The sequence below is a fragment of the Streptomyces sp. NPDC017943 genome (assembly GCF_044328425.1).
Classification (GTDB): domain Bacteria; phylum Actinomycetota; class Actinomycetes; order Streptomycetales; family Streptomycetaceae; genus Streptomyces; species Streptomyces djakartensis_A.
The window spans coordinates 44889-157750 of the sequence record NZ_JBIRHH010000005.1; the positions used below are offsets into that span (position 1 = coordinate 44889).

General features: G+C 73.2%; 100 protein-coding genes (1 of these 100 only partly in view). 37 read left to right on the forward strand and 63 right to left on the reverse strand.

Features of this window, described 5'->3' with window-relative positions; translation table 11 throughout:
• Positions 1-149 precede the first annotated feature (149 nt).
• From ACH4C6_RS17225 to ACH4C6_RS17315, 19 genes are all read right to left on the reverse strand, one after another.
• Positions 150-1349 (reverse strand): sugar phosphate isomerase/epimerase family protein, encoded by a 1200-nt coding sequence (locus tag ACH4C6_RS17225; RefSeq protein ID WP_398109403.1) that lies wholly within the window; start codon positions 1347-1349, stop codon positions 150-152.
• Positions 1350-1464: 115 nt separating this feature from the next.
• A complete protein-coding gene (locus ACH4C6_RS17230) occupies positions 1465-2883 on the reverse strand; it encodes a nucleotide pyrophosphatase/phosphodiesterase family protein (RefSeq protein WP_398109404.1) in 1419 nt (472 codons plus the stop codon).
• The gene (gene eboE / locus ACH4C6_RS17235; RefSeq protein ID WP_398109405.1) at positions 2880-4049 is read right to left on the reverse strand and encodes a metabolite traffic protein EboE; all 1170 of its coding nucleotides are present in this window, start codon (positions 4047-4049) and stop codon (positions 2880-2882) included. The genes ACH4C6_RS17230 and eboE overlap by 4 nt, the downstream gene beginning before the upstream one ends.
• Before the next feature lie 3 nt (positions 4050-4052).
• Positions 4053-4958 (reverse strand): TatD family hydrolase, encoded by a 906-nt coding sequence (locus tag ACH4C6_RS17240; RefSeq protein WP_398109406.1) that lies wholly within the window; start codon positions 4956-4958, stop codon positions 4053-4055.
• Positions 4958-5659: an EboA domain-containing protein gene (locus ACH4C6_RS17245; protein WP_398109407.1), complete on the reverse strand. Its 702-nt coding sequence runs from the start codon at positions 5657-5659 to the stop codon at positions 4958-4960. Before ACH4C6_RS17245 ends, ACH4C6_RS17240 begins: the two co-directional genes overlap by 1 nt.
• The gene (locus tag ACH4C6_RS17250; RefSeq protein WP_398109408.1) at positions 5656-6672 is read right to left on the reverse strand and encodes a sugar phosphate isomerase/epimerase family protein; all 1017 of its coding nucleotides are present in this window, start codon (positions 6670-6672) and stop codon (positions 5656-5658) included. Before ACH4C6_RS17250 ends, ACH4C6_RS17245 begins: the two co-directional genes overlap by 4 nt.
• The gene (locus tag ACH4C6_RS17255) at positions 6669-7625 is read right to left on the reverse strand and encodes an SCO3242 family prenyltransferase (RefSeq protein ID WP_398109921.1); all 957 of its coding nucleotides are present in this window, start codon (positions 7623-7625) and stop codon (positions 6669-6671) included. Before ACH4C6_RS17255 ends, ACH4C6_RS17250 begins: the two co-directional genes overlap by 4 nt.
• A 650-nt stretch (positions 7626-8275) precedes the next feature.
• Complete coding sequence (locus ACH4C6_RS17260; protein ID WP_398109409.1) at positions 8276-9589, reverse strand: inositol-3-phosphate synthase; 1314 nt, start codon at positions 9587-9589, stop codon at positions 8276-8278.
• Positions 9590-9685: 96 nt separating this feature from the next.
• Complete coding sequence (locus ACH4C6_RS17265) at positions 9686-13408, reverse strand: ThuA domain-containing protein (protein WP_398109410.1); 3723 nt, start codon at positions 13406-13408, stop codon at positions 9686-9688.
• A 262-nt stretch (positions 13409-13670) separates the two neighbouring features.
• Positions 13671-14669 carry a sugar phosphate isomerase/epimerase family protein gene (locus ACH4C6_RS17270; protein ID WP_398109411.1) on the reverse strand — a complete coding sequence of 333 codons (999 nt, stop codon included), beginning with the start codon at positions 14667-14669 and terminating at the stop codon, positions 13671-13673.
• 13 nt (positions 14670-14682) lie between these two features.
• Entirely contained in the window at positions 14683-15894 is a 1212-nt protein-coding gene (locus ACH4C6_RS17275; RefSeq protein ID WP_398109412.1) for a Gfo/Idh/MocA family protein, read from the reverse strand.
• A 55-nt stretch (positions 15895-15949) separates the two neighbouring features.
• Positions 15950-16996: a substrate-binding domain-containing protein gene (locus ACH4C6_RS17280; protein WP_369194972.1), complete on the reverse strand. Its 1047-nt coding sequence runs from the start codon at positions 16994-16996 to the stop codon at positions 15950-15952.
• 17 nt (positions 16997-17013) lie between these two features.
• On the reverse strand, positions 17014-18033 hold the full coding sequence (locus ACH4C6_RS17285; RefSeq protein ID WP_398109413.1) for an ABC transporter permease: 1020 nt from the start codon (positions 18031-18033) through the stop codon (positions 17014-17016).
• On the reverse strand, positions 18030-19547 hold the full coding sequence (locus ACH4C6_RS17290) for a sugar ABC transporter ATP-binding protein (protein WP_398109414.1): 1518 nt from the start codon (positions 19545-19547) through the stop codon (positions 18030-18032). Before ACH4C6_RS17290 ends, ACH4C6_RS17285 begins: the two co-directional genes overlap by 4 nt.
• 237 nt (positions 19548-19784) lie before the next feature.
• Positions 19785-20966: an ROK family protein gene (locus tag ACH4C6_RS17295; protein ID WP_398109415.1), complete on the reverse strand. Its 1182-nt coding sequence runs from the start codon at positions 20964-20966 to the stop codon at positions 19785-19787.
• Between the two features lie 228 nt (positions 20967-21194).
• A complete protein-coding gene (locus tag ACH4C6_RS17300) occupies positions 21195-21872 on the reverse strand; it encodes a GntR family transcriptional regulator (protein ID WP_398109416.1) in 678 nt (225 codons plus the stop codon).
• Between the two features lie 147 nt (positions 21873-22019).
• Positions 22020-22958 (reverse strand): beta-ketoacyl-ACP synthase III, encoded by a 939-nt coding sequence (locus ACH4C6_RS17305; RefSeq protein ID WP_398109417.1) that lies wholly within the window; start codon positions 22956-22958, stop codon positions 22020-22022.
• A gap of 190 nt (positions 22959-23148) precedes the next feature.
• Entirely contained in the window at positions 23149-23289 is a 141-nt protein-coding gene (locus ACH4C6_RS17310; protein WP_398109418.1) for a hypothetical protein, read from the reverse strand.
• Positions 23258-24592 carry an OFA family MFS transporter gene (locus tag ACH4C6_RS17315; protein WP_398109419.1) on the reverse strand — a complete coding sequence of 445 codons (1335 nt, stop codon included), beginning with the start codon at positions 24590-24592 and terminating at the stop codon, positions 23258-23260. The genes ACH4C6_RS17310 and ACH4C6_RS17315 overlap by 32 nt, the downstream gene beginning before the upstream one ends.
• A 235-nt stretch (positions 24593-24827) precedes the next feature.
• Here ACH4C6_RS17315 and ACH4C6_RS17320 point away from each other — a divergent pair, with 235 nt between their 5' ends.
• From ACH4C6_RS17320 to fdhD, 5 genes are read left to right on the forward strand one after another with little or no spacing between them, the layout of a single operon-like run.
• The gene (locus tag ACH4C6_RS17320; protein ID WP_398109420.1) at positions 24828-25799 is read left to right on the forward strand and encodes a 2-dehydropantoate 2-reductase; all 972 of its coding nucleotides are present in this window, start codon (positions 24828-24830) and stop codon (positions 25797-25799) included.
• The gene (locus ACH4C6_RS17325) at positions 25796-27721 is read left to right on the forward strand and encodes a molybdopterin oxidoreductase family protein (protein ID WP_398109421.1); all 1926 of its coding nucleotides are present in this window, start codon (positions 25796-25798) and stop codon (positions 27719-27721) included. The genes ACH4C6_RS17320 and ACH4C6_RS17325 overlap by 4 nt, the downstream gene beginning before the upstream one ends.
• A 6-nt stretch (positions 27722-27727) precedes the next feature.
• A complete protein-coding gene (locus ACH4C6_RS17330) occupies positions 27728-29551 on the forward strand; it encodes an NAD(P)H-dependent oxidoreductase subunit E (protein ID WP_398109422.1) in 1824 nt (607 codons plus the stop codon).
• Positions 29548-30408, forward strand: coding sequence for a 2Fe-2S iron-sulfur cluster-binding protein (locus tag ACH4C6_RS17335; RefSeq protein ID WP_398109423.1), 861 nt, complete (start codon positions 29548-29550; stop codon positions 30406-30408). The genes ACH4C6_RS17330 and ACH4C6_RS17335 overlap by 4 nt, the downstream gene beginning before the upstream one ends.
• A gap of 7 nt (positions 30409-30415) precedes the next feature.
• Positions 30416-31264 carry a formate dehydrogenase accessory sulfurtransferase FdhD gene (gene fdhD / locus ACH4C6_RS17340; protein ID WP_398109424.1) on the forward strand — a complete coding sequence of 283 codons (849 nt, stop codon included), beginning with the start codon at positions 30416-30418 and terminating at the stop codon, positions 31262-31264.
• Between the two features lie 89 nt (positions 31265-31353).
• On the opposite strand, the gene ACH4C6_RS17345 is transcribed toward fdhD, so the two are convergent.
• A complete protein-coding gene (locus ACH4C6_RS17345; RefSeq protein ID WP_398109425.1) occupies positions 31354-31791 on the reverse strand; it encodes a MarR family winged helix-turn-helix transcriptional regulator in 438 nt (145 codons plus the stop codon).
• Positions 31792-31894: 103 nt separating this feature from the next.
• On the opposite strand from ACH4C6_RS17345, the gene ACH4C6_RS17350 reads away from it, so the two are divergent.
• The 3 genes from ACH4C6_RS17350 (at position 31895) to ACH4C6_RS17360 (ending at position 36092) form a co-directional block, all read left to right on the forward strand.
• A complete protein-coding gene (locus ACH4C6_RS17350) occupies positions 31895-32812 on the forward strand; it encodes a zinc-binding alcohol dehydrogenase family protein (RefSeq protein WP_398109426.1) in 918 nt (305 codons plus the stop codon).
• 161 nt (positions 32813-32973) lie between these two features.
• Entirely contained in the window at positions 32974-34845 is a 1872-nt protein-coding gene (locus ACH4C6_RS17355; protein ID WP_398109427.1) for an exo-alpha-sialidase, read from the forward strand.
• A gap of 11 nt (positions 34846-34856) precedes the next feature.
• Positions 34857-36092, forward strand: coding sequence for a DUF4185 domain-containing protein (locus ACH4C6_RS17360; protein ID WP_398109428.1), 1236 nt, complete (start codon positions 34857-34859; stop codon positions 36090-36092).
• On the opposite strand, the gene ACH4C6_RS17365 is transcribed toward ACH4C6_RS17360, so the two are convergent.
• Positions 36028-37065, reverse strand: a complete 1038-nt coding sequence (locus ACH4C6_RS17365; RefSeq protein ID WP_398109429.1) for a bile acid:sodium symporter family protein — start codon at positions 37063-37065, stop codon at positions 36028-36030. The two genes, ACH4C6_RS17360 and ACH4C6_RS17365, sit on opposite strands and share 65 nt — an antisense overlap.
• 139 nt (positions 37066-37204) lie before the next feature.
• Between ACH4C6_RS17365 and ACH4C6_RS17370 the strand changes: the two genes are divergently transcribed.
• The 3 genes from ACH4C6_RS17370 to ACH4C6_RS17380 all read left to right on the forward strand — a co-directional run bounded on the left by ACH4C6_RS17370 (position 37205) and on the right by ACH4C6_RS17380 (position 41190).
• Positions 37205-38083, forward strand: coding sequence for a LysR substrate-binding domain-containing protein (locus tag ACH4C6_RS17370; RefSeq protein WP_398109430.1), 879 nt, complete (start codon positions 37205-37207; stop codon positions 38081-38083).
• Between the two features lie 331 nt (positions 38084-38414).
• On the forward strand, positions 38415-40241 hold the full coding sequence (locus ACH4C6_RS17375) for an AMP-dependent synthetase/ligase (protein ID WP_398109431.1): 1827 nt from the start codon (positions 38415-38417) through the stop codon (positions 40239-40241).
• Between the two features lie 157 nt (positions 40242-40398).
• Positions 40399-41190, forward strand: coding sequence for an aldo/keto reductase (locus tag ACH4C6_RS17380; protein ID WP_398109922.1), 792 nt, complete (start codon positions 40399-40401; stop codon positions 41188-41190).
• Positions 41191-41289: 99 nt separating this feature from the next.
• Here the strand turns inward: ACH4C6_RS17380 and ACH4C6_RS17385 are convergent, their stop codons facing one another.
• The 3 genes from ACH4C6_RS17385 to ACH4C6_RS17395 form a co-directional block, all read right to left on the reverse strand.
• The gene (locus ACH4C6_RS17385) at positions 41290-41991 is read right to left on the reverse strand and encodes an SDR family oxidoreductase (protein ID WP_398109432.1); all 702 of its coding nucleotides are present in this window, start codon (positions 41989-41991) and stop codon (positions 41290-41292) included.
• Positions 41992-42085: 94 nt separating this feature from the next.
• Positions 42086-42997 carry a class I SAM-dependent methyltransferase gene (locus ACH4C6_RS17390; protein ID WP_398109433.1) on the reverse strand — a complete coding sequence of 304 codons (912 nt, stop codon included), beginning with the start codon at positions 42995-42997 and terminating at the stop codon, positions 42086-42088.
• Between the two features lie 145 nt (positions 42998-43142).
• Complete coding sequence (locus ACH4C6_RS17395; protein WP_398109434.1) at positions 43143-44864, reverse strand: glycoside hydrolase family 6 protein; 1722 nt, start codon at positions 44862-44864, stop codon at positions 43143-43145.
• Between the two features lie 552 nt (positions 44865-45416).
• On the opposite strand from ACH4C6_RS17395, the gene ACH4C6_RS17400 reads away from it, so the two are divergent.
• Positions 45417-48335 carry a glycoside hydrolase family 48 protein gene (locus ACH4C6_RS17400; protein WP_398109435.1) on the forward strand — a complete coding sequence of 973 codons (2919 nt, stop codon included), beginning with the start codon at positions 45417-45419 and terminating at the stop codon, positions 48333-48335.
• A 207-nt stretch (positions 48336-48542) separates the two neighbouring features.
• Here ACH4C6_RS17400 and ACH4C6_RS17405 read toward each other — a convergent pair whose 3' ends face one another.
• Positions 48543-49286 carry a class I SAM-dependent methyltransferase gene (locus ACH4C6_RS17405; protein WP_398109436.1) on the reverse strand — a complete coding sequence of 248 codons (744 nt, stop codon included), beginning with the start codon at positions 49284-49286 and terminating at the stop codon, positions 48543-48545.
• 4 nt (positions 49287-49290) lie between these two features.
• Positions 49291-49596, reverse strand: coding sequence for a 4a-hydroxytetrahydrobiopterin dehydratase (locus tag ACH4C6_RS17410; RefSeq protein ID WP_398109437.1), 306 nt, complete (start codon positions 49594-49596; stop codon positions 49291-49293).
• A gap of 127 nt (positions 49597-49723) precedes the next feature.
• Here ACH4C6_RS17410 and ACH4C6_RS17415 point away from each other — a divergent pair, with 127 nt between their 5' ends.
• The gene (locus ACH4C6_RS17415) at positions 49724-50530 is read left to right on the forward strand and encodes a helix-turn-helix domain-containing protein (RefSeq protein ID WP_398109438.1); all 807 of its coding nucleotides are present in this window, start codon (positions 49724-49726) and stop codon (positions 50528-50530) included.
• Here ACH4C6_RS17415 and ACH4C6_RS17420 read toward each other — a convergent pair.
• The gene (locus ACH4C6_RS17420) at positions 50512-50937 is read right to left on the reverse strand and encodes a hypothetical protein (RefSeq protein ID WP_398109439.1); all 426 of its coding nucleotides are present in this window, start codon (positions 50935-50937) and stop codon (positions 50512-50514) included. The two genes, ACH4C6_RS17415 and ACH4C6_RS17420, sit on opposite strands and share 19 nt — an antisense overlap.
• Before the next feature lie 240 nt (positions 50938-51177).
• Here ACH4C6_RS17420 and ACH4C6_RS17425 point away from each other — a divergent pair, with 240 nt between their 5' ends.
• Positions 51178-52068, forward strand: a complete 891-nt coding sequence (locus ACH4C6_RS17425) for a helix-turn-helix domain-containing protein (RefSeq protein ID WP_398109440.1) — start codon at positions 51178-51180, stop codon at positions 52066-52068.
• Positions 52069-52149: 81 nt separating this feature from the next.
• On the forward strand, positions 52150-52620 hold the full coding sequence (locus ACH4C6_RS17430; RefSeq protein ID WP_398109441.1) for a nitrate reductase molybdenum cofactor assembly chaperone: 471 nt from the start codon (positions 52150-52152) through the stop codon (positions 52618-52620).
• 129 nt (positions 52621-52749) lie between these two features.
• On the opposite strand, the gene ACH4C6_RS17435 is transcribed toward ACH4C6_RS17430, so the two are convergent.
• The 5 genes from ACH4C6_RS17435 to ACH4C6_RS17455 form a co-directional block, all read right to left on the reverse strand.
• Positions 52750-53178: an OsmC family protein gene (locus ACH4C6_RS17435; RefSeq protein WP_398109442.1), complete on the reverse strand. Its 429-nt coding sequence runs from the start codon at positions 53176-53178 to the stop codon at positions 52750-52752.
• An 80-nt stretch (positions 53179-53258) separates the two neighbouring features.
• Positions 53259-55052, reverse strand: a complete 1794-nt coding sequence (locus ACH4C6_RS17440; RefSeq protein ID WP_398109443.1) for a hypothetical protein — start codon at positions 55050-55052, stop codon at positions 53259-53261.
• The gene (locus ACH4C6_RS17445) at positions 55049-56110 is read right to left on the reverse strand and encodes an ATP-binding protein (RefSeq protein ID WP_398109444.1); all 1062 of its coding nucleotides are present in this window, start codon (positions 56108-56110) and stop codon (positions 55049-55051) included. Before ACH4C6_RS17445 ends, ACH4C6_RS17440 begins: the two co-directional genes overlap by 4 nt.
• A gap of 99 nt (positions 56111-56209) precedes the next feature.
• A complete protein-coding gene (locus ACH4C6_RS17450; protein WP_398109923.1) occupies positions 56210-58270 on the reverse strand; it encodes an alkaline phosphatase family protein in 2061 nt (686 codons plus the stop codon).
• Between the two features lie 292 nt (positions 58271-58562).
• Entirely contained in the window at positions 58563-58964 is a 402-nt protein-coding gene (locus ACH4C6_RS17455) for a hypothetical protein (protein ID WP_398109445.1), read from the reverse strand.
• Between the two features lie 83 nt (positions 58965-59047).
• Here ACH4C6_RS17455 and ACH4C6_RS17460 point away from each other — a divergent pair, with 83 nt between their 5' ends.
• Positions 59048-59821, forward strand: coding sequence for an MBL fold metallo-hydrolase (locus ACH4C6_RS17460; protein WP_398109446.1), 774 nt, complete (start codon positions 59048-59050; stop codon positions 59819-59821).
• The gene (locus ACH4C6_RS17465) at positions 59818-60465 is read left to right on the forward strand and encodes a DedA family protein (RefSeq protein ID WP_398109447.1); all 648 of its coding nucleotides are present in this window, start codon (positions 59818-59820) and stop codon (positions 60463-60465) included. Before ACH4C6_RS17460 ends, ACH4C6_RS17465 begins: the two co-directional genes overlap by 4 nt.
• Positions 60466-60589: 124 nt before the next feature.
• Here ACH4C6_RS17465 and ACH4C6_RS17470 read toward each other — a convergent pair whose 3' ends face one another.
• The 4 genes from ACH4C6_RS17470 to ACH4C6_RS17485 all read right to left on the reverse strand — a co-directional run bounded on the left by ACH4C6_RS17470 (position 60590) and on the right by ACH4C6_RS17485 (position 65102).
• On the reverse strand, positions 60590-61642 hold the full coding sequence (locus ACH4C6_RS17470) for an MBL fold metallo-hydrolase (protein ID WP_398109448.1): 1053 nt from the start codon (positions 61640-61642) through the stop codon (positions 60590-60592).
• A complete protein-coding gene (locus tag ACH4C6_RS17475) occupies positions 61639-62886 on the reverse strand; it encodes an aminotransferase class I/II-fold pyridoxal phosphate-dependent enzyme (protein ID WP_398109449.1) in 1248 nt (415 codons plus the stop codon). Before ACH4C6_RS17475 ends, ACH4C6_RS17470 begins: the two co-directional genes overlap by 4 nt.
• A 284-nt stretch (positions 62887-63170) precedes the next feature.
• A complete protein-coding gene (locus tag ACH4C6_RS17480; protein ID WP_398109450.1) occupies positions 63171-64190 on the reverse strand; it encodes a hypothetical protein in 1020 nt (339 codons plus the stop codon).
• 78 nt (positions 64191-64268) lie between these two features.
• Positions 64269-65102: an RNA polymerase sigma factor SigF gene (locus ACH4C6_RS17485; RefSeq protein WP_398109451.1), complete on the reverse strand. Its 834-nt coding sequence runs from the start codon at positions 65100-65102 to the stop codon at positions 64269-64271.
• A gap of 298 nt (positions 65103-65400) precedes the next feature.
• On the opposite strand from ACH4C6_RS17485, the gene ACH4C6_RS17490 reads away from it, so the two are divergent.
• The 3 genes from ACH4C6_RS17490 to ACH4C6_RS17500 all read left to right on the forward strand — a co-directional run bounded on the left by ACH4C6_RS17490 (position 65401) and on the right by ACH4C6_RS17500 (position 66940).
• Positions 65401-65802 carry a DUF2795 domain-containing protein gene (locus ACH4C6_RS17490; protein WP_398109452.1) on the forward strand — a complete coding sequence of 134 codons (402 nt, stop codon included), beginning with the start codon at positions 65401-65403 and terminating at the stop codon, positions 65800-65802.
• A gap of 70 nt (positions 65803-65872) precedes the next feature.
• Complete coding sequence (locus tag ACH4C6_RS17495) at positions 65873-66304, forward strand: CBS domain-containing protein (protein ID WP_398109453.1); 432 nt, start codon at positions 65873-65875, stop codon at positions 66302-66304.
• A gap of 93 nt (positions 66305-66397) precedes the next feature.
• The gene (locus tag ACH4C6_RS17500; RefSeq protein ID WP_398109454.1) at positions 66398-66940 is read left to right on the forward strand and encodes a type 1 glutamine amidotransferase domain-containing protein; all 543 of its coding nucleotides are present in this window, start codon (positions 66398-66400) and stop codon (positions 66938-66940) included.
• 110 nt (positions 66941-67050) lie between these two features.
• Here the strand turns inward: ACH4C6_RS17500 and ACH4C6_RS17505 are convergent, their stop codons facing one another.
• A complete protein-coding gene (locus ACH4C6_RS17505) occupies positions 67051-67338 on the reverse strand; it encodes a DUF6158 family protein (protein WP_398109455.1) in 288 nt (95 codons plus the stop codon).
• 64 nt (positions 67339-67402) lie between these two features.
• Here ACH4C6_RS17505 and ACH4C6_RS17510 point away from each other — a divergent pair, with 64 nt between their 5' ends.
• Positions 67403-68503: a Vms1/Ankzf1 family peptidyl-tRNA hydrolase gene (locus ACH4C6_RS17510; protein WP_398109456.1), complete on the forward strand. Its 1101-nt coding sequence runs from the start codon at positions 67403-67405 to the stop codon at positions 68501-68503.
• 24 nt (positions 68504-68527) lie between these two features.
• Here ACH4C6_RS17510 and ACH4C6_RS17515 read toward each other — a convergent pair whose 3' ends face one another.
• Together ACH4C6_RS17515 and ACH4C6_RS17520 are read right to left on the reverse strand one after the other, a co-directional pair.
• Positions 68528-70147: an ABC-F family ATP-binding cassette domain-containing protein gene (locus ACH4C6_RS17515; RefSeq protein WP_398109457.1), complete on the reverse strand. Its 1620-nt coding sequence runs from the start codon at positions 70145-70147 to the stop codon at positions 68528-68530.
• Positions 70148-70244: 97 nt separating this feature from the next.
• Entirely contained in the window at positions 70245-70787 is a 543-nt protein-coding gene (locus tag ACH4C6_RS17520; protein ID WP_398109458.1) for an MOSC domain-containing protein, read from the reverse strand.
• Positions 70788-70887: 100 nt separating this feature from the next.
• Between ACH4C6_RS17520 and ACH4C6_RS17525 the strand changes: the two genes are divergently transcribed.
• Both ACH4C6_RS17525 and ACH4C6_RS17530 read left to right on the forward strand, forming a co-directional pair.
• Complete coding sequence (locus ACH4C6_RS17525) at positions 70888-72381, forward strand: diacylglycerol kinase family protein (RefSeq protein WP_398109459.1); 1494 nt, start codon at positions 70888-70890, stop codon at positions 72379-72381.
• 100 nt (positions 72382-72481) lie between these two features.
• Positions 72482-73303: a class I SAM-dependent methyltransferase gene (locus tag ACH4C6_RS17530; protein ID WP_398109460.1), complete on the forward strand. Its 822-nt coding sequence runs from the start codon at positions 72482-72484 to the stop codon at positions 73301-73303.
• Positions 73304-73416: 113 nt separating this feature from the next.
• Here ACH4C6_RS17530 and ACH4C6_RS17535 read toward each other — a convergent pair whose 3' ends face one another.
• The 13 genes from ACH4C6_RS17535 to ACH4C6_RS17595 form a co-directional block, all read right to left on the reverse strand.
• Positions 73417-73680 (reverse strand): gas vesicle protein K, encoded by a 264-nt coding sequence (locus ACH4C6_RS17535; protein ID WP_369195155.1) that lies wholly within the window; start codon positions 73678-73680, stop codon positions 73417-73419.
• Between the two features lie 53 nt (positions 73681-73733).
• A complete protein-coding gene (locus ACH4C6_RS17540; protein ID WP_029181094.1) occupies positions 73734-73922 on the reverse strand; it encodes a gas vesicle protein in 189 nt (62 codons plus the stop codon).
• Complete coding sequence (locus tag ACH4C6_RS17545; RefSeq protein ID WP_398109461.1) at positions 73919-74680, reverse strand: GvpL/GvpF family gas vesicle protein; 762 nt, start codon at positions 74678-74680, stop codon at positions 73919-73921. The genes ACH4C6_RS17540 and ACH4C6_RS17545 overlap by 4 nt, the downstream gene beginning before the upstream one ends.
• The gene (locus ACH4C6_RS17550; protein WP_311680943.1) at positions 74677-75015 is read right to left on the reverse strand and encodes a gas vesicle protein; all 339 of its coding nucleotides are present in this window, start codon (positions 75013-75015) and stop codon (positions 74677-74679) included. The genes ACH4C6_RS17545 and ACH4C6_RS17550 overlap by 4 nt, the downstream gene beginning before the upstream one ends.
• On the reverse strand, positions 75012-76274 hold the full coding sequence (locus tag ACH4C6_RS17555; protein ID WP_398109462.1) for an SRPBCC family protein: 1263 nt from the start codon (positions 76272-76274) through the stop codon (positions 75012-75014). Before ACH4C6_RS17555 ends, ACH4C6_RS17550 begins: the two co-directional genes overlap by 4 nt.
• Positions 76271-76885 carry a DNA primase gene (locus ACH4C6_RS17560; RefSeq protein WP_398109463.1) on the reverse strand — a complete coding sequence of 205 codons (615 nt, stop codon included), beginning with the start codon at positions 76883-76885 and terminating at the stop codon, positions 76271-76273. The genes ACH4C6_RS17555 and ACH4C6_RS17560 overlap by 4 nt, the downstream gene beginning before the upstream one ends.
• The gene (locus ACH4C6_RS17565; RefSeq protein ID WP_398109464.1) at positions 76882-77145 is read right to left on the reverse strand and encodes a gas vesicle protein GvpG; all 264 of its coding nucleotides are present in this window, start codon (positions 77143-77145) and stop codon (positions 76882-76884) included. The genes ACH4C6_RS17560 and ACH4C6_RS17565 overlap by 4 nt, the downstream gene beginning before the upstream one ends.
• Before the next feature lie 4 nt (positions 77146-77149).
• Positions 77150-77923 carry a GvpL/GvpF family gas vesicle protein gene (locus ACH4C6_RS17570; protein WP_398109465.1) on the reverse strand — a complete coding sequence of 258 codons (774 nt, stop codon included), beginning with the start codon at positions 77921-77923 and terminating at the stop codon, positions 77150-77152.
• Positions 77920-78342 carry a gas vesicle structural protein GvpA gene (locus ACH4C6_RS17575; RefSeq protein ID WP_376324095.1) on the reverse strand — a complete coding sequence of 141 codons (423 nt, stop codon included), beginning with the start codon at positions 78340-78342 and terminating at the stop codon, positions 77920-77922. The genes ACH4C6_RS17570 and ACH4C6_RS17575 overlap by 4 nt, the downstream gene beginning before the upstream one ends.
• 46 nt (positions 78343-78388) lie before the next feature.
• On the reverse strand, positions 78389-78793 hold the full coding sequence (locus ACH4C6_RS17580; protein WP_398109466.1) for a gas vesicle protein: 405 nt from the start codon (positions 78791-78793) through the stop codon (positions 78389-78391).
• Between the two features lie 96 nt (positions 78794-78889).
• Entirely contained in the window at positions 78890-79819 is a 930-nt protein-coding gene (ligD, locus tag ACH4C6_RS17585; protein ID WP_398109467.1) for a non-homologous end-joining DNA ligase, read from the reverse strand.
• Entirely contained in the window at positions 79816-81663 is a 1848-nt protein-coding gene (locus ACH4C6_RS17590; protein ID WP_398109468.1) for a transketolase, read from the reverse strand. Before ACH4C6_RS17590 ends, ligD begins: the two co-directional genes overlap by 4 nt.
• Complete coding sequence (locus ACH4C6_RS17595) at positions 81660-83369, reverse strand: FAD-dependent oxidoreductase (protein ID WP_398109469.1); 1710 nt, start codon at positions 83367-83369, stop codon at positions 81660-81662. Before ACH4C6_RS17595 ends, ACH4C6_RS17590 begins: the two co-directional genes overlap by 4 nt.
• 172 nt (positions 83370-83541) lie before the next feature.
• Between ACH4C6_RS17595 and ACH4C6_RS17600 the strand changes: the two genes are divergently transcribed.
• The gene (locus ACH4C6_RS17600; protein WP_398109470.1) at positions 83542-84501 is read left to right on the forward strand and encodes an LLM class F420-dependent oxidoreductase; all 960 of its coding nucleotides are present in this window, start codon (positions 83542-83544) and stop codon (positions 84499-84501) included.
• A gap of 65 nt (positions 84502-84566) precedes the next feature.
• On the opposite strand, the gene ACH4C6_RS17605 is transcribed toward ACH4C6_RS17600, so the two are convergent.
• Positions 84567-85007 (reverse strand): phage holin family protein, encoded by a 441-nt coding sequence (locus ACH4C6_RS17605; RefSeq protein ID WP_398109471.1) that lies wholly within the window; start codon positions 85005-85007, stop codon positions 84567-84569.
• Positions 85008-85116: 109 nt separating this feature from the next.
• On the opposite strand from ACH4C6_RS17605, the gene ACH4C6_RS17610 reads away from it, so the two are divergent.
• Entirely contained in the window at positions 85117-85464 is a 348-nt protein-coding gene (locus ACH4C6_RS17610; protein WP_398109472.1) for a VOC family protein, read from the forward strand.
• 30 nt (positions 85465-85494) lie between these two features.
• On the opposite strand, the gene ACH4C6_RS17615 is transcribed toward ACH4C6_RS17610, so the two are convergent.
• The 8 genes from ACH4C6_RS17615 to ACH4C6_RS17650 all read right to left on the reverse strand — a co-directional run bounded on the left by ACH4C6_RS17615 (position 85495) and on the right by ACH4C6_RS17650 (position 96166).
• On the reverse strand, positions 85495-86055 hold the full coding sequence (locus ACH4C6_RS17615; protein WP_398109473.1) for a GNAT family N-acetyltransferase: 561 nt from the start codon (positions 86053-86055) through the stop codon (positions 85495-85497).
• Positions 86056-86087: 32 nt separating this feature from the next.
• Positions 86088-87869, reverse strand: a complete 1782-nt coding sequence (locus ACH4C6_RS17620) for a CocE/NonD family hydrolase (RefSeq protein WP_398109474.1) — start codon at positions 87867-87869, stop codon at positions 86088-86090.
• Between the two features lie 147 nt (positions 87870-88016).
• Positions 88017-88949: an LD-carboxypeptidase gene (locus tag ACH4C6_RS17625; RefSeq protein ID WP_398109475.1), complete on the reverse strand. Its 933-nt coding sequence runs from the start codon at positions 88947-88949 to the stop codon at positions 88017-88019.
• The gene (locus ACH4C6_RS17630; RefSeq protein ID WP_398109476.1) at positions 88946-90910 is read right to left on the reverse strand and encodes an LpqB family beta-propeller domain-containing protein; all 1965 of its coding nucleotides are present in this window, start codon (positions 90908-90910) and stop codon (positions 88946-88948) included. Before ACH4C6_RS17630 ends, ACH4C6_RS17625 begins: the two co-directional genes overlap by 4 nt.
• A 4-nt stretch (positions 90911-90914) precedes the next feature.
• A complete protein-coding gene (locus tag ACH4C6_RS17635; protein WP_398109477.1) occupies positions 90915-92228 on the reverse strand; it encodes a M20/M25/M40 family metallo-hydrolase in 1314 nt (437 codons plus the stop codon).
• Positions 92221-93054: a M55 family metallopeptidase gene (locus tag ACH4C6_RS17640; RefSeq protein WP_398109478.1), complete on the reverse strand. Its 834-nt coding sequence runs from the start codon at positions 93052-93054 to the stop codon at positions 92221-92223. Before ACH4C6_RS17640 ends, ACH4C6_RS17635 begins: the two co-directional genes overlap by 8 nt.
• Before the next feature lie 130 nt (positions 93055-93184).
• The gene (locus ACH4C6_RS17645) at positions 93185-95569 is read right to left on the reverse strand and encodes an MFS transporter (RefSeq protein ID WP_398109479.1); all 2385 of its coding nucleotides are present in this window, start codon (positions 95567-95569) and stop codon (positions 93185-93187) included.
• 153 nt (positions 95570-95722) lie between these two features.
• A complete protein-coding gene (locus ACH4C6_RS17650) occupies positions 95723-96166 on the reverse strand; it encodes an SRPBCC family protein (RefSeq protein WP_398109480.1) in 444 nt (147 codons plus the stop codon).
• Positions 96167-96337: 171 nt separating this feature from the next.
• On the opposite strand from ACH4C6_RS17650, the gene ACH4C6_RS17655 reads away from it, so the two are divergent.
• From ACH4C6_RS17655 to ACH4C6_RS17665, 3 genes are all read left to right on the forward strand, one after another.
• Positions 96338-97378, forward strand: a complete 1041-nt coding sequence (locus tag ACH4C6_RS17655; protein WP_398109481.1) for an Rv2578c family radical SAM protein — start codon at positions 96338-96340, stop codon at positions 97376-97378.
• Between the two features lie 137 nt (positions 97379-97515).
• Positions 97516-99117 (forward strand): alpha/beta hydrolase, encoded by a 1602-nt coding sequence (locus tag ACH4C6_RS17660; protein ID WP_398109482.1) that lies wholly within the window; start codon positions 97516-97518, stop codon positions 99115-99117.
• Between the two features lie 55 nt (positions 99118-99172).
• The gene (locus ACH4C6_RS17665; RefSeq protein ID WP_398109483.1) at positions 99173-99745 is read left to right on the forward strand and encodes a GNAT family N-acetyltransferase; all 573 of its coding nucleotides are present in this window, start codon (positions 99173-99175) and stop codon (positions 99743-99745) included.
• Between the two features lie 23 nt (positions 99746-99768).
• Here ACH4C6_RS17665 and ACH4C6_RS17670 read toward each other — a convergent pair whose 3' ends face one another.
• Positions 99769-100344, reverse strand: coding sequence for an adenylosuccinate lyase (locus tag ACH4C6_RS17670; RefSeq protein ID WP_398109484.1), 576 nt, complete (start codon positions 100342-100344; stop codon positions 99769-99771).
• Between the two features lie 397 nt (positions 100345-100741).
• On the opposite strand from ACH4C6_RS17670, the gene ACH4C6_RS17675 reads away from it, so the two are divergent.
• The 9 genes from ACH4C6_RS17675 to pssA all read left to right on the forward strand — a co-directional run bounded on the left by ACH4C6_RS17675 (position 100742) and on the right by pssA (position 111637).
• Complete coding sequence (locus ACH4C6_RS17675; protein WP_398109485.1) at positions 100742-102547, forward strand: 3-hydroxyacyl-CoA dehydrogenase family protein; 1806 nt, start codon at positions 100742-100744, stop codon at positions 102545-102547.
• Positions 102548-102665: 118 nt separating this feature from the next.
• Positions 102666-103493, forward strand: a complete 828-nt coding sequence (locus ACH4C6_RS17680) for a TetR family transcriptional regulator (RefSeq protein WP_398109486.1) — start codon at positions 102666-102668, stop codon at positions 103491-103493.
• Between the two features lie 381 nt (positions 103494-103874).
• On the forward strand, positions 103875-105218 hold the full coding sequence (gene ccrA / locus ACH4C6_RS17685; RefSeq protein ID WP_398109487.1) for a crotonyl-CoA carboxylase/reductase: 1344 nt from the start codon (positions 103875-103877) through the stop codon (positions 105216-105218).
• A 17-nt stretch (positions 105219-105235) separates the two neighbouring features.
• Positions 105236-107284, forward strand: a complete 2049-nt coding sequence (locus ACH4C6_RS17690) for a protein meaA (RefSeq protein ID WP_398109488.1) — start codon at positions 105236-105238, stop codon at positions 107282-107284.
• A complete protein-coding gene (locus tag ACH4C6_RS17695; RefSeq protein ID WP_398109489.1) occupies positions 107281-108243 on the forward strand; it encodes an HpcH/HpaI aldolase/citrate lyase family protein in 963 nt (320 codons plus the stop codon). The genes ACH4C6_RS17690 and ACH4C6_RS17695 overlap by 4 nt, the downstream gene beginning before the upstream one ends.
• 5 nt (positions 108244-108248) lie before the next feature.
• Positions 108249-108761 carry a MaoC family dehydratase gene (locus ACH4C6_RS17700; protein ID WP_398109490.1) on the forward strand — a complete coding sequence of 171 codons (513 nt, stop codon included), beginning with the start codon at positions 108249-108251 and terminating at the stop codon, positions 108759-108761.
• Between the two features lie 2 nt (positions 108762-108763).
• On the forward strand, positions 108764-109969 hold the full coding sequence (locus ACH4C6_RS17705) for an acyl-CoA dehydrogenase family protein (protein WP_033309198.1): 1206 nt from the start codon (positions 108764-108766) through the stop codon (positions 109967-109969).
• 170 nt (positions 109970-110139) lie between these two features.
• Positions 110140-110796: a phosphatidylserine decarboxylase gene (locus tag ACH4C6_RS17710; protein ID WP_384321775.1), complete on the forward strand. Its 657-nt coding sequence runs from the start codon at positions 110140-110142 to the stop codon at positions 110794-110796.
• Between the two features lie 58 nt (positions 110797-110854).
• Positions 110855-111637, forward strand: coding sequence for a CDP-diacylglycerol--serine O-phosphatidyltransferase (gene pssA, locus ACH4C6_RS17715; RefSeq protein WP_333934415.1), 783 nt, complete (start codon positions 110855-110857; stop codon positions 111635-111637).
• A 1197-nt stretch (positions 111638-112834) separates the two neighbouring features.
• Here the strand turns inward: pssA and ACH4C6_RS17720 are convergent.
• Positions 112835-112862: the 3' portion of a glycerate kinase gene (locus ACH4C6_RS17720; RefSeq protein ID WP_398109491.1), read on the reverse strand. It continues 1133 nt past the right edge of the window; 28 of the gene's 1161 nt are visible here — the last part of the coding sequence; its start codon lies off the right edge, out of view — the gene reads right to left on this strand; its stop codon occupies positions 112835-112837.

Consider the following 112862-nt stretch of genomic DNA (forward strand, 5'->3'; position numbering starts at 1 on the left):
CGGCCCCCGGCGGGTCCGGCCGTGGCCGGGGCGGGTCCGCCCCAAGCGGGGCCGGCGGGGGGTGTTGGGCGCGGGCCCGCCCGGGCCGGCCGGGGGGGGGGGGCCCCCCCGGCGCCCGGGGGGGGGGGCCGCCCGGACCGTGTCCGCGGTCAGCGGCGCCGCTTGCGCAGGGCCGCCATGTTGTCGTAGCTGATCTTGGCCTCGCGCAGCGACTGCGCGGGGTCGGTGGCGCTCGGCGAGTTGTCGTCCTCCACCATCGGGTTGCGGTAGTCGGTCCGCCCGACCCTCGAGAAGAAGGTCGTGTAGTCGATGTCCCCGGTGCCGAAGGGCACCATGTCCCAGCCCATGCCGTTGGTCGTGCTGACGACGCCGTCCTTGGCGTGGAACAGCGGGTAGCGCTTGTTGTGGCGGGTGACCAGGGCGGCCGGGTCGAACACGCTCCTGCGGGTGGTGCCGTCGTGCGCGGTGTAGGTGTGGAACTTGTACTGGGCTACGTGCGCCCAGAAGATGTCCATCTCCAGCCAGACCAGCCGCGGGTCGGTGACCTTCAGGAAGTACTCCAGCTTGCGGATGCCCGAGCTGCGGGTCGGCCGGCCCTGGTCGTCCAGCGGGCCGCCGTCCAGCAGGAAGCCGTAGGCGCTGTCGTGGTTGTGGGTGTAGAGCTTGATGCCCTCGCGGCGGGCGATCTCGCCGAGCGCGTTCCACTTGTCGGCGGCCACGTCCCAGTCGGCACGGTAGGAGCTTCCGGTGGGGTCGCCGCCGGTGCCCATGTGGTCCATGCCGAGGATGTTGGCGATCTCCAGGTGCTTCTTGAAGGTGTCCTTGTCCGCTGCGGTGAGCGGCCAGGAGGACGGGATGAAACCGTGGTTGCCCTGGGCGCGCAGACCGTGGTCGTCCAGCCAGGAGCGCAGCAGCCTGGCGCCCTGGACCGTCTCCAGGTTGTCGCCGCCGGGCGCGTTCGCGTGCTGGCGGTAGCCCGCGAACTCGACCTGCCGGTAGCCGTGGCGGGCCAGTTGCCTGAACACCTCGCGGAAGCCGGAGGGCAGGTCGCTCGCGAGGGGGTCGCGGGCGGTGGCGTCACGGACCGTGTAGAGGATGATGCCGCGCTTGTGCGGCGGGACGAGGACGTGGCCCCGCCCGTGCCCGTGTCCGTGGTCGTGGTCTCTGCCGCGGTCCTGCGCCAGGGCGGGGGCCGCGCCGAAGACGGGGGCCGCGACGGCTCCGGCCGCCACGGCGGTGCACGTGGTGAGGAAGCGGCGCCGGTTCACGCCGAGGCTGCGGCGCAGGTCCTCGTCCGGGGCTGCGGCGGTGGCGGCGTCGGTGCGGGAAGGGTCGGGGTACGGGGTCACGGGTGGCCTGCCTTCTCGGTCGTGGCCGGTTCCGGTGCCGCCGGGACCGGCCGTTGTCAGTGCCGTGTGTTTCGCTCTCGGTAGTCGGACGTCGGCGACTGCGCGGGGTGCGCTGTCAGCCGAGTCCGGCCAGCCGGAGCAGGAGTTGTTTCACGTCGGTGGCCGCGAGTCGGTCGCCGACGGCGCGGGGGGTGGAGCAGATGAGCAGCGGACCGTCGTCGTCGCCGAGCGGAAGGCGGCCGTGGCTGCCGCGAACAGGCGAGGGGTCCAGCGGGACCACCGCCATGCGGTAGCGCATGCCGAGTTTCTTGCGCGCCAGCGCGGTGGCCGCCTTGACCTTCACGTAGGGGTCCAGGGGGTCCATGAAGAGCTCGACCGGGTCGTAGCCGGGCTTGCGGTGGATCTCGACGAGCTGGGCGAAGTCGGGTGCCCGGTCGTCGTCGAGCCAGTAGTAGTACGTGAACCAGGCGTCGGGTTCCGCCACGGCGACGAGTTCGCCGGCGCGCGGATGGTCCAGGTGGTGCGCCTTCTTGCCCTCGTCGTCGAGGAGTTGCTCGATGCCGGGCAGGCCGTCGAGGGCCGCCCGGGTGGCGTCGAGGTCCTCGGGGCGGCGCACGTAGACGTGGGCGATCTGGTGGTCGGCCACGGCGAAGGCGCGGGAGGCCATCGGGTCGAGGTACTCCATGCCGTCCTGGGTGTGTACCTCGAGCAGTCCGGCGCGGCGCAGGGCGCGGTTGATGTCGACGGGCCGGTGCACGCGGGTGATGCCGTACTCGGACAGGGCCACGACGGTGCGGCCCTCGGCGCGGGCGTCGTCCAGGAGCGGGGCGAGCGCGGTGTCCAGGTCGGTCGCCGCCGTCAGGGAGCGCGGGTCGTCGGGGCCGAAGCGCTGCAGGTCGTAGTCGAGGTGAGGGAGGTAGCAGAGCGTCAGGTCGGGGTGCCGGGTGCGCATGACGTGGCGGGTGGCGTCGATGATCCACCGGCTGGAGACGAGGTCGGCGCCGGGTCCCCAGAAGTGGAACAGGGGGAAGGTGCCCAGTTTCTCGGTGAGTTCGTCGTGGAGCGCGGGGGGCCGGGTGTAGCAGTCGGGTTCCTTGCGGCCGTCGGCGTAGTAGACCGGGCGGGGGGTGACGGTGATGTCGGTGTCGGCGCCCATGGCGTACCACCAGCAGATGTTGGCCACGGTGTAGCCGGGGTGGGCGCGGCGGGCGGCGTCCCAGAGTTTGTCCCCGGCGACGAGGCCGTTGTGCTGGCGCCACAGCAGGACGTCGCCGAGTTCGCGGAAGTACCAGCCGTTGCCGACGATGCCGTGTTCCGAGGGCATGGTGCCGGTGAGGAAGGTGGACTGGGCGGCGCAGGTGACGGCGGGCAGGACGGTGCCCAGGGCGGCGCGGGAGCCGGACTGTCCGAGGGCCTTGAGGTGGGGCATGTGGTCGAGGAGCCGGGGGGTGAGACCGACGACGTCCAGGACGAGGAGCGGGACGGGACGGCCGGGCTCCGCGCCGGCCGGGTCCGGGGGCTCGTGGGTGCTCATGGCAGCTCCTTCAGGCCGAGGTCGGTCAGCAGGTCGCGGGCGAGGGTCAGCTCGGCGGCGATGCCCTCGGCCAGCTGGGCCCGCCCTCTGGGGCGCAGTTCGGGCGGGAGGGCCTGCCAGGTGTAGGTCTCGACCTCCAGGTGGCGGGTGAGGGGGGCCGGGCCGCCGACGAGCCGGGTCAGGGCGGCCTTCAGGACCGGGAGGGTGGAGGTGAGGGGGGCGGCGGGGGCCGCGTGCAGCGGGACGTGGAAGTGGGCGCGCCAGGGGGCGGCGTCGGGCAGGGCGTGGCCCGCGAGGGCCTCGTCGAGGTCGTCGGTGGCGCGCAGCCCGGCGGCGGTGGCCGTGCGGGTCTGGTGCAGGAAGCGGGGTTCGGCGAAGGCGGCGAGGGCTTCGCGGACCTCGGGCAGATGGGGGTGTTCGGCGTGCAGGGCGGCGGAGAGCTGGGATTTCACGACGGGGACGCCGGCGGTGGTGAGGGCGTCCAGGGCGGTGTGCGGGTCCTCGAAGGAGGTGGCGAGGTGGCAGGTGTCGACGCAGACGCCGATGCGGTGGTGGCCGATCGCGGTGAGCGGGGCGATGGCGTCGCGGGTGGTCTCGACGACGCAGCCGGGCTCCGGTTCCAGACCGATGCGCAGGGAGCGGCCGGTCAGCTCCTCGATGGCGTCGAGGCGTTCGGCGAGGGTGCGCAGGGCGGTGCGGGCCCGCTCCGCCCGCTCCTCGTCGTGGGCGGTGCGCCAGGCGAGGGGCAGGGTGGAGATGCTGCCGTCGGTGACGTCGTCGGGCAGCAGCCCGGCCAGGACGCGGGCCAGGGCGGTGGTGTGCTCCAGGCGCTCGGGGTCGGCCCAGTCCGGCTTGTAGACGCGGTACTTGACCTCCTCGGCGCCGAAGCCCTCGTAGGGGAACCCGTTGAGGGTGACGACCTCCAGGCCGCGCCGGTCGAGTTCGGTGCGCAGGGCGCGCAGGGCGGAGGGGTCGGTGACGAGGGCGTGGGCGGCGTCCCTGGCGAGCCACAGCCCGATGCCGAGCCGGTCGCGGCCGAGGCGCCGGCGGACGGGTTCGCAGTGGTCGCGCAGCTGGGCGAGGACACCGTCGAGGGTCTCCGCGGGGTGGACGTTGGTGCAGTAGGCGAGGTGGACGGTCGAGCCGTCGGGGTGGCGGAAGCGCATGGCTCACGCCTCCGCGGCGGGGACGCGGACCGGTGCGGCCGGGGCGGGGTCCTGCGGGTCCTTGGGGACGCCGCGCAGGATGGAGTTGCCCTCGTGGGTGGCCCCGGTGCCGGCGACGTCGAGGCGCAGCCGGCCGCTGAGGCCGTAGAAGGCGACGGGGTTGCGCCACAGCACCTGGTCGACGGTGTCCTCGTCGAAGCCCTCGGCCAGCATCAGGTCGCCGACCTTGCGGGTCTTCAGCGGGTCGCTCCTGCCCCAGTCGGCGGCCGAGTTGACCAGGACCTGCTCGGGGCCGTAGGCGCGCAGGACGGCGACCATGCGCTCCTCGTCCATCTTGGTGTCCGGGTACACGGAGAAGCCGAGCCAGCAGCCGCTGTCCTTGGCCTCCTTGACGGTGGTCTCGTTGAGGTGGTCGACCAGGACGTGGCCGGCGGGCAGGGCGGACTCCCGGACGACGTCGAGGGTGCGGCGCAGCCCGGCGAGCTTGTCGCGGTGCGGGGTGTGCACCAGGGCGGGCAGGCCGTGGTCGGCGGCCAGTTGGAGCTGCGCGGCGAGGGCGGTGTCCTCGGCGGGGGTCATGGAGTCGTAGCCGACCTCGCCGACGGCGACGACGTTGTCCTTGACGAGGTAGCGGGGCAGTTCGTCCAGGACGGGCGTGCAGCGCGGGTCGTTGGCCTCCTTGGGGTTGAGGGCGATCGTGCAGTGGTGGGCGATGCCGTACTGGGCGGCGCGGAAGGGTTCCCAGCCGAGCAGGGCGTCGAAGTAGTCGCGGAAGGAGGCCGGGGAGGTCCGGGGCTGGCCGAGCCAGAAGGAGGGTTCGACGACGGCGCGCACACCGGCGGTGTACATGGCCTCGTAGTCGTCGGTGGTGCGGGACGTCATGTGGATGTGGGGGTCGAAGATGCGCATCAGGACTCCTTGCCGTGGGGGTGGTCCGGGCCGGGGGTGCCGGGCACGGACTCGGTCAGGTCCAGGACGCGGTGCAGGTCCTCGGGGACGGCGCGGCCGGCGGCGGTGCGCTCGGCGGCGTAGTCGGCCAGCATGCGGGCGAGTTCGCCGTCGCTCCGGGCGCGTTCCGGCAGGTCCGCCACCTGTTCGACGGGGACGCCGGTGAACAGGCACTTCAGTACGGCGTGGCGCCAGGCGTGCGGGTCGAGGTGCCGGGCGGCGTACGGGCCGACGGCGGCGGCGAGCAGCCGGGTGTCGTTGGTGCGCAGGGCGTCCTCGACGAGCGGGAGGGCGGCGGGGCCGGGCACGAGGTGGGGCAGGGCGTGCAGGACGGCCCGGCGTTCGTCGGCGGTGCCCTGGAAGTACACCCGGGTCAGGGCCTCGGTGTCCGCGCGGGCGGCGTCCAGGATGAGGACGCGGGCGGCGTCGGCGTGGGCGGCCCCGCAGCGGCGCCCGGCCTCGGCGAGGCGCAGCTCCCACACGGAGATGGGCCCGTGGAGGCCGGGGTGGGCGGCGGCTTCGTCGAGGGCGTGGTCGAGCCAGGCGCGGGCGGCCGGTTCGAGGTGGGCGGTGAGTCGCCGGCGGAGGTCGTCGAGCGAGGGGGAGGCGGTGGCGCCGGTGCCGGCGGTTCTCGCCGCGTGGGAGGCGCGGGTGCCTGTCATCTGCTGCTCCCTTCAGGGGATGCGGAGGGAGCGCCGTGGGGTGGCGCGGACTGCGGGGAGGCCGGGGCGGGCCGGTGCGGTGGGTGGGCCGCGGCCTGCTCGGCGTGGCGGAGGAACGGGAGGGACCGCTCGGCCTGCCGGGGCCCCTCATGGGAGTGCCGGGGCAGTTCGACGACGGTCAGGCCCTGGTAGCCGGTGGCGGCGAGGGCCGCCAGGACCGGCGGGAAGTCGATCTCCCCGTCCCCGAACGGGAGGTGTTCGTGCACCCCTCGGCGCATGTCCTCGATCTGCACGTGCCGCAGCCAGGGGGCGGCCTCGCGTACGCACTCGGCGGGCGACCGGGGCTCCAGGCACTGGCAGTGGCCGATGTCGAGGGTGAGTCCGAGGGGTTCGGGGTCGCCGAGGGCCGTGCGCAGGCGGTGGAAGTCGGCGAGGGTGGCGAGCAGGTGGCCGGGTTCCGGTTCGACCGCGAGCGGGATGCCGGCGGCGGAGGCGGCTTCCAGGACGGGGGTGAGGGCCTCGGTGAGACGCTTCCACGCGGTGTCCGTGTCGGTGCCGTCGGGCACGACGCCGCTGAAGCAGTGGACGGCGAGGGCCCCCAGGTCGGCCGCGACCCGGACGGCCCGGACGAGCAGGTCGACGCGGCGGGCGCGGTCGCCGGCGTCCGGGTCGAGCAGGGACGGGCCGTGCTTGCGCCGCGGGTCGAGCACGTAGCGGGCCCCGGTCTCCACGGTGACGTCCAGGCCGAGTGCGTCCAGCCGCTTCGCGACCCGGTGGGTGCGGGCGGCCAGGTCGGGCGCGAGCGGGTCCAGGTGCATGTGGTCGAGGGTCAGCCCGACCCCGTCGTACCCGAGGTCGGCGAGCAGGGACAGCGCGTCGGCGAGACGGAGGTCGGCGAGTCCGTTGGTGCCGTAACCGAAGCGGAGGGAGGAGGGCGGGTCGTCGGGGTGTGCGGCGGGGGCACCGGTCGTACGGTTCCGGCCGCTGTCGGGCCCGGGGACCTCGGAGCTCATGTGACGCTCACCTTCTTCGCGAGACGGGCGCCGAGCGGGGCGAGGGCGGCGACGAGGACCGCGCTGACCGGGCCCTTCGCGCGGGCGGCCAGGGCGGCCTGGAGGGGGATGGTGGCCCGGATGCCGGCGCCCACGGCGCGCTGGGTGAGCGGGGGCGAGGGGTTCAGCGCGGCGTGGACGTAGGGACGGGCGGTGCCGGCGGCGTAGGCGGCCACGAGGGCGGTGGTGAGCAGGGCGGCGGGGTCCGGGCGCCCTGGCCGTCCGGCGAGGGCGGTGGCGAGCGACGCGGCCTGTCCCCGGAGCCCTCGGTGTCCGGTCGGCCCGGGGCGCGGTCCATGGCCCGCGGACCTCGCGGGGTCGTGTGCCGGCGGGCCGGGCCGGCGGGCCGTGTGCCGGGTCAGCAGCGCGGTCGCCGCGAGGGCCGCCAAGGGGGCCAGGGGTGAGCCGCCTTGTGCCTCCTGGCGGGAGACGGTCGTCACGGCCAGGGTGTGGGTGCCCAGCAGGGCCGCCGAGGGCACGGCCGGACGGGTGCGGCCGGTGGTGGCCGCGGCTCCCATGAGCAGGTCCAGCCCTCGGGCCGCGCCCATGGCCACGGGCCCGGCAGGGGTGTGCTTCAGGCCGAGGTCGTACGCCCAGACGGTCGCCGCCAGGGGGGCGGCGACGGCCAGGGCGGGGCGGCCGGCGGCCGCGGCCAGGGCCAGCCCCGCGCCGGTGAGTGCACCGGCCGCCGCGAGGGCGGCTCCGGGGCGGACCCGGCCGGAGGGCAGGGGGCGGTGGGGGCGTTCGACGGCGTCGACCTCGCGGTCCGCCCAGTCGTTGAGGGCCATGCCGGCCTCGTAGAGGCAGAGCGAGGAGCCGACGGCGAGCAGCGTGCGCGCGTTGGGCGCGGCCCCGGCCGCGGCGGCACCGGCCAGGGCGTCACCGGGGACGCTGAACAGGGCGGGCAGCCGCAGGAGTTCCGCCCAGGCACGCCGCCGGTCAGCACGCCGTGCACGGACGCCGGCGCGGGGGGCCGCGCCGGGGGCGGGGGCTTCGGCGGCGACGACCGCGGACCGGCCACCGTGGGACGGGTCGGAAGCGGCGTCCGTGGACCGACCGCTGCCAGACGGATCGCAGACGGCGGCTGTGGCCCCGCCCCCACCGGACGAGCCCGGAGCTGCATCCGCAGGTCGGCCACCACGGGACGCGTCGGGAGCAGCAGCCGCAGGCCCGCCGCCGCTGGACGGGTCGCAAGCGACCGCCGCGGACCGGCCGCCGTGTGACGCGTCGACGGCGACGGCTTCAGGCCCGTCCCCACCGGACGAGCCGAGAGCAGCAGCCGCAGGGCCGCCGCCCGGGGACGAGTCGGGAGCGGCGGCCGCAGGCCCGCCGTCGTCGAGCCGACCGAACGCAGCAGCCGCCGCCCAGTCCTCGTGCGACGGGTCGGAGGCCGCGACGGCGGGTCGACCGCCGTCGGGCGTGTCGGCACCGGCGGTGTCGGGACCGGCACCGGCGGACGAGCCGGGCGCGGCGGTCGCGGGCCGAGCGGCGCGCGACGAGCCGGTGGCCGCAGCCGCAAGCCGGTCGCTCTCGGACGGGTCGGGGGGCGGGATCCGGCGCAGGGTCACCGGGGGTCCCCCGTTCCCTCGGCCGTTCCCTCGGCGCCCCTCACCGCCCGAGCGGCACGTCTCTGCTCGCCCGCAGACGTGTTACCCGAGGCACCACCGCTCTCCCCGCCGCCCCGCGCCGCCCCCCTCGCGTCCGAGCGCTCGTCCTCGACTCGTCCGGGCACCGGCGTGTCACCGCTCTCCCCCTCCGACCGCCCCAGGCTCCGTGCGAAGCGCGTCAGTTGCTCGTACTGCTCGGACAGCCCGGAGGGGCCCTCGCCCACCGGGTCCTTGAAGTAGAAGCCCAGGGGGCCGAGGGGGCCCGCCAGGCCCTTCTCGTGGGCCCGGGCGGTGAGCCGGGCGAGGTCGAGCACCAGGGGTGCCGCGAGCGCCGAGTCGCAGCCCTGCCAGATGGTCTGCAGGACCATGCGGGTGCCGAGGAAGCCGTCGAAGGCGATGTGGTCCCAGGCGGTCTTCCAGTCGCCGAGGGCGGGGACGTCGTCGATGTGGACCTCCCCCTCGGGGACCGTCCCCAAGGTGTCGGCGAGGACGCGTTCCTTGCCGGCGTTCTTCGCCGCGGCGGCCGCCGGGTCGGCGAGGGCCGCGCCGTCGCCGCCGCCCAGCAGGTTCGTGCCGGACCAGGCCCGGACCGCCAGCGCGCGCTGCGCGAACATCGGCCCGAGGACGGCCCGCAGCAGGGTCTGGCCGGTCTTGCCGTCCCGGCCCGCGTGGGGCAGGCCGCTGCGCCCGGCCTCGCGGGCGGCGACGGGGTGGTGCATGCCCTCGGACGGCGTGAAGTTGACGTAGGGGCAGCCGGCGCGCAGGGCCGCCAGGGCGTAGAGGGTGCTGGCGGGGAGCGGGGTGCCGGGGCCCGCGGAGGCGGGTTCGGTGGAGGCGACGTTGACCACCACGGTCCGCTCCAGCCCGTGGCGGCGGGCGAAGTCGCGGATGTCGTCCGCGAAGGCCGCGATCAGTTCGGCCTCGCTCCGGGTGTCGCCGGGTGTGGGGCCGCCGGGCCTGATCTCCCGGTCGGCGGCGGCGAGTTCCGCGGCGACGGCGGTGGCGGTGCCCGGCGGCAGCACGCCTCCCGCGGTGAGGGACTCGGCCCGCTTGGGCAGGGGACAGTCGAGGGTGTCGTGGCCGCCGAAGACGAGGTCGGACAGGGCGGGCAGGCCGCTGTCGGCGAAGGCGGGTGTCTCGGTGACCATGCCGGTGGGCGGGTGCAGTCCCGCCGTGACGGCGGCACACCCCGTGACGACGGTGGTGGCGACGGAGCCGCGGGCTCCGATCAGCCACACCCCCACACGCGGTCGGGAGAGGGACGCGGACATGGGCAGCCTCCTGGTCGTGCGCAAAACCGGTGGGGAGGGAGACGGTGGGGAGGGAGACGGCGGGCGGGGGTCCGGCGTCCCCCGCCCGCCGCCGTTTCAGTCGCCCTTGACGGGCAGTTCCTTCAACTGGATGTTGCGGAAGGCGACCTTGTCGCCGGCGCCGTGGTTCTGCAGGCCGATGTAGCCGTCGGTCAGGCTCCGCCCGGGGTCCTTGTTGGTGAAGTCGTTGATCTTGACTCCGTTGAGGAACACCTGGAGGCGTTCGCCGCGGACCTTGATCTCGTAGGAGTTCCACTGGCCGGGCGGCCGCAGGACCTGGTCACGGGCCTTGATGTCGGCCGACTTGAAGGAGTAGACGGCGCCCGTGGTGCGGTCGGGCGCGTCCGTGGCGTCGATCTGGATCTCGTAGCCCTTGTCCACCGCGGACCAGGGGTCGTCGGAGGCCGGGAAGCCCACGAAGATGCCGGAGTTGTCGTCGCCCCGCATCTTCCAGTCGAGCTTGAGCGAGTACGACTTCAGCTCCTTGGCCTGGTACCAGAGCAGGCCCATGCCGCCCTCGGACTCCATCACGCCGTCCTTGACGACGAACTTGCCGGGACCGGCCTGCTTCCAGCCGTCCAGGGTCTGGCCGTTGAAGATCTTCCGGTAGTCCTTGCTCGGCTTGCAGTCCGCCTTGACCTGGCCGGTGGCGTACTGCAGGCCGCCGAGCAGGTGGGCGCGGAACGCCTCGTCGGTGTAGGACTCCTTGGTGTGGCCGCCGCCGGTGTAGAAGGAGCGGCCGCCGCCGTAGCTCTGGCACCAGGCGATCGGGTGGTCGCCCTTCATGTTCCCGCCCTGGTAGGTGGTCTCGTCCAGGGTGGCGAGGACCTTGGCCTGCTCACGCGGGTTGGTGCGGTAGTTGTACCACTCGTCGGTGCGCTCCCAGGCGTCGCCGAGGTGCGTGGTGGCCGGGTGGTCGTGGTCCTCGACGCGGACGGTGGCCTTCTGGATGGCCGGGTGCGAGTCGAAGTAGGCACCGACGAGGCCGCCGTAGAACTCCCAGTCGTACTCGGTGTCGGCCGCCGCGTGGATGCCCAGGTACCCGCCGCCGCCCGCCACGTAGTCCTCGAACGCCTTCTGCTGCGCGGCGTCGAGCACGTCGCCGGTGGTCGACAGGAAGGCGACCGCGTCGTACTTGGCGAGGTTGGTGGTGGTGAACTGCCTGGCCTCCTCGGTGGCGTCGACCGTGATGCCGGCCGGGGCGCCGAGCTCCTTCAGCGCGGTGATGCCGGCCGGGATGGAGTCGTGGCGGAAGCCCGCGGTCTTCGAGAAGACCAGGACCTTCTTGCCGCCCTTGAACGGCTGCGTGGAGAACTCGAAGTCGTCCACGTCGAACAGCGCGCCCTCGCCGCCCCTGAAGACCAGGTAGACGTCGGTGGTCTTCTTGGGCAGCGCCCTCAGGGGCACGTCGACGTTCTGGAAGGTCTCCCAGCCGCCGGTCGGCGGGATGTAGGCCGAGCCGTGCAGCGGGCCCTCGGGCGAGCCGGTGCGCAGTTCGACGAAGCCGCCCGCGCCGCCGGAGGAGGCCCGTACGGTCACCTTCTTCTGCCCGTCGAAGCGGTAGGGGCTGAAGGAGATCCAGTCGCCGTCGTGGACGTCGCCCACGGTCTTGCCGCCGTTGGCGCCGGTCTTGTCGACGACGGACACGCCGGACTGCTTGGTGAAGTGCTCGGCCTGGCGGTGCAGCGGCTGGAGCACGGTGCGGGCGGTGCCGGTGAGCGCCTCCTGGCCGTTGGCGCCGGAGTCCGTGTAGCTGGCGCCGACGACGCCGTAGATGTTGGCGTTGGGGTCGTGGCCGCCGTCACCGGGGGGCGGCTTCAGGGTGCCCTCGCAGCCCGTCTCGCTGGTCAGCTCGTGGGCGTGGGAGTCGTGGCCGAGGCTGTAGGCGACCTTGACCTTGGAGCAGTCGACGGTCTCCTCGGGGTCGGTGACGGTCACCTTGAAGGGCACGGGCTCACCGAAGGCGGCCAGGGAGCCGTTGCCGGGGACGTCGATGCGCACCTTGGGCTCGGTGTTGCCGACGACGATCCGCACGCTGGCGTTGCCGGTGTTGCCCTCGGGGTCCTTGGCGGTGAAGGTGGCGCTGTAGGTGCCGACCTTCCTGTACGTGTGGGTGGGGGTGAGGCCCTCGCCCTTGGTGCCGTCGCCGAAGTCCCAGCTGTAGGTGAGCTGCGGGGAGTCGGCGTCCTTGGCGGAGGCGGTGAACCTGACCTTGAGGCCGGCCGCGCCGGAGGTCTTGTCGGCGCTCACCTCGGCGATCGGGGAGAAGCCGTCCTCGGCGTTCTCGATGCGGTACAGCGCGGAGTTCTCGTCGCCCTGGAACCAGGAGACGCCGTAGTCGAGGACGTAGAGCGCGCCGTCGGGGCCGAACTCCATGTCCATGATCTGGGTGCCGGTCCACGGGAAGTCGTTGATCTTCGCGACCGTGCCGTCGTCGTTCTGCTCGATCCGCTTGATCCAGCGGCGGCCGAACTCACCGGCGAAGAAGTCGCCGTCGTAGGCCTCGGGGAACTTCACGCCGGAGTCGAGGTCGGGGTCGTAGCGGTAGACCGGTCCGGCCATCGGGGACTCGGAGCCGCTGCCGAACTCGGGTACGGAACCGCCGTCGTAGGGGATCCAGGCGGCCTGCGCGGGCGGCAGGTCGACCAGGCCCGTGTTGTGCGGCGAGGTGTTCTTCGGGGCGGCGCAGTCGAAGGCCTCGCCGGACTCCTTGGTGGCGAAGTCGTAGTCGACGTACGGGTCGTTGTCGCCGGTGCAGAAGGGCCAGCCGAAGTTGGCGGCCTTGGTGACCTTGGCGAACTCGACCTGTCCGGCCGGGCCGCGCTCGGGGTCGGCGGCGCCCGCGTCGGGGCCGTAGTCGCCGACGTAGACGGTGCCGGTCTTGTCGTCGACGCTCATCCGGAACGGGTTGCGGAAGCCCATCGCGTAGATCTCGGGGCGGGTCTTCTCGGTGCCGGGGGCGAACAGGTTGCCCTCCGGGACGGTGTACGAGCCGTCCTCGGCGACCTTGATGCGCAGGATCTTGCCGCGCAGGTCGTTGGTGTTGCCGGAGCTGCGGCGGGCGTCGAAGGCCGGGTTGCGGTTCGGCCGGTCGTCGATGGGGGTGTAGCCGTCGGAGGCGAAGGGGTTGGTGTCGTCGCCGGTCGACAGGTAGAGGTTGCCGTCCGCGTCGAAGTCGATGTCGCCGCCGACGTGGCAGCAGGTGCCTCGGGAGGCCGCGACGTCCAGGACCTTCTTCTCGCTGGCCACGTTCAGCGTGCCGTTGGCGTTCAGCGTGAAGCGGGAGAGGCGGTTGACGCCGTCGAACTTCTCGAAGTCCGCGGCGGTGCCGGTCTCCGGAGCGTCGCCCGCGGGGGTGTCGAGCGGTGGGGCGTAGTAGAGGTAGATGGCCCGGTTGTTCTCGAAGTCCGGGTCGATGCCGACGCCTTGGAGGCCCTCCTCGTCGTGGCTGTACACGTCGAGCTTGCCGGCGACCTTGGTGACGCCGCCCTGGTCGGTCAGGCGCAGTGTGCCGTCGCGCGAGGTGTGCAGGACGCTGCGGTCCGGGAGCACGGCGAGCGACATGGGCTCGCCCATCTCGGGTTCGCCCTTGGCGAGCGGAACCTGCTGGAACTGCCCCTCGGCGGCGGCCGGTCCGTCGTGCTCGGGGTGGCCGGGGTGGGCTCCGGCCACGCCGGCCGGGGTGCCCACGGCCAGGAGCAGGCCGGTGAAGAGAGCGAGAGAGGTGCGAAGCCTGGGCCGCCTGGGGGTGCGGGTGGTGCTGATTCTGCTTCTGTGCACGAAGTCCCTCCGGGAACGGGGTGGGCCGTACGGGGTGGGTCGAAGACGTGCGGTGCGGGCGCCGGGGTGCGCCGTCACCCCGGACATGTGTGTGTCCTGAACACTTCAAGGACGGTAACCGGGTCCGTCCGGCGCGAACACCCCTTGTGCCAGCATCGGTTGAACTTTTTCCCATCGCTGGACAAAGCGGTGTCCGCGCAGGTCGGAGGGGGGACCGGCGGTGCTGCCGGCCCCCGGTCCCCGGCCTGCGCCGGTGCCCCGATCAGCTGTTGAACGCCGCGTCGAAGGACGCGCTGGGCGGCTCGAAGTCGAAGGCTTTCAGCCGGGTCAGGGCCTCGGGCGCCCCCTGGAGCCGGTCCATCCCGGCGTCCTCCCACTCGACGGAGACCGGCCCCTGGTAGTCGATGGAGCGCAGCATCCGGAAGACGTCCTCCCAGGGCACGTCGCCGTGCCCGGCGGAGACGAAGTCCCAGCCGCGCCGCGGGTCGCCCCACGGCAGGTGCGAGCCGAGCCGGCCGTTGCGGCCGTCGAGGCGCTTGCGGGCCTCCTTGCAGTCGACGTGGTAGATCCGGTCGCGGAAGTCCCACAGGAAGCCGACCGGGTCGAGGTCCTGCCACACGAAGTGCGAGGGGTCGAAGTTCAGGCCGAACGCCGGGCGGTTCCCGACGGCCTCCAGAGCCCGCCGGGCCGTCCAGTAGTCGTAGGCGATCTCGCTGGGGTGGACCTCGTGCGCGAAGCGCACGCCCTCGGCGTCGAAGACGTCCAGGATCGGGTTCCAGCGGTCGGCGAAGTCCTGGTAGCCCCGTTCGATCATCGCGTCGGGCGCGGGCGGGAACATGGCGACCAGGTGCCAGATGGCGGAGCCGGTGAAGCCGACGACGGTGCGCACACCGAAGGCGGCCGCCGCGCGGGCGGTGTCCTTCATGCGCTCCGCGGCCCGCTGCCGGACCCCTTCCGGGTCGCCGTCGCCCCAGACCGCCTCCGGCAGGATCGCCTGGTGGCGTTCGTCGATGATGGCGTCGCAGACGGCCTGGCCGACCAGGTGGTTGGAGATCGCCCAGCACTTCAGGCCGTACTTGTCGAGGAGCTGGTGCCTGGACTCGACGTAACCGGGGTCGCTCAATGCCTTGTCGACCTCGAAGTGGTCGCCCCAGCAGGCCAGTTCCAGGCCGTCGTAGCCGAAGTCACGGGCCAGTCGGCAGACCTCCTCCAGGGGCAGGTCAGCCCACTGGCCGGTGAACAGGGTGAAGGTGCGCGGCATCCTGCGGGCCTCCTCAGAGGGCGATCGGCGTGTAGACGGAGTTCTTCTCTGCGCTCTCCTCGACCGCGGCGAGCACCCGCTGCACCTGGAGCCCGTCGGTGAACGAGGGGTCGGGGCGGCGTCCCTCGGCGACGGCGTGGACGAGGTCGCGGGCCTGGTGGACGAAGGTGTGCTCGTAGCCGAGGCCGTGGCCCGGCGGCCACCAGGCGTCCAGGTAGGGGTGGTCGGGTTCGGTGACCAGGATCCGGCGGAAGCCGGCCTCCGCGCCCGGCCCGGTCCCGTCGTGGAAGGACAGTTCGTTCAGCCGCTCCAGGTCGAAGGCGAGCGAGCCGCGCTCGCCGTTGAGTTCGATGCGCAGCGCGTTCTTGCGGCCCGTGGCGTAGCGGGTGGCCTCGAAGGAGGCGAGGGCGCCGGAGGGGAAGCGGGCCGTGAACAGGGCCGCGTCGTCCACCGTGACCTCCCCGGCACCGGCCCCCGTGACCGCGGACAGCCCGCTGCCGGCGCCGGTGGGCAGGGGCCGTTCGCGCACGAAGGTCTCCGTCAGTGCGGAGACCCCCGCCAGCGGCTCCCCCACCAGGTACTGGGCGAGGTCGACGATGTGCGCGCCCAGGTCGCCGAGCGAGCCGGATCCGGCCTGCTCCTTGCGCAGCCGCCAGGTCAGCGGGAACTGCGGGTCGACCAGCCAGTCCTGGAGGTACGTCACGCGCACGTGCCGCAGCCTGCCCAGGCGGCCGTCGGCGACCATCCGGCGGGCCAGCGCGGTGGCAGGCACCCGGCGGTAGTTGAAGCCGACCATGGCGATCTGGCCGCGTCCGTACGCCTCCTCGGCCGCCCGGGCCATCGAGGTGGCCTCCTCGACGGTGTTGGCCAGCGGCTTCTCGCACAGCACGTGCTTGCCCGCGGCCAGGGCGGCCAGCGCGATCTCGGCATGGCTGTCGCCGGGGGTGCAGATGTCGACCAGGTCGACGTCGTCGCGCTCGACGAGGGCGCGCCAGTCGGTCTCGGTGGACGCCCAGCCGTGCCGGCCGGCCGCCGCCCGCACCGCGCCGGCGTCCCGGCCGCAGATCACGGCCATCACGGGATCCATCGGCAGGTCGAAGACCCGGCCCGCGGTGCGCCACCCCTGGGAGTGGGCGGCGCCCATGAAGGCGTACCCCACCATCCCCACGCGCAGGGGTGGCTTCCCTGCCTCGGTCCCTTCCGGCTGCGCTTGCGGCTGTCCCATACGGGTGTCCTCCTCGTCCTGGTGGGGATGGCGCACGTGGGGGGTGCGGGCGGAATCACTTGAAGCCGGTGGACATGTACTGGTCGATGTTGGTCTTGTCGACGACGGCCGAGTAGAGCGTGAGCGACGAGGGGATCTCGAACTCGGCGAGCCCGCCGATGCCCTTGCCCTGGCCGAGGGCGCGGGCGAGGTCGATCGCGGAGGCCGCCATGGTCGGCGGGTACAGCACGGTCGCCTTGAGCACGCCGTCGTCCTGCTTGATGGCCTGGAAGGCGGACAGCGCGCCGGCGCCGCCGACCATCAGGAAGTCGTCGCGCCCGGCCTGCTCGATGGCGCGCAGCGCGCCCACGCCCTGGTCGTCGTCGTGGTTCCACAGCGCGTCGAACTTCGACTGCGCCTGGAGCAGCTGGGCCATCTTGGCCTGCCCCGACTCGACGGTGAACTCGGCGGCCTGGCGGGCGACCTTCTTGATGTTGGGGTAGTTCTTCAGGGCGTCGTCGAAGCCCTGCGTACGCTGCTTGGTCAGCTCCAGGTTGTCCAGGCCGGCCAGCTCGATGACGCGGGCGTCCTTCTTGTCCTTGAGCTTCTCGCCGATGTAGTGGCCGGCGTTGAGCCCCATGCCGTAGTTGTCGCCGCCGATCCAGCAGCGGTAGGCCTGCGGGGTGTTGAAGATGCGGTCGAGGTTGACGACGGGGATGCCGGCGCGCATGGCCTTCAGACCGACCTGGGTGAGGGCCTTGCCGTCGGCGGGCAGCACGACCAGGACGTCGACCTTCTTGTTGATGAGGGTCTCGATCTGGCCGATCTGCTGGGCGGTGTCGTTGGAGCCCTCGGTGATCTCCAGAGTGACGTCGGAGTACTTCTCGGCGCGGCTCTTGGCGTTGTCGTTGATGGCGTTGAGCCAGCCGTGGTCGGCCTGCGGTCCCGCGAAGCCGATGGTGACCTGCTTGCCCGGCTTGTCGTCGGCGGCCGGCTGGTTGTTCCCGGCCGGCTCGTCCTTGGACTCGGACGGCTCGTTGCTGGTGCACCCCGTGATGAGGGCCCCGGCGGAGACGGCGGCGGCCCCGAAGAGCAGCCCTCTGCGACTGGTGATCTCTGGCATGGCGGTGAACCCTTTCCTCAGGTCGTGCTCGCGGTACGGCGCTGGACCAGCACGGCGGCGACGATGATCGCGCCCTTGGCGATCTGCTGGACGTCGCTCTGCAGGTTGTTCAGGGCGAAGATGTTGGTGATCGTGGTGAAGATCAGGACGCCGAGGACCGAGCCGGTGATGGTGCCGCGGCCTCCGGTCAGGAGCGTGCCGCCGATGATCGCGGCGGCGATGGCGTCGAGTTCGTAGAGGTTGCCGTTGGTGTTCTGGCCGGAGCCGGACAGGATGATCAGCAGGAAGGCGGCGATGCCGCAGCACAGCCCGGACAGCAGGTAGAGGTAGAGCCGCTGGCGGCGCACGTCGATGCCGGCGAGCCGGGCGGCCTCCGGGTTGCCGCCGACGGCGACCGTGCGGCGGCCGAAGGTGGTGCGGTTGAGCACCAGCCAGCCGATCACCGTGACGACGGCGAACACCAGCACCAGCGGCGGGACGCCCAGCACGTAGGCGTCGCGCTCGCCGAGGTCCAGGACCGACGGCACGGTGACGATCTGCGTCTTGCCGTCGGTGATCTGCAGGGCGAGGCCCCGGGCGGAGGCCAGCATGGCGAGGGTCGCGATGAACGGCACCATCGCGCCGTAGGCGATGAGCATCCCGTTGACCAGCCCGCAGCCGACGCCGACGACGACCGCCGTGAACAGGATGCCGAGGAAGCCGTACTCCTGGGTGGCGACGGTCGTGGCCCACACCGAGGCGAGGGCGACGATGGCACCGACCGACAGGTCGATGCCGCCGGAGACGATGACGAAGGTCATGCCGACGGTGACGACGCCGATCACGGACGCCTGGGTGAGGACGAGTTGGAGGTTGCGGGTGTCGAGGAACTCGTCGGGCTTGGTGATCCCGCCGATGAGGACCAGCACGGCGAGGACGCCGAGCAGGGACAGGGTGCGGACGTCGGCGCGGGCCATCAGGCCGCGCCAGGCGGGGGGCTGGGCCTGGGACACCTTCGTGGTGCTGCTGTCCCACGGCGGGGAGACGGGCTGCGTCATGACGCCGGGCTTCCTTCCATGACCAGGTCGAGTACGCGGTGTTCGTCGAGTTCGCGCGCGGGCGCCGTGTGGACGACCCGGCCCTCGCGCAGGACCAGCACGCGGTCGGCGAGGCCGAGCACTTCGGGCACCTCGCTGGAGACCAGCAGCACGGCCAGGCCCTCGTCGGCCAGGCGGCGGATGACCGCGTAGAGCTCGGCGCGGGCGCCCACGTCGACGCCTCGGGTGGGTTCGTCGAGCAGCAGCACCTTGCAGCCGCGCAGCAGCCAGCGCGCGAGTACGGCCTTCTGCTGGTTGCCGCCGGACAGGGTCCGCACGGGCACGGAGGGGTTGTCGGGCCTGAGCGACAGTTCGCGGGTGGCGGCCCGGGCGGCCCCGAGTTCGGCGCCCCGGTCGACCCAGCCGCCGCGCGAGAAGCGGGACATGGAGGAGACCGACACGTTGCGGGTGACGGACTCCAGCATCAGCAGGGCCTGCGCCTTGCGCTCCTCGGGGGCGAGCCCGAGTCCGGCGCGGACGGCGGCGCGCACGCTGCCGGGCTTCAACACCCGGCCCTCGACCAGCACCTGACCGGTCGTCGGCTTGCGGGCGCCGTAGACCGTCTCCAGGATCTCGGAGCGGCCCGAGCCGACGAGTCCGGCCAGGCCGACGATCTCACCGGGCCGCACCTCCAGGTCCAGCGTCTCGAACTCGCCCTGCCGCGACAGCCCCCGCACGGTGAGGACGGGCTCGGCGGCCGGCGGGGTCAGGGGCCGCTCTGGGAAGACGTACTCGACGTTGCGGCCGGTCATCAGGGCCACGACCTCGCGGGTCGGGGTCGATTCGGCGGGCAGTCCGTTCGCCACGGCCCGGCCGTCCTTCAGCACGGTCACCCGGTCGCCGATGCGGCGGATCTCCTCCAGGCGGTGGGAGATGTAGACGACGGCGACGCCCGCGGCGGTCAGGTCGCCGACGATGCGGAAGAGGTTGTCCACCTCGTCCGGGTCGAGGGCGGCGGACGGTTCGTCCATCACGATGAGCCGCACGTCGTGGGAGAGCGCCCGGGCCATGGAGACGATCTGCTGCTGCGCCGCGGACAGGTCCCCGACGAGCCGGGCGGGATCGATCTCCCGGTGACCGAGCCGCTTCAGCAGCGCGGCGGTGGACTCCTTCGCCACCCGGCCCCGGACGACGAAGCCGGCCGCGGTCGGCTCGTGCCCGAGGTGGACGTTCTCCGCGACGGAGAGGTGCTCCACCAGGTCGAGTTCCTGGTAGATGGTCGCGATGCCCAGCCGCATGGCGGCGATGGGCGACCGGAGGGTGACCTCCTCGCCGCGCCACCGGATGACGCCCGTGTCGGGCTGGTGCGCGCCGGCAAGGACCTTGATGAGGGTCGACTTGCCGGCGCCGTTCTGGCCGAGGAGGCAGTGCACCTCGCCGGCCAGGACGTCGAGGTCGACGCCGTCGAGGGCCCGGACTCCGGGGAAGGACTTGGTGATGCCGGACATGCTGAGCAGCGGTGGTTCTGGTGCCATGCGGATTCCCCTTGGCGGGCGGGCCGGTGACAGGGCGCTTGCCGGGCAGACGTGTGCTGCGCAGGGCAGGGCGAAGCAGGGCGCCGTGCCGGGTGAGCCGTGCCTGGACCGGGTGCGGTGCGGTGCGGGTGCGTGCGGTGGGCCGTACTGGGGCGGTGGGCCGTGTCGGGATGCGGTGGGCGTGCCGGGATGCGGTGGGCTGTGCCGGGTGCTGTGCTGCCGTGCTGTCGGGAGGGACTACGCGGGAGAGAACAGGTGGTCGCTGATGAGCCGGGCCGCGCCGGTCACCCCGGCCGCGGGCCCCAACTCGCCCAGGACGATGGGCAGATTGCCGGTCGCCAGGGGCAGCGACTGGCGGTAGACCTGGGTGCGGATCGCGGCGAGCAGGGTGTGGCCGAGGCCGGTCACCCCGCCGCCGATCACCACCAGGCCCGGGTTGAAGAAGCTGACCAGGCCGGCGATGACCTGGCCGGTGCGGTTGCCGCCCTCACGGATCAGCTCGAGGGCGGTGGCGTCCCCGGCGGCCGCGGCGGTGGCGACGTCGGCGGCGGTGAGGCCGCCGGCGGTCTCCAGCCGTGCGGCCAGTTCCGGGGAGAGCCCCTGCTGGGCGGCCTCCAGGGCGTCGCGGGCGAGGGCCGCTCCGCTGAAGTGGGCCTCCAGGCAGCCTCGGTTGCCGCAGGCGCACGGGCGGCCGTCGGGCACGGCCTGGATGTGCCCGATGTCGCCGGCGCTGCCCGTCGTACCGCGGTAGACCTCACCGCCGACGACGATGCCGCAGCCGATGCCGGTGCCGATCTTGACGCAGAGGAAGTCGGCGACGGTGCGGGCGACGCCCGCGTGCTGCTCCCCCATCGCCATCAGGTTCACGTCGTTGTCGACCATGACCGGGCAGCCGAGTTCCTGGCTGAGCGCCTCCCGCACGGGGAAGCCGTCCCAGCCGGGCATGATCGGCGGTGCCACCGGGATGCCCTCGGGGAAGCGGACCGGGCCCGGGACGCCGATGCCGGCGCCGTCGAACCCCTCCGCGAGCCCGGAGGCCCGCAGTTTCGCCGCCATCGCCAGGACCTGCTCGAAGACCGCGACCGGTCCCTCGCGCACGTCCATGGGCTGGTTGATGTGCCCGAGGGTCTCCAGCTCGGCGTTGGTGACGGCGACGTCGATCGAGGTCGCACCGATGTCGACGCCGAGGAAGCGCAGTTCGGGATTGAGCCGGATGTTGTGGCTGCGGCGCCCGCCGCGCGAGGCGGCGAGCCCGTCGGCCACGACCAGCCGCGTCTCCAGCAGCCGGTCCACCTCCACGGCCAGCTTGGACCGGGAGAGGTCCACCTGGTCGCCCAGCTGGGCGCGGGAGTTGGGGCCGCCGTCGCGCAACAGCCTGAGGAGTCGGGCCTGGTGAGCGTTCCCGGGTCGTGCGGTCATACGTCTCACGAGCCCCTCCCCGCCTCTTTCGGCCTCTGCGCGCCGGTTTTCCGCCACCGTCGGTGGCGTGCTTTCGGAGGGAACGTAGCAGTGGCTGCCGGGGCTGGGAAGAAGTCGCGCAGGAATTGCCGCCCACTTTTTCCACTCAGAGGACAAAGACGGGGAGACGACCTTCCCTCATCCGGCGAAGAGGACATTCCGGCAGGCGTCTGCCCGCCCGTCCCGTGCCTAGGAACGCCCCCGCGCGTGGTACGACCGCCGGGTGTGCTCGGTGTGTTCGCGCATCAGGTGCGTGGCCCGCTGCTCGTCCCGCGCGGCCACGGCGGCGATGAGCTCGCGGTGCTCGATCCAGGACTGCCCGCCGCGCTGCCGGGCCACCGGCGTGTAGTACCAGCGCACGCGCCGGTCGACCTGCGCGGCGAGTTCGGCGAGGACCGCGTTGCCGGCCAGCTCCATGATCTTGGCGTGGAAGCGGGCGTTCACGGCGACGGCGCCGTCCACGTCGTCGGCCTCGACGGCCTTCTCCCCTGCCGCGCACAGGGCTTCCAGGTCGGCGATGCCGGCGCTGTCCGCGTTCGCCGCGGCCAGCCGGGCCGCCTCGGCCTCCAGGAGCGTACGGACCGTGAGGAGCTGGTCGGCCTCCTCCTCCGTCGGCTCGTGCACGAACGCGCCCTGGGCGGGCCGCAGATCGACCCACCCCTCGGTATTGAGCCGCTGGAGCGCCTCGCGCACGGGCTGCCGCGACACGCCCAGGTGCCCGGCGAGTTCGCTCTCGACGAGGTGCTGACCGGGCTGGAGGGCGCGGGTGGTGATGAGTTCGAGCAGCGCCTCGTAGACGCGGTCGCGCAGCGGTCCCGGGCGTTCCAGCTTGGGTACCGCCCCCTGGGGCAGTCCTGTCGACAGCATCGCGGTCCCCCTCCTCGGCTGAGCCGTGCGGAGCGCGGCGGAAGCCCGTGTCGCCGCGGATTCAGTATCGATTGTCTTTCGTCTACAGTCTACGGCGCACCGGTGCCAGGGCTTCGGGGAGTCGACCGCGTCACATCGACCCGGCGCTCAGGGGCAGCGCACGACCTGTCCCGCGTAGGACAGGTTCCCGCCGAAGCCGAACAGCAGGACCGGGTCGCCGGAGGTGAGCGCGCCCTGTTCGACGAGCTTGGAGAAGGCCAGCGGGATGCTCGCGGCCGAGGTGTTGCCGGACTCGGTCACGTCGCGGGCGACGACCGCGTTCACGGCGCCGATCTTCTCGGCGAGGGGCTCGATGATGCGCAGGTTCGCCTGGTGCAGCACGACCCCGGCGAGGTCGGCCGGTGCGAGCCCGGCGCGTTCGCAGGCCCGGCGCGCGATGGGGGGCAGCTGGGTGGTGGCCCAGCGGTAGACGCTCTGCCCCTCCTGGGCGAAGCGCGGCGGGGTGCCCTCGATCCGCACGGCGTGCCCCATCTCGGGCACCGACCCCCACAGCACCGGCCCGATGCCCGCCTCGCCGGCGGCCTCCACCACGGCGGCCCCGGCCCCGTCGCCCACCAGGACGCAGGTGCTGCGGTCGGTCCAGTCGGTGACCTCGGACATCTTGTCGGCGCCGATGACCAGCGCCCGGCTCGCCCCGCCCGCGCGGACGGCGTGGTCGGCGGTGGCCAGGGCGTGGGTGAACCCGGCGCAGACGACGTTGAGGTCCATGGTGGCGGCCTGCGGGACGCCGAGGCGGGCGGCGACCCGCGCGGCCGCGTTGGGCGAGCGGTCGACGGCGGTGGAGGTGGCGACCAGCACCAGGTCGATGTCGGCCGGGGTCAGCCCGGCCGAGGCGAGGGCCTTGGCGGCGGCGTGTGCGGCGAGTTCGTCGACGGGCTCGTCGGGTCCGGCGATGTGGCGGGTGCGGATGCCCACCCGGCTCCTGATCCACTCGTCACTGGTGTCCACCAGGCCCGCCAGGTCCTCGTTGGTGAGCACCTTGGCGGGCTGGTAGTGGCCGACGGCGGCGATGCGCGAGCCGTTCATTGGGCGGGTCCCCCTCGTTGCCTTGGGTAGCGGGTCCACCAGTCTGAACAGTGACTCACGGGTACGACGGCAGCCGAGGCGACAGGAAACGGTCGCCCGGGTTGTCGGCTTCCGTCAGCACCTCGGACGTCCGGACACCTGTCGAACGACCTCCCGGCCCTGCCGGCCGGCCCGGTCCGGACGACCGTCCCTAGCCGGTGAACAGCTGGGTCGCCTTCCGGACCAGTTCGTACAGCCCGTAGGCGAGCGGCACCCCCACCCACACCCAGGCGAAGGCGATCAGCCACCGGCGGCCCGGGCTAGGCGGACTCTGACTGCTGTCGTTCGACATGCGCGGCCTCCCTCTGTGCCGGGATGTGATGACGCGGGGCGACGGGCCGGACCAGTTCGTTGGCCACGAAGCCGACGACGAGCAGGCCGATCATGATGACGAAGGACAGTCCGTACAGGGACGCTCCGTGCCGGCCCGCGTCCTCCTGCCGGTCGGCGATCCAGTTCACGATGAGCGGCCCGAGCACCCCGGCCGTGGACCAGGCGGTCAGCAGCCGCCCGTGGATGGCGCCGACCTGGTACGTACCGAACAGATCCTTCAGATAGGCGGGGATTGTGGCGAATCCGCCTCCGTAGAAGGACAGGATGACCAGCGCGCACAGGACGAACAGGGGTTTGGAGGAGTCGCCGAACAGGGCGATGAGGGTGTACATCAGGGCGCCGGCGCCCAGGTAGACGCGGTAGATGTTCTTGCGTCCGATCAGGTCGGACGTCGAGGACCAGCCGAGGCGGCCGGCCATGTTCGCCGCGGACAGCAGCGCCACGAATCCGGCGGCGGCGGTCACCGACACCGGAGTGGAGGTGTCCGCGAAGAAGTCCGTGATCATCGGCGCGGCCTTCTCCAGGATGCCGATGCCGGCGGTGACGTTCAGGCAGAGCACCACCCACAGCAGCCAGAACTGCGGGGTGCGGACGGCCTGTTTCGCGGAGACCTGCGGGCCGAGAGGGGGCTGCGTCGCGGTGGCCCGCTCCTCGGGGGCAGGACGCGGGACCCGGACCAGAAGCACACCCAGCAGCATGAAGACGGCGTACGACAGCCCGTGCACGAGGAAGGCCAGCGCGATGCCGGAGCTGTCGGATCCGAAGGACTCCAGCATCTGCGCGGACCACGGCGAGGCGATGAGCGCGCCGCCGCCGAACCCCATGATGGCGATGCCGGTGGCCATGCCGGGGCGGTCCGGGAACCACTTGATCAGGGTGGAGACCGGGGAGATGTAGCCGATGCCGAGTCCGATGCCGCCGACGAAGCCGTAGCCGAGGACGATCAGCCAGTACTGCTCCGACGACGCGCCCAGCGCGGACAGGAGGAACCCGGAGGAGAAGCAGAGCAGGGCGACGGTCATGGCCCAGCGCGGGCCGTTGCGCTCCACGAGCGTGCCGCCGAACGCGGCGGACAGTCCCAGCATGACGATGCCCAGCTGGAAGGGCAGCGCACTCTGCGTGCCGCTGAGGCCGAGCGCGGACTCCAGCGGCGGCTTGAACACGCTCCAGGCGTAGGCCTGTCCGATGGAGAGGTGGACCGAGAGAGCGGCGGGCGGAACGAGCCAGCGGCTCCAGCCCGGGGGCGCGACGGGGGGACTCATGAAACCCGGACGGTAGGACTCCGTAACCGCGTTGAGAAGGCGGTCCGCGATCCGTGTGCGACGAGCGGTACCCGGCATGCGCCGAACGGTCGGCGCACGGACCCTTGCCGCGGCAACTTCCATACTGTAGACAATATTTCGTCGACACAAGTCGCGCACGAGCCAAGGGCGGGCCGGACAGCCGCCGTTGGCTCCCCACCTCCGCGGTATCCCTCGAACCGAACGGAGTGCCTTCGTGAAAGTCGCAGTTCTCGGTGCCGGTGCCATCGGCGCCTATGTCGGCGCCGCGCTCCACCGCGCGGGCGCCGACGTGCATCTCATCGCCCGTGGACCGCACCTGGCGGCCATGAGGCGGCACGGGGTCCGGGTGCTCAGCCCGCGCGGCGACTTCACCGCGCACCCCCACGCCACCGACGACCCCGGCGAGGTCGGCCCGGCCGACTACGTCTTTTTGGGATTGAAGGCCAACGCGTACGCGGCGTGCGGGCCGCTCGTCGCGCCCCTGCTGCACGAGGGCACGGCCGTGGTGGCGGCCCAGAACGGCATCCCCTGGTGGTACTTCCACCGGCACGGCGGCCCCCACGACGGCCGCCGGATCGAGAGCGTGGACCCCGGCGGCGCGGTCAGTGCGGTGCTCGCGCCCGAACGGGCCGTCGGCTGCGTCGTCTACGCGGCGACCGAACTCGAAGGGCCGGGCGTCGTACGGCACGTGGAGGGCACCCGGTTCTCCCTCGGCGAACCCGACCGCAGCCGCTCGGCGCGCTGCCTCGACTTCTCCGAGGCCCTGCGGGCGGGCGGCCTGAAGTGCCCGGTCGAGCCGGACCTGCGCAGTGACATCTGGGTCAAACTGCTCGGCAACATCTCCTTCAACCCGATCAGCGCCCTGGCCCGCGCGACCATGCGGCAGATGTGCCGGCACGGCGGCACCCGCAGGGTCATCGAGATCATGATGACCGAGACCCTCGCGGTCGCCGAGGCCCTGGGGTGCGAGGTCGGGGTGTCCGTCGAGCGCCGGCTCGCGGGCGCCGAACGGGTCGGCGACCACCGCACCTCCACGCTCCAGGACCTGGAGCGCGGCAAACCGCTCGAACTCGACGTCCTGCTCGCGGCCGTCGTCGAACTGGCGGAGATCACTGGCGTGGACGTGCCCACCCTGCGCACCGTGCACGCCCTCTCGGACCTGCTCGCGCTGAGGAGCGCCGCATGAGGAAACGCGACCGGACCCCCAGGACCTACACCCGGCTCACCCACCCGCTCGTGAGGGACTCCCGCGACGAGCCGTTCCGCCGCGCCACCTGGCAGGAGGCCCTGGACCGGGTGGCCCGCGGCCTGGAACGCAACCGCGGCGCCTTCGGCATGCTCTCCTGCGCCCGCGCCACCAACGAGATGAACTACGTGGCGCAGAAGTTCGCCCGGGTCGTCATGGGCACCAACAACGTCGACTCCTGCAACCGCACCTGCCACGCCCCGAGCGTGGCGGGGCTGTCGGCGGCGTTCGGCTCGGGCGGCGGCACGTCGTCGTACGAGGAGATCGAGCACACCGACGTGATCGTGATGTGGGGCTCCAACGCCCGCTTCGCGCACCCCATCTTCTTCCAGCACGTGCTGAAGGGGATCAGGAACGGTGCGCGGATGTACGCGGTGGATCCGCGCCGGACGTCGACCGCCGAGTGGGCCGAGAGCTGGCTGGGCCTGAACGTGGGCACGGACATCCCGATGGCGCACGCGATCGGCCGCGAGATCATCCACGCCGGGCTGGTGAACGAGGCGTTCGTCGAGCGGGCCACGACCGGCTTCGAGGAGTACCGGGCCCTGGTCGAGCCGTGGACGCCGTCCCTCGCCGAGAAGGTGACGGGCGTGCCGGCCGCGGCGATCCGGGAGCTGGCCCACGCCTACGCCCGGGCCGAGCGCGCCCAGTTGTGCTGGACGCTCGGCATCACCGAGCACCACAACGGCACCGACAACGTGCGCGCCCTGATCAACCTGTCCCTGCTCACCGGGCACGTGGGCCGCTGGGGATCGGGGCTGCAACCGCTGCGCGGGCAGAACAACGTGCAGGGCGGCGGTGACATGGGCGCGATCCCCAACCGGCTGCCCGGCTTCCAGGACATCCTGGACCCCGACACGCGGCTGAAGTTCGCATCGGCCTGGGACACCGTCATCCAGCCCCACTACGGCCTGAACCTCACCGAGATGTTCGAGGCCATGGAGGACGGCAGCCTGAGGGCCGTCTACTGCATCGGCGAGAACCCGGCCCAGTCGGAGGCCGACAGCGAACAGGCCGTACGGCGGCTGAAGGCTCTCGACTTCCTGGTCGTGCAGGACATCTTCCTGACGAGGACGGCCGAGCTGGCGGACGTCGTCCTGCCCGCCACGGCCGGCTGGGCGGAGACCGAGGGCACCACCACCAACAGCGAACGGCGCGTCCAGCGCGTCCGCCGGGCCGTCACCCCGCCCGGCGAGGCCCGCGAGGACATCGACATCCTCTGCGACCTCGCGGCCCGCCTCGGCCACGACTGGAAGTACGCCGACGCCGAGACCGTGTGGAACGAGCTGCGGTCCCTCTCGCCGGACCACTACGGCATGACCTACGAGCGGCTGGAGGAGCACCAGGGCATCCAGTGGCCCTGCCCCAGCACCGACGGGCTCGAACCGCCCTACCTGCACGGCAGGTTGTGGGACCCCGAGCCGGCCCGGCGCGGGCGGCTCGCGCCGTTCGGGATCGTGCGGCACGACCCGCCCGTGGACCTCACCGACGAGCGGTACCCCGTCCGGCTCACCACCGGGCGGCGCCTCGACTCCTACAACACCGGGGTGCAGAGCGGTGGTTACGCCTCCCCGCTGCGGCGCGGCGAGTACGTCGAACTGTCCCCGGAGGACGCCGAGCACTACGGGGTGGTGGTCGGGGAGCAGGTGCGGGTGACCTCGCGGCGCGGGTCGGTGACGGCGCCGGTGTGGGTGGACCCCGCGCTGCGCCCCGGGCTCGCCTTCATGACCATGCACTTCCCCGACGAGGTGGACACCAACGCGCTGACGATCGAGGCCAACTGCCCGATCGCCGGGACGGCGGAGTTCAAGGCGTCGGCGATCCGGATCGAGAAGCTGCCCATCGCGACCATCGTGGGGTGAACGCACGTGGACCTGCACTTCGGTGACGGCAAACCGACGGACGAGGAACGGGCGGCCGTCGACGCCCTGCTCGGGCCTCCCGAGTCCTCCTGGGAGGGCGCCGACCGCACCGATGCGGATCTGCGGTGGGCGCGCGGCGGACGCGAGGCCCGGGACCGCCGCGAGCTGCTGCTGCCGGGGCTGCACGCGATCAACGACCGGATCGGCTGGATCAGCGAGGGCGCCCTCGGCTACCTGTGCCGCCGGCTGACCGTGCCGCCGGCGGAGGCGTACGGGGTCGCCACCTTCTACGCCATGTTCTCGGTGCGGCCGCGTCCGGCGACCGTGCTGCACGTGTGCACCGACCTGGCGTGCGCGGCGGCCGGGGCCCCGGAGCTGTGCGCCGGGATCGAGGAGCGGCTCGGTCCGCGCGGCGGGGTGGGTGTGGAACGCAGTCCCTGCCTCGGCCTGTGCGAGCGTGCCCCGGCGGCACTCGCCATCAGGGCCGGGGACCCGGTCCGCACGGCGGTCGCGGCCCCGGCGACGGTGGAGGGCGCCGTGCTCGCGGCGAGCGCCCCCGACTCGGCCCCCGAGGAACCGCCCGCCTCGCTCGCGGTGCCCCAGGCCGGGCAGGAAGGGCTGATGCTGCTGCACCGGGTGGGCGTGGTCGACCCGGCGTCCCTGGACGACTACCGGGCCCACGGCGGCTACACCGCACTGCGGCGGGCCTTCGCGCTGGGGCCGGCCGGGGTCATCCGCGAGGTCACCGACTCCGGTCTGCTGGGCCGGGGCGGAGCCGCCTTCCCCACCGGGCGCAAGTGGCAGGCCACCGCCTCCCAGCCGGACCGCCCGCACTACCTCGTCTGCAACGCCGACGAGTCGGAGCCCGGCACCTTCAAGGACCGGGTGCTGATGGAGGGCGACCCGTACGCGCTCGTCGAGGCCATGACCATCGCGGGGTACGCCACCGGTGCCCACCGGGGCTACCTGTACTTGCGCGGCGAGTACCCGCGCGCCCTGCGCCGGCTGGAGCACGCGATCGGGCAGGCCCGGGCCCGGGGGCTGCTGGGCGACGACGTCCTCGGCCAGGGGTACGCCTTCGACATCGAGATCCGGCGCGGTGCGGGTGCCTACATCTGCGGCGAGGAGACGGCCCTGTTCAATTCTGTCGAGGGCCACCGGGGCGAACCGCGCTCGAAGCCGCCGTTCCCGGTGGAGAAGGGCCTGTTCGGCAGGCCCACCACCGCGAACAACGTGGAGACGCTGGTCAACGTCCTGCCGATCCTGACCATGGGCGCCCCGGCGTACGCGGCGATCGGGACGGAGGGATCGACCGGACCGAAGCTGTTCTGCGTCTCGGGCAGTGTGGAGCGGCCGGGCGTCTACGAGGTGCCGTTCGGCGCGACCCTGGGCGAGGTGCTGGCACTGGCCGGGGTGCGGGACGGGTTGCGGGCGGTGCTGCTCGGCGGGGCGGCCGGCGGTTTCGTCCGGGCCGACGAGACCGGCATCCCGCTGACCTTCGAGGGCACGCGCGAGGCGGGCACGACCCTGGGCTCCGGTGTCGTGCTGGCCTTCGACGACGGCGTGTCCCTGCCCCGGCTGCTGCTGCGCATCGCCGAGTTCTTCCGCGACGAGTCGTGCGGGCAGTGCGTGCCCTGCCGGGTGGGGACCGTGCGGCAGGAGGAGGCGCTGCGCCGGATCGTGGACCGCACCGGTGCCGGCGCCGCCGGGGACGTCGCCCTGCTGCGGCAGGTCGGCCGCGCGATGCGGGACGCCTCGATCTGCGGTCTGGGGCAGACCGCGTGGAACGCCGTGGAATCCGCCATCGACCGTCTGGGGGCGTACGCATGACCGTGACACCGCTGGGGATCCCGCGCCGGATGCTGGAGTTCACCCTGGACGGGCAGGAGGCCCGGGTCCCGGAGGGCTCGACGATCCTGGACGCGTGCCGGGCGGCCGGCAAGGACGTCCCGACCCTGTGCGAGGGCGACACCCTGCGGCCGAAGAACGCCTGCCGGGTGTGTGTCGTGGAGGTGGAGGGCGCCCGGACCCTCGTCCCCGCCTGCTCCCGCAGGGCCGAGCCGGGCATGGAGGTCCGCACGGACACCGAGCGCGCCCGGCACAGCCGGAAGATCGTCCTGGAACTGCTCGCGTCCTCCGTCGACCTGTCCACCACGCCCCGGGTCGCCGAGTGGCTCAAGGAGTACGAGGCGAAGCCGGACCGCTTCGGCCCGGACGCGGCCCGGCTCGACGAGGAGCCGCGGGTCGACAACGACCTCTACGTGCGCGATTACGACAAGTGCATCCTCTGCTACAAGTGCGTCGACGCCTGCGGCGAGCAGTGGCAGAACGCCTTCGCGATCGCGGTCGCCGGGCGCGGCTTCGACGCGCGGATCGCCGTGGAGCACGACGCGCCGCTGACCGACTCGGCGTGCGTGTACTGCGGGAACTGCGTCGAGGTGTGCCCCACGGGCGCACTTTCCGCCAAGTCCGAGTTCGACATGCGCGCGGCGGGTACCTGGGACCCGTCGCGGCAGACGGAGACGACCACGGTGTGCGCGTACTGCGGAGTGGGCTGCAACCTGACGCTGCACGTACAGGACAATGAGATCGTCAAGGTCACCTCGCCGCACGACAACCCGGTGACCCACGGCAATCTCTGCATCAAGGGCCGCTTCGGCTACCAGCACGTACAGAACCGGGACTGATCAGGACATGGGACGAGTCACGGAACGACGCAAGGTGCTCCGCATCCGGGACGGGGCGGTCTCCAGCCGGCCCGACACGCTCGTCGCCGAGGAACCGCTGGAGATCCGGCTGAACGGCAAGCCCCTGGCCATCACCATGCGCACGCCCGGGGACGACTTCGCGCTGGCCGCCGGTTTCCTGGTCAGCGAGGGGGTGCTGGCCGGCCGGCAGGACGTGCAGAACATCGTGTACTGCGCCGGGGCGACGGCCGACGGCTCGAACACCTACAACGTGGTCGACGTGACGACGGCCCCCGGTGTGGTGGTCCCGGACATCACGCTGGAGCGCAACGTCTACACCACCTCGTCGTGCGGACTGTGCGGCAAGGCCTCGCTGGACGCCGTCCGCACGACGGCCCGCTGGCCGATCGCCGACACTCCCCCGGTGCGGGTGACGCCCGAGCTGCTGGCGAGCCTGCCCGACCGGCTGCGCGCGGCCCAGCGGGTGTTCGACCGGACCGGCGGGCTGCACGCGGCCGCGCTGTTCTCCGAGGAGGGCGAACTGCTCGACGTCCGGGAGGACGTGGGCCGGCACAACGCGGTCGACAAACTGGTCGGCCGCGCCCTGCAGAGCGGGCGGCTGCCGCTGTCGCGGGCGGTCCTGCTCGTGTCGGGCCGGGCCTCCTTCGAGCTGGCGCAGAAGGCCGTGATGGCCGGCATCCCGGTGCTGGCCGCCGTGTCCGCGCCGTCCTCGCTGGCGGTGGACCTGGCCGCCGAGACGGGTCTGACGCTGGTCGGGTTCCTGCGGGGCGCCTCCATGAACGTGTACGCGGGTGAGGGCCGTATCGCCGTGCGGGCCGCGGCCGCCCAGGGCTGAGACCGGTCCCCTCCGCTGCACGGCGGCGGGGCCCCGACCGGCGGGGAGCGCCCCCTGCGCCGCAGGGGCCCCGTCTCGGCCCGTGACCGTCAGCCGGCGATGCCGGATATCCGCCGCAGCATGCCGGTGAACTGCTCCCGTTCGGCCTGCGACAGCGGCGCGAGGAGTTCGTCGTTGGCGGCGCGGACCGCCTCCTCGCAGCGCTCCAGCAGCCGGCCGCCCGCCGCGGTGAGGGACACGGCGTTCTTGCGGCGGTCCCTCGGATCGGGTGCGCGCACCACCAGGGCGGCCGCCTGGAGGTCGTCGAGGACGCCGACGAGGTCCTTCGGGTCGAGGCGGACCGCCCGGCCCAGATCGGCCTGGGCGACGGGGGCGAGGTCGCGGAGGGCGGAGAGCACCACGTGGTGCCACATCCGCATGTCCTCGGCGGCCAGCGCCTCGGCCACCAGGGTCCGGCCGCGGGCGGCGGCACGGCCCAGCAGCCAGCTGGGCAGGGAGCGGATCGCGGGCAGGGGGGCTTCCGACATGGGCGCAGCCTAACCAGGTAATCGTTGGGTGTTCCTATGATCCTCCGATACCGTTGGGCTCCCCAACGATTTCGTTGGGCCCGCCAACGGTTCCGGAGGTGTGATGCGCCGCGTCCGCTACGCCTGTCCAGGCGGTCCCCTGTATGTCGAGGAGGCGCCGCTCCCCGAGCCGGGCCCCGGGGAGCTGCTCGTGCGCACGGAGGCCATCGGCGTCACGCTCCCGGTCGTCCGCAAGGTCGCCGAGGCCGCGGAACCCGTCCCGCTGGGCGGGGAGATCGCCGGGGTGGTCACGGCCGTGGGCGACGGTGTCTCCGACTTCGCCACCGGTGACCGCGTGACGGGGCTCTGCCTCGGCCACGGCTACGCCGACCACGCGCTGCTCCACGAGGCGATGGCCTCCCCGGTCCCGGACGAGGCGGGCGCGGTCGACGCGGTGGCCCTGGTCCGCAGCGGCCTGGTCGCCCTCGGCGCCCTGGAGGCGGCGCGCCCCGAGCCGGGTGAGGCGGTGCTGGTCACGGCCGCCGCGAGCGGGGTCGGCCATCTGGCGGTGCAACTGGCCAGGACCCGCGGCGCGGGACGCGTCGTGGGCGCCGTCTCCGACCCGGGCAAGGCCGACTTCGTGCGCGGCCTCGGTGCCGACCACGTCATCTCCTACGGCGACGCGAGCTGGGGCACCCCCGTCGACTACGTCCTGGACGCCGTCGGCGGGGAGTTGCTCACCCGGGCCCTGCACGCCCTCGTCCCCGAGGGGCGGCTGGTGGCGTACAGCTCGGGGGGCGGCGCCATCCAGGCGTACGACCTGCTCGTCGGCGCGAAGTCGGTCATCGGGTTCCAGACGGCCCGGGTCGCCCGCGGCAGGCCCGAGCTGTACGAGCAGTGGCGCCGGGAGCTGTGGCGGCTGTTCGTGGCCGGTGAGGTCCGGCCCGTCGTGCACGGGCGGTTCGCCCTGGAGGACGCGGCGAAGGCACACGGCGAGATCGAGGGCCGGTCCAACCTCGGCAAGGTCGTCCTCGTGCCCTGACCGGCGTCCGTGCCCCGACCCGCGTTCCCGGGGGGGATCAGCGAAGCCACGCACCGTCCGCGGCCCGCGGGCCGGGCAGGGGATGCCGTTCCGGGTGACCGGGCGGGCGTCCCCCGGTCCCGGCCGTCCGGGCGGCGGGCCCCTCAAGGACAGGTCGCCCCATGCCGTCACGCCGTCGTTCACCTCGCGGTTCCGCCCTCACCGCCCTGGTCGCGGCCGGGGCGGTGCTCCTGCCCGCCGGTCCGGCGCGGGGCCGGCCGGCCGCCCTCGCGCCGGAGTTCACGCAGCAGGTCCTCTTCACGGCCGCCCGGGACCCGGGATACGCCTGCTTCCGCATCCCCGCGCTCGTGCGCACCTCCCGCGGCACGCTGCTGGCCTTCGCCGAGGGCCGGGTCCTCGGCTGCGGTGACGGCGGTGACATCGACATCGTCGTGAAGCGTTCCACCGACGGCGGCCGCACCTGGGGCCCGCTGCGGGTCGTCACCGAGGGCGGGGGCGACACGCACGGCAACCCGACGCCCGTCGTGGACCGTCGCACCGGCCGGATCCTGCTGGCCCAGACGTACAACAGCGGGCGCGGCGACGCCGGCGACTGCGCCCTGCCCTGCGACCGCATCCCGCACGTGCAGCACAGCGACGACGACGGGCGGACCTGGTCGAGGCCGCGCGACCTGAGCGGGCAGGTCCGGCCCGCGCCGTGGAACGCCTGGTACGCCACCGGGCCGGTGCACGGCATCCAGCTGGCCCGCGGCGCGCACGCCGGCCGGCTCGTGCTCGGCGTCAACGCCGAGACGTGGGACGGCTCCCGCGTCACCGCCAACCACGCCGCACTGGTCGTCAGCGACGACGGCGGCGAGCACTGGAGGATCGGCGCCACGGACACCTGGCCGGTCGCGCCGGACGGCGCGTTCCGGCAGAAGCCGTCGGAGCTGACGCTCACCGAACGGTCCGACGGGGCCGTCCTGGTGAGCGGCCGCGAGCAGGACGGCACCGACCCCGGCCACCGCTCCCAGGCCCTGAGCCACGACGGCGGCGACACCTTCGCCGCCCCCTTCCGCGCCCTCCCGGACCTCTACACCCCGCAGGTCCAGGGCGCGACCCTGCGCCTGGGCGACCGGCTGCTGCTGTCCGCGCCGGCCGAACCCGACCGCCGCCGCACGATGATGGTCCGCTCCTCCTACGACGGCGGACGCACCTGGGAGAGCGTGGACCGCGGCACGCTCGTCACACGGGACTGGTCCGGCTACTCCGACATGACGGCGGTCGACGACCGGACGGTGGGCTTGCTCTACGAGGGCGGCGCGGCCGACGCCCGCGACGAGATCCGGTTCGCGCGCTTCACCGAGGACTGGCTGGCGCCCCGCCGGGGCGCCGACCCCACCACCCCCGACACCGCGCCGGGCGCCGCTCCGGCGGCCGTCCTGGGCGGTGCCCGGCGGACGGACGGGGTGCGTGGCGGCGCCCTGTCCTTCGACGGTGCCGACGACGCCGTCCGGCTGCCCCACCGCACCGGACTGGCCCTCGGCGAGGGCGACTTCACCGCCTCGCTGCACTTCCGCCACGCGGCGGCGGCCGGGGAGCAGCCGTTCCTGTGGATGGGCGGCACGGGCGGCGCCCAGCCCCAGGTGTGGCTGCGCGGGGAACCGGCGGGCGACCGGATCCGGGCGCTGATCACCACCCGCTCGGGAGCCGGCACCGTCCGGACGGCCTCCGTGTCGGCCGCCGGCGCCCGCAACGACGGCCGCTGGCACCACCTGGCGCTGCGCCGCGGCGGCGGGAGGCTGACCCTCTTCGTCGACGGCCACGCCCTCACCACCGCCGACGTGCCGGGCTCGGTCAGCCGCGACTCGCCGTTCGGGGTGCACATCGGCCAGCGCATGGACAGCCGCGCGTTCCTCACCGGGGACGTCGACGAGGTCCGGGTGTGGAACCGGGCCCTGTCCGACGGGGAGTTGGCGTCCGGTGCAACCGGCGCGGCCTCCCGGGGCACCGTGCTGCACCTGCCCATGGACCGGGTGAGCGGGAGCAACTAACGTCACGCGACGTGCCGGACGACACGGACGCACCACGAGCACGTCAGCGCACGGGCACCGGGCTCGGCATCCTGCTGGCCCTGGTGCTCGGCGCCGCGCTGCTCGTCGCCCTGCCGGACGACGACGGCCCGGACGACGCGCCCTGCCGGGCCCGGACCGTCGCCTCCTGGCGGGTGGACGACCCTCTCACCGGCGAGTTCGCCCGTTACGGCGACGACGCCGCGCGCACCGACGACTGGACCGGCGGCGACGGCACCCACTCGGTGCGGCTGCCCGACGGCCGCGTGCTGTGGCTGTTCTCGGACACCTACCTGGGCCGGGTGCACGGCCCGCCCAACCCGGTCGGGGAGCCCGTCGCCTGGCGGGACGCGACCGCGCCGATGGTGCGCAACTCGGCGGTGCTGATGCGCGACGGGCGGCTCGAGTCGACCCTGCCCGCCCCGCTGTTCGCCGACCCCGCACCCGGCCGGTGGCGCTGGCCGGTCGCCGCCCGCGTGGAGCCCCGCTCCCCCGGTTCCGCCGAGCAGGTGGTCCGGGTGCTGCTGTGGGTGCGCACGACCGGCCAGGCCCCCTGGATCTACGGCGTCCCGACCGCCACCGAGGTCGCCACGCTGTCGCTGCCGCGGCTGGAACTGGAGTCGGTCGCCGAGGTCCTGGACCAGAGCCGCGTGCCGGACCCGTCCCGGCGGGTGCTGTTCGGCACGACCCTGGTGGCGCGGGACGGCTGGACGTACGTCTACGGCGGTGACGACGGCCGGCCCGCCGCCCGCCCCGCCTCGCACGCCTACGTGGCCCGGGTGCCGCGGGGCGCCCTCGCCGACCCGGCGGCCTGGGAGTACTGGAGCGGTGCCGAGTGGGTGCCCGGAGCGCGGCCCCGGCCGGTGCTGGGCGACGGGCGGCGCAGAGGCGTGGGCAGCGCGTTCTCGGTGGTGCGGGACGAGGGGACGTACGTGCTGTTCACGATGGCCACCGGGGCGAGGGGCCTGACCACGGTCGCCTCCTACTGGGCGTGCTCCCAGGAGGGGCCGTGGCACGGCCCGGCGAAGGAGTTCACCCCTCCGCTGCCGCAGGGCGGGGTCGCCGCCTACAACCCGCAGGCGCACCCCGTGCTGAGCGGCGGGGGGCGGCTGGTGCTGAGCTACGACGTCAACTGGCTGGACCTCGCGGACGCGGCCGACCGGCTCAGCCGGAACGTGTCCCTGTACCGACCGCGCTTCGTGACGCTGCGGCTGGCTCCGCCCCGCTGAGCCGCGCCTCCGGGTCCCGTGCCCGCCGCTTGGCGATCACCGCGCACACGATCAACTGCATCTGGTGGAACAGCATCAGCGGCAGCACCGCCAGCGCGGCCTGCGCGCCGAACAGGACGCTCGCCATGGGCAGTCCGGCCGCCAGGGACTTCTTGGAGCCGGCGAACTGCAGGGCGATCCGGTCGGCCCGGCCGAAGCCCAGCGCCTTGCCGCCGTACCAGGTCAGCGCGAGCATCACGGCGAGGATCACCGCCTCGACGGCGAACAGCCCGCCCAGCCGCGCGGGGCTGACCTGGTGCCAGATGCCCTGCACCATGCCCTGGCTGAACGCCGTGTAGACGACGAGCAGGATCGAGCCGCGGTCGACCAGGGACAGGACCTTCTTGTGGCGGGCGACGAACCCGCCGATCCAGCGGCGCAGCACCTGCCCGGCGAGGAACGGCACGAGCAGCTGGAGCACGATCTTCAGCACCGAGTCGGCGGAGAAGCCGGTGCTGCTGCCGAGCAGCGATGCGGCGAGCAGCGGGGTGGCGACGATCCCGACGAGGGAGGAGAAGGAACCGGCGCAGATCGCGGCGGGCACGTTGCCGCGGGCGATGGAGGTGAAGGCGATGGAGGACTGGACGGTCGACGGCACGAGCGTGAGGAAGAGCAGCCCCTGGTGGAGGGGGTGCGTGAGGATCACCGGCACCAGGCCCCGGGCCGCCAGGCCGAGCAGCGGGAAGACGGCGAAGGTGCAGGCCAGCACGGTGACGTGGAGCCGCCAGTGCCGCAGCCCGTCGAGCGCCTCGCGGGTGGACAACCGCGCGCCGTACAGGAAGAACAGCAGGGCGACGGCCGCCGTGGAGGCCCAGGAGGCCGCGTCGGCGGCCTGCCCGCGTGCCGGGAGCAGGGCGGCGAGCCCCACCGTCCCGAGGAGCAGCAGGATGTACGGGTCGATCGGCAGCCGACGGGGCCGGTGCAGGCGTTTCACGGTGCTCCACTTGCTCGTGCTGCGGCGGTACTTCGGTGCGGGGCCGGTACGGCCCCCTTCCATCCTGCTCCCCGGTCCGGCGATCGGGAATCCCGTATGCCGCACTCACTGCTATCGCGATCCGCGATAGCGTGGGGGCGTGTACGACCCCGCCCATCTGCGCACGTTCCTGTCGGTGGCGCAGACGCTGAGCTTCACCCGGGCCGCGCGGCGGCTCGGGCTGCGCCAGTCGACCGTCAGCCAGCACGTCCGGCGGCTGGAGGACGCCGCCGGGCGGACCCTGTTCAGCCGGGACACCCACTCGGTGGAGCTGACCGAGGACGGCGAGGCGATGCTCGGCTTCGCCCGGCGCATCCTGGAGGTGCACGAGCAGGCGACGGCCTTCTTCACCGGCACCCGGTTGCGCGGGCGGCTGCGCTTCGGCGCCTCGGAGGACTTCGTGCTGACCCGGCTGCCGGAGATCCTCGAGGCCTTCCGGCACGAGCACCCGGAGGTCGACCTGGAGCTGACGGTCGAGCTGTCGGGCACGCTGCACGAGCAGCTGGCGGCCGGGAAGCTGGACCTGGTCCTGGCCAAGCGGCGGCCCGAGGACCCGCGGGGCGAGCTGGTGCGGCAGGACCGGCTGGTGTGGATCGGCGCGGAGGGCCTGCGGCTCGACCCCGGCCGGCCGGTGCCGCTGATCGTCTACCCGCCGCCCGGCATCACCCGCGCGCTGGCCCTGGAGGCCCTGGAGCGGCAGGGCCGGCAGTGGCGGGTGGTGTGCACCAGCGGCAGCCTCAACGGTCTCCTCGCGGCGGCCCGGGCGGGGCTGGGCGTGATGGCCCACTCGCGGGGGCTGATCCCGCCGGGGCTGGTCCGGATGCCGGAGCGGGCCGGACTGCCGGAGCTCGGGCAGGTCGACTTCGTCGTGGTCCACGGCCGGCGCCGGCCGTCCGCACAGGGCGCGGCCGACGCCCTGGCGGCGGCGCTGCTGTCGGGCGGGGACCGGCTGCGCCGCAGCGGACGCAAGGGCCTGTGACCCGGAGGCGGGCGGGATCCGGCGTGAGCAGTGACGGATCGCGGCCGCGGTGCGCTGACAGAAGAGACACTTCCCGGCGCCGCACCGCTCGGCGGCCCGGTCGGCCGCCCGGTCGTACAGATTCGGTGGAGATTACGGCACCGAAACTTACTCAACCGTCAGGAATGTGTCCGACCCTTCCCCATGTGAGCGCATTTTCCCCCGCTGACCAGCGGGGACGAGAGCCCTGCTCACCTTCGGCCCCCCTCCCGTGCCCCGGTCGCGTGGGGTAGCTTTCACGGCGCTGTGCGGGGCGTCACCCAACCGAAGCGCTGAGGAGCGGGAGCGGGGTTTGCGCGAGTTCACCAACCCTCCGTCGGCGTCGGCACCTCCGGTGGGCGGTCTGGCCGACGTGGTCTTCCGGTATGCCGAGGAGGATCCGCAGCACGTCGCGCTGGGCCGCAAGGACGACACCGGGCAGTGGCGGGACGTCACGAGCGCCGAGTTCCGCGACGAGGTGCTCGCCCTGGCCAAGGGGCTGCTCGCGAGCGGCGTCCGGTTCGGCGACCGTGTCGCGATCATGTCCCGCACCCGCTACGAGTGGACCCTCTTCGACTACGCGCTGTGGACCGTCGGCGCCCAGGTGGTGCCGGTCTACCCGACGTCGTCGGCCGAGCAGTGCTTCTGGATGCTGTACGACGCCGAGGTGACGGCCGCGATCGTGGAGCACGAGGACCACGCCATGACGATCGCCACCGTCATCGACCGGCTGCCGCGGCTGGGCCGGCTGTGGCAGCTCGACGCGGGCGCGGTGCACGAGCTGTACGACGCCGGGGCCCACCTCGACGACGAGGTGGTGCACCGCCACCGCCAGGCCGTCACGCCCGACTCCGTCGCGACCATCATCTACACCTCGGGCACCACCGGCCGGCCCAAGGGCTGCCTGCTCACGCACGGCAACTTCATGTACGAGGCGGACACCGTCATCGAGCGCTGGGAGCCGGTGTTCCACTCCCGGCGCGGCGACGAGGCCACGACCCTGCTGTTCCTGCCGCTCGCGCACGTCTTCGGGCGCATGGTGCAGGTCGCCGGGATCCGCGGGAAGGTGAAGTTCGGCCACCAGCCCCAGCTGAACGCGGCGGCCCTGCTGCCGGACCTCGCGGCCTTCAGGCCGACGTTCTTCCTGGCCGTGCCGTACATCTTCGAGAAGGTGTTCAACGCGGCCCGCCGCAAGGCCGAGAAGGAGGGCCGCTCCGGCCCCTTCGAGAAGGCCGTGGACATCGCCGTCAAGTACGCCGACGCCATGGAGGCGAAGGCCTGGGGAACCGGCCCGGGCCCCTCCGCCGGCCTGCGCATGCAGCACCAGCTGTTCGACAAGCTGGTCTACGCCAAGATCCGCGCGGCGATGGGCGGCCGCATCAAGCACGCCATGTCCGGCGGCTCGGCGATGGACCGGCGCCTGGGCCTGTTCTTCGCCGGCGCGGGCGTGCACATCTACGAGGGCTACGGGCTCACCGAGTCCACGGCGGCCGCCACGGCCAATCCGCCCGGGCGCACCCGCTTCGGCACCGTCGGCCGGCCCATCCCCGGCATGACCGTCCACATCGCGGACGACGGTGAGATCTGGCTGCGCGGCGACAACGTGTTCCAGGGCTACCTGAACAATCCCAAGGCCACCGACGCGACCCTGCACGACGGCTGGCTGGCCACCGGCGACCTCGGTGTGCTCGACGAGGACGGCTACCTGACCATCACCGGCCGCAAGAAGGAGATCCTGGTCACCTCCGGCGGCAAGAGTGTCTCGCCCGGCGTGCTGGAGGAGCGGGTCCGGGACCACCCGCTGGTCAACCAGTGCATCGTCGTCGGCAACGACCGCCCCTACATCGCCGCCCTGGTGACCCTCGACCAGGAGGCCGTCGAGCACTGGCTGGCGATGCGGAACAAGCCGCGGCTGTCCCCGGCGGAGCTGGTGCGCGACGAGGACCTGGAGACGGAGGTGCGGCGCGCGGTCGTGGCCGCCAACACGCTGGTCTCGCAGGCGGAGTCCATCCGCACCTTCCGCATCCTGGCCCAGCCGTTCACCGAGGAGCACGGGCTGCTGACGCCCTCGCTGAAGCTCAAGCGCCGGGCGATCGAGAAGGCCTACGAGGCCGAGGTCGAGGCGCTGTACCGGGCGTGACCGCTGCCGTACGGGGCATTCGTCGCTTCGGAATCCTCCCGTCAGGAATGCATCACGGCACGTGATCGTTGAGGATGGGAGCACACCTGACCGCAAACCGAAGGATCGAGAGCTCGTGAGCAAGGTCCCCCCGATCATCCTGAACAACGGCGTCGAGATGCCCCAGCTGGGCTTCGGCGTCTGGCAGGTGCCGGACGACGAGGCCGAGACGGCCGTCGCGGCGGCGCTGGAGGCCGGGTACCGCAGCATCGACACAGCGGCGATCTACGGCAACGAGCAGGGCACCGGCAAGGCCGTCGCCGCGTCCGGCGTCCCCCGCGAGGAACTCTTCGTCACGACCAAGCTCTGGAACGCCGACCAGGGGTACGACTCCACCCTGCGCGCCTTCGACGCGTCGCTGGAGAAGCTCGGCCTCGACTACGTCGACCTGTACCTGATCCACTGGCCGACGCCGGAGCGGGGTCTGTACGTCGACACCTACAAGGCGTTCGAGAAGCTGCACGCCGACGGCCGGATCAAGGCCATCGGCGTCTCGAACTTCCTTCCGGAGCACCTCGAGAAGCTGATCGGCGAGACGTCGGTCGTCCCCGCGGTGAACCAGATCGAGCTGCACCCGCACCTGCAGCAGCAGGCCGCCCGTGAGTACCACGCGGAGCACGGCATCGCCACGGAGGCCTGGTCGCCGCTGGGCCAGGGCAAGGGCCTGCTGGAGGTCCCGGCGATCGTCGCCATCGCCCGCAAGCACGGGCGCACCCCCGCCCAGGTCGTGCTGCGCTGGCACCTCCAGCTGGGCAACGTGGTGATCCCGAAGTCCGTGACGCCGTCGCGGATCAAGGAGAACATCGAGGTCTTCGACTTCAGCCTCGACGACGAGGACCTGGCCGCGATCAGCGCCCTGAACGAGGACCGCCGCATCGGCCCGCACCCGGCGGAGTTCAACGACGCCTGAGCGGTGTCCCGCGCGACGCGCGGCGCCCCGGCCCGGAGCCCTCGCGGCTCGCGGGCCGGGGCGCCGCCGGTTCCGCCCCCGTGGCGGTGCCCGGTCCGCTCAGACGGGCTGGCCCAGCGGCCGCACGACGATCGTGTTGACGTCGACACCGGCCGGCTGCCCGATCGCCCAGACCACCGAGTCGGCGATCTGGCCGGCGGTGAGGAGATGGCCGGGCGGGAGGCTGCCGTAGGAGTCCCAGAAGGGGGTCTCCGTCCGGCCGGGCGCGACCAGGGTGACGCCCACACCCCACTCGGTGACCTGGCGCCGGGTGTTCTCGGCCAGTCCGGTCACGGCCCACTTCGTGGCGCCGTAGAGGTTCCCGGGGGTGTTCACGAACCCGGCCACGCTGCCGATCAGCACGATCCGGCCGCGCGTCTCCTTCAGCGCGCCGACGGACGCCCGGATCAGCAGCGCCGGGCCGAGGACGTTGGTCAGCACCATGTCCCTCCAGCCCGCCGGGTCGCCCTCGCCGACCGTGTCGTGGGTCGCGGACCCGGCGTTGGCGACGACCGCGTCGAGCCGGCCGAACGCCTTCAGGGTGGAGTCGACGGCCGCCCGGACGTCCTCGTACTCGGCGGTGTCACCGGTGAGGGTCAGCAGCCCCTCGGGCCGCCCCAGCTCCTCGGCGAAGTGCCGCAGCCGCTCCTCCCCCCGCCCGGTGACGGCGACCCGGTGCCCGGCGTCCAGCAGGTGCCGTGCGACCGCGGCGCCGATGCCGCTGCCGCCGCCGGTGATGAGTGCTACTCGGGACTCGGACATGGATTCCCCCTGTGGGTGGACCGGGTGGTGGGTGCCGGGGAGTCCATCAGGTGAAGTGCTCTCGAAGTCAAGGGGGCGGTGCCGCGCCCGCGGGCTATCCCGGCCGGACCGCCGTGTGGACCGTGTGGGCCTCCAGGAGGAACACGTCCGGGCGGCGGTGCAGGCTCGCCTCGTCGCCGGGGTCGAGGAGGCGGTCGACGGTCGCGAGGTCCTCGGCGTCGAGCCCTTCGGCGAGCTGGTCGCGCATGTGCGACAGGGTGGCCACGAGGTGGGCGCGGACCCGGTCCGGCACGGGCGCCGGGAGGTCCAGCAGGAAGCTGTGGGTCCTGGTGTGCTTCAGGCCCGCGGCCGACAGCAGGGCCGGCCAGTCCTCCGTCTCGGCCACGTGTCCGGGCAGGTCGGTGCGCATCCGGGTGAACCACTCGGCCTGCACCGCGTCGATCCGCGCCTGGAGCCCGGGCCGGCCCGTGCCGATGTCGCGCGGCAGGAACCGCGGGGGCAGCCCGCCCTCCATGAGGGCGAGGGTGCCGCCGGGCGCCAGCCGCGCCGCGAACGCGGCGAGCGCGGCCCGCTGGTCGCCGAGGTGGTGCAGGCTGCGGCTGGCCCAGAGCAGATCCGCCGGGTAGTCCAGCTCGCCGAGCACGTCGGGCAGTTCGCCGGCGATCGTGCTGAAGCGGTCCGCGACGCCGAGCCGCTCGGCCCGGGCCGTGGCCCGCTCCAGCAGCGGCTGCGAGCCGTCCACCGCGACGATCCGCGCGCCCGGGAACGTCTCCGCGAACAGGCACGCCACGACACCCGGCCCGCTGCCCGCGTCCACGATCAGCCCCGGCTCGGTCACCTCCTGCGCCAGCCAGCCCAGCGCCCGCTCGTAGAGGGACGCGAAGAGTTCGGCCGAGGACTCGAGCAGCGGGCCCATCTCGGCCCAGTCCACGTCCGTGTGGCCGTGGTGACGGCCCTGCCCGGCCGTGTGCTCGTGCTCGTGGTGGGGGTCGTGCCGATGCGCCATGGTGCTCAGCCTCTCGCTCGGATGCGGCCAGCGTGCGCCGACGCACCGCGAGAAGGCCACCGGTGTTGCCGCCTGAGCAAAAATCCCGCAGGGGCCCGCCGGGCCGGAAGGCCCGGCGGGCCCCTGCGGACGGGCCCTCAGGAGGTCAGGACAGCGGCGGGTAGGCGTTCTGCATCAGTTGCCGGAACTGGGCGGAGAACCAGTGCCCGGAGACAGGTGCGTCCGGCAGGGCGCCGGACATGTTGTTGTTGTTGCGCGGATTGCCCGTGTAGGTCGGGTCGCACATGCGGTCGAAGCCCTTGCCCTCGTTGTTGTCGATGGCCTTGCTCGACCCGTCGGACTCGCCCGGCGGCTTCATCCACACGTAGGCGTCGATCCCGGCCGCCGGGTTGGCCCGCGGGCGTTCGCCGAGGCCCGCTCCGGCCTGGTTGCACCAGTTGCCCAGGTGGATCCGGCGGTCGTAGCGGCCGCCGTCGACGTAGGCGTCGACGGAGGTCTGCGGGCCGGGACCGGCGGGCCGCGCGCTGCCGCCCCAGCCGTTGCGGGAGGTGTCGATCAGCATGCCGATGCCGGAGGGGAAGCCGGCCGAGACGAGCTGGTTGCGGAAGCCCTGGGCGAAGGACAACTCGTCGGTGTAGCGGTTCCAGTCGACCCACTTCGACTCGCGGACGGACTTGCCGGCCACGCTGTCGCCGATGGCGAAGTTCTCCTCCTTCAGCGCGCTGTAGTTCGCCGTGTTGGTGATGAAGCCGTGGACGTCGTTCACGGTGGCGCCCTCGGCGGTCGCCGCCTCCTTGAACAGGGCCGCGGAGGGGCCGAAGTTGTCGTCCCAGCCGATCCAGCCGTGGTGCCCGGCGTCGACGTAGTTGTAGACGTTCGGCACGTCACCGAGCTTGTTCAGCGCGTAGCCGACGCCCTTGACGTAGTTGCCGTTGGCCTTCATCACGTCGCACTGCGGAACAGCCGTCGGGCGGCTGCCGGTGTTGGTGACCAGGTTCGGCAGCGAGTCGATCTCGACGGTGGTGACGATCCGCAGCGAGGCGTACTTGGAGTCCGCGAGGATCGCCTTGATCGGATCGATGTACTCGGTCTTGTAGCGGCCGATCTCGTCGGCCTTGAGCTCGCCGTTGGAGGCGAGGGCGGAGCAGTCCCGGCCGGGCAGGTTGTAGATGACGAGCTGGACGACGAGCTCGCCGGAGCCCTTCTGGCGCAGGGCCTCGTCGAGGTGGTCGCGCAGGCCCATGCCGCCGTTGACGCCCCCGATGGCGGCGATCCGGTCCAGCCAGACGCCGGTGGGCTGGTTGGCGACCCGGCTGCCGCCCGGTTCCGCGGCGGCCTTCGCGGACCACTCCGGGTTGACGTACACCTTGGCGCCCTCGTAGGGGTTGTCCACCCGGCCGGAGGGGCCGCCCGGGTCCGGCGGGTCGGTGGGGCCGCCGGGACCGCCGCCGTCGACGTTGCAGGTGACGCCGTCGAGAGTGAAGGCGGCGGGAATCGCGTTGCTGCCGCTGTAGCTGCCCTGGAAGCCGAAGCTGACCGAACCGCCGGTGGCCAGCTGGGCGTTGTAGCTCTCGTTGGCGGCGGTGACGGCGGTGCCGCTCTGGCTGATCCGGGCGTTCCAGCCGCTGGCGACCTTCTGGTTGCCGGCGTAGGACCACTTCAGCGACCAGGACGACTTGGCCGCGCTGTGGTTGGTGACGGTGACGGCGGCGGTGAAGCCGGTGCTCCACTGGTTCTGGATCGTGTAGTCGACCGTGCAGGGGACGGCGGCGGCGCCGGCGCCGCCCGGGTCGACCGCGAAGGCGGTCCCGGTCGCTCCGGCGACCAGGGCCGTGGCGGCGAGTAACGCGGTTCTGGTACGGCTCATGAGTGGGGGTTCCTCTTCCGTGGGGTGCGTGCGGTGTCCCTGAGGGCGTGCGGTTTCCCCGAGGGCGTGTGCGGTGTCGCCGAGTGCCTACGGAGTCCGCAGGTGTGCGTGGCGTGCGTGGTGCGCGCCGGGGTGTCCGCGGGCATGCGGGGCCGGCGCGGCGTTCTACGGGCCCGGTGCCTGGGCAGCGGACGGCCACCACGCACGGGCGGTGTCGCCGGTGGTGGCTCGACGTACGGAATGCGGGGGGTGTCGCATGAGCGACTCCTTGCAGCTCGGGCATCCGGTGACACGGGTGCCGACTGATGGAATCGCTCCCACTGGTGTCATGGAAGGTAGCGGCAACTCCCGCGAATGGACAGGGGAGTTGCCGACTTTCTCGAACCGGGCTCCGACCTGCACTCCCGGGGCCGCGCGTCTCACCTGGTCCGGCCCGTCGAATGTTTTCGACTCTTCGCGAACCTTGACCGGTACCTGACCGGTCCGCACTATGGGAGCGCTCCCACTGGTTCAGGACGTGACTTCTCCGAGCCGCAAGGAGGAACCGGCATCATGCATCCCCCACCCCGGAGAGGGAGAGCCGTACGTCGGCTGTGGACCGCCGCAGTCGCGGCCCTCGCCCTTCCGCTGACGATGCTCTCCTCAGGGTCGACTCCCGCACAGGCGGCGCCACTTCGGTGCAGTGTGGACTACAAGGCGAACGACTGGGGCTCCGGCTTCACCGTGGACCTGACGCTCACCAACCGCGGCGCGGACGCCATCGACGGCTGGACCCTGACCTACGCGTACTCCGGCAACCAGAAGCTGGGCAACGGCTGGAACGGCACCTGGTCGCAGTCCGGGCAGACCATCACCGTGCGCAACGCCCCGCACAACGCCCGGATCGCCGCCGGGGCCGCCGTCTCCACCGGCGCGCAGTTCTCCTACAGCGGCACCAACACCGCTCCGTCCTCCTTCTCGGTCAACGGCACCGCCTGCACGGGGGCGCACCAGCCGCCGATCGCCGTGCTGACCAGCCCGGCCGCGGGCGCGGTCTACACGCAGGGCCAGGCCGTCCCCCTGGCGGCGACCGCAGCCGCCGCGGACGGCGCCACGATCGACAAGGTCGAGTTCCACGACGACACCACGCTGCTCGGCACCGACACGAGCGCGCCCTACACGCTCTCCGTCTCCGACCTGGCGGTCGGCGGCCATTCCCTCGTGGCGAAGGCGTACGACAGCACGGGCGCCTCCGCCGGCTCCACCCCGGTCGGCATCACCGTCTCCTCGGGCCCGACCGTGGTGGCCTCCCCCCTGCAACTGGGCGTCCAGTCGGGCAAGTCGGGCACGTACGAGGTGAAGCTGTCGAAGCAGCCCACCGCGAACGTGACGGTGACCTCGGCCCGGGCGAGCGGCAACTCGGCGTTGTCGGTCACGGGCGGAGCGTCACTGACCTTCACGCCGCAGAACTGGAACACCGCGCAGAAGGTGACCGTGACGGCGGCGGGCTCCGGTTCCGGGTCGGCGGTGTTCGAGTCGACGGCCCCGGGCCACGCGAAGGCCGCCGTCACCGTCACCCAGCTGGCGGCGGCGAAGGTCTACGACGCCCGCTTCCTGGAGCTCTACGGGAAGATCACCAACCCGGCGAACGGCTACTTCTCCCCCGAGGGCATCCCCTACCACTCGGTCGAGACGCTGATCGTCGAGGCGCCGGACCACGGCCACGAGACCACGTCGGAGGCGTACAGCTACCTGCTGTGGCTGCAGGCCATGTACGGCAAGGTCACCGGTGACTGGTCCAAGTTCAACGGCGCGTGGGAGCTGATGGAGAAGTACATGATCCCCACCCACGCCGACCAGCCGACCAACTCGTTCTACAACCCGTCCAAGCCGGCCACCTACGCGCCCGAGCTGGACACGCCGAACGAGTACCCGGCCAGGCTCGACAGCGGTGTGACCGCCGGGTCCGACCCGATCGCGGCCGAGCTGAAGAGCGCGTACGGCACGGACGACGTCTACGGCATGCACTGGCTGCAGGACGTCGACAACGTCTACGGCTTCGGCAACGCCCCCGGCAAGTGCGAGGCGGGCCCCTCGGACACCGGCCCGTCCTACATCAACACCTTCCAGCGCGGCGCCCAGGAGTCGGTGTGGGAGACGGTCCCGCAGCCGACCTGTGACGCCTTCAAGTACGGCGGGAAGAACGGCTTCCTGGACCTGTTCACCGGTGACGCCTCCTACGCCAAGCAGTGGAAGTTCACGAACGCGCCGGACGCCGACGCGCGGGCCGTGCAGGCCGCCTACTGGGCGGACCTGTGGGCGAAGGAGCAGGGCAAGGGCTCGGCCGTCTCCGCGACGGTCGGCAAGGCCGCCAAGATGGGCGACTACCTGCGCTACTCCATGTTCGACAAGTACTTCAAGAAGGTCGGCAACTGCATCGGTCCCTCGGCCTGCCCCGCGGGCACCGGCAAGGACGCCTCGTTCTACCTGATGTCCTGGTACTACGCCTGGGGCGGCGCGACGGACACGAGCGCCGGCTGGGCCTGGCGGATCGGCTCCAGCCACGCCCACGGCGGCTACCAGAACCCCCTGGCGGCCTACGCGCTCGGCAACTACGCGCCGCTGAAGCCCAAGTCGGCGACGGGCGCGGCGGACTGGGCCAAGTCCATGGACCGGCAGCTGGAGTTCTACCGCTGGCTGCAGTCGGACGAGGGCGCGATCGCGGGTGGCGCGACCAACAGCTGGGCGGGCCGGTACGCGACCCCGCCCGCGGGCACGCCGACGTTCTACGGCATGTACTACGACGAGAAGCCCGTGTACCACGACCCGCCCTCCAACCAGTGGTTCGGCTTCCAGGCGTGGTCCATGGAGCGCGTCGCCGAGCTGTACCAGCAGACCGGAAACGCGAAGGCCAAGGCGGTCCTCGACAAGTGGGTCGACTGGGCGCTGTCCGAGACCACGTTCCACCCGGACGGCACCTACCGCGTCCCCTCGACGCTCAAGTGGTCGGGCCGGCCCGACACCTGGAACGCGTCCAGCCCCGGCGCCAACAGCGGGCTGCACGTGAGTGTCGCCGACTACACCGACGACGTCGGTGTCGCCGCCGCGTACGCCAAGACCCTGACGTACTACGCGGACCGCTCCGGTGACACGGAGGCCGCGGCGGCGGCGAAGAAGCTGCTGGACGGCATGTGGGACAACCACCAGGACGCGCTCGGCATCGCCGTGCCGGAGAACCGGGCGGACTACAACCGGTTCGACGACCCGGTGTACATCCCGAGCGGCTGGACGGGCACGATGCCGAACGGTGACGCGATCAACTCGTCGTCGACGTTCGACTCGATCCGCTCCTTCTACGAGGACGACCCCGCGTGGTCGAAGATCGAGAGCTATCTCGCGGGCGGTGCGGTGCCGTCGTTCACCTATCACCGGTTCTGGGCCCAGGCGGACATCGCCCTGGCCATGGGCTCGTACGCGGAGCTTCTCGAATAGCCCCCGCCGGGCGCCGCCCGTGCGAGCCGGGCGCGTCCGAGGCCCCGCGTACGCGGTCCCGCACCTGACGCGGGGCCACCACGGCCGGGCGGCTCCCCCCGCAGGGGAGCCGCCCGGCCTCCGCACGTCCCCGTGGGGGACGCGATCCGCCCACCCCCCGGATCCACCGGCCGCAGGGGTCCGGGCCGGCCGAGCGGGCCGGGGAGGTCACCCGGCCTTGCGGAACGCCCGCAGCCTGAAGACCGGGTCGGGACGCGGCCGGTCCTGGTCGGGGAGCCGGGCCAGCCGCGCGGCGAAGTCCTCGGCGAGGGCGTCGCCCGGCGGCAGCGTGACGAACCAGCCCCGGCGCAGGTCGGCGATGGTGCGGCGGGGGCTGCGGCCCTGCCCGTGGCCGGTGAAGCGGGCGGCTCCGGCCGGCACCAGACCGTGGGCGGCGGCGCAGGATTCGACGTCCGCCGCGGCGTCCCGGACCGGGCCCGGCGGACGGGCCGCCAGCACGACATCGATGTCGCTGCCCACGTTGTGGGAGGCGGACTTGTCCACCGTCGTGACGTAGACCCCGCCGGGCCGCAGCACCCGGGCGCACTCGGCGACGACGGCCCGCACCTCGGCCGGCCCGTCCACCAGGTGCAGCAGCCACACGCTGCACACCGCGTCGAACCGGCCGTCCCCGAACGGCAGTCGGCGGCTGTCGGCCCGGACGACCGCGCCCGGGAGCCGGGCGGCGGCCCGGCGCGCCATCGCGTCGGCGAGGTCGACGCCGGTCACCCGCAGGTGCGGGCGGCCGGCGGCGAGCCGGCGGGTCACGATGCCGGTGCCGCAGGCGACGTCGAGGAGGTCGCGCGTGTCCGGCGGCAGGAGTCCCAGGACCGCCTCCGCGGCGGCCGCCGCCCGGGGTTCGCCGCCGCGGGACGCGTCGTAGCGTTCCGCTTCCTCGTCGTAGTCCAGCACGCGGTCAGTGTGCCCCGTGCGCGGGGGCCAGGTCCTCCACCCTGCGGGCGAGCTCGAAGTCCTTGTGGGTGACGGCGCCGCCGGCGCTGTGGGTGTGCACGGACAGGGACACGGTGTCGTAGCCCAGGGTCAGGTCGGAGTGGTGGTCGAGCTCCTCCTGCACCTGGGCGATGTGCACGACCATGGCCGTCGCGGCGGTGTGCGAGGCCAGGCGGTAGGAGCGGCTGATGCGGTCCCCGTCGAGCGACCAGCCCGGCAGCTCGGCCAGCCGGTCCTCGATCTCCTTCTGCGACAGCGGCGCTACGGACATGGGCTGCGCTCCTCCACTGGCTGCGGCGTCCTCGTCGCCTCTCAGCCTGCCACAGCGCGACCCCGCGAGTCGCTGGTCAGCGGGTGTGCCTGTCCGGTCCGGCCGGTTCTCGGCTACGGTCGGCGCCATGACCACTCACGCGTCCACCGCCGGGCAGGGCGTGGGCCCGCTGCTGCGGGCCTGGCGGGAGCAGCGCCGGGTGAGCCAGCTGGAGCTGGCCCTGCGCGCGGACTCCTCGGCCCGGCACATCAGCTTCGTCGAGACGGGCCGCTCGCGGCCGAGCGAGGAGATGGTGCTGCGGCTGGCCGAGCACCTCGACGTCCCCGTGCGGGAGCGCAACGCCCTGCTGCTGGCGGCCGGTTACGCCCCCCGCTATCCGGAGACGCCGCTGGACGACCCGGCGCTGGGTGCGCTGCGCACCGGCATCGAGCGGCTGATCGGCGGCTACGAGCCGTATCCGGCGCTGGTGGTGGACGCGCTGTACGACGTGGCGGCGGCCAACCGGGGCGTCATGGCGCTGGTCGACGGGGTCGGCCCGGCCCTGCTGGAGCCGCCGCTGAACGCGATGCGGCTCGCGCTGCACCCCGAGGGGCTGGCGCCCCGCATCCGGAACCTGCGTGCCTGGCGCGGCCACCTGCTGGATCAGATGCGGCGGCAGATCGCGCTGCACCGCTCCGAGCCGCTGCGGGCCCTGTACGAGGAGGTGTCGGCGTACCCCGTACCGGCACAGGACCCGCCCGAGGAGGCGGCGGAGCCGGTGCCGTACTTCGCGCTGCCGCTGCGGATCGAGCACGAGGGGCGGACCCTGTCGTTCATCTCGTCCATCGCCACGTTCAACACGCCGATGGACGTGACCGTGGCCGAGCTGGCCGTCGAGACGCTGCTCCCGGCCGACCCGGCGACGGTCAAGTACCTTCAGGAGTCGGTGTCCTGACAGGCTTTCAGCGCGAGGTGCTGGAGAGCGGCGAACCCGGCGACGGACACGGCCTGGACCACCGTCCACACGGCGCCCGCCGTGCTCGGCGACAGCCACAGCGCCAGCGCCGCGAGGCTCAGCACCGTCCAGGCGGCGTTGCCCTCGACGACGGCGCGCACCCCGGCGGCGGGCGGCCGGCGGCGTCCGGCCACCAGGGCCACGCCGGCCACGTAGAGAGCGAGGAAGGCGCCGACGCCGAGCAGCAGGCCGGAGCCGACGCCGAGGAAGCGCCCCAGCGGGCCGGAGAACGCGAGGTAGGCGAGGGCGTTGGCGCCGGTCACCGCGGCGTCCAGGGCCAGGAAGCGGCGCAGCACGGACTGCGGCTCGGTGGTCCGGGCGAGCGCGGCGAGCTGGATGGCGGACATGGGGCATCACCCTCCGTCGGGTCGTGGTGGGGCGGCTGGGTCCGCTTCCCGGGCCGGAGTGCGCCGGCCCGGGGAGCGGTAGGCCCGACGATGCCGGAGCGGGCGGGCCGGGTCGATTACCCCGGAGGTCATGCGGGTTGCCCGTCCCGCCGCGTCGATCTTCTCCGCTTCCGGCTCTGGGAGACCGCGGGCCGGGCGTGACAGACTGATCGCGGACCGGGCGCGTTGGGGAGGCGTGGCGTGAGCGAACGGCGGGCCGCACCCACCGTGGGCCAGGTGGTGCTGGGCAAGCGGCTGCAGGAACTGCGTGAGGCCGCGGGGCTGAGCCGGGAGGAGGCCGCGCGCGTGCTGCGCGTCGCTCCCGCGACCGTCCGGCGCATGGAGACCGCGGACGTCGCGCTGAAGATCCCCTACGTCCAGATCCTGCTCACCGCGTACGGGGTCGCCGAGGACGAGGTGAACGCGTTCGTCGACCTCACCGAGGAGGCGAACCGGCCCGGCTGGTGGCAGCGGTTCCACGACGTGCTGCCGGAGTGGTTCAGCCTGTACGTGAGCCTGGAGGGCGCGGCCCGGATCATCCGCTCCTACGAGCCGCACTTCGTGCCCGGGCTGCTGCAGACCGAGGGCTACGCACGGGCCGTGCTGGAGACCGGGACCATCGCGAACGCCGGGCCGGAGGCCGTGGAGCGGCACGTGTCGCTGCGCATGGAGCGGCAGCGGCTGCTGGAGCGGCCGGACGCCCCGCACCTGTGGGTGATCATGGACGAGACGGTGCTGCGGCGTCCGGTGAGCGTCGACGGCCGGGTGATGCGCGAGCAGCTCGACAAGCTGCTGGAGTACGCCGCCCGTGACCGGGTCACGCTGCAGATCGCCGAGTTCCGGGACGGTCCGCACCCCGGGACGTACGCGCCGTTCTCCCTGTTCCGCTTCGCCGAGCCGGAACTGCCCGACATGGTCTTCACCGAGTACCTGACCGGCGCGCTGTACCTCGACTCGCGCAAGGAGGTCTCCACGCACCTGGAGGTGCTGGACCACATGACGGCCCGGGCCGGTTCCACGCGGCGCACGGAGGAGCTGCTCCGGGAGTACCGCGACGCGTACGGAGCGCCGGCGCCGCCGCAGGGGGCCTGACCCGTACGGGCCCCGTCCGCGGGTGGCTCCGGCGGCCCGCCCCTAGCGTCGGGAGGACGGGGAGCACGCGAAGGAGGTCCGATGCCCGGATTCGAGGTGCTGTACCAGGCGGCGGCGCTGTGCCTGATGTACCCCGACGACGGCTTCCGCACCCGGCTGCCGCTGTTGCGGGAAGCGGCCCCGCAGTTGCGGGAGTTCGCCGACCACGCGGCGCTCACCCCGCAGCGCCGGCTGGCCGCCCACTACGTCGAGGTGTTCGAGTCCGGCCACCGGGACCACAGCCTGTACCTGAGCGTCTGGCGCGAGGCGGCCCCGGCGCCCTCCGAGGACCTGTACCGCGCCCACGGCCTGCGGACCACCGGCGAGGAGCCCCCGGACTTCCTGCCGGCGGTCCTGGAACTGGCGGCCCGCACGGGCACGACGGAGCCGCTCACGGACCACCGCGACGGCCTGGAATCCCTCCGCGCGGGCCTGACGTCCTTCGGCACGCCCTACGCCACGGTCCTGGACGCGGTGTGCGCGACCCTGCCCCCCGCGCACACCGCGGCCTGAGGCCGGTGTCCTGCGGCTGTGGCAGAGGCACGGCCCCGTCGCAGGCCAGTGACGGGGGCGGGCGCCCAAAAAGCGCGACGCGCGGGACCGCCCGGGCGGGTGGTTCCGCGCGTCGGCGGTCCGGTGGGCTCAGGCGAGCTTGGCGGACAGGGTGATGGGCGTCGCCTTGAGGGCCTGGCTCACCGGGCAGCCGGTCTTGGCCTCCTCGGCGGCGGCCAGGAAGGCGTCCTCGTCGATGCCGGGGACGGTGCCCTCGACGGTGAGGTGGATGCCGGTGATGCCCTCACCTGGCTGGAAGGAGACGTCGGCCGAGGTGACGAGCTTGGTGGGCGGCGTCCCGGCCTTGTTCAGGATGTTGGAGAAGGCCATGGAGAAGCAGCTGGAGTGGGCGGCGGCGATCAGCTCCTCGGGGCTGGTCTTCCCGTTCGCCTCCTCGGCGCGGGAGGCCCAGGTGACCGGCTGCTCGCCGATGGCGCCGGAGGAGTCGAAGGTGACGACACCCTTCCCCTCCAGCAGGTTGCCTTCCCAGACCGTGTGTGCGGAGCGCGTGGTGGCCACGAGTTCTTCCTTTCGCGTACGACAGTCACATGGGGGCCCGTCCGGCGGGTCCTGTGTCCCCCATCCGATCACATCACGCCTCAACGGACGTGGAAGACCGGACCCCTGGGGCTGAACGGGAGCCGCGCTCCCTGCGGCACCAGGTAGGCGTGCTCGCGGCGTACGCGCAGTGTGTCGCACCAGCCGTCGGTGATGATCAGCACGGGCGCCCCGGGCGGGAAGTCGCCGGCGCGGTGCAGCAGATCGACGCCCGGTTGCAGGACGGTTCCGCCGCGCCCGTGCACCCGCACCCGGCCGGCGATCTCGCCGACGGGCAGATACCCGGCGTCGTGCGGGGCGGCGTCGCAGAACACGACCCGGGCGGCCGGCACGTCGCGGGCCCCGGCGTAGGAGGCGATGGCGCCCAGGGCCTTGCCGAGCAGGGTGCGGTCCATGGATCCGGAGGTGTCCAGGACGACGCCGAAGGTGCAGCGGGCGACCTCCTCGGGCGGGAAGTACCGCCCGGCACGCGGGATGCCGGGCGTGGCCGCCTGACGCCGGGAAGGGCGCGCGTAGGTGCGCAGCGGCTCGGGGCGGGGCACGAACTCGTCGAACCAGCGGGCGAGTCGCGCGTCCCAGGGCAGCGGCGGATGGGACAGCGCCCGGATCTCCTCGACCAGTCCGCCGGGCAGGAAGCCCCGCTCCTGCCGGCGGTGCAGGTCCAGGCCCTGGGCGAGACCGCGGCGGTAGAAGGCGTCGAGGTCGACGTAGTCGCGGGGCGAGCCCAGCGGCGCGCCGAGCACGTCGCCGACGCCCTTGCCGCGCAGGGTGGCCAGGCGGCGTGCGCGGCGCAGGTCGCCCGCGATGCGGTCGTAGACCTCCTCGGCGGACAGCCCGGCCAGTGCGGGGTCGTGGAGCAGCCCCTCGGGCATGGTGCCGATCTGCATCTCGGTCAGCCAGCCGTTGATGACGTAGTCGCAGGCGACGTTGAACAGGTACGGGTCGCGGGTGCCGCAGCGGTCGCCGTGGCGCAGGGCGGCGTGCAGCATCTCGTGGGCGAGGACGAAGCGCCATTCGTCGTCGTCCAGCCGGCGCAGGGGGTTGAGGTAGATCTCGCCCGCCTCGGCGTTGACGGCGGCGACGGCGATGCCGTGGGCGCGCGCCAGTTCGGCGTCGGCGACCAGCTCGATGCCGGAGGCGATGCCGCCGAGAAGCGGGTAGGAGGAGATGAACCAGCTCAGGGCCCGCTGCCAGGGGCGCCGGCGGGGCGCCTCGCCGTCCAGGGTGTCGCGCCGGCCGCCCGCCATGTCCATCGCGGCGGAGACGGTCCGGGTCAGGGCGGTGGCGAAGGCCAGCTGCCAGTCCGGGGGATGCGACCAGCCCACCCACGGCACGAGCACCTGGTCGGGTTCGTCACCGGCCGTGCCGCAGCGGGTGTACGCGGCGGGCAGGCCGTCGCGCCGCCAGCGGGCGGCGAGCTGCTCCTCGTCGCCGTCCGGGTAGGAGGCGGGCAGGTGTTCCGGGGTCCGGCCGACGGTGAAGCCGAGCAGGAAGCGGTTGACGACGACGCAGCGGGCGGCGAGGTCGAAGGCGTCGGGCTGGACGCGTGTGCCCTTGACCGCCGGGACGTGCCCGAAGCCGAGGTGGAGGACGGCGTGCGCGAGCGCCCAGGCCCAGTCGGCGGGTTCGGCGAGCCGGTCCGGGTGGACGTGCAGGTCGCCGTCGGAGTCGACGGCGACGAGCCCGCCGCGCGGGGCGAAGGCGCACTCCTCCCGGCGGCAGATGTCGAACTCGACGGCCGCCAGGGCCGGGTTGGCCTTGAGCAGGCGCACTCCCTCGGCGAACGCCTCACCGGCGAGATCCCGCTTCTTCTTCTTGACGGGGCCGCGGCTCACCGCCGCGCCTCCACCAGCCGGGGCATGTCCCGGGCCGCCTCGACGAGGAACCAGGAGGGCAGCACCGGGTTGCCGTCGCCGTCGGAGGCGATGACGGTCTGGGCGACCTCGACGGAGATCTCCGCGAGCTGCACCAGCAGCGACTTGGCGCGGTAGGCGGTCTGGCGGCCGCCCGCCGACATGTGCTCGCGGCTGGCGGGCAGTTCCTTGACCAGCCGGCCGCGGAAGGAGTCCGCGAGGTAGAAGAGCAGGTCGCGGTCCTCGGGGCGGTTCGGCCAGCGGGCGTCGCCCCTGATGATCGCCTCGATGCCGTACCGGCTGCGGACGATCTTGGCGTATCCGCAGAAGGCGGTGGCGTGCGCCGGGGTGAGGGTGCCGTGCGCGAGGACCTTCAGGGTGTCCTCGTCGAGGTCCGGGCCGAAGGAGTGCAGGGCGTCGGAGAGCATGTGCCAGGAGCGGGGCGTGGAGAACGGCTCCTCGGTCTTGGGCGGCTTGGACCACAGATGGTCCGGCCGGTCGGTGAGGTGGTCCACGACCCAGGGGTGGATGCCGTTGCCCTGGGCCCAGGCGAGCCAGTCCGCCGCCGAGACCTCCAGGTGCACGTGCGTGAGCCGGTTGACGAGCGCGGAGGCGATGGGCCGGGCGAGGGCGTTGTCGGTGGCGCGGTTGCCGGCGCCGATGACGAGGGAGCCGGGCGGCAGTTCGTAGTCACCGATGCGGCGGTCCAGGATCAGCGAGTAGAACGCCTTCTGCACATCGGGCGTGGCCGCGTTGAGTTCGTCCAGGAACAGGCAGTAGGGCTCGTCCCGGGCGATGGCCTGCGGCGGGCAGAACACCGAGCGGCCGTCGCGGATCTGCGGCACGCCGATGAGGTCCTCGGGGGCGAGCTGGGTGCCCAGCAGGCTCACGCACTCCAGGCCCAGCGACTCGGCGAAGTCCCGTACCAGGGAGGACTTCCCGATGCCGGGTGCGCCCCAGAGGAACACCGGCCGCACGGTGGCGAGGCCGAGCAGCAGATCGGGGACGCGGGAGGGCGTGACGGTGACGGCTGCCTGCACAGCAGCTACTCCTCGGAGGGTGGGAAGGACGCGCCAATACACAGCGCGGCGTACGACACCGACAGTGTGCGCGTACGGCCTGCGCGGCGCAGCCCGATTTCAGGCGGCGCGCTCCTCCTCGCCGGACTCCAGGGGCACTTGCGGCCCGTTCGACTCGCGCAGCCAGCGGCGCAGCACCCGGTGCACCTGCTCGGCGCCGACCAGCGCCTCACCGGGCCGCACCGGCGCCGACAGGGCGCAGGGCGACAGCAGGAACGGCTTGCCCTGGGCGCCGCCGAGCCCGCCGTGGGAGCCGATCTGCTCCTCGAAGGCGAGGACTTCGCCGTCGGCCGGGTCGTGGAAGGAGTTGACCATGATGTCGGCGGCGTGCGGGAAGGAGTGCGTCCGGCGCACCGCGTCGGCGGCGCCCTCCCCGAACGGCGCGAGCGGCCCCGGGTTCTGGTCCAGGTCGGCGAGCGGTATCTCGGCACCGTAGGCGCCGAGGACGACTCCGCCGTGCTCCTCGCTGCGCACCAGCAGGAAGCCGATGCCGGGATGGTTGGCGAGGGTCGGCAGCAGCGCCGGGTGGCGGGCGTCGATCTCCTCCTTGCTCATCCGGTGCGGCACGTCCGGGAAGGAGATCAGGCCGAGGTTGCCGGAGGCCAGCACGATCGGCTCCTCGCTGCGTGCGGGGCGGTGGCGCTCGCCGCCGTCCTCCACGCGGATGCGCAGCGCGGCGCGGACGGCGGCCCGGGCCTCCGCGCCGCTGCGGGTGCGTTCGGCCTTGCGCGGCACCGGCATGCCGCAGCCGGCCCGCACCAGGTCGCCGAGGGTGAGGCCGTAGCGGGAGCGGAACGTCTCGCCGGGGCTCTGGCCGTGGTCGGACAGCACGACGATCCGGTAGGGGCGCGGGGCGTGCTCGGCGACGTTCTCGATCAGGGCGAGGGAGCGGTCGAGCCGTTCGAGGACCTTCTGCGTGTCGCGGGACGCGGGGCCGGAGTGGTGGGCGACCTCGTCGTAGGCCACGAGGTCGGCGTAGACGGCGGTGCGGCCGGCGAGCATGTCACCGGTCACGGCGGCGACCACCACGTCCCGCTCGACGACGGTCGCGAAGGCCCGCACCAGCGGGTAGAGGCCACCGCGGGAGACCCGGGGGCGCTGCTTGCGCAACCGGGCCCGGACCGACTGGCCGATCTCCCGGCCCACCTCGGCGATGAACGACAGGGCGGTGCGCACGGCGTTGGCGGGGTCCGAGAAGTAGGCGAAGTAGCCGTCCCGGGAGCGGTTCTCCCGGCTGCGGCGGCGGGCGGCGATGGAGAGCACCAGGGCCTGCTCGTCGGCCCCGCCGCTGAACAGGTTGCCCCGGCTGGCTCCGTCGACGGCGAGCAGGCCGTCGTGCCCCGCGTACCGCACGGCGCGGCGCTGCAGTTCGACCGCGCTGGTGGGCCGGTTGCAGACGACGATCTCGCGGGTGTCCTTCTCGTACCAGCGGAACGCCGGCACGTCGTGGTTGCTGCCGTGCAGGATGCCGAGCTGGCTGGCGCCGGTCTGGCTGGACCAGTCGGTGCGCCAGGGGGTGAGGCGGTGGCGGCCGTCCTCGATCCAGCGGGCGACGGTGGGCATCAGGCCCTTGCCGATCGCGTCCAGCAGGGTGTCGTGGCCGACGCCGTCCAGTTGCAGGAAGACCGTGCCGGGCGTGGACGGGCTGGGCGGTCCGGAGCGGCGGCGGCGGTCGGAGAGGCGGTACAGCCGGCGGCGGTAGGCCTCGTCGTCGCGCACGGCGAGGCCGGCGCCGGTCGCCGACGCCACGGCCGACATGACCGCGGCGACCACGACGGCGGTCTCCGGGGCGGCGGCTCCGCGCTCGGCCGGGTTCAGGTTGAGGGCGAGCAGCAGCAGGGCGCCGTTGAGGAAGAACACCAGCAGGCCGAGCACCAGCGCCGGCACGAGGAGCAGCAGCCGCACGAGCAGCGGCCACACCAGGGCCGACAGCAGGCCGAAGGCGCCCGCCCCGAAGGCGGCGGTGACGGCGATGTCGGTCGCGCTGGCCCCGTCCTCCGAGCGGAGCCGGAAGTCCGGCAGGATCCCGGCGAGCACGAGCATGGTGACGGTGGAGACCGCCCATACGCCGATGCTCCGCCCGACCTGACTGGCGGCTCTTCGCCACCGCACGCCCCGCACTCCCAGCCACCTCACGTCCCGGCCCGCACCCACGGGCTTCCTGGTCACAGTGTCTCAACGCACGCGGATGCCCGTTCGCCTCCCGCGTGCCGCTTGCCGTCGAGGCCGCTCGCCTTCCCCGCCGCGACGGCGCTCACGCACGGCGGCTCGGTCGCGGCCGCACGGTGGGCCGGGGCGCTCGGGCCCGGTGGGCCGGTCCGCTCGGGCCCGGTGGGCCGGTCCGCTCGGGCCCGGTGGGCCGGGGCGCTCGGGCCCGGTGGGCCGGGGCGCTCGGGTTCGGCGGGCCAAGTGGTCAGCGCCCGTCGTAGCCCGCCGTCGGCATCGACAGACGGCGGTGCACGCACGCCTTCATCTCCGCGTCGTACGCCGGTTCCGCGTGCCCCACCGTCTCCACGCGCACCCCGCGACGGGCGCACTCGGCGGCGAACTCCTCGACGGAGGCGAGCGCGCTCTCCAGGACCCGCCGGCTGGGCGCCACGAACACGTCGTGGCCGGGCCGCACGCCGTCCCACAGCGCGCCGTGGTCGGGCCGCAGCCCGCGCACCAGTAACTCCCGGCTGACCACGTACCCCCGCTCGGCGGCCCAGCGGGCGCACATCGCGTGCTGGCTGCGGGAGTCGACGAGGAAGGGATCCTCGTCCAGTTCCTCCAGCGGCGTCAGACTCGCGATCGCCGTGACCCGCACCGGCCCCATGGCGTCCCCCCTCACCTCCGTTCTCGCCGCCGACCCTACTCCTGCACGTAGGCTTCGGGGAGTCGCGCGAAGGAGGCAAAGAAGTGCCGGTGGAGATCACCTGGTGGGGTCACGCCACCTGCACGGTGGAGGACTCGAACGTACGGGTGCTCACGGACCCGTTGTTCGCACGCCGGCTCGCCCACCTGCGGCGCCGGCGCGGGGCCGTGCCGCCTCCCGCCGCGCACCGGGCCGACGTGGCCCTGGTCTCGCACCTGCACGCGGACCACCTGCACGTGCCGTCCCTGATGCGCCTGGAGCCCGGCACGCGCCTGCTCGTGCCCCGGGGCGCGCGCCGGGCCGTGCCCGGTCTGCGCCGGCTCACGCACCTGCGGATCGGTGAGATGTCCCCGGGGGACGAGACTCAGGTCGGCGACGTCGTCGTGCGGGCGGTGCCGGCACGGCACGACGGGCGCCGGCTGCCGTTCGGGCCGCACCGCTCCCCCGCCCTCGGCTATGTCATATCCGGCGAGTCCCGGACCTACTTCGCCGGGGACACCGGCCTGTTCGAGGAGATGGCTAAGGAGGTCGGGCCGGTCGAGGTGGCGTTGCTGCCGGTGGGCGGCTGGGGGCCGTACCTGGGCGAGGGGCACCTGGACGCGGGCCGGGCGGCACAGGCGCTGGCCCGGCTCGCGCCGCGCAGTGCCGTGCCGGTGCACTACGGCACGTACTGGCCGATCGGCATGGACGCGGTGCGCCCCCACGAGTTCCACACGCCGGGGCACGAGTTCGTGCGGATGGCCGCCCGGCACGCGCCCGGTGTGGCGGTGCACCGGCTCGACCACGGGCAGAGCGTGCGGCCGGAGGTCGCGCAGTGAGCCGGTCCGCCGAGGTCTCCCTGCTCGCGGTGTCGGCCGTCACCCCGGCGTCCGTGGTGCCGGAGGCGACGCAGCAGGCGATCGGGTATCCGACGCTGTTCGTGCTGGTGCTGGCCGGGGCGCTGGTGCCGGTGATCCCGACGGGGGCGCTGGTGAGTTCGGCGGCGGTGGTGGCACTGCACCGGACGGCGCCGTTCTCGCTGGCGATGGTGTTCGTGACGGCGTCGCTGGCCGCGTTCCTGGGGGACGCGGCGCTGTACTGGCTGGGGCGGCGCGGACTGACCTCGAAGAACGGCTCGCGGTGGCTGGAGGGGATCCGCCGGCGGGCGCCGGAGGACCGGCTGGAGCAGGCGCAGGAGAAGCTGGCCTCGCACGGGGTCGCCGTGCTGGTGCTGTCCCGGCTGGTGCCGGCGGGGCGCATCCCGGTGATGCTGGCCTGCCTGCTCGCCGAGTGGCCGCTGCGGAGGTTCTCCCGGGGGAACTTCCCGGCCTGCCTGGCCTGGGCGGTGACGTACCAGCTGATCGGGATCCTGGGCGGGTCGCTGTTCGCCGAGCCGTGGGAGGGCGTGGTGGCGGCGATCGGGGTGACCCTGCTGATCAGCGTGGTACCGGGTCTGGTGCGGCGGGTGCGGCGGGCACGGTAGTCCGGGGACGCCCTGGCGCTGGTCCCGGGGCGCCGGGCGGTGGTCCCGGGGCGCCGGGCGGTGGTCCCGGGGCGCCGGGCGGTGGTCCCGGGGCGCCCGGCGGGATGCGGTGGCGCCGCGCGGTCTACAGGACCTTGGAACCGCCCACCGGCAGGTCCCAGAGGTCCTCGCGGGGCAGGCCCGCCTTCTCCCAGGCGGCGCGCACGCGCGTGAGGGGCTCCATGACCGGTTCGGCGGACAGGACGAAGGTGCCCCAGTGCATGGGCGCCATCCGGGCCGCGCCGAGGTCCTGGGCGGCCCGGACCGCTTCCTCGGGATCGCAGTGCACGTCGCTGAGCCACCAGCGCGGGTCGTAGGCGCCGATGGGCAGGAGCGCGAGGTCGATGCCCGGGTAGCGGCTGCCGATGCGCGAAAACCAGTGGCCGTAGCCGGTGTCGCCCGCGAAGTAGACGCGCCGGCCCTCCCTGTCGGTGAGCACCCAGCCGCCCCAGAGGCTGTGGCAGGTGTCGGTGAGGGTGCGCTTGGACCAGTGGTGGGACGGCACGAAGTCGAAGCGGACGCCGTCGAGTTCGGCCGCCTCCCACCAGTCGAGCTCCGTGACGCGGGTGAAGCGGCGGCGGTGGAACCAGCGGGCGAGCCCGGCCGGGACGAACACCGGGGTGTCGCGCGGCAGTCGGCGCAGCGTCGGGGCGTCGAGGTGGTCGTAGTGGTTGTGGCTGATGACGACGGCGTCGACCCGGGGCAGGTCCTCCCAGGGCACGCCCACGGGGGTGATGCGGGCCGGGGTGCCGAGGATGCGGCGCGACCAGACCGGGTCGGTGAGCACCGTCAGTCCGCCGATCCGCACGACCCAACTGGCGTGTCCCGCCCAGGTGACGGCGACCGTGCGGGCGTCGACGCGGGGCTGCGGGGCCGGGGCGTAGGGCAGCCGCGGGATGTCGGCCAGGCCCTCGGGGCCCGGTCGCACGGCGCCCTCGCGGGCGAAGCGGGCCATGGCCTTGAAGCCGGGCAGCGGGGCGGTCAGCCGGTCGTGGAAGGTGCGCGGCCAGACTCTGCGCTCGGCCAGCGGCCGGGGTTCGGCCAGGGGCGGGCCGGGCGGTGCGAGCGGCGAGGGGAGGGCCGGTGCGTGCCCGTCCGGCGCGGTCGTGCTCGTCGTCGACTCGGACTGCTGCGTCATCGCGGAGGCTCCCATCGCCGAGCGTCGTCGCGGAGATCGTCGAAGACCGACTTCAGTTGGACCAACGCGCGTTGCACGTGCGGCAGTTCCAACGGCCTGGGGGTGGTGAGACATTCCGCGCGCTCGGTGTCGGAGCCGTTCACCAGCGCGCCGGTGCACAGCCGCACGCGCGGGGCCTGGAGGTCGTCGCCGAAGCGGTGGCCGCCCGGGGCGGGCATGCCGAGCCGGTCGGTGAGGAAGTCCTCCAGCTCCTGGGCGTCACCGACGCCGTGCAGGTTCAGCGCGTCGCGCAGGGGTGCGAGGTCGACGTACAGGTGACGCCCGGCCTGCGGGGGCCGGGCCAGGGCGCCCGCGCCGACGACGGCGGAGTGCGCGGCGGCGGCCAGGTGCGCGTGCAGGCGCACGGTGGCGGCCACGCGCGCGGTGACGGGCTCGGGTTCGGACAGGGCGTACGCCGCGGCCGCGGCGACCGGGGCGGCGACACGGGCGTCGAGGGCGGTGAGGACGTCGAGCACGCGCGCGTGGAGGCCGTCCCCGTCGCCTCCGGCCGGGAACCGGGCGACGGCGGCCGGCCAGCCGGGCGGGAGCAGGGCGCCGGCCAGGTCGCTGACGACCGTGACGCGGTCGGGCAGCATCTCGGCGGGGCTGAGCAGCACGGTGCCGTGCGGGTCGTGCAGGGTGTCGCGCCAGGTCTCGTCGCTGACCAGGTGCAGGCCCTCGCCCTGGGCGGCCTCGACGGTCTCGTGCAGCAGTTCGGGCGGGGCGACACCGGCCGTGGGGTCGTCGGCGACGGACAGCACGAGCAGCCGCGGGTCGCCGCCCTCGGCCCGGACGCGGCGCACCGTCTCCAGCAGGGCGTACGGGTCGGGGACGCCGCCGCTCTCCGGCGGGGTCGGTACGTGGAAGGCGGGGCGGCCCAGCAGCCGGGCGTACGGCGCCCACCAGGCGGCACAGGGCCGGGGCACCAGGACGTCCCCGCCGAGGGCCGCGGTCAGGGCCAGCAGCAGGGTGGGGGCACCGGGTGCGGCGGCCACGCGGCCGGGGTCGCAGTGCAGTCCGCGCCGGTCCCAGTAGCCGCAGGCGGCTTCCCGCAGGGCGGGGCCGCCGCCGACCGGTTCGTGGCCACCGCGGGCCGCGGCGGCGGCGAGCACGGCGGACAGCTCCGGCAGGACCGGCAGCCCGTCGTCCGGGAGCGGGGGCCCGAACCGGACGGGGCCGTGGCCTTGCGGGTCCGTCCGCCGCATCCGTACCTCCGCAGTGCGTGGTGCCGCCGTGTGGTGCCGCCTCGGCGCGAGCGCCGCTCCGCTCCCCCGTTCCCCGCGGGTCGCCGGGTGGGCGGCCGGGCCTCCACGGCCTCTGAGTACCCACCCGGACTCCGTCTCATGGGCTGCGGACGGGGTCGTGACGGTCACAGCATGGACGGGGCCGGGCCGGGGAAGCGGGGAGGGCTCGTGAGGTGGGGCGAGGGCGTGCGTCGGGTTCGTGCCCGGGCCGGGCCGCACGCGGCACCGGTCGTCGTGCAGCGGGTTCAGCGGTACGAACCGCTCCGTCGGGTGCGCAGCCGGTGCACGGCCGCGCCCAGGGCGCCGGCGATCAGGACACCGCCCGCGGCCAGCGCCGGCACGGAGTCGGTGAACGCCCCGCCGTCGCCGGCCCGCACCCCGCGCTGGACGGGCGCCTCGCCGCACCGGGCCGGGTCCGGCGCGTGGTGGGGGGACGGCTCGGGGCAGGGCCGGTGCGTGGGCGGGTGGGGGCCGGAGCCGTGCAGGACGGTGAACGTCGCGCTCCACTCCTTGCCCTGCCCTCCGGGAGCCGCCGGGCAGGTGCCGTCGACGGTCCAGGCCGAGTCCTCTCCCCCGGCGTGCGCACCGCCCGTCAGGTCCCCGGCCGGGGCGATGACGGCGGTGCCGCGGTAGACGGGCGCGGTCCCCTGGCCGCCCGTGCCGCCCTCGGCGGTCCAGTCGGAGCCCTCACCGGGAAGTCCGGGGTCCTCCGCGAGCGCATCGGGGTCCTCACCGAGTTCCGGGTCCCCGGCGAGCAGGCCGGGGTCCTCGCCGAGCAGTCCCGGGTCCTCCGCGAGGAGCTCGGGGTCTCCTCCGGGAAGCCCGGCGTCCTCCTCCGGCAGCCCGGGGTCCTCCTCCGGGACCTCCGCGTCCTCGGCGAGGGGATCCGCGTCCTCCGCGAGGGGATCGGTGTCCCGCGCGAGGAGGCCGAGGTCCGCCCCGGCGTTCTCGGCGGTGGCGAGCGCCGCCGTGCCGGTACGGGCCGGATCGGCACCCCACTCGGCGGCCCCGTGGCCGCCGGTGACCCCGCCGCCGACCCGGCGCAGGGACACGGTGCCCTCGGCGAAGGCCTCCGAGGTCGCCTCGATGCTCCCGGGCGGCGGCCCGCCGGTCGGATCGCAGCGGACCGACACGGTGAGCGTGCCACCGGGCTGCACGGTGGCGGGGCTGACCTCGGCGGCCGGCTCCGCGAAGGCGGGCGGGCAGCACACGAGGGCGGTTCCGGCGGCGACGGTGACGGTGAGGGCGTGCAGGGTGCGGCGCATGGAGGGGACTCCTTCGTTCGTCATGCCCCTCTGCCATGACAGCCCGGGCCCGTCGGCACCGCGCGGAACGGGACCCCATTAGCGGGACGGCGCCCGCCGATCGGGTGACTGGGAGCCCGCCTGGGCGACGTCCCGCATGACCTGGTCCCGCACCCGCCCGCAGCAGCGGCTGAGCAGCCGGGAGACGTGCATCTGCGAGATGCCCAGTTCCTCGGCGATGCGGCTCTGCGTCATGTCCTTGAAGAACCGCATGTACAGGATCGCCCGCTCGCGCTCGGGCAGTGCCGTCAGCCGCGCCCTGACGGCCTCGCGGTCCACCACGGTGTCCAGCGCGGCGTCGGGGGTGCCCAGGACGTCGCTCAGCGAGTAGCCGTCGTCGCTGCCGGGCAGTTCCGCGTCGAGCGACAGGGCCGTGAAACTCTCCAGCGCCTCCTGGCCGGTCCGGACGTCCTCCTCGCTCAGGCCCGTGTGGGCGGCGATCTCCGGGACGGTGGGGCGGCGGCCGGGTGAGACCTGGGACAGCTCGCGGGAGGCGACCCGCACACGGTTGCGCAGTTCCTGCACCCGGCGGGGCACGTGCACCGTCCACATGTGGTCGCGGAAGTGCCGCTTGATCTCCCCGGTGACGGTGGGGACGGCGTAGCTCTCGAAGGCGTTGCCGCGGGCGGGGTCGTACCGGTCCACGGCCTTGACCAGGCCGAGGGCCGCGACCTGGCGCAGGTCCTCGTAGCTCTCGCCGCGGCTGCGGAAACGGCCGGCGAGCCGGTCCGCCATGGGCAGCCAGGCCTCGACGACGGCGTCCCGCAGGGCGTCGCGCTCGGGACCGGCGGGCATCGAGGAGAGGCGGGCGAAGGCCTCCGCGGTGTCGGGGGCGTCGTGGTGGGGGTGCCTGGCACTGGTGCGGGTCGGCATGATGCGTCCCCATTCCCTGCTGGTTGCTGCGGGGCGGGCGGTCACCGCGGGGAGCGAGGCGCGTCGGCCGGACGGACGGGGTGCCGCCGATGGCGGCCGGGCCGCTCCCGCGCAGGGTGCCTCCAGTCCGAAGCACTCCTGTCCGCCTGCCCCTCGCGGGCCGTCCCAAACCAGGGCGAAGCGCCGCCGGTGCTTCGGCGCGAAACGGTGCGTACGCCGCGATCCGGTGGTGCGAAAGCGGTGTCGTCCGCCGGTGTCCGGGTACGCGGTGCGGGCCCCCGAACGTCTGGAGGGAGACATGCAGCGAGGAAGCGACCGGCTGAGCGTCCACCGGGACGACGAGATGAAGCACGAACTGCAGGGTCTGCTCAGGTCCGGGCACCCGACGCGTGCGGAGGACTGGCACGACCCGGAGCCGTACGCCGAGGACGATCCGGAGGTGGCGTACGGGCCGGTGACACCGAGCCGCGCCCCGAGCTCCCTGGAGTCGGTGCGGCTGGATCTGGCCCGCATCCTCGGCCGCAGGGCGTTCCCGGCGCACGCACGGGAGCTGGTCCGCGCGTTGCGCGACCGGCGGGCGCCCGACGCGCTGGTCGAGGCCGCGGAGCGGCTGCCGCGCAAGGAGCACTACGGCAGCGTGCAGGAGCTGGCCGAGGCGATGGTCCGGGTCCGGGAGACCGGCCCGCAGGAGTACGCGTGAGGAACCGCTTCGGGGGCACCGCGGCGCGCCGCGGTGCCCCACCGGCCTGGAAGGGGACGGAGGCCCGCGCATGGCCGAGTACGTGAAGGACGTGATGACGCCGGGCGTCGTCGCCGTGCGCCCGGACGCCTCGCTCGTCGAGGCGGCTCAGTCGATGCGCACGCAGAACATCGGCGACGTGGTGGTGGCCGAGGGGCAGGACGTGATGGGTGTGCTCACCGACCGGGACATCGTCGTCCGGGCGGTCGCCGACGGTCTCGACCCGGCGACGGTGAGCGTGCAGGCCGTGTGCACGAAGGACCCGGTGACCGTCACGCCGGAGGACCGGGTGGCGACCGCGGTGACGCTGATGCGCGAGCACGCCGTGCGCCGGCTGCCGGTGGTGGAGAACGGGCTCCCGGTCGGGATCGTCAGCCTCGGCGACCTGGCCGAGGCCGAGGACCCCGCCTCCGCCCTCGCCGACATCAGCCGCGCCGAGCCGGACGGCCCGACGGGCGTCTGACCACCGGCGACGACGAGTACGACGACGACTCACGACGAGCACGACGACGACTCACGACGAGAACACACAGACCGAGAAGGGACAGGGAACATCATGCGCATCGCATTTCTGGTCGCACCCGAGGGCGTCGAGCAGGTCGAGCTGACCGACCCGTGGCAGGCCGTGAAGGACGCGGGCCACGAGCCCGTGCTGGTGTCGACGCAGGACGGTGAGATCCAGGCGTTCAACCACCTCGACAAGGCCGACACCTTCCCCGTGGACGAGGTGGTGGGCCAGGCCGCGCCGGGGTCGTTCGACGCGCTGGTGCTGCCCGGCGGCGTGGCGAACCCGGACTTCCTGCGGATGGACGACAAGGCCGTCGCGTTCGTGCGGGACTTCTTCGAGCAGGGCCGGCCGGTCGCGGCGATCTGCCACGCGCCGTGGACCCTGGTCGAGGCGGACGTGGTGCGCGGCCGGGTGCTGACCTCGTGGCCGAGCCTGCAGACGGACATCCGCAACGCGGGCGGCACCTGGGTCGACCAGCAGGTCCAGGTCTGCGACCACGGGGCGAACAAGCTGGTCACCAGCCGCAAGCCGGACGATCTGAAGGCGTTCTGCGAGACCTTCCTGGAGGTCTTCACCAAGAGCGCCGCCTGACGCCTGACGCAGCAGCGCACGCCCGCGCGGGGACCGGGCCGGTTCGTACCGGCCCGGTCCTCTCCGTGTACGGCACCGACCGACGGGCCGGTGCCGTACACGGAGAGGACTCAGGTGCCCGGTGTCGTGGGGGTGGCCGACTCCCCTCCGGTGCGCTCCCGGGCCCCCTCACGGGTACGGCCGGCGGCCACCGGGCGCTGGGGGTTGCGGCGCAGGTACTCGCCCTCCAACTGGGCCATGCGCTCGTTGTGGGCGCGCAGCGCGTCGTTCGAGCCGTACAGCAGCGTGTCGTGGCGCGTGCGGTGGATGTTCTCCAGTTCCTTCATGAGCTGCTGGTCGTCCAGCCGGCCAGGGTCCACTCCGGTCATCGTGTCGCCCCGCTCGTCGTGTTCGTCCATGCGGTCCGGGTACCCGCCCCGGAAGCACAGCGCACCACTTCCGAGAGGCACCCGGGAGGGAGCCATGGATCTCGCTTTTCTGCACCCACTGTACGAACACCCCGGCCCCTGGGCCTCCGTGTACGTGGACACGTCCCGGCAGACGGAGGACACCGCGCACGAGCGGCGGCTGACGGCACAGGCCATGGCGGGACGGCTGGCGGACCGAGGAGCTGACGAGGCCACGTGCCGGGCCGTGCAGGGCGTGATCGAGGATCTGCGGCGCTCCTCCGACCCGCACGGCCGGGCCCTGTTCGCCCGGGACGGCGAGATCGTCCTCGACGCGGCGCTGGTCCGTCCGCCGCAGGGCGGGGACTGGGCCGAATGGGCGGCGCTGCCCCGGGTCGCCCCCCTGCTCGACCTGGCCGGCGAGGACCCGCTGTGCGTGGTGGCCTACGTCGACCGCAAGGGCGCCGACTTCGAGCTGCGCAGCGCGCTGGGGCGCCGGGAGGCGGGCGGCGTCAGCGGGCGGCAGTGGCCGGTGCACCGGACGAGTACCGGCGACTGGTCCGAGCGGCACTTCCAGCTGCGGGTGGAGAACACCTGGGAGCACAACGCGGCCGAGATCGCGGACGCGCTCGCCGTCTGCCAGGAGGAGACGGGCGCCGACCTGCTGATCCTCGTCGGCGAGCAGCGTGAGCGGCGGGCGGTGTACGAGCGGCTGCCGAAGCGGCTGCACGGCAGGGCCGTTCAGGCCCCGCACGGCGTCGGCAGCCGGCTGCTGGACGAGGACGTGGAGCGGATCCGGGCCGAGCACGAGGCGCGGCGGGCCGAGGAGGAGCTGGAGCGGTTCCGCGCCGCGCGCACCCCGGACGACGCGGGACGCGCGGGGGCCGTCGAGGGCGTGCCCGCGCTGGTGGAGGCGGCGCGGGAGCACCGCATCGACGAGCTGCTGGTGCGCGTCGACGGGCCGGACGCGCACCGCGAGGTGTGGATCGGCGAGGACCCCGACCAGCTCGCGGTGCGGCGTACCGACCTGAAGGTGCTCGGCGAGCAGCACTCCTGGCCGGCCCGGGCGGACGACGCGCTGATCCGCAGCGCGGTGGCCACCGACGCACCGGCCCTGTCGGTCTCCACGCAGGAGGTGCCGGCCGGCGGCCTCGGGGCGCTGCTGCGCTGGAAGTGAGCCGCCGTTCGGGTGGGGTGGGCCCTACCGGGCCCGCTCCACCCGTCGTTCGTCCCAGACCGGCTCCGGGGTCTCCCGCACCCGGCCGTCGCTGCCGAACACCAGGTAGCGGTCGAAGGAGCGGGCGAACCAGCGGTCGTGCGTGACCGCGAGGACCGTGCCCTCGAAGGACTCCAGCCCTTCCTGGAGGGCCTCCGCGGACTCCAGGTCCAGGTTGTCGGTCGGCTCGTCCAGCAGCAGCGCGGTCACGCCCTGCAGCTCCAGCAGCAGGATCTGGAAGCGGGCCTGCTGGCCGCCGGACAGGCGCTCGAAGGTCTGCTCGGCCTGCTGGGTGAGTTCGTAGCGGCGCAGCCGGGACATGGCCGCGCCCCGGTCCTGCGCGTGCTCCTTCCACAGGATGTCCAGCAGGGTGCGGCCCTGGAGCTCCGGGTGCGCGTGCGTCTGCGCGAAGTGGCCGGCCACGACGCGGGCGCCCAGCTTCCACTGCCCCGTGTGCGCCACGTCCTCGCCGGCGAGCAGGCGCAGGAAGTGGGACTTGCCGGAGCCGTTCGAGCCCAGGACGGCGACCCGCTCGCCGTAGAAGACCTCCAGGTCGAAGGGCCGCATCAGGCCGGTGAGCTCCAGCTTCTCGCAGGTGACGGCCCGCACGCCGGTGCGGCCGCCCTTCAGACGCATGCGGATGTCCTGCTCGCGCGGCGGCTCGGGGGGCGGCCCGGCCTCCTCGAACTTGCGCAGGCGGGTCTGGGCGGCCGCGTACCGTGACGCCATCTCGTGGCTGACCGCGGCGGCCTGGCGCAGGTTCAGCACGAGCTTCTTCAGCTGGGCGTGCTTCTCGTCCCAGCGTCTGCGCAGCTCCTCGAAGCGGGCGAAGCGCTCGCGCCGGGCCTCGTGGAAGGTGGCGAAGCCGCCTCCGTGCACCCATGCGTCCGCTCCGGCGGGCCCCGGCTCCAGGGAGATGAGGCGCTGGGCGGCGCGGGCGAGGAGTTCGCGGTCGTGCGAGACGAACAGGACGGTCTTGCGGGTCTCGGCGAGCCGTTCCTCGAGCCAGCGCTTGCCGGGCACGTCGAGGTAGTTGTCGGGCTCGTCGAGGAGGAGCACCTCGTCGGTGCCGCGCAGCAGCGCCTCCAGCACGAGACGCTTCTGCTCACCTCCGGACAGGGTCCGCACCTGACGCCACTGCGCCTTGTCGTAGGGGACGCCGAGGGCGGCCGTGGTGCACATGTCCCACAGCGTCTCGGCCTCGTAGCCGCGGGCCTCGGCCCAGTCGGCGAGCGCCTGGGCGTAGGCCAGCTGCGCGGACTCGTCGTCGACGGTCATGAGGGCGTGCTCGGCGACGTCCACGGCGCGGGCGGCCTCCCGGATGCGGGGCGCGGCCACCGAGACCAGCAGGTCCCGCACGGTCGTCTCGTCGCGCACGGATCCGACGAACTGCCGCATCACGCCGAGCCCGCCGCCGACGGTGACGGAGCCGCCGTGCGGCTTGAGCTCACCGGAGAGCAGGCGCAGCAGGGTCGTCTTCCCGGCGCCGTTCGGGCCCACGAGGGCCGCCACGGCCCCCTCCCCCACCCGGAACGAGACGTCGCCGAGCAGCGCCCGTCCGTCGGGCAGGTAGTACTCCAGATGCGCGGCTTCGAGATGACCCATGGGCGCGATTGTCCGGGTCGGGCCGCGGACCGGGCAAACCCATTTCCGCCGACCGCCGGGCGCCCGCCCGCGCCGGAGCGCCTGAGGGGGTGTCCGCCTAGACCCGCTCCAGCGGCCGGAACGGCTCCGCGGGCAGCTCCACGGCGATCGGGTCCCCGGGCCGGACGACGCCGTCCTCCCGGACCACGCTCATGATCCCGGCCTTGCGCACGACCCGCCCCTCCTCGTCACGGCCGACGACGCGCTTGAGCAGGCCGCTGCGGAAGGCGTCGATCTGCAGGCAGGGGTTGCGCAGGCCGGTCACCTCCAGGACGGCCGTGCCGCCGATGCGCAGCAGGGTGCCGGTCGGCAGGGCGAGCAGGTCGATGCCGCGGGTGGTGATGTTCTCGCCCAGGTCGCCGGGGGTCACCCGGTACCCCGCCTCGCCCACCTCGTCGAAGAGTTCCTCGTGCATCAGGTGCACCTGCCGGAGGTTGGGCCGGGTGGGGTCCTGCGCCATGCGGGAGCGGTGCTTGACGGTCACTCCGGCGTGCACGTCCCCCTCCACCCCGAGTCCGGTGAGCAGCCGGATGCTGTCCCGGTTCGGCTTGGTGAAGGAGTACTCCCCGTTGCTGCTGACCGCCGTCACTCGCCCGCTCATGCCGTGCTTCCCCCTCGTCCGGCCACGATCATCGTCCCCCGAGCCTGCCCCGGCACCTCCGGTGTGTCCACCCCGCCCCGTCGGCGGGTACCCGCAGGACATGACGACCTCCGACTCGGCCCTCCCCTTCCGGAAACCCGGGCGTCCATCCCTGCTCGACCGGGTCCTGGCCGTGGACCGGCGTCTCTTCGAGGCCGTGGCGGGCGGGCGCGGGCCCGGGCGCTCCGTCCTGGCGCCGCTGGAGCGGAGCGCGCACCACGGGGCGTTCTGGTGCGCCACCGCGGTGGCCCTGGCGGCCAGCCGGACGCCCCGGGCCCGCCGCGCGGCCACCCGCGGGCTGGCGTCGCTGGGCGCCGCCTCCCTGGCCGCCGGCGCCCTGGGTAAGCGCGCGGTGCGTCACCCCGGCCCGGCCGTGGCGCCGCTGCCCGTGCTCCGGCGGCTGCGGCGACGGCCGGTCACCACGTCCGTCCCCTCCCGGCACGCCGTGTCCGCCGCCGCTTTCGCGGCGGGTGTGGCACTGGAGTCCCCGGCCTGGGGCGCGGTCGTGGCCCCGGTGGCGGCCTTCGTCGCCGTGTCGCGGGTGCGGTCGGGTGCGCACTTCCCGAGCGACGTCCTGGCGGGCGCGGCGCTGGGTGTGGGCACCGCGTACGCCCTGCGGGGTGTGGTGCCGACGCGTGCGCAGGTCACCGCGCTGCCCCGGCCGCGGGCCGAGGTGCCGGCGCTGCTGGAGGGCGAGGGTCTGGTCCTCGTGGCGAACACCGCCTCGGGATCGGCCGAGCGGGCCTCCGCCCTGCGCGACGCCCTGCCGCGTGCCGAGGTCGTGGAGTGCGCCCCGGAGGAGGTGCCCGCGGAGCTGGACCGGGCGGCCGGGCGGGCCAGGGTGCTGGGGGTGTGCGGCGGCGACGGCACCGTCAACACGGCGGCCCGGGTGGCTCTGCGCGCCGGGCTGCCGCTGGCCGTGCTGCCGGGCGGCACCCTGAACCACTTCGCCTACGACCTGGGCGTGGAGGACGTCCGCGATCTCGCCCGGGCGCTGCGCCAGGGCGATGCCGTGCGGGTGGACGTGGGCCGGTTCTCCGGCGGCGGCCGGGAGGGCGTCTTCCTCAACACGTGCAGTGTGGGCGTGTATCCGGAGCTGGTGCGGGAGCGGGAGCACTGGTCCCCGCGGATCGGCGGCTGGCCGGCGGGGATGCTCGCCGCCCTGCGCGTGCTGCGGGCCGACCGGCACCCGCTGGAGGCCGAGCTCGGGGGCCGCACGCGCCCGCTGTGGCTGCTGTTCGCCGGGAACGGCACCTACCACCGGATGGGCCTGCTGTCGGGGCGGCGGCTGGACCTGGCGGACGGGCAGCTCGACGTGCGGGTCGTGCACGGCGGGCGCCGGCCGGCCGCGCGGCTGCTCGCCGCCGCCTTCGCGGGGCCGCTGACGCGCTCCCCCGTCCACGCCGCGGTGCAGGTGAGGCGCCTGCGCCTGGATCACGTCGCCCCCGGGACACTCCTCGCCCACGACGGCGAGGTGACCGAGGTGGAGGGCACCGTGACGCTGGAGAAGCTGCCCCGGGCCCTGACCGTCTACCGTCCGATCACCGGATACTGACCCACCAGCAGTCCCACATGGCAAGACAGTTGGTCTCATCATGCGGTCGTAGCGCGTACGGTGATGCCCTGCCGAAATCGATCGGAAGGGCTGGACCGCCATGCCGGAACCCCGGGAGACCGCCGTCTACACGCACGGGCACCACGAGTCCGTGCTGCGCTCGCACACCTGGCGGACCGCCGCCAACTCGGCCGCCTACCTGCTCCCTTCGCTCCGGCCGCACATGAGGATCCTGGACATCGGGTGCGGGCCGGGGACGATCACCGCCGATCTGGCGGAACGGGTGCCGGACGGGCACGTCACGGGTGTCGACCTGGCACCGGCCGTCCTGGAGCAGGCCCGCTCCACGGCCCGGGCGCGGGGGCTGCGCAACACCGATTTCGCGGTCGCCGACGTGAACGCCCTCGCATACCCGGACGACACGTTCTGCGTGGTCCACGCCCACCAGGTCCTCCAGCACGTCGGCGATCCCGTCCGGGCGCTGCGGGAGATGCGCAGGGTGACCAGACCGGGCGGGCTCGTCGCCGTGCGGGACGCCGACTACGCGGCGATGACCTGGTATCCGGCCTCGGAAGGGCTCGACGCCTGGCTGGACCTCTACCGCCGGGTCGCCCGGGCCAACGGCGGGGAACCGGACGCCGGGCGGCGGCTGCGGGCCTGGGCCCTGCGGGCCGGGTTCACGGACGTCACGGCGACCTCCGGCACGTGGACCTTCGCCACGCCGCAGGAGCGGGCGTGGTGGAGCGGGCTGTGGGCCGACCGGACGCTCGACTCGGCCTACGCGGACCGGGCGCTGGGAGGCGGGCACGCCGGCGAGCAGGAACTGCGGGACGTGGCCCGCGCCTGGCGCGAGTGGGGCGCCCGGGACGAGGGATGGTTCGGCGTCCTGCACGGAGAGATCCTCTGCCGGAAGGAGGCCTGAGACGCGAACGGCGGGGGCCCCGGCACCGGTGGGGGGCGCACCGGAAGGGCGCCCCCGTGCCGGGGGCGCCCTTCGTCCGGGATTCTCGCCGTCGCTGTGCGGAGGTCGCCGGATCACTCCCGGGGGAGCAGGGGACCGAGCGGTCCGAGGTCCAGATTGAGGTCCTCGGGCCGCAGTCCGTAGCGGTCGCGCAGTTCCGCCATGCGCTCCTCCAGCAGCATCAGCGTCAGCCCGATCCGCTCCTCCTGGTCCTCCGTCAGGTCCCCCACGTCGAACCGGCGCAGCGCCTGGCGCTCCATGAGCTGGCGCAGCAGTTCCACCACCGTCAGGACCAGCTTGACCAGGTCGCGTTCGACGGTGTCGGGTTCCAGGTCCATCCGCTTGGGCTGCGGGGACGGCAGGGGGTCCGGCAGGGGGCCTTCCGGGGTGGTCACAGCAACTCCTCGAACGGTGAGGGCACCTGGGCGTTCACCGAACTGATCAGTGCGTTGAGGTCGATGCGGACGAGGTCGACGTCGGCGATGCGCAGGGTGACGTCCCCCGTGATCACCACGCCGCCGGCGAGCAGCCGGTCGAGCAGGTCCACGAGGGCGACCTCGCGGCGTTCCACTACGGTCACGATGTCGCGGCCTCCCCTGCGAACGAATAGGCCGCCCAGGGCCCGGTGAGCTCCACCCGCAGCCCCGGCGCCTCGCCCTTCGTCCGGTCCACCAGCTCCACGAACTCCTCGGAATGCGCGCGCGGTACGAGATAGGCCGCGTTCAGCACGTTCCGGCCGGACGCCTTGGACAGCGCGGGGTTCTGCGGGGCGTGCAGCCGGGCATCCTCGGCGAAGCCGGACAGCTCCTCGTGCAGCCGGGTCGAGAAGCTCTCGGCCCGCTGCCACATGTCCTCGTGCGACTTCGTCTGCCTCCGCCGCTGCATCAGGTAGTCCCGGCCCGACGCCGGCTTCTGCGCCGGCCGGGCGGTCTCCTGCGGTTCGGACTCGGCGTACACCTTGACGCCCCACTCGACGCGGCCCTCCAGCCGGTCGAGCGTGCTGGAGAACTCGTCCTCGCGGGCCTCGATCATGCTCCGCACACCGCTGTCGTCGTGGAAGACGGTGCCCAGGCGCAGCGGCAGCGGCGTCGTGACGGTGGTGAGCGCGTCGATCACGCCCTGGTGGGCGCGGGCCGTCGCGGTGAGCCAGTCCAGGTCCTCCAGGTGGGCCCGGAGCGGCTCCTCCGCGAAGTCCTGCTCCGGGACGTGGCTGACCACCGCGACGAGCCCCCGGTGGGGCAGCGCCCGGGGCGGGTCTCCCGCCACCCCCGTCAACTGGGCCTGAAGCGGTGTCCCGAAGGGGCGGCAGACGGCGTAGACGTACCGCAGTCCGGTCACGGTGCCTCCTTCTTCTCCGCCCGGCCGGGCTCCAGTTCCTCCAGCCGGGCCAGCCTCTCGCGCAACTCGGCGTTCTCACGGGCGAGTTCGTCTCGGCGGGCCCGGGAGGACAGGGCGGGGTCGGTCTCCCACCAGTCGATGCCCATCTCCTTGGCCTTGTCCACCGAGGCGACGATCAAGCGCAGCTTGATCGTGAGGAGTTCGATGTCGAGCAGGTTGATGCGGATGTCGCCCGCGATGACGATGCCCTTGTCCAGCACCCTCTCCAGGATGTCGGCGAGGTTGGCGCCGCTGGCCTGGCCGTAGGGTTCGGGCATCCTGCTGGGCGTCGTCATCGCCGGCTCCCACCCGTGGCACGCTCGTCCTCGGGCTCGTCCTCGTACTCGTCGTCCTCGTACTCGTCCGCCGGCTCGTCGTCCTCCTCGGGCCGCTCGTCCTCGTCCTCGTACTCGTCGTCCTCGTCGTAGTCCTCGTCGTCCTCTTCGCCGTCCTCCTGGCCCTCCTGGTCCTCCTCGTCCTCGTACTCGCCCTCGGGCTGCTCCTCGTCGTCCTCCTCGTCCTCGGACTCGTCGTCGTACTCGTCCTCGGGACGGTCGTCGTCCTCGGACTCGTCCTCGTCCTCGTACTCGCCCTCGGGCTCGTCGTCCTGCGAGGCCTCGCCCTCGGCACCGTCGTCCTCGGACTCGTCCTCGGACTCCTCCTGGGACTCGGACTCCTCCTCCTCGGCGACGGCGTCCTCGTGGCTCTTGACGACGTCTCCGTCGCGGATCTCACCGCGCCAGCCGTCCTCCGCCTCGCCCTTGATGGTGATGAACCGGACGAAGTTCTTGAGGTCGAGCCGGGCACGGCGGCCCTGGGCGCGCCAGATGTTGCCGGTCTTCTCGAAGAGGCCGGACGGGTAGTACTCGATGACCAGCAGGACCCGGGTCAGGTTGTCGGTGAGCCGGTGGAAGGAGACGACGCCCTTCGTGGTGCCCTTGGCCCCCTCCGACGTCCACGCGATGCGGTCGTCGGGGATCTGCTCGGTGGTCTTCGCCTTCCAGCTGCGGTTGGACCACCAGATCTTCGCCTGCCAGTCGGAGTGGGTGTCGTCGTCGCGGCTCGCGCTCTTGACGCCCTTGGCGAAGGTGCTGAAGTCCTGGTACTGCGTCCACTGGTCGTAGGCGGTGCGCAGGGGCACGCCCACGTCGATGTGCTCGATGATGACGGTGGGCTTGTTGCCGGAGCGGCCCTTGCCCTTCTTGCCGCCGCCGCCGAGGTTCTTGAAGGCGCCGGTGACCTTGTCCTTGAGGTGGGAACCGCCGGTCTCCAGCGCGGCGCGCACCGGCCCCTTGCCCTCGGCGAGCTTGCGGCCGCCGGACAGGGCGAGCTTGCCGAGGCCGGGGCTGTTGCCCTCGGCGATGTCGTTCAGCTTGCCGGTGGTCTCGCCGAGCTTGCGGCCCACACCGGTCAGCATCCGGGTGGCCTGCGCGGCGAAGTACTCCTGCACCTCCGCCTTCAGCCGGTCGGCGGCCTCGCTGTGGGCCACGTCGGCGAGCGGGTTCTTCGACGATCCGTTCGCGGCGGACTTCGCCGATCCGAGGGTGTCGGTCATTCGTCACCGCCTCCCTTCGGCTGCCGGGAGCGGCTGCCGCCGGCCCCCGTGGCCGTCTTCCTCGCGGACGAGGTCTTCTTCGACGCCGTCTTGCGGGCCGCCGCCGTCTTCTTCGCGGGGGCCTTCTTGGCGGGGGCCTTCCTGGCCGCCTTCTTGGCCGGCGCCTTCTTGGCCGGGGCCTTCTTTGCCTTCGGCTCCTCGTCCTCCTCGCCGTCGGAGTCCTCGGGCTCCTCGCCCTCGTGCTCCTCCTCGTCGTAGGCGTCGTCCGCGTCCTCGTCCTCGTCGCGGCGCCCGCCGCCGGTCAGCTGCTCGCGCATCTGGGCGGTACGGCCGTGCAGCCGGTCGGCCAGCGCGTCGAGCTGCCGCTCGACCAGGGCGCCGGAGGCGGCCTTGCCGACCCCCTGGAGCTCGCCCCGCAGCTGGTCGCCGATCTCCTTGAACTGCGGATTGTTCTTCAGCTGCTGCTGGACCAGGTCCGCGATCATGCGCGGACTCAGATTCAGCTTCTTGCCGGCCACCAGTCCGCCGACGGCCATCGCCATCTTGAGCTTCTTGGTCCGGCCGAGGAGGTATCCGGCCCCCACGGCGAGACCCAGTCCCGTTCGGTTCATCGTGTCGTCCCGTTGCCTGTTCCCGCGCCTCGGCGCGAAGCGATCTCCAGCCGGTCGAGGAGTTCGTCCTCCTGCCGGTCGAACTCCTCCTCCGTGATCTCCCCGGCCTCCAGCTGCTCCTCCAGACGGGCCAGCTCGGCCCGGATCGTCGCGGGGTCGTAGTAGATCCGCTCGGCCTCCTGGACGACCTGCTTGATGGCCCAGGCGCTGCCGCGTGCCGGTGCGAGCGGCAGCAGCAGCACCTCAGAGATCAGGCCCACGTCGTCACCCCGCTCCGGTGTCCGTACCGCCCGCCGCGGTGCCCGCCGGCTCGGACGGCCCGGGCTCGACGAAGCTGTACGGCGGCAGCGGGCCGTTGACCCGCACCTCCAGGTGCGGCATGTCCTTGCGCACCCGCTCGACCGCGGCCAGGAACGCATCCGCCGCGTCCCGGTCCACCAGGTACGACACGTTCGCCAGCCAGCCGGTGGACTCGGGGCCCACGCTGACGTCGTCGGCGACCCCGTCCAGAGCGCGCTCCACCGCGGCCCCGTCCTCGGCCTCCCTGGCCTTGACCGCGGCGGCGACCATCTCGCCGAGACGGATCTTGTCGTCGTAACTTCCGCCGCCCGCCTGCCGGTTGGCCTCGGCCAGGCCGCGGATGTCCGGGCTCTCGGCCATCACCTGGTGCAGGACGGCCTCTTCGACGTGGTTGGCCTTGACGTTGTACTCGACCCGGTTGTCCAGGGCCTGGAGCCGCTCCTTGTAGTGCTCGGCCCGCTCGGCGAGCACCGAGGTCACGGAGTGGTCGTCCGGGGCGACGCTCCCGAACCGCATGGGGAGCACGCAGCCGGCCGCACCCGCCTCGCTGAGCACGTTCTGGTGGGCGAGCAGGTCCTTGCGCTTGGGCCGCAGGTTCTCGGGCGCCTCGCTCACGATGGCCGCCAGGTCGCCCTCGCGCAGGATGCGCACCTCGCGGGGCGGGTCACCGACACCGCCCATGCCCTCCGGGAGGGCCGGGTGCGAGCTCGCCGCGATGCCGTAGACGTAGGTGCTCACTCCTGCTCCTCCTTCCGGCGGGACGCCGTCTTGCGGGCCCGCGGACGCGATTCGGACTCACTCTCGCCGCGCCCCTGCTTGAAGGCGTCGGAGATGGTCTCGGCGGCGCCGGACAGCGCCCCCTTGGACTTGCCGCGGGCGCCGGACTCGGTGATCTCGCCGACCAGGTCGGGCAGTCCCGGGTCCTTGCGCGGACCGGCCTCGAGGTCGAGCCGGTTGCACGCCTCCGCGAAGCGCAGATAGGTGTCGACGCTGGCGACGACGACGCGGACGTCGATCTTGAGGATTTCGATGCCGACCAGGGAGACGCGCACGAATGCGTCGATGACGAGCCCCCTGTCCAGAACGAGTTCGAGCACGTCGTAGAGACCGCTGCTGCCGCCTCCGCCGCCGGACTGCTGTGCCGGTACGACAGTCATGCCGGGTGTTCCTCCTCGTGTTCGGGTACGGGTCGGTGCGGGCGGCCTAGCGGCCGCCTCCCCTGCGGGCGTCGGAACGGCCGCGTTCGTAGCGCCTCACGCGCTTGTAACCCGTCAGCTGCCCCTCGGGGTCGAGCTCCACCTGGTAGCTCGCCATCAGGCTCATCGTGTCGGGCACCCGCTCGAGTTCGAGAACCTCGACCTCCAGCGACCAGCCCTCCTCCGTCTTCTCGAAGGACGACACGGACTCGGCCTCCATGCCGGTGAGCTCGGCGAGCTGGCCGCGCGCCTCGCGCAGCACCTCCATGGGGCTCGGCCCCTTGCGGGTTGTCTGGTTGTCGCTCGACCTGCTGGTCGACCTGCTCGTCGACCTTCTGGTCTTCCGGGGTTCGCGGGAGTCCTGCGACTCCTGTGAATCCTGTGACTCTTGAGTGTTTTTTGTGTTCGACATGGCCACCTCCCCCTCCGTGTGGCCGCAAGCCTGTTCGCCAAACCTCTCAGGACACATGCATCTGCCACCCGACGGGCGGCGGGGAGTCCGGGCTCCTCAGCGGCGCAGGGCCTCCAGCCTGCGGCGGGCCGGTCCCAGCGCCCGGCCGCGGTCCAGCAGCCCGGACCACGGGTCGGTGCGGGCCTGCTCCACGGCGTCGGCGATGGTGAAGCGCCGGGCGGTGAGGGCGGGGTCGTCCAGCTGATCCCAGGTGACGGGGGTGGCCACGGGTGCACCCGGGCGGGGCCGGACGGTGTAGGGCGCGACGGCCGTCTGGGCGTAGGCGTTGCGCTGGATGTCGAGGTAGAGCCGCTCGCCGCGGTCCTTCTTGCGGGCGGCGGTGGTGAGCCGGTCGGGGTGGGCGTCGGCGAGGGTGTCGGCGACGTCCCGGGCGAAGGCGCGCACCTCGTCGCAGGCGTGCCGCCCGTTCAGCGGCACGATCACGTGCAGCCCGCGCGAGCCGGTGGTCATCAGGGCCGAGGGCAGCTTCAGGGCGTCCAGCAGTTCCCCGAGCAGCCGGGCGGCCTCGCGGACGGCCTCGAAGTCGTCCCCGGAGGGGTCCAGGTCGAAGACCATCCGGTCGGGGTGGTCGGGGCGGGCGGCCCGGGACAGCCACCGGTGCAGGGTGATGCTCGCCTGGTCGGCCAGGTACAGGAGGGTGGCGGTGTCGTCGCACACGGTGTGGCACACCGTGCCGCCCTCCTTGGCCAGCTCGGTCCGGGTGATCCAGTCCGGGTAGTGGTCCGGGGTGTTCTTCTGCATGAAGGTGGGCCCGTCGATGCCGTCCGGGTGGCGTTCCAGCATCAGCGGGCGCCCGCGCAGGTGGGGCAGCATGAAGGGCGCGACGGCCCGGTGGTAGTCGACCAGGTCGCCCTTGGTGTACTCCTTGGCGTCGCCGCCGCCGGGGAAGAGCACCTTGTCCGGCCGGTGCACCTCCACCGTGCGGCGGCCCGCCCGCACCGTGCGCGTGCCGTCGGCGCCGCTCACCGCACGACCGCCTCCTCCACCAGCAGCCGCCCGGCGGCCGCGATCGACTCCGCGTCGATGCCGGCGGCGCGCAGCTGCTCCTCCGGGGAGGCCGAGCCCGGCATCGAGCGGACGCCGAGCCGCACCAGGCGGGGTACGGGGCGCCCGTCGGTGAACGCGTCGAGGACCGCGTCGCCGAGGCCGCCCTCGGGGTGGTGGTCCTCGACCGTGACCAGGCAGCCGGTCTCCTCGGCCGCCCGGCGCAGCGTCGCCGCGTCGACGGGCTTGACGGAGTACAGGTCGATCACCCGCACGGCGATGCCCTCCTCGGCCAGGGCGTCGGCCGCGGCCAGTGCCTCGTGCACGGTGACACCGGCGGCGACGAGGGTCATCCGGTCCTCGCCGGAGGAGCGCAGGACCTTGCTGCCGCCGACCGGGAAGTCCTCGTCCGGGCCGTAGATCACCGGGCTCTCGCCGCGTGAGGTGCGCAGGTAGCGCACGCCCTCCAGGCCCGCCATGGCGCCGACGAGCCGCGCGGTCTGGTTGGCGTCGCAGGGGTACAGCACGGTCGAGCCGTGCACGGCCCGCATCATCGCCAGGTCCTCCAGGCCCATCTGGCTCGGCCCGTCCTGGCCGATGGCGACGCCCGCGTGAGAGCCGACGAGGTTGATGCCGGACCCGCTGATGGACGCCATGCGGATGAAGTCGTACGCGCGGGTCAGGAAGGCCGCGAACGTGGTGGCGTAGGGCACCCAGCCGCGGGCGGCGAGGCCCACCGCGGAGGCGACCAGCTGCTGCTCGGCGATGTAGCACTCGAAGTAGCGCTCGGGGTGCTCCTTGGCGAAGAACTCGGCCCGGGTGGAGTCGCCGACCTCGCCGTCCAGGGCGACGACGTCGCCGCGGCCGGTGCCGAGGGCGGCCAGGGCCTCACCGAAGGCGTTGCGGGTGGCGACGTCCTCGCCCTTGTCCCACGTGGGCAGCTCGAAGTCGCCGGTGTGGACGGAGTGCAGCATGCGGGCGGCGGCCGGCTCGCGCACCTGGATGCGCAGGTCCCGGGGGCCGCCGAGTTCGGCGATGGCGTCCTCGGCCTCCGCCAGCGGCTTGCCGTGCAGGCCCTCGCGGTCCTGGACCGCCTCGACGCCCTTGCCCTTGAGGGTGCGGGCGAGGATCGCGGTGGGCTGGCCCTGGGTCGAGGCGGCCTCCGCGCAGGCCCGGTCGATGGCGTCCACGTCGTGGCCGTCGATCTCGACGGTGTGCCAGCCGAAGGCCTGGAAGCGGCGGGCGTAGGCGTCCAGGTCGTGGCCGTGCCGGGTGGCGCCGCGCTGGCCGAGGCGGTTGACGTCGACGATCACGGTGAGGTTGTCCAGGCGCTCGTACCCGGCGTGCTCGGCGGCCTCCCACACGGACCCCTCGGCCAGCTCGCTGTCACCGCACATCACCCAGGTGCGGTAGTCGGCGTGGTCCAGGCGCTTGCCGGCCAGCGCGATGCCGACGCCGACGGGCAGGCCCTGGCCGAGCGAGCCGGTGGCCGTCTCCACCCAGGGGAGCCGCTGGGGGGTGGGGTGGCCTTCGAGGCGGCTGCCGAGCTTGCGGAAGGTGAGCAGTTCCTCGTCGTCGATGGCCCCGGTCGCCTTGTACGCGGCATACAGCAGCGGGGAGGCGTGCCCCTTGGAGAGCACGAAACGGTCGTTGCCGGGGTGGGCCGGGCGGTCGAAGTCGTAGCGGAAGTGGTGTGCGAACAGGACGGCCATCAGGTCGGCGGCGGACATCGAGGAGGTCGGATGTCCGGAGCCCGCCGCGGCGGCGGCGCGGATGCTGTCGACGCGCAGCTGCTGTCCGAGGTCGGTGAGTTCACCGGTGTTCATGAGTCCCCTTTCGCGGAGTCGTCCGGGTGGTCGGTGCGCTTGACGGGGCCGGGTGCGGGTCCCGGCCCGGGGGGCGAGCCGGCGACGCCCGGCACCGGCGACGGCCCCCGCCCGGCCGCGCCACCGGGCTGGCTTGCGGCGGTCTCGCCGCCGGGTCGCTTCTTGGCGGGCTCACCGCCGGGCTGGTTCTTCGCGGGCTCACCGCCGGGCTGGTTCCTGGCGGGCTCACCGCCGGGCTGGTTCTTCGCGGGCTCGCCGTCCGTTTCGTGCTCGCCGCCCGGCTGGTTCCTCGTGGGCTCGGCGTCCTGCCGGGCCCCCCGGGGCGCGTCGTCCTTCCGGTCCGGGGACAGGGCCGCTCCCGGTCCGGAGCGGGCGCCCGCCTCCTGCCGCCGGTCGGGGCCGCCCGCGACCCGGGCCACCTCCGGCGAGGACGTGTCCAGTGGCACGGACCAGGACCGTACGAGCCCCAACTGCACGGCCTGCCGCGGCAGCACCGCGTCCAGCAGCCAGTCGGCGGCGACCCGGACACGGTTGCCGGGCATGGCGGCCAGGTGGTAGCCGCGGGTCACCGCCCCGGCCGGGACACCGGACAGCGCCACACCGAGCGGATTGGCGGCGGCCTTGGCCCCGCCCAGGTCGACGACGAAGCCGAGGTCGCGGTGGCGGTAGGCCTTGCGCCGCCCGCCCAGTCCGAGCGACGCGGCGACGTTCTCGGCCGCGACCCTGCCCTGCCGCCAGGCGTGCTGCGCGGTCATCGGCGTGTAGGCACCGGGCTTCTCCAGGTCGGGCACGGCGGCCACGTCACCGCACGAGAACACCTCGGGCCGCCCGGGCACTTGGAGGTGCGGGTCGACGAGCAACCGCCCCTTCTCCGTGGGCAGACCGAGGGATTCCACCAGCGGGTCGGGCCGTACGCCCACGCACCACACCAGGGTGCGCGTCGCGACGGACCGGCCGTCGGTGAGCACGACCCCGTCGTGCGTGGCCTCCTGCACGGACGTGCCCATGCGCACGTCCACGCCCCGCTGCCGCAGCACGCGGTCGGCCGTGGCGGACAGCTTCTCGTCCATCTCCGGCAGCACCCGCGGCGCCACGTCCAGCAGCATCCAGCGCGGCCGCATGCCCCGCCGCAGCGGATGCCGGCGGACCTGCGCGTCGGTGAACATCTGCCCGTGCGCGGCGACCTCGGTGCCGGTGTAGCCCGCGCCGACCACCACGAAGGTGCAGCGCGCGGCGCAGGTCTCCGGGTCGTCGGTGGCGGCGGCCAGTTCCACCTGCCGGGTGACGTGGTCGCGCAGGTACAGCGCCTCGGGCAGCCCCCGGAAGCCGTGCGCGTGCTCGGCGACACCGGGGATCGGCAGGAGCTTGTTGACGCTGCCCGCGGTGAGCACCAGCCGGTCGTAGGCGAGCGTCCCTTCCTCGTCCTCGGGGCCGGTGTAGTGCAGCGTGCGCCCGTCGAGGTCGATCCGGTCGGCCTGGCCCAGCACCAGCCGCACGTCGCGCAGGGTGTCGGAGAGGGAGACCGTGACCCGGCGCGGTTCGAGGATCCCGGCGGCGACCTGGGGCAGCAGGGGCAGGTACAGGAAGTAGTCGGTGGGGTTGAGCAGGGTGAGGTGCGCCCGGCCCCGGGTGAGCCGGGACAGGGTGCGGGCCGTGCGGTACCCGGCGAAACCGGCACCGACGATCACGATGCGGGGTCGACTCACGGTTCGCTCGCCTCCGGCGCTGTCGCATGGCTCGGGAGACTTCCGCGTCCCCCTGGGCAGAACGCCCAAACGTCCGCCCGCCCCGGCGCAGCCACCCGGCGCCGGTTTCCGGTCCCGCCGCCGGGTACCCGGTGCGGGATACGGACCGGCGACGTCGCGGAGGCACTCCCCCATGCCCGAATACGGTTACTTCCTCTCGTGCGAGCAGTACGGCCCGGCCGAGCTGATCGAGCAGGCGCGGATGGCCGAGCAGGCCGGTTTCCAGGCGCTGTGGATCTCGGACCACTACCACCCGTGGAACGACGAGCAGGGCCAGAGCCCGTTCGTCTGGTCGGTGATCGGCGCACTGTCCGAGGCGGTGTCGCTGCCGATCCAGACGGCCGTGACCTGCCCGACCGTGCGGATGCACCCGGCGGTGGTGGCGCAGGCCGCCGCGACCAGCGCGGTGATGACCGGCAACCGCTTCCGGCTCGGCGTCGGCTCCGGCGAGGCGCTCAACGAGCACATCCTCGGCGACCACTGGCCCCCGGCCCACGTGCGCCTCGAGATGCTGGAGGAGGCCATCCAGGTGATGCGCCGGCTGTTCACCGGCGAGGAGGTCAACCACCACGGCCCGCACTACACCGTGGAGAACGCCCGCCTGTACACGGTCCCGGACGAGCCGGTCCCGATCGACATCTCCGGCTTCGGGCCGGCGGCGACGAAGCTGGCCGCCCGCGTCGGCGACGGCTACATCTCGGTCATGCCCGACGAGGCGATGGTGGAGCAGTACCGCAAGGGCGGGGGCGGCGGGAAGCTGGTCAGCGGCGGCACCAAGGTCTGCTACGGCACCGACAAGGAGGAGGCCGTGCGCACGGTGCACCGGCTCTGGGCGAACGAGCAGCTGCCCGGGGAGCTGGGCCAGGTGCTGCCCTCGCCCAAGCACTTCGAGCAGGCGCAGCAGCTCGTCACCGAGGACATGGTGCGCGCGAACCGGGTGTGCGGCGACGACGTGGACGAGCACGTGGCGGAGCTGAAGCAGTTCGCCGACGCGGGCTACGACATGATCTACGTCAACCAGATCGGCCCGGACATGCGCGGCTTCTTCGACTTCTACCGCACGAAGGTGCTGCCGCAGCTCCAGTCCGCCTGACGCCCGCGCGGCGGGGACGGCACCCATGGGCCGTCCCCGCCGCGCGGTGTGGACGCACCGCCGCGTCAGGCCCGGGTGCCGGGGACGTCGGGGTCGTGCGCCGGCCGCGGGGGCACCACCCCGGGGACGGGCGCGGCCGGCGGCACGGGCGGAGCGCCGGCGGCCGGGCGGCCGGAGCCCGGGTGGGAGGGGCCCGGGTGGGAGGCGCCCGGGCGGGAGGGGCGGGCCATGCCGCGCAGCACGAACGCCGCGACCGCGAGGATCACGGCGGTGATCAGCGCGGCGGTCCAGTCGGGCAGGCCGAGGGCGAGGGCCAGGCCCACGGCGAGCGCCAGGGCGGCGCCCGCGTAGAGGGCGAGGGCGCCGGACGCGGCGTAGAGGGCTGCCTTGCGGCGCTGCTTGCGCGTCTGCTCGCGCAGTTCCTCACGCACGGTCTCGCGCGCCACCTGGGCCAGTTCGTCGACCAGGTGCTTGTCCAGATGCTCCAGGTGATCCAACGGCTTCATGCCCCTTCGGGTACCCGCGCCCCGGCCGCTCACGTCGGGCCGTGCCGCCCCGCGGGGAGATCGTGTGGAGCGATCTCCCCGCGCGGGCGGCCCAACTAGGCTCATGGGCATGGAGATTCTGGGTGCCACACTGCGTGTCTGCGTCGACGACCTCGAGACCGCGATCCCGTTCTACGAGCGCCTGGCGGGCGGCACGGCCCAGCGCTTCGAGCGGGGCGGTGTCCACGTGGCCGCGGTCGGCTGCTTCTTGTTGATGAGCGGTCCGCCGGCCGAGCTGGAGGTGCTGCGCAAGGTCGCCGCGACGATCGCCGTGCGGGACGTCGAGGAGACCCACCGGGTGCTGACCGGCCTGGGCGCGCACATCGTCGCGGGCCCCCTGTCCTCCCCGGCGGGCCGCAATCTGATCGCGCTGCATCCGGACGGCTCGGTCTACGAGTACGTGGACCGCCGGGTGTGATCCGGCTGCCGCGCCGCCCGGCCCCCTCGCTCAGTGCCGTCCGGACTCGCGGGCCGTCTCGGCGGTGAGCGCCCAGCGCTGGTGGTCGCGCCAGGCCCCGTCCACGAACAGCATCCTCGGCGAGAAGCCCTCCAGGCGGAACCCGCAGGCCCGGGCCAGGGCGATCGACGGGGCGTTCAGGGGCTGGACGTTGATCTCCAGCCGGTGCAGCCGCATCGGGCCGAACGCGTACGCCACGACCAGGCCGAGGCCCTCGGTCATCAGCCCGCGTCCGGCGGCGTGCGCGAAGGCCCCGTAGCCGAGGGCCCCGGACCGGAAGCCGCCCTGGACGATGTTGTTGACGTTGACGAACCCGCCGATGGCCCCGTCGCCCTTCTCGCACACGAGGAAGCCGACCCTGGTGGGGTCCTCGATCAGCCGGTCGGCGTACGCCGCGTACGCGCGGGCCGTGTCGGGCGGAAAGAGCCAGGGGTGGTGCAGGTCCTTGCTCTCCCGCGCGCGGGCGGTGAACTCGGCGCCGTCGTCGTGGGTGAAGTGGCGGATCCCCACCCGGGGGCCCTCGGCGAGGTAGCGGGATGCGTGGTGCGGCACCCCGCCACAGTAACCGCGTGGGTGGCGCCCGTTCAGGACGTGACGGCCGGCAGCCGCAGGACGCCGGCGTCGCCGGGTGCGCCGACCACTGTCACGGGCTTGGTCCCCCGGTTGCCGAAGTAGGCGTCGTCGCTCGCGGCGAGCACGAAGCGCAGCCGGTGCCCGGTCGCGTAGCGGTGCACGATGCCGGGGAGGGTGACCGTGAAGCTGCGCGTCACGTCCGGTACGCGGACCGGGGCGACCAGGCGGTGCACCAGGGTGCGGGTGCCGTCGGGGGCGATGTCGTAGACCTTGGCGAACAGCACCAGCTTGCCGGCCGCGTCGGCGGAGCCCTGGGTGCGCTCGGCCTGCGGGGAGTGCACCCTGAGCGTGGCCCGGGGGGCGCCGACGACGTCGAGGGGCCGGGTCAGCGGCGCGCTGGTCCAGGCGAGGTGGGTGCCCCTGGTGTCACGCGGCGGGCCGTCGCGCAGTCCCAGGAGCCCGGCGAGGGAGCTCTCCGAATGGGACGTGGGGATGGGCCAGTTGGTGTAGCGGCGGGTGCCGGGGACGACGTCGCCGCGGCGGTCGACGAGTCTGCCGTCGCCGGAGAGGTACAGGGTGCGGGTGAGCCCGGGGAGGCGGTCGGCGCCGGCGTAGGCGCGGTCCGGGTCGGTGATCCAGTCACGGCGGTAGGCGAAGGCGGGGCCGGTGTCGGTGTGTGTCTGCCGGCGCAGGTGGCGGTCGAACCAGGAGAGGACGCGCCGGCCGACGTAACTGGCCTCCAGGTCGCCGCCGGAGAGGTCGAGTTCGCCGCTGCCCGGGCCGGTGAGTCCGCCGCTGTGTCCCCAGGACTGCCAGATCATCTTGACGGGGGTGCCCTGTGCCCGCAGGGTCCGGTAGGTCGCCGTGGCCTCGTTGAGGTTGAACAGGGTGTCGGCCTGGCCCTGGACGAGCAGGGTGGGGGTGCGCACGCGGTGCAGGTACGACACCGGGGAGACGCGGCGTGCGAAGGCGAGCAGTTCGGCGGTGCGGTCCGCGGGGTAGCGCCCGGAGTTGAGGGTGTGGATCGTGCGGCAGGCCTCGGTGACGAAGTGCAGGCAGGTCAGGGAGTTGACGCGGGAGGGGTCGAGGCTCGACTGGAGCAGCGGCTGGCCCTCCCCGATGAGGTAGAAGCCGTTGGTCCACTGCCACTTGAAGGCGCCGGGGACGTCCGGGGCGCCGACGGCGTTGTTGGGGGCGAGGGAGTACGCCAGGTCGTGCCAGGTGATCATCGGCACGAGTGCGTCGAGGCGGTGGTCGACGGCGGCGGTCGCGAGCTGGACGGCGCCGCCGTAGGAACCGCCGATCATGCCGACGCGGGGGTCGCCGGGGGCGTCGAGGGTGACGAAGTCGGCGGTGGTGCCGTCGTCGGCGGTGCGCTCGCCCGCGAGGAAGTCGACGAGGTGGGAGGCGGCGACGCCGTCGATGTCCGGGTCGTCGAGGGAGACGAGGCAGCCGCTGCGGCCGAACCCGAGCCCGGAGTAGACGAGGGAGACGTAGCCGCGCGAGGCGAAGGCCTTGCCGATGCTGTCCGTCGAGCCGTCCGACTTGCTGCCGCCGAATCCGTTCGTGCCGAGCACGGCGGGTGCCGGGTGGTCCCGGTCGGTTCCGGTGGGCCGGTACAGGTCGGCGTCCACCGCGCAGGACCGGTCCCCGGCCCGGACGGTGAACCGCAGCGGCGTGACGGTGTAGGGGTCGGCCGCGGCGGCGGGGGGCGCGAGGACCAGCGGGGCGGCGAGGGCGGCGCCCAGGGCGAGGGCGAGCGGTGCGCGGAACCTGGGCGCGCGTCGGGACACACGGACCTCCACGGTGGGGGGCGGCGACACCCGGCCAATGGGATACCGACCAGTAGGTACCGGTCGGTTGTCATGGTGTGACACGTGTCAGGAGGCGTCAATCACCGAAACGAGGGTTTCTCGACGGCATGTCGGCAGCGGCCCGCGTCAGCCCAGGGCCGGCGCGTCGAGCGTCAACGTCCCGGCGTCGGCGTCCAGTTCGGCCGCCACGCCGAGCGGCAGGGTCAGCGCGCCCTCGCCGTGGCCGAACCCGAACTCCTCCACGACGGGGACGCCGAGCCCGCCGAGCCGGTCCCGCAGGACCGTCCGCACGTCCTCGTACGGGCCGCAGGCCTCCCAGGAGCCCAGCAGGATCCCCGTGGTGCCGTCCAGCCAGCCCGTGCGCAGGAGTTGGGTCAGGTACCGGTCCAGCCGGTAAGGGCTCTCGGCCACGTCCTCCAGCAGCAGCAGTCCGCCCCGGGCGCCGGGCCGGGCGTGCGGGGTGCCGAGGTCGCCGGCGAGCAGACTGAGGCAGCCGCCCAGCGTGACGCCCCGGGCCCGGCCGGGCACCAGCGTCCGGCCGCCCGGGGGCACGGCGCTGATCGTCCGCACGGACTCCGGCTCGAAGAGCGTGGCCCGCAGGTGCTCCTGCGCCCGGGCGTGCTTGAGGAAGTCCACCCCGGCCGCGGCGGGTCCGTACAGGGTCACCAGGTGCAGACGGGTGGCGAAGGCCTGGTGCAGGACGGTGACGTCGCTGAACCCGGCGAACACCTTCGGTCCCGCCGCCCGCAGGGCGTCCCAGTCGACGAGGTCGACCATGCGCTGGGCGCCGTAACCGCCCCGGGCGCAGAACACCGCAGCGACGGCCGGATCGCACCAGGCGTGTTCGAGGTCGGCGGCGCGCTGTTCGTCCGTGGCGGCCAGATAGCCCAGGGTGCGGTGCCGACCGAGCACATGGGGCGCCACGACGGGGTCGAGGTCCCAGCCGCGCAGGATGTCCAGCCCGGCCTGCAACCGCTCCTCGGGCACCGGCCCGCTGGGGGCCACGACGGCCACGCGGGCGCCGGGGACGAGCCGGGGCGGTCGGACGAGCGCTCTCACCGGTCGAGCTCCAGGGTCGGGATGCCGGGCGGGTGCAGCCCGAACACCTGGGCGTACAAGGACAGTTCCGCCTCCAGGGCGCGCACCATGGTGTCCGCCCGGCGGAATCCGTGGCCCTCCCCCTCGAAGGTGAGGTAGGCGTGCGGCACTCTCCGGCCCGCGAGCCGGGCCAGGAACCGCTCGCACTGGACGGGCGGGCAGATCACGTCGTCCAGGCCCTGCAGGAGCAGGAACGGCGCGGTGAGGCGGTCGGCGTGGGCGGCGGGCGACCGCTCCGCGTAGCGGGCGGGCACCTCGGCGAGCGGCCCGATGAGGCCCTCCAGGTAGTGCGACTCGAAGTCGTGGGTCTCCCCGCTGCCCCAGCCGGCGAGGTCGAGGATGGGGTACTTGATGGTGCCGCAGGCGTAGACGCCGGTCGTGGTGAGTGAGGCGGCCGCGGTCCAGCCGCCCGCGCTGCCGCCCCGTACGGCGAGCCGGCCGCGGTCGGCGGTGCCCTCCTCGGCCAGGGCCAGGGCCACGGCGGCGCAGTCCTCCACGTCCACCACGCCCCACTGCTCGCGCAGCCGCTCCCGGTAGGGGCGGCCGTACCCGGTCGAGCCGCCGTAGTTCACCTCGGCGACGCCGATGCCGCGTGAGGTGAAGTAGGCGATCTCCAGGTCGAGGACCAGCGGGGCACGGCCGGTGGGGCCGCCGTGCGCCCAGACGACGTAGGGCGGCAGTTCGTCGCCGGGCGCGACGCAGCCGGGGTGGTGCGGCGGGTAGACGTGGGCGTGGATGTCGCGCCCGTCGGGCCCGGTGAAGGTGCGGATCTGCGGCTCGGGGTAGTACGCCGGGTCGACGGCGTCGTCGTGCTCGGCGCCGACGACCCGGGCGTGACCGGTGCGGGCGTCGAGTTCCACGACCTCGTGGGCACTGCGCGGGCTGGCCCCGACGGAGACGATCCGGTCGCCGTGGGCGGCGAGGGTGGGGGCGAACTCGGTCCAGGGGCCCGCCGCGTCCACGACTTCGCCGGTCTCCGGGTCGAGGACGCCGAGCGCCGTGGCGCCGCGGCCGTGCACGACGGCGATCAGCCCGCTCTCCAGCGGGGCGAACCAGCGCGACCCGAGCTTCCACAGCGGGCCGCCGAACTCCTCCTCGCGCGGGCACACCGGCTCGCCGTCGAGGTAGAGGTTCCACCAGCCGGTGCGGTCGCTCGCGTGGAGCAGCCGCCCGTCGTGGGTGAAGCACGCCTGGGGCACCGACTCGCCCGGTCCGCCGGCCACGGTCCGGGGTGCGTGCAGGGTGCCGTCCTCGCCGACGTCGGCGAGGACCAGTTCGGTGCCGTCCCACGGCATGCGCGGGTGGTCCCAGCCGATCCAGGCCGCCCGCCGCCCGTCCGGGGAGAGCCGCACGCCGGTGACGAACCGGTGGGACGCGCCGGTGAGTTCGCGCACGGCCCGCCGGTCCTCGGCCGCGGAGCCGTCCAGCGGCACGGCGGCCTGCACACGGCGGACGTCCGAGGGGCCGTCACCGGTGAACTCCTCCAGCACGCACCACACTTCGCCCCGCTCGGGCCGCAGCAGCGGCTCGGCCCAGCGCAGCCCGCCGCCCACCGGGGACAGGGGCGTCAGCGGGCGCGGCTCACCGCCGGGTTCCCAGCGGTACAGGCGCTGGTCGGCGAAGTTCACGAAGACCACCAGCGGGCCCTGTTCGCCCGGGTGCGCGGCCCAGGGGTGCCCGCCGTACTCGATGACCCGGCTGCGCACGTTCCACGGCGCGGGCAGCACGGGCTCCTCGCGGCCGTCCGCGTGCCGGCGCACCAGGGTCCGCCGGCCGCCCTCGCTCGGGCGCGGCTCGGTCCACCACACCTCGTCGCCGACGAAGTCCACGTACTCCGGGTGCCCGTCGTGCGCGGCGGCCGTCGCCGCGTCGATGGGCGAGGGCCACGCCCCGTACGCCAGCGTCCGCACCGTCTCCCCCACTCGTTCAGACCGTCCGCAGGAACCGGTCGAGCACGCGGACGCCGAAGTGCAGCGCCTCGACCGGCACCCGCTCGTCGACTCCGTGGAACATGGCGGCGTAGTCGTAGCCCTCCGGGAGCCTGAGCGGGGTGAAACCGTAGCCGGTGACGCCCAGGCGTGAGAACTGCTTGGCGTCCGTGCCGCCGGACATGCAGTAGGGCACGACGTGCCCCTCGGGGGCGAACTCCTCGATCGCCGCCCGCATCCGGGCGTACGTCGGGGAGTCGAGCGGCGACTCCAGGGCCACCTCGCGGTGGTGGAACTCCCAGTCCACGTCGGGACCGGTGAGGCGGTCGAGGGTGCTGCGGAACTCGTCCTCGCCACCGGCCAGGAACCGGCCGTCCACGTGGGCGACGGCCTCGCCCGGGATCACGTTGACCTTGTAACCGGCGTCCAGCATGGTCGGGTTGGCGCTGTTGCGCACGGTCGACTCGACGAGCTTCGCGGCGGGGCCGAGCTTGCGCAGCAGCGCGTCGACGTCGTCGAGGTCGCCGTCGATGCCGTAGACCGCGGCCAGTTCGGCGAGCGCCGCGCGTACGGTCGCGGTGGGGCGCAGGGGCCACTCGTACTCGCCGATGCGGGTGACGGCGGCCGCGAGCCGGGTCACCGCGTTGTCCCGGTTGGCCTTGGAGCCGTGCCCGGCGCGGCCGCGGGCGGTGAGCTTCAGCCAGGCGGTGCCGCGCTCCCCGGCGGCCACGGGGTAGATCTGCCGGCCGTTGCCGTCGTGGAAGGTGAACGCCCCGGACTCGCTGATGCCTTCCGTGCAGCCCTCGAACAGGCCGGGGTGTTGCTGCACGAGGAATCCCGCGCCGTCCTCGGCGCTGGCCTCCTCGTCGGCGGTGAAGGCGACGACGATGTCCCGGCGGGGCCGTACGCCCTGGCGGGCCCAGGCGCGCACGACGGACAGGATCATCGCGTCCATGTTCTTCATGTCGACGGCGCCGCGCCCCCAGACCACGCCGTCGCGGACCTCGCCCGAGAACGGGTGCACGCTCCAGTCGGCGGCCGCGGCGGGCACGACGTCGAGATGGCCGTGCAGCAGCAGCGCGTCGGCCCCCGGGTCGGTGCCCTCGATGCGGGCGACGACGTTCGTCCGGCCCTCGGTGCGCTCCAGCAGCGTCGGTTCGATGCCGGCCTCGGCCAGGCGTGCGGCGGCGTACTCGGCAGCGGGCCGCTCCCGGCAGTCCCCGCCGCCCCGGTTGGTGGTGTCGATGCGGATGAGGTCGGACGTGTACGTCACGACCTCGTCCAGTGCCTGCGCGTCCACCTGCTCAGCCATACTGCTCCTCCACCGCGGCCGCGACGATCGTGGTGACCGCCTTGAAGGTGCGGATCCCCTCGTACATGGTCCCGCTCGTGTACGCCACCTTGCGCTCCGCGATCCGGTCGACCCCCGGCACGACCGTGGCCGCCATCGCCAGGTGCTCGGCGTCGAACTCGACGGCGATCGTGAACGGGCCGCCGCGGACCGGTTCGTGACGGACCGCCAGCGCGGCGGCCTCCTTCGCCGCGGCCCGGATGTCCGCCGCGGTGCGGGCGGGGGTGCGGCACACGGCCGCGTACCGCGACACGTGGTCCTTGACCGCGACCTTCAGCGCCTCCGGCGCGTACCCCAGCGCGTCCTCGCACGCCACGTCGTCGCCGGTGACCAGCACCACCGGCACCCCGAACTCGGCGACGACGTGCGCGTTGAGCAGGCCCTCGCTCGCCCGGACGTCGTCGAGCCACACGCCCGTGATGGAGTTGGCGAGGTAGGTGTGCGCCAGGACGCCCTCCATGCCGGCGCCCGCGTGGTAGCCGACGAAGGCGACGCCGTCGACGTCGCCGTGCTGCACGCCCTCCACCATGGACAGCGCCTTGTGCCGGCCGGTGAGCATCCGGGCCCGCTCGTCCAGCTGCTCCAGCAGCAGGTTGCGCATCGTCGAGTGCGCCTCGTTGATGATCACCTCGTCGGCGCCGCCGTCGTGGAAGCCGAGCACGGCGGCGTTGACGTCCGAGGTGAACAGCGCACGGCAGCGCTCCCACTGGGAGGCGCCGGGCATCACGTCGTCCGGCCAGGTGACGCCGGTGGAGCCTTCCATGTCGGCGCTGATGAGGATTCTCATGACGAGCCGTCCCGGGTGGAGATCTTCATGGTTCGTCACGTTACGCGCTGCGGGCGCACCCGGCTACGACGCCGCCCCACCCGGAGACGGTACGCCCCCGCGGCAGGCCGCCGCGAGGGGATCCCCTGCGTCAGTCCTCGTGGCCGAGCTGGAGGTCGCGCTCGGTGCGTCCGCCTCCGGCCACCTGCAGGACGGTGGCGACCGGGGGGTAGCCGGCGGCGATGACGGTGTACTCGCCGGAGGACAGGTCGACGAAGCGGAAGGTGCCGTCGGGGCCGGTGGTGAGGGTGTCGACGACGTTGCCCGCCACGTCGAGCAGGGTGACGCGGGCGTCCTCCACGGGCCGTCCGCCACCGGCCCGGACGGTGCCGCGCAGAACGGCACCGCCGGCCAGTTCGATGTCCCGGCGGGTCTCACGGGCCGCCTGGACCGTGACGGGCAGCGCCGCGGGGCGGAAGGCGGGGGCGCTGGCGGCGAGGGTGTACTCGCCGGCCACCAGCTCGGTGATGACGTAGCCGCCCTCCCGGCCGGTGCGGGTGGTGGCCACGACCTCGCCGTGCACGTTGGTGAGCGTGACGGTGGCCTCCCGCACGGGCGTGCCGTCGGCGGTGACCACGCTGCCGACGAGGTTGCCGGCGCCGCCGAGGACGATGTCGAGTTCGACGGGCCGCTCGCCCACGGTCACGGAGACGGCCTGCGGCTGGTGGCCGCCGGCCGCGGCGATCAGCACGTAGGAGCCGGGGCCGGGAGTGGCCAGCGCGTACCTGCCGTCGTCGCCGCTCGCGCCGCGTCCGGTCTGCTGCCCGGTGACGTCGATGAGGGTGAGCGCCGCGCGGGGCACGACGGTCCCGTCGGGGTGCTGCACACAGCCGCAGACGGGGACGCCGCCGGCGTACGCGGCGCGCGCCGGCGGGACCGGGGCCATCCCCGGTGCCGTGCCCGGGTCGGTCAGCGAGGCGTTGTGGGACACCAGGGGTTTCTCCTTGAGGAAGAAGGCGATGACCAGTCCGAGGACCAGCACCGGCACCAGGTAGAGGAAGATCCGCGGCATGGCGTCGGCGTAGGCCCGGATGTAGCCGTCGCGCAGGTCCGGGGGCAGGGCGTGCACCAGCTGCGGCGTGATGGCCTCGGGGTCGGGCAGGCCGCCGCCGGCGGGGAGGCGCTCGGCCAGGGCGTCGGTGAGCCGGTCGGCGAACAGGGTGCCGAAGACGGCGGCCCCGACACTGCCGCCGATCTGCCGGAAGTAGTTGTTGGCGCTGGTGGCGGTGCCGAGGTCGCCCGGGCGCACCGAGTTCTGCACGGCGAGGACGAGCACCGGCATCACCAGGCCGATGCCGGCGCCGAGGACGGCCATCCAGATGCTGTAGTGCAGCCGGGGCGTGCCGACCTCCAGCCGGGACAGCAGCCACATGCCGGCGACGGAGAGCACGCCGCCGAGGACGGGGTAGGCCTTGTAGCGGCCGGTGTGGCTGATGAGCTGGCCCGAGACGATGGAGGCGCCGACGATGCCGGCCATCATGGGCAGCATGAGCAGGCCCGACTCGGTGGCGGAGGCGCCGTCGACCATCTGCAGGTAGGTCGGCAGGTAGCTGGCCGCGCCGAACAGCCCGACGCCGACCACCAAGCCCACCAGGCCGGTGACGTTGAAGACGGAGTCCCTGAACAGCCGCAGGGGCATGAGGGGTTCGACGGCGAACCGCTCGACGACCAGGAAGAGCACGGTCGCCGCCCCCGCTCCCGCGGCCAGGCCGAGGATCACCCGCGAACCCCAGGCGTGTTCGGTCCCGCCCCAGCTGGTCAGCAGCACCAGACAGGTGGAGGCGGCGGTCAGCAGCAGCGCGCCGAGGACGTCGAACCGGGCCCGGGCGGCGGGCTTCGGCAGCTTCAGCGCGACCGCGACGACGGCGAACGTGACGATGCCGAAAGGGACGTTGACGTAGAAGCACCAGCGCCAGGAGAGGTGGTCGGTGAAGTAGCCGCCGAGGAGCGGGCCGGCCACCGAGGCGAGGCCGAAGGAGGCGCCGATCAGCCCCATGTAGCGCCCGCGCTCGCGGGGCGGCACGATGTCGGCGATGATCGCCTGGACCCCGATCATGAGCCCGCCCGCGCCCACGCCCTGGAGGGCGCGGAAGGCGATCAGCTGGTCCATGGTCTGCGCGCGGCCCGCCAGGGCGGAGCCGGCGACGAAGACGACGATGGCGAACTGGAAGACGCCCTTGCGGCCGAGCAGGTCCCCGAGCTTGCCGTAGATCGGCAGCCCGACCGTGGCGGTGAGCAGGTAGGCGGTGATCGCCCAGGACATGCGGTCCAGGCCGTGCAGTTCGCCGACGATCTTCGGCAGCGCCGTGGCGACGATCATCTGCTCCAGGGCGGCCAGGAGCAGGGCCAGCATGAGCGCGAAGAAGACCAGCCTGACCCGCTGCGGGGCCGGTCCGCGCTCCGGATCCGGCGGCGGCGCGGGGGTGGCGGGAGGCGCCACCGCCGGTTCGTCCTGCGCCAGAGTGATCCCGCCCACTCACCGCTCCCCTCGTCGCGTGCCGCACAATTCCCGCGTAAAAGCGACAACTACGAGCAAGCGCGACGAGTTACGGCACAGGAGCGAACCGCACGGAGATCACTCGAACCGGTGAGGACCTCAACAGGCCCTCCCGGCTGGACTCTTGGCGGCCTACTTCTCGACCTCGGCGGCGAGCCGGGTGAGCATCGCGTCGTAGATGCGGCCGAGCCCCTTCGGGGCGAACGTCTTCTCGAAGAAGCCGCCGATGCCGCCGGCGCCGGTCCAGGTGGTGGTCACGACGACCCGGGACTTCCCCTCCCCGGCCGGGGTGACGCGCCAGGTGGTGACCATGGAGGAGTTGCGGTCCTTCTCGACCAGCTCGCCGTCGGTGGGCTCGGTGACCTCCAGCAGGCAGTCGCGCACCCGCTTGCTGGTGGCCTGGAGCTTCCAGTGGACCAGCGTGCCCTCGCCGTCCCCGCCCTCGCGCACCTCGTACTCGCTGAACTGCTCGGGCAGCAGCTTCGCGCGCGTGCCGCTGTAGTCGGCGAGGGCGTCGAACACCGTCTCCGCGTCCGCCGCGACGATCCGCTCCGTAGTGGCCTCGACCTGCGCCATCGCTTTCCTCCAGGACCTGGTTGCTCGGGGGGTCGGGGCAAGCCAACCACCCCGCCGCGCGGCCCCCCAAATCGGGGTGGCGCAACACGGTCGCACCCGTTCGGAAAGCACCCTCGCACGATCAAGGGAACATGTGTTCTATTGTGTGGGCAGTGCTACCGAGGAGGCGTCATGCGCTGGGAGAACCTCACCGTGGACCCCGAACACGGCCGGGCCGACGCCGCGCTGTTCGGCGCGGACACGGTGACGACCCGGACCTTCGACACGCCGGAGTTCGCGGGGATCACCTTCCACGAGGTCCGGGCCCGGTCGATCATCAACCGGGTGCCCGCGGTCTCGCGGATGTCGTTCCAGTGGACGGTCAACCCCTACCGGGGGTGCTCGCACGCGTGCGTGTACTGCTTCGCGCGCAAGACGCACAGCTATCTCGACCTCGACACGGGGCTGGGCTTCGACAGCCAGATCGTCGTCAAGACCAACGCGCCCGAGCTGCTGCGGCGGCAGCTCGCCTCGCCCCGCTGGCACGGCGAGCACATCGCGATGGGCACCAACGTCGACTGCTACCAGCGCGCCGAGGGCCGCTACCGGCTGATGCCGGGCATCATCGCCGCCCTGCGCGACCACGCCAACCCGTTCTCCATCCTGACCAAGGGCACGCTGATCCTGCGCGACCTGGACCTGATCCGGCAGGCGGCCGAGGTGACCGACGTCGGCATCTCGGTCTCGGTCGGCTTCACCGACCAGGAGCTGTGGCGCACCGTGGAGCCGGGCACCCCCGCACCGCAGCGGCGCCTGGAGGTCGTCCGCGCCTTCGGGGAGCTCGGCATCGGCTGCGGCGTGCTGATGGCACCGGTCATCCCCTTCCTGAGCGACGGGCCGGACCAACTGCGGGCCACGGTGCGGGAGATAGCGGCCTGCGGCGCCACGTCCGTGACCCCGCTGGTGCTGCACCTGCGGCCCGGCGCCCGGGAGTGGTTCATCGCCTGGCTGGCCCGCCACCACCCGTATCTGGTCGCGCGCTACGAGCGGCTGTACGCCGAGGGCTCCTACGCGCCGAAGTGGTACCAGCGCCGGATCACCCGTCAGGTGCACGAGCTGGCCGAGGAGTACGGCATCGGGCCCACGCGCCCGGCGGCACCGCGGCGGATCCGGCCGCCCGAACCGGCGGAGGAACCGCCGGTGTCCGGCCCCACCCAACTTTCGCTCCTTTAGGAGCATTCGAGCGCAACCGGCGATCCAATCGGGTCATGAGTTTTACGGAATGAGTTCTTCCAGGACCGGATTCCGGGACGATGCGGCGAGGACGGTGACCCCCGCGGTCCGACATCCCGCCGTCCTGGGAGGACTCCATGAGAAAACGCGCAGCCGCGCTGTGCGGCGCCGCCGTCGTCATGGCCGGGACCTTCACGGCCGTTCCCGCCGAGGCGAGCGCAACCAGCACCGCCCCCACCACCGTGCAGACCGCGCAGCTCTCCTGGAAGAGCTGCGCCACCGACGACCACCCGACGCTCCAGTGCGCGTCCCTGAAGGTGCCCCTGGACCACCGCAGGCCGCGGGGGAAGCAGATCACCCTCGCCCTGTCCCGCGTCCCGCACACCGCCCGCACCTACCAGGGCCCCCTGCTGGTCAACCCGGGCGGCCCCGGCGGCAGCGGCCTGACGCTCGCCGGGTTCGTCGCCTCGTCGCTGCCCGCGAAGGTCGCGGCCCAGTACGACGTCATCGGCTTCGACCCGCGCGGCGTGGGGGCCAGCAAGCCCGCGCTGGACTGCAAGCCGGGCCACTTCGACCCGGTCCGCCCGGACTCCGTCCCCGCGACGCCCGCGATCGAGAGGGCCAACCTCGACCGCGCCAAGGCCTTCGCCGCCGCCTGCGGCAAGAAGTACGGGCACCTCCTGCCGTACATCGACACCACCAGCGCCGTGCGCGACATGGACGCGATCCGGCGAGCCCTGGGCGCCAAGAAGCTCAACTACTTCGGCTACTCGTACGGCACCTACCTGGGGGCGGTGTACGCCCGGTACTTCCCCGAGCGCGTGCGGCGACTGATCCTGGACTCGGTCGTCGACCCGACCGACGTCTGGTACGAGGCCAACCTGAACCAGGACGTGGCCTTCGACGACCGCCACCGCGCCTTCCTGGCCTGGGTCGCACGCCACGACGGCGCCTACGGGCTGGGCACCGACCCCGAGAGGGTCGAGGCCAGGTGGTACGCCATGCGCGCGGCCCTGGCGAAGAAGCCCGCGCAGGGCACGGTGGGCGCCTCGGAACTGGAGGACACCTTCATCCCCGGCGGCTACTACAACGGCTACTGGCCCCTCCTGGCCGAGGCGTTCGCGGCGTACGCCGTGGACAAGAACCCGGGGCCGCTGGTCGAGGCGTACGAGAGCCTCGGCGCGGTCGACGCCTCCGGCGACAACGGGTACAGCGTCTACACCTCGGTCCAGTGCCGGGACGCCGGCTGGCCGCGCGACTGGCGGCAGTGGCGCCGGGACAACTGGGCGGTGTACGGCAAGGCGCCTTTCATGACCTGGAACAACGCCTGGTACAACGCGCCGTGCGCGTTCTGGCCGACGGAGTCGCGGCGCCCGGTGAACGTCGCCAACGGCAAGCTGCCACCGGTGCTGCTGTTCCAGGCGACCGGCGACGCGGCAACGCCGTACCAGGGTGCCGTCACGACCCACCGTCTGCTGGCCCGGTCCAGCCTGGTGGTCGAGCAGGGCGGCGGCAACCACGGCATCACGCTGAGCGGCAACGCCTGCCTGGACAAGCACCTGGCCGCCTACCTCACGGACGGCACCGTCCCGCGCGGTCACGGCGCGGCGGACGCAGTGTGCGAGGCACTGCCCGATCCGGAGCCCGCCGGGTCCGGCACTTCCGCCTCGGCACGGGGGACGTCGCCGGCCTCCTCGAAGGGCTCGGCGCTGCACGGGCTGCTCGGCTTCCGCCGCTGAGCGGCTGACGGTCCGTCGGGGACGGACGCCGCCGGCCGTGGGCCACCATGGACCCATGAAGGAGCCGACGAGCGTTTCCGTCCCCGGCGGTGGCCGCGCCCCTGCGGCCGTGCGGATACGGGAGATGACCGCGGCCGACTGCGAGGGCGTCGCCGGGATCCGCGTCCGGGGCCGGCAGCACGCCTACCGGGGCATGATGCCGCAGGCGTATCTCGACGGGCTCAGCGTCGAGGAGGACGCCGAGCGGCGCCGCGCGCACCTCTCCCGCGCCGACGGCCGGGTGGTGAACCTGGTCGCCGAGGACGCGGGCGGTGCACTCGCCGGCTGGGCGTGCCACGGGCCGTACCGGGACGGCGACACCCTCGCCGGGGACGCCGAGTTGTACGCCCTCTACGTCCACCCCAGCCGGCTGGGACGAGGCACCGGGCGGGCGCTGCTCTCGGCGTCGGTCGCGCGGTGCGCCGCCGCCGGCCACGGCCGCATGTTCCTGTGGGTGCTCGAGGAGAACCGCCGGGCCCGCCGCTTCTACGAACGGGCCGGCTTCCGCGCGGACGGCGCCGCGGAGTCCTTCGAGGTGGATGGGGTCGCGGTACCCGAGGTGCGGTACGTCCGGCCCCTGCCCCGCTGACGCGCCCGGCGACCGCCGGCGCCTCACCTCTGTCCGGGGATCCGCCCCAGGGCCCGTACCGCCGCCTCGGCCAGTGCCGGATGGGCGAGGGCCTCGTTCAGCACCGGGCGGGCCCGGTCGTCGCCCAGGGTCCCGAGACCGTCCACGCAGGCCAGGGCGACCCGGCGGTAGGGGTCGTGCGGACGCAACCGCCGCCGCAGGGTGGTGATCAGCGCCGGCACGGCCTCCGGTGCCCGCAGGTCGACCAGGAGCCGCACCGGGTGCAGGGCGTAGGCGACGCGCAGTTCGTTGGTGGCGAGGGCGGCGGCCGCGCGCGCGGTGCGGGGGTCGCCGAGCCGGGCGAGGGCGTGCGCGGCGGAGGCGCAGCGCGGCGGATCACGGTGGTTGAGCAGCAGCACCAGCGCTTCGAAGGCCCGCCGGTCCCCCGCCACGCCCAGCCGGAACGCGGCCAGTTCACGGGCCCACAGCGGCTGCCCCTGCTCGGTCAGCACCGCCGCGAGCACGTCCGGGTCGTCGGTCGCCGCGAGCCGCTCGAACGCCGGCGGGCCTCCGGACTCCTGCCGTAAGCGCTCCGTGAGTGATCGCAACTCTTCGTCCATGACTGAGAGGTTAGGCGGGCCGTGGCCCCCACGGGACGTACATCACAAACACCGGGGGCTGGCGCGCTCGTTACCCGCCGGTTAAGCTCAGACGAGCGAGTTACCCACTCGCGATCCCTCAGGGCGGTCTGGTGACGCGGCCGCCGTGAGAGCAGTCGGTTCGGTGCCTCAGGTACCGCAGTACGGCTCGGCCCCGGGACAGGGCCGGTCGGACGGCCGTCCCCCTCCGGGCGTGTGCACGCCCGCGGAAGACGGCACCGGGCGTGTGCGCTTCGCAGCCCGGCCCACACCCGCATTCCTCACGCACCCGGTGCGTCCGCGACCCGGCTTCCGCCGGTCCTCGCGCGGCGCACCCGGGAGGCGTTCCCCGTCGTCACCCTCATCCTGGAGTCCCGCGATGGCCACTCCCCTTTCCGACCCGTCCCAGTCCCCGCTGCGCACCGTCGCCGTCGTCGGTCTCGGCACGATGGGCACCGGCATCGCCGAGGTCCTCGCCAAGGCCGGCCGCGAGGTCGTCGGCATCGACATCAGCGAGGCCCAGGCCGCCACGTGCGTCGCCGCCCTGGAGGCCTCCACCGCCCGCGGCGTGGAGCGCGGCCGGCTGACCGAGCAGGACCGTGCCGAGATCCTGGCCCGGGTGCGCACCTCCTCCGACCTGCGTGCCGCGGCCGACGCCGACCTGGTCATCGAGGTGGCCCCGGAGTCGTACGAGGTCAAGCAGCAGATCTTCCGGGAGCTCGACGCGATCGTGCGTCCGGGGACGATCCTGGCGACCGGCACCAACGCGCTGTCCGTCACGCGGCTGGCGGCCGACTCCGCACGGCCCGAACGGGTGCTGGGCCTGCACTTCTTCAACCCGGCGCCGGCGATGAAGCTGGTCGAGGTCGTGTCCTCGGTGCTGACCGCCCCCGCCGCCGTCACGGCCGTCACCGACCTCGCGCTCGACCTGGGCAAGGAGCCCGTCGCGGTCGGCGACCGGCCCGGTTTCGTCGCCGACGGCCTGCTGTTCGGCTACCTCAACCAGGCCGCCGCCATGTACGAGGCGCGGTACGCCTCCCGCGAGGACATCGACGCCGCGATGCGCCTGGGCTGCGGACTGCCCATGGGCCCGCTGGCGCTGCTCGACCTGATCGGCGTCGACACCGCGCGCACGGTCCTGGAGGCCATGTACACCGCCTCCCACGACCGGCTGCACGCCCCGGCCCCCATCCTCAGGCAGCTCAGCGAGGCGGGTCTGACGGGCCGCAAGGCGGGGCGCGGCTTCTACACGTACGAGGCGCCGGGCAGCGCGGTCGTCGTGCCGGACGCGCTGACCCCCTCGGAGAACGGCACGGCGGTCGCCGGCCGGACCGTGTCCTCGGTCGGGGTGGCCGGTTCGGGCACCATGGCCTCCGGGATCGCCGAGGTCTTCGCCAAGGCCGGCTACGCGGTCGTCCTGGCCGCGCGCAGCGAGGAGAAGGCGCAGACCGCCAAGGCCCGCATCGGCAAGTCCCTGGCGCGCTCGGTCGACAAGGGCCGCATGACCGCCGAGGCCGCCGCCGAGACCCTGGACCGCATCACGGCCACCGGCAGCTACGAGGACTTCGCCGGCGTCGATCTGGCCCTGGAGGCGGTCGCCGAGGACCTGGAGGTCAAGCGGCAGCTGTTCGCCACGCTGGACAAGGTCTGCAAGCCGGGCGCGATCCTGGCCACGACGACCTCCTCCCTGCCGGTCGTCGCCTGCGCCCGGGCCACCTCGCGGCCGCAGGACGTCATCGGGATGCACTTCTTCAACCCGGCGCCGGCCATGAAGCTGGTCGAGGTGGTGCGCACCGTGCTGACCGCCGACGACGTGCACGCCACGGTCCGCGAGGTCTGCGGCCGGATCCGCAAGCACGCGGTGGACTGCGGGGACCGGGCCGGCTTCATCGTGAACGCGCTGCTGTTCCCGTACCTCAACAACGCGGTCAAGATGGTGCAGGAGCACTACGCCTCGCTCGACGACATCGACGCCGCGATGAAGCTGGGCGGCGGCTACCCGATGGGTCCGTTCGAGCTGCTGGACGTCGTCGGACTCGACGTCTCGCTCGCCATCGAGAAGGTCCTGCACCGCGAGTTCCGCGACCCGGGTCTCGCCCCGGCGCCGCTGCTGGAGCACCTGGTGGCCGCGGGCTGCCTCGGCCGGAAGACCGGCCGCGGCTTCCGCGAATATGCCAAGCGCTGAGCGTCCCGGCGGCCGGCCCCGGTCCGGGGCGGAGTGGGGCGGGCTCCTCGGCCCGGACCGGTCCGCCCCGCCCCCCGGCGGCTTCCGGCACCCAGGTCACGCGCACCGAGCTGCGCACATGCAGTACGTTCAGGGCATGCCCCAGCCCGCCAAGTCCTCACGTACCCCCGCCGCGGCCGACGCCCCGGAGAGCGCCGCCGGCTCCCGTGCCGCCGCCCAGCGGCTCAAGATGCGCCGGGAACTGGCGGCCGCCGCGATGGAGCTCTTCGCGACGAAGGGGTACGAGGCGACCACCGTCGACGAGATCGCGGCCCGGGCCGGGGTGGCCCGCCGTACGTTCTTCCGCCACTTCCGCTCCAAGGAAGAGGCGATCTTCCCCGACCACGACGACACCCTGATCCGCGCCGAGGCGGTGCTCAACGCGGCGCCCGCGCACGAGCATCCGCTCGACACCGTGTGCCGCGGGATCAAGGAGGTCATGCGGATGTACGCGGCCCGGCCGGAGATCTCGGTCGCCCGCTACAAGCTGACGCGCGAGGTGCCCACCCTGCGCGAGGCGGAGATCGCCTCGGTGGCCCGCTACGAGCGGCTGTTCACCCGCTACCTCCTCGGCCACTTCGACGAGCGCGCGCACGCCGACGACGCCAACGACGACCCGCTGCTGGCGGAGGTGGCCGCCTCGGCGGTGGTCACCGCGCACAACCACGTGCTGCGGCGCTGGCTCAGGGCCGGCGGTCAGGGCGATGTGGAGGCGCAGCTGGACCACGCGTTCGCCATCGTGCGCAGGACCTTCGGGACCGGCATCGGCGCAGGGCGCTCCGCGGACCCCCAGCCGGCCGCGGCGACGACCTCGACGCAGGGCGAGGTGCTGGTGACAGTGGCCCGCACGGACGCCCCGCTGGACGAGGTCATGCGGACCATCGAGCAGGCCCTCAAGGAGCGCTGAACAGCTCACGGCACTGTGATGACGGCCACCCTTCGGGGTGGCCGTTTTGGCATGTCAGGGGCCATTTTGCGGGCCCTGGCCGACCCTGTTCGATCGATCATCGCTCATATGTTGCGTAAAGATTTCATCTGAGATCAAGATCTGGCACTCAGTGCCTTGCGGGGTGACACGCGGTGTCATACGTTGAAGGAGTCCGGGCGACGTCCCGGCAGGCCGAACCCGCCTGCACGTCCGGACGCCTGCGTCACAGGCAACCTCCCGCGCCACCATGCGCCGCCGATCAGCACCACCGCCGAACCGACGGCACCCCTCAACCCTCAGCAGCACCGACGTAACCATCGGCGCCCCTCCCTCAGGGCGCTCACCGCCGGAGGCAACACCGTGACCGTGAAGGACATCCTGGCCGCGATCCAGTCGCCCGACTCCACGTCGGAGGACTTCGCCGCCCTCCCGCTGCCCGAGTCGTACCGCGCGATCACCGTGCACAAGGACGAGACGGAGATGTTCGCCGGGCTCGCCACGCGCGACAAGGACCCCCGCAAGTCGATCCACCTGGACGAGGTGCCGCTGCCCGAGCTCGGCCCGGGCGAGGCGCTGGTGGCCGTCATGGCCTCGTCGGTCAACTACAACTCGGTGTGGACGTCGATCTTCGAGCCGCTGTCCACCTTCGGCTTCCTGGAGCGCTACGGCCGCACCAACGAGCTGGCCAAGCGGCACGACCTGCCGTACCACATCATCGGCTCCGACCTCGCGGGCGTCGTCCTGCGCACCGGCCCGGGCGTCAACGCCTGGCGCCCCGGCGACGAGGTCGTCGCCCACTGCCTGTCCGTCGAGCTGGAGTCCAGCGACGGCCACAACGACACGATGCTCGACCCCGAGCAGCGCATCTGGGGCTTCGAGACCAACTTCGGCGGCCTCGCCGAGATCGCCCTGGTGAAGTCCAACCAGCTGATGCCCAAGCCCGACCACCTCAGCTGGGAGGAGGCCGCCGCCCCCGGTCTGGTCAACTCCACCGCCTACCGGCAGCTGGTCTCCCGCAACGGCGCCGGCATGAAGCAGGGCGACAACGTCCTCATCTGGGGCGCGAGCGGCGGACTCGGCTCCTACGCCACGCAGTTCGCCCTCGCCGGCGGCGCCAACCCGATCTGCGTCGTCTCCAGCGAGCAGAAGGCGGACATCTGCCGCTCGATGGGCGCCGAGGCGATCATCGACCGCACCGCCGAGGGCTACAAGTTCTGGAAGGACGAGAACACCCAGGACCCCAGGGAGTGGAAGCGCTTCGGCAAGCGCATCCGCGAGCTCACCGGCGGCGAGGACATCGACATCGTCTTCGAGCACCCGGGCCGGGAGACCTTCGGCGCGTCCGTGTTCGTCACCCGCAAGGGCGGCACCATCACCACCTGCGCCTCGACCTCGGGCTACATGCACGAGTACGACAACCGCTACCTGTGGATGTCGCTGAAGCGCATCATCGGCTCGCACTTCGCCAACTACCGCGAGGCCTGGGAGGCCAACCGGCTCATCGCGAAGGGCAAGATCCACCCCACGCTGTCCAAGGTGTACTCCCTGGAGGACACCGGCCAGGCCGCGTTCGACGTGCACCGCAACCTCCACCAGGGCAAGGTCGGCGTGCTCTGCATGTCCCCCGAGGAGGGCCTGGGCGTGCGCGACGAGGCCAAGCGCGCCCAGCACATCGACGCCATCAACCGCTTCCGCAACATCTGAGACACCCGGGAGCACAGATGACTGAGCGTCAGCCCGCCGACGGCAGGCGGGAGAAGGACCGGCCGTGGCTCATGCGCACGTACGCCGGTCACTCCACGGCCGAGGCGTCCAACGAGCTGTACCGGCGCAACCTCGCCAAGGGCCAGACGGGTCTGTCGGTGGCGTTCGACCTGCCGACGCAGACCGGCTACGACTCCGACCACATCCTCGCCCGCGGCGAGGTCGGACGGGTGGGCGTGCCGATCGCGCACCTCGGTGACATGCGCCGGCTGTTCCAGGACATCCCCCTGGAGCAGATGAACACCTCGATGACCATCAACGCCACGGCCATGTGGCTGCTGGCGCTCTACCAGGTCGTCGCCGAGGAGCAGGGTGCCGACATCACCAAGCTCCAGGGCACGACCCAGAACGACATCGTCAAGGAGTACCTCTCCCGCGGCACGCACGTCTTCCCGCCGGGACCGAGCCTGCGCCTGACGACGGACATGATCGCGTACACGGTCTCCCACATGCCGAAGTGGAACCCGATCAACATCTGCAGCTACCACCTGCAGGAGGCGGGCGCCACACCGGTCCAGGAGATCGCGTACGCGATGTCCACCGCCATCGCCGTGCTGGACGCGGTGCGCGACTCCGGCCAGGTGCCGCAGGACCGCATGGGCGACGTCGTCGCGCGCATCTCCTTCTTCGTGAACGCGGGCGTCCGCTTCATCGAGGAGATGTGCAAGATGCGGGCGTTCGGCCGCATCTGGGACCGCATCACCCGCGAGCGGTACGGCATCGAGAACCCCAAGCAGCGCCGCTTCCGCTACGGCGTCCAGGTCAACTCCCTGGGTCTGACCGAGGCGCAGCCGGAGAACAACGTCCAGCGGATCGTGCTGGAGATGCTGGCCGTCACCCTCTCCAAGGACGCCCGCGCGCGCGCCGTGCAGCTGCCCGCCTGGAACGAGGCCCTGGGCCTGCCCCGCCCGTGGGACCAGCAGTGGTCGCTGCGCATCCAGCAGGTCCTGGCGTACGAGAGCGACCTGCTGGAGTACGAGGACGTCTTCGAGGGCTCGAAGGTGATCGAGGCGAAGGTGGACCGGCTGGTCGAGGAGGCGTTCGCCGAGATCGACCGCATCCAGGAGATGGGCGGCGCGATGGCGGCCGTCGAGTCCGGCTACCTCAAGTCGCAGCTGGTCGCCTCGCACGCCGAGCGCCGCGGCCGGATCGAGTCCGGCCAGGAGAAGATCGTCGGCGTCAACATCTTCGAGGGCACCGAACCCAACCCCCTGACCGCCGACCTGGACACCGCCATCCAGACGGTGGACCCGGCGGTCGAGGCCCGGGTCATCGCCGGGCTGCAGCAGTGGCGGGACAGCCGCTACCAGCCGCCCTTCAACCACCCGAGGCCCTGCAAGGCCCTGGAGCGCCTGAAGGACGCCGCCCGCGGCAACGAGAACCTCATGGAGGCCACCCTGGAGTGCGCCCGCGCCGGCGCGACGACCGGCGAGTGGGCCGGGGCCCTGCGCGAGGTGTTCGGCGAGTTCCGGGCGCCCACGGGCGTCTCCTCGGCGCCGGTGGCCGTGCCGGTCGAGGAGGGCAGCTCGCTGGCCCTGGTCCGCCGCAAGGTGGAGCTGACCGCCAAGGACCTGGACGTGGGCAAGCTGCGCTTCCTGGTCGGCAAGCCGGGCCTGGACGGGCACTCCAACGGCGCCGAGCAGATCGCGGTGCGCGCGCGGGACGCCGGCTTCGAGGTGGTCTACCAGGGCATCCGGCTGACGCCGGAGCAGATCGTGGACGCGGCCCTCGCCGAGGACGTGCACGCGGTCGGCCTGTCGATCCTGTCCGGATCGCACGCCCAGCTGGTCCCGGACGTCCTCGAACGGCTGCGTGTGGCCGGTGCCACAGACATCCCCGTGATCGCCGGTGGCATCATCCCGAATGGTGACGCCGAGCAGCTCAGGGAAGCCGGAGTGGCCGCGGTCTTCACCCCGAAGGACTTCGACATCACCGGGATCATCGGCCGCATCGTCGACGAGATCCGGAAAGCGAACCAGCTCGACCCCCTGGAGGTCCCCGCATGACGACCGTCAACCGCCTTCGCCCCCGGCGTTCCTGCCTGGCGGTACCGGGCTCGAACCCGCGCTTCCTGGAGAAGGCGCAGGGCCTCCCCGCGGACCAGGTCTTCCTCGACCTGGAGGACGCGTGCGCCCCGCTGGCCAAGCCCGAGGCGCGGCACACCATCGTGAAGTTCCTCAACGAGGGCGACTGGACGGGCAAGACGCGGGTCGTCCGCGTCAACGACTGGACGACCGAGTGGACCTACCGCGACGTCGTCACGGTCGTCGAGGGCGCCGGCCCCAACCTCGACTGCATCATGCTGCCGAAGGTGCAGGACGCCCAGCAGATCGTGGCGCTGGACCTGCTGCTGACGCAGATCGAGAAGACCATGGGCTTCGAGGTCGGCCGCATCGGCATCGAGGCGCAGATCGAGAACGCCCAGGGCCTGAACAACGTCAACGAGATCGCCCAGGCCTCCCCGCGCGTGGAGACCATCATCTTCGGCCCGGCCGACTTCATGGCGTCCATCAACATGAAGTCGCTGGTCGTGGGCGAGCAGCCGCCCGGCTACCCGGCCGACGCCTACCACTACATCCTGATGAAGATCCTCATGGCCGCCCGCGCCAACAACCTCCAGGCGATCGACGGCCCCTACCTCCAGATCCGCAACGTCGAGGGCTACCGCGCGGTCGCGCAGCGCGCCGCCGCCCTCGGCTTCGACGGCAAGTGGGTGCTGCACCCGGGCCAGGTCGAGGCCTCCAACGAGATCTTCTCGCCGTCGCAGGAGGACTACGACCACGCCGAGCTGATCCTGGACGCGTACGACTACTACACGTCCGAGGCGGGCGGCAAGAAGGGCTCGGCGATGCTCGGCGACGAGATGATCGACGAGGCCAGCCGCAAGATGGCGCTGGTCATCTCCGGCAAGGGCCGCGCCGCCGGCATGCAGCGCACCAGCAAGTTCGAGATCCCGGAGGGCTGAGCGCCATGCAGTTCGGACGCACCTACGAGGAGTTCGAGGTCGGCGCGACGTACAAGCACTGGCCGGGCAAGACGGTCACGGAGTACGACGACCACCTGTTCTGTCTCCTCACCATGAACCACCACCCCCTCCACATGGACACGAACTATGCGGAGAAGACGACGGACTTCGGCAAGAACGTCGTGGTGGGCAACTACATCTACTCGCTGCTGCTCGGCATGTCCGTACCGGACATCTCCGGCAAGGCCATCGCCAACCTGGAGATCGAGTCGCTCAAGCATGTGGCGCCGACCTTCCACGGCGACACGGTCTACGGCCAGACGACCGTGCTCGACAAGTGGCCGTCGAAGTCCAAGAACGACCGCGGCATCGTGTACGTGGAGACCAAGGGCTACAAGCAGGACGGCACGCTGGTCTGCGTGTTCCGCCGCAAGGTGATGGTGCCGACCGAGACGTGCATCAAGGAGCGCGGCGGCGAGCAGCCCGGCCGCCCCGAGCTCAGGGAGCAGGAGAAGTAGCCATGGCGCGACTCGCCCAGACCGCCGGTCTGACGGACGTCCAGCAGGAGATCCTGTCCACCGTCCGGGACTTCGTGGACAAGGAGATCATCCCGGTCGCCACGGAGCTGGAGCACCGCGACGAGTACCCGCAAGCGATCGTCGACGGACTGAAGGAGTTGGGCCTGTTCGGCCTGATGATTCCCGAGGAGTACGGCGGTCTGGGCGAGTCGCTCCTGACGTACGCGCTGTGCGTCGAGGAGATCGCCCGCGGCTGGATGTCGGTGTCCGGCATCATCAACACCCACTTCATCGTGGCCTACATGCTCAAGCAGCACGGCACGCAGGAGCAGAAGGACCACTTCCTGCCGCGCATGGCGGCCGGGGACATCCGGGGCGCGTTCTCGATGTCGGAGCCGGCTCTCGGCTCGGACGTGTCGGCGATCACGTCCAAGGCGGTGAAGGACGGCGAGGAGTACGTCCTGAACGGCCAGAAGATGTGGCTGACGAACGGCGGAACGTCGTCGCTGGTGGCCGTTCTGGTCCGGAGTGACGAAGGTCACCCCGAGGGCACGGCGCCCCACAAGTCGATGACCACCTTCCTGGTGGAGAAGGAGCCCGGCTTCGGCGAGGTCCGCCCCGGTCTCACCATCCCCGGCAAGATCGACAAGATGGGCTACAAGGGGGTCGACACCACCGAGCTCATCATGGATGGCCTGCGGATTCCCGCGGACCGCGTGCTCGGCGGGGTCACGGGCCGCGGTTTCTACCAGATGATGGACGGCGTCGAGGTCGGCCGTGTGAACGTGGCGGCGCGTGGCTGCGGCGTCGCGCAGCGTGCGTTCGAACTGGGCGTGCAGTACGCGCAGCAACGGCACACCTTCGGCAAGGCGATCGCCCAGCACCAGGCGATCCAGTTCAAGCTGGCCGAGATGGCTACCAAGGTCGAGGCCGCGCATGCGATGATGGTGAACGCGGCACGCAAAAAGGACTCCGGGGAGCGAAACGACCTCGAGGCTGGGATGGCGAAGTACCTCGCCTCCGAGTACTGCAAGGAGGTCGTCGAGGACGCCTTCCGGATCCACGGCGGCTACGGCTTCTCCAAGGAGTACGAGATCGAGCGCCTCTACCGCGAGGCGCCGATGCTGCTGATCGGTGAAGGTACCGCCGAGATCCAGAAAATGATCATCGGCAGGCGGCTGCTCGAAGAGTATCGATTCCAGGGCTAGATGTCCGGATACGGGGTGTTTTCTTGGAGAAGAAGATCACACCCCGTCAGCACGCCCCAGCCGCCGACTCGGCAGCCTGGCTTACCCAGTTAGGGCCGCGAGCCGCTACGATCGCCGGAAAGCCGCCGTCCCCCGTCAGAGTGCGGCATCATCCGCTACGAAGGTCATCCATGCCCCACAGCCAAACCTCTGCATCTCGCGACAGCCGGGCCGGCGTACGCCTCGCGCGCGGAGCATCGCCGTGGCTTCTTCCGACCGTCGCCACCGCAGCACTCAGCCTGGCCCGCGCGCGCCGTTCCGGCGCCGCCAAGGCCGTGGCCGTTCCCGCCACCGCGCTGGCGGCGGGCATGCTGTGGTTCTTCCGCGACCCCGAGCGCGAGATCACCCAGGGCCGGGTCATCTCGCCCGCCGACGGTGTGGTGCAGAGCATCATGCCGTGGAAGGACGGCCGCACCCGCGTCGCGATCTTCATGAGCCCGCTCAACGTCCACGTCAACCGCGCGCCGCTGGCCGGCACCGTGACGTCGGTCGAGCACGTGCCCGGTGGCTTCGTTCCCGCCTTCAACAAGGAGAGCGAGAACAACGAGCGCGTCGTCTGGCACTTCGACACCGAGCTCGGCGACATCGAGATGATCCAGATCGCCGGTGCCGTCGCCCGCCGCATCGTCCCCTACGTGCCTCAGGGCACCAAGGTCGAGCAGGGCGAGCGGATCGGCCTGATCCGCTTCGGCTCGCGCGTCGACCTCTACCTGCCCGAGGGCGTGGAGGTCGCGGTCGAGGTGGGGCAGAAGACCGTGGCTGGGGTGACTCGCATTGACCGTGGTTGATCCTGATACCAAGTCCGGCTGGGTCCCGGGGTCCGACGAGGTCGACGAGGAAGAGGAGATGCCCCTCTCCCTCCGGCTGTCGATAGCGGACACGCTGACGCTCGGCAACGCCACGTGCGGCTTCATGGCGGTGTACTTCACCACCACCGGCATCCTGATCCCGGATCTCATGGGCAGCCAGGAGACCGGCATGGCACGCAACAGCGCGGCCACGGCGGTCATCCTCATGCTCTGCGCGGCGGTCTTCGACCTGTTCGACGGCCTGGTGGCGCGCAAGCTGCGGTCCTCGCCCATGGGCGCCGAGCTGGACAACCTGTCGGACCTGATCAGCTTCGGCCTGGCGCCGGCGTACTTCGTGCTCGTCTACGGCATGGTCGCGGACGGCGCGTACCAGCGGGTCGCCGCGGTCGGGGCCATCGTGGTGCTGCTGGCGGTGGTGCTGCGGCTCGCCCGGTTCTCGTGCGTCACGGTCAAGGACGGCACCTTCCAGGGCATGCCGTCACCGTTCGGCGCGCTCACGGTCGTGTCGATCGTCCTGCTGGAGCTGCCCTTCGTGGCGACCCTGCTGGCGATCCTGGGGACGGCGTGGCTGATGGTGAGCCGCGTGGAGTACCCGAAGCCGCGGGGCCGGCTCGCCGTGGCGATGCTGTCGTGGATCGTGCTGGGCATGGGCCTGATGGCGGCCTGGGCGTTCGACGCGCCGAGCGGCCAGCTGCTGCTCCAGACGGGCTGCGCGCTGCAGCTGGTCATGGGGGCGGTCATCCCGCTGTTCGCGACGGCCCGGCGGGTGAACAACTTTCGCGACAACCGTCGCGAGGCACGGGCGGCGCAGCTGCCGTAGCAGGACACAGGCGAAGGGCCCCGGACCGGGTGACGGTCCGGGGCCCTTCCCGTGCCCGGACGCGGGTGCCGCAACGCCACGCCGCGAGGTACCCGGCCTCCGGGGCCCACCAGCGCCCGGCGGGCGGACCCCTGCTGGAGTACGTGGCGAGAGGCCGCAGGCGGACGGCCTGAGCCGGACGTCCGCAGGCGCGCGGCTGGAGGCGAATGGCCGCGGGCGGGCCGCTGGACCGGGCGGCGGAAGCCCGGCGGCCGGAGGCGGGCGGCCGGAGGCGGGGGCCGCAGGCGGGTGGCCGCAGGCAGGCGGCCGCAGGCGGGCAGCCGCAGGCGGGCGGCCGCAGGCGGGCAGCCGCAGCCGGGCAGCCGCAGGCAGGCGGCCGCAGGCGGGCAGCCGCAGGCGGGCGGCCGCAGGCGGGCAGCCGCAGCCGGGCAGCCGCAGCCGGGCAACCGCAGGCGGGCAACCGCAGGCGGGCAGCCGCAGCCGGGCGGCCACAGGCGGGCGGCCGGAGCCGGACGTCCGTAGGTGCGCGGTTGGAGGCGAAGAGCCGCGGGCGGGCCGCTGGAGCGGGCGGCCGAAGCCCGGCGGCCGCAGGCGGGTGGCCGGAGGCGGGGGCCGCAGCCGGGCAGCCGCAGGCGAGAGGCCGCAGGCGGGGGCCGCAGCCGGGCGGCGGCAGGCGGGCAGCCGCAGGCGGGCAGCCGCAGCCGGGCGGCCGGAGCCGGACGTCCGTAGGTGCGCGATTGGAGGCGAAGAGCCGCGGGCGGGCCGCTGGAGCGGACGGCCGAAGCCCGGCGGCCGCAGGCGGGCTGCCGCAGGCGGGCTGCCGCAGGCGGGGGCCGTAGCCGGGCGGCCACAGCCGGGCGGCCGCAGGCGGGCGGCCGGAGGCGGGGGCCGCAGGCGGACAGCCGCAGCCGGACAGCCGCAGCCGGACAGCCGCAGCCGGGCGGCCACAGGCGGGCGGCCGCAGGCGGGGGCCGCAGCCGGGCAGCCACAGCCGGGCAGCCACAGCCGGGCAACCGCAGCCGGGCAACCGCAGGCGGGCAACCGCAGGCGGGGTGGTCGGAGCCGGCTCGGGCGGGAGCCGCTCGGAGCGGGATCGCGCCCAGCTGGGATCCGGGCTCAGCTCGGGAACCGGCTCAGGTCGGGCATCCGCTCAGCCTGGAGCCCGGCTCCGCCCGGGCCCCGGCTCACGGGCAGCGCTCAGGTCAGGAAGTCCTGGGCGATGCGC

Coding starts and splice junctions, on each gene's coding strand:
- ACH4C6_RS17230 (WP_398109404.1), bottom strand. CDS start 2,883: ATGAGCACCCACGAGCCCCCGGACCCGGCCGGCGCGGAGCCCGGCCGT.
- eboE (WP_398109405.1), bottom strand. CDS start 4,049: ATGCGCTTCCGCCACCCCGACGGCTCGACCGTCCACCTCGCCTACTGC.
- ACH4C6_RS17240 (WP_398109406.1), bottom strand. CDS start 4,958: ATGCGCATCTTCGACCCCCACATCCACATGACGTCCCGCACCACCGAC.
- ACH4C6_RS17245 (WP_398109407.1), bottom strand. CDS start 5,659: ATGACAGGCACCCGCGCCTCCCACGCGGCGAGAACCGCCGGCACCGGC.
- ACH4C6_RS17250 (WP_398109408.1), bottom strand. CDS start 6,672: ATGAGCTCCGAGGTCCCCGGGCCCGACAGCGGCCGGAACCGTACGACC.
- ACH4C6_RS17260 (WP_398109409.1), bottom strand. CDS start 9,589: ATGTCCGCGTCCCTCTCCCGACCGCGTGTGGGGGTGTGGCTGATCGGA.
- ACH4C6_RS17270 (WP_398109411.1), bottom strand. CDS start 14,669: ATGCCGCGCACCTTCACCCTGTTCACCGGCCAGTGGGCTGACCTGCCC.
- ACH4C6_RS17275 (WP_398109412.1), bottom strand. CDS start 15,894: ATGGGACAGCCGCAAGCGCAGCCGGAAGGGACCGAGGCAGGGAAGCCA.
- ACH4C6_RS17280 (WP_369194972.1), bottom strand. CDS start 16,996: ATGCCAGAGATCACCAGTCGCAGAGGGCTGCTCTTCGGGGCCGCCGCC.
- ACH4C6_RS17285 (WP_398109413.1), bottom strand. CDS start 18,033: ATGACGCAGCCCGTCTCCCCGCCGTGGGACAGCAGCACCACGAAGGTG.
- ACH4C6_RS17290 (WP_398109414.1), bottom strand. CDS start 19,547: ATGGCACCAGAACCACCGCTGCTCAGCATGTCCGGCATCACCAAGTCC.
- ACH4C6_RS17295 (WP_398109415.1), bottom strand. CDS start 20,966: ATGACCGCACGACCCGGGAACGCTCACCAGGCCCGACTCCTCAGGCTG.
- ACH4C6_RS17300 (WP_398109416.1), bottom strand. CDS start 21,872: ATGCTGTCGACAGGACTGCCCCAGGGGGCGGTACCCAAGCTGGAACGC.
- ACH4C6_RS17305 (WP_398109417.1), bottom strand. CDS start 22,958: ATGAACGGCTCGCGCATCGCCGCCGTCGGCCACTACCAGCCCGCCAAG.
- ACH4C6_RS17310 (WP_398109418.1), bottom strand. CDS start 23,289: ATGTCGAACGACAGCAGTCAGAGTCCGCCTAGCCCGGGCCGCCGGTGG.
- ACH4C6_RS17315 (WP_398109419.1), bottom strand. CDS start 24,592: ATGAGTCCCCCCGTCGCGCCCCCGGGCTGGAGCCGCTGGCTCGTTCCG.
- ACH4C6_RS17325 (WP_398109421.1), top strand. CDS start 25,796: ATGAGGAAACGCGACCGGACCCCCAGGACCTACACCCGGCTCACCCAC.
- ACH4C6_RS17335 (WP_398109423.1), top strand. CDS start 29,548: ATGACCGTGACACCGCTGGGGATCCCGCGCCGGATGCTGGAGTTCACC.
- fdhD (WP_398109424.1), top strand. CDS start 30,416: ATGGGACGAGTCACGGAACGACGCAAGGTGCTCCGCATCCGGGACGGG.
- ACH4C6_RS17345 (WP_398109425.1), bottom strand. CDS start 31,791: ATGTCGGAAGCCCCCCTGCCCGCGATCCGCTCCCTGCCCAGCTGGCTG.
- ACH4C6_RS17350 (WP_398109426.1), top strand. CDS start 31,895: ATGCGCCGCGTCCGCTACGCCTGTCCAGGCGGTCCCCTGTATGTCGAG.
- ACH4C6_RS17355 (WP_398109427.1), top strand. CDS start 32,974: ATGCCGTCACGCCGTCGTTCACCTCGCGGTTCCGCCCTCACCGCCCTG.
- ACH4C6_RS17380 (WP_398109922.1), top strand. CDS start 40,399: ATGCCCCAGCTGGGCTTCGGCGTCTGGCAGGTGCCGGACGACGAGGCC.
- ACH4C6_RS17385 (WP_398109432.1), bottom strand. CDS start 41,991: ATGTCCGAGTCCCGAGTAGCACTCATCACCGGCGGCGGCAGCGGCATC.
- ACH4C6_RS17390 (WP_398109433.1), bottom strand. CDS start 42,997: ATGGCGCATCGGCACGACCCCCACCACGAGCACGAGCACACGGCCGGG.
- ACH4C6_RS17395 (WP_398109434.1), bottom strand. CDS start 44,864: ATGAGCCGTACCAGAACCGCGTTACTCGCCGCCACGGCCCTGGTCGCC.
- ACH4C6_RS17400 (WP_398109435.1), top strand. CDS start 45,417: ATGCATCCCCCACCCCGGAGAGGGAGAGCCGTACGTCGGCTGTGGACC.
- ACH4C6_RS17410 (WP_398109437.1), bottom strand. CDS start 49,596: ATGTCCGTAGCGCCGCTGTCGCAGAAGGAGATCGAGGACCGGCTGGCC.
- ACH4C6_RS17415 (WP_398109438.1), top strand. CDS start 49,724: ATGACCACTCACGCGTCCACCGCCGGGCAGGGCGTGGGCCCGCTGCTG.
- ACH4C6_RS17420 (WP_398109439.1), bottom strand. CDS start 50,937: ATGTCCGCCATCCAGCTCGCCGCGCTCGCCCGGACCACCGAGCCGCAG.
- ACH4C6_RS17430 (WP_398109441.1), top strand. CDS start 52,150: ATGCCCGGATTCGAGGTGCTGTACCAGGCGGCGGCGCTGTGCCTGATG.
- ACH4C6_RS17455 (WP_398109445.1), bottom strand. CDS start 58,964: ATGGGGCCGGTGCGGGTCACGGCGATCGCGAGTCTGACGCCGCTGGAG.
- ACH4C6_RS17470 (WP_398109448.1), bottom strand. CDS start 61,642: ATGACGCAGCAGTCCGAGTCGACGACGAGCACGACCGCGCCGGACGGG.
- ACH4C6_RS17475 (WP_398109449.1), bottom strand. CDS start 62,886: ATGCGGCGGACGGACCCGCAAGGCCACGGCCCCGTCCGGTTCGGGCCC.
- ACH4C6_RS17480 (WP_398109450.1), bottom strand. CDS start 64,190: ATGCGCCGCACCCTGCACGCCCTCACCGTCACCGTCGCCGCCGGAACC.
- ACH4C6_RS17485 (WP_398109451.1), bottom strand. CDS start 65,102: ATGCCGACCCGCACCAGTGCCAGGCACCCCCACCACGACGCCCCCGAC.
- ACH4C6_RS17490 (WP_398109452.1), top strand. CDS start 65,401: ATGCAGCGAGGAAGCGACCGGCTGAGCGTCCACCGGGACGACGAGATG.
- ACH4C6_RS17495 (WP_398109453.1), top strand. CDS start 65,873: ATGGCCGAGTACGTGAAGGACGTGATGACGCCGGGCGTCGTCGCCGTG.
- ACH4C6_RS17500 (WP_398109454.1), top strand. CDS start 66,398: ATGCGCATCGCATTTCTGGTCGCACCCGAGGGCGTCGAGCAGGTCGAG.
- ACH4C6_RS17505 (WP_398109455.1), bottom strand. CDS start 67,338: ATGGACGAACACGACGAGCGGGGCGACACGATGACCGGAGTGGACCCT.
- ACH4C6_RS17510 (WP_398109456.1), top strand. CDS start 67,403: ATGGATCTCGCTTTTCTGCACCCACTGTACGAACACCCCGGCCCCTGG.
- ACH4C6_RS17515 (WP_398109457.1), bottom strand. CDS start 70,147: ATGGGTCATCTCGAAGCCGCGCATCTGGAGTACTACCTGCCCGACGGA.
- ACH4C6_RS17520 (WP_398109458.1), bottom strand. CDS start 70,787: ATGAGCGGGCGAGTGACGGCGGTCAGCAGCAACGGGGAGTACTCCTTC.
- ACH4C6_RS17525 (WP_398109459.1), top strand. CDS start 70,888: ATGACGACCTCCGACTCGGCCCTCCCCTTCCGGAAACCCGGGCGTCCA.
- ACH4C6_RS17530 (WP_398109460.1), top strand. CDS start 72,482: ATGCCGGAACCCCGGGAGACCGCCGTCTACACGCACGGGCACCACGAG.
- ACH4C6_RS17535 (WP_369195155.1), bottom strand. CDS start 73,680: ATGGACCTGGAACCCGACACCGTCGAACGCGACCTGGTCAAGCTGGTC.
- ACH4C6_RS17550 (WP_311680943.1), bottom strand. CDS start 75,015: ATGACGACGCCCAGCAGGATGCCCGAACCCTACGGCCAGGCCAGCGGC.
- ACH4C6_RS17555 (WP_398109462.1), bottom strand. CDS start 76,274: ATGACCGACACCCTCGGATCGGCGAAGTCCGCCGCGAACGGATCGTCG.
- ACH4C6_RS17560 (WP_398109463.1), bottom strand. CDS start 76,885: ATGAACCGAACGGGACTGGGTCTCGCCGTGGGGGCCGGATACCTCCTC.
- ACH4C6_RS17575 (WP_376324095.1), bottom strand. CDS start 78,342: ATGACTGTCGTACCGGCACAGCAGTCCGGCGGCGGAGGCGGCAGCAGC.
- ACH4C6_RS17580 (WP_398109466.1), bottom strand. CDS start 78,793: ATGTCGAACACAAAAAACACTCAAGAGTCACAGGATTCACAGGAGTCG.
- ACH4C6_RS17590 (WP_398109468.1), bottom strand. CDS start 81,663: ATGAACACCGGTGAACTCACCGACCTCGGACAGCAGCTGCGCGTCGAC.
- ACH4C6_RS17600 (WP_398109470.1), top strand. CDS start 83,542: ATGCCCGAATACGGTTACTTCCTCTCGTGCGAGCAGTACGGCCCGGCC.
- ACH4C6_RS17605 (WP_398109471.1), bottom strand. CDS start 85,007: ATGAAGCCGTTGGATCACCTGGAGCATCTGGACAAGCACCTGGTCGAC.
- ACH4C6_RS17610 (WP_398109472.1), top strand. CDS start 85,117: ATGGAGATTCTGGGTGCCACACTGCGTGTCTGCGTCGACGACCTCGAG.
- ACH4C6_RS17635 (WP_398109477.1), bottom strand. CDS start 92,228: ATGGCTGAGCAGGTGGACGCGCAGGCACTGGACGAGGTCGTGACGTAC.
- ACH4C6_RS17640 (WP_398109478.1), bottom strand. CDS start 93,054: ATGAGAATCCTCATCAGCGCCGACATGGAAGGCTCCACCGGCGTCACC.
- ACH4C6_RS17650 (WP_398109480.1), bottom strand. CDS start 96,166: ATGGCGCAGGTCGAGGCCACTACGGAGCGGATCGTCGCGGCGGACGCG.
- ACH4C6_RS17655 (WP_398109481.1), top strand. CDS start 96,338: ATGCGCTGGGAGAACCTCACCGTGGACCCCGAACACGGCCGGGCCGAC.
- ACH4C6_RS17660 (WP_398109482.1), top strand. CDS start 97,516: ATGAGAAAACGCGCAGCCGCGCTGTGCGGCGCCGCCGTCGTCATGGCC.
- ACH4C6_RS17665 (WP_398109483.1), top strand. CDS start 99,173: ATGAAGGAGCCGACGAGCGTTTCCGTCCCCGGCGGTGGCCGCGCCCCT.
- ACH4C6_RS17670 (WP_398109484.1), bottom strand. CDS start 100,344: ATGGACGAAGAGTTGCGATCACTCACGGAGCGCTTACGGCAGGAGTCC.
- ACH4C6_RS17675 (WP_398109485.1), top strand. CDS start 100,742: ATGGCCACTCCCCTTTCCGACCCGTCCCAGTCCCCGCTGCGCACCGTC.
- ACH4C6_RS17680 (WP_398109486.1), top strand. CDS start 102,666: ATGCAGTACGTTCAGGGCATGCCCCAGCCCGCCAAGTCCTCACGTACC.
- ACH4C6_RS17690 (WP_398109488.1), top strand. CDS start 105,236: ATGACTGAGCGTCAGCCCGCCGACGGCAGGCGGGAGAAGGACCGGCCG.
- ACH4C6_RS17695 (WP_398109489.1), top strand. CDS start 107,281: ATGACGACCGTCAACCGCCTTCGCCCCCGGCGTTCCTGCCTGGCGGTA.
- ACH4C6_RS17700 (WP_398109490.1), top strand. CDS start 108,249: ATGCAGTTCGGACGCACCTACGAGGAGTTCGAGGTCGGCGCGACGTAC.
- ACH4C6_RS17705 (WP_033309198.1), top strand. CDS start 108,764: ATGGCGCGACTCGCCCAGACCGCCGGTCTGACGGACGTCCAGCAGGAG.
- ACH4C6_RS17710 (WP_384321775.1), top strand. CDS start 110,140: ATGCCCCACAGCCAAACCTCTGCATCTCGCGACAGCCGGGCCGGCGTA.
- pssA (WP_333934415.1), top strand. CDS start 110,855: ATGCCCCTCTCCCTCCGGCTGTCGATAGCGGACACGCTGACGCTCGGC.